103 protein-coding genes, 2 tRNA genes and 1 pseudogene (2 of these 106 only partly in view) are annotated in these 114,507 nt (G+C 60.1%); 52 read left to right on the forward strand and 54 right to left on the reverse strand.

Annotation, left to right across the window (positions count from 1 at the left end; all coding sequences use genetic code 11):
- Both GDV60_RS02230 and GDV60_RS02235 read right to left on the reverse strand, forming a co-directional pair.
- A protein-coding gene (locus GDV60_RS02230; RefSeq protein ID WP_104911371.1) for a FecR domain-containing protein crosses the window boundary here: on the reverse strand, window positions 1-622 show its 5' portion. 326 nt of this gene lie to the left of the window's left edge; only the first 622 of its 948 coding nucleotides appear in the window; its start codon is at window positions 620-622; its stop codon lies beyond the left edge, outside the window.
- Window positions 622-1,122, reverse strand: coding sequence for a sigma-70 family RNA polymerase sigma factor (locus GDV60_RS02235; RefSeq protein ID WP_029299841.1), 501 nt, complete (start codon window positions 1,120-1,122; stop codon window positions 622-624). Before GDV60_RS02235 ends, GDV60_RS02230 begins: the two co-directional genes overlap by 1 nt.
- A 178-nt stretch (window positions 1,123-1,300) precedes the next feature.
- Here GDV60_RS02235 and GDV60_RS02240 point away from each other — a divergent pair, with 178 nt between their 5' ends.
- A complete protein-coding gene (locus GDV60_RS02240) occupies window positions 1,301-2,431 on the forward strand; it encodes a cupin-like domain-containing protein (RefSeq protein WP_159906136.1) in 1,131 nt (376 codons plus the stop codon).
- On the opposite strand, the gene GDV60_RS02245 is transcribed toward GDV60_RS02240, so the two are convergent.
- On the reverse strand, window positions 2,390-3,289 hold the full coding sequence (locus tag GDV60_RS02245) for an EamA family transporter (protein ID WP_159906138.1): 900 nt from the start codon (window positions 3,287-3,289) through the stop codon (window positions 2,390-2,392). The two genes, GDV60_RS02240 and GDV60_RS02245, sit on opposite strands and share 42 nt — an antisense overlap.
- 119 nt (window positions 3,290-3,408) lie before the next feature.
- Between GDV60_RS02245 and GDV60_RS02250 the strand changes: the two genes are divergently transcribed.
- Window positions 3,409-4,206, forward strand: a complete 798-nt coding sequence (locus tag GDV60_RS02250; protein WP_154907194.1) for a helix-turn-helix domain-containing protein — start codon at window positions 3,409-3,411, stop codon at window positions 4,204-4,206.
- Here the strand turns inward: GDV60_RS02250 and GDV60_RS02255 are convergent.
- Together GDV60_RS02255 and GDV60_RS02260 are read right to left on the reverse strand one after the other, a co-directional pair.
- Window positions 4,160-4,798, reverse strand: coding sequence for a Fic family protein (locus tag GDV60_RS02255; protein ID WP_159906140.1), 639 nt, complete (start codon window positions 4,796-4,798; stop codon window positions 4,160-4,162). The two genes, GDV60_RS02250 and GDV60_RS02255, sit on opposite strands and share 47 nt — an antisense overlap.
- Window positions 4,795-4,962, reverse strand: coding sequence for a YhfG family protein (locus GDV60_RS02260; protein WP_083335435.1), 168 nt, complete (start codon window positions 4,960-4,962; stop codon window positions 4,795-4,797). The genes GDV60_RS02255 and GDV60_RS02260 overlap by 4 nt, the downstream gene beginning before the upstream one ends.
- 1,175 nt (window positions 4,963-6,137) lie before the next feature.
- Between GDV60_RS02260 and GDV60_RS02265 the strand changes: the two genes are divergently transcribed.
- Complete coding sequence (locus tag GDV60_RS02265; protein ID WP_159906142.1) at window positions 6,138-6,791, forward strand: MmcB family DNA repair protein; 654 nt, start codon at window positions 6,138-6,140, stop codon at window positions 6,789-6,791.
- A gap of 8 nt (window positions 6,792-6,799) precedes the next feature.
- On the opposite strand, the gene GDV60_RS02270 is transcribed toward GDV60_RS02265, so the two are convergent.
- The 7 genes from GDV60_RS02270 to GDV60_RS02305 form a co-directional block, all read right to left on the reverse strand.
- Complete coding sequence (locus GDV60_RS02270; protein WP_159906144.1) at window positions 6,800-7,927, reverse strand: hypothetical protein; 1,128 nt, start codon at window positions 7,925-7,927, stop codon at window positions 6,800-6,802.
- Between the two features lie 3 nt (window positions 7,928-7,930).
- The gene (locus tag GDV60_RS02275; RefSeq protein WP_237683128.1) at window positions 7,931-8,398 is read right to left on the reverse strand and encodes an ImmA/IrrE family metallo-endopeptidase; all 468 of its coding nucleotides are present in this window, start codon (window positions 8,396-8,398) and stop codon (window positions 7,931-7,933) included.
- Window positions 8,399-8,421: 23 nt separating this feature from the next.
- A complete protein-coding gene (locus GDV60_RS02280) occupies window positions 8,422-9,078 on the reverse strand; it encodes a hypothetical protein (protein ID WP_159906146.1) in 657 nt (218 codons plus the stop codon).
- Between the two features lie 950 nt (window positions 9,079-10,028).
- Window positions 10,029-10,352 carry a hypothetical protein gene (locus GDV60_RS02285; protein ID WP_159906148.1) on the reverse strand — a complete coding sequence of 108 codons (324 nt, stop codon included), beginning with the start codon at window positions 10,350-10,352 and terminating at the stop codon, window positions 10,029-10,031.
- Complete coding sequence (locus GDV60_RS02290; protein ID WP_159906150.1) at window positions 10,349-11,326, reverse strand: integrase domain-containing protein; 978 nt, start codon at window positions 11,324-11,326, stop codon at window positions 10,349-10,351. Before GDV60_RS02290 ends, GDV60_RS02285 begins: the two co-directional genes overlap by 4 nt.
- Window positions 11,327-12,237: 911 nt before the next feature.
- A complete protein-coding gene (locus GDV60_RS02300) occupies window positions 12,238-13,560 on the reverse strand; it encodes an integrase arm-type DNA-binding domain-containing protein (protein WP_159906154.1) in 1,323 nt (440 codons plus the stop codon).
- 172 nt (window positions 13,561-13,732) lie between these two features.
- A tRNA-Thr gene (locus GDV60_RS02305) sits at window positions 13,733-13,808 on the reverse strand.
- A 253-nt stretch (window positions 13,809-14,061) separates the two neighbouring features.
- On the opposite strand from GDV60_RS02305, the gene GDV60_RS02310 reads away from it, so the two are divergent.
- Window positions 14,062-14,910: an SDR family NAD(P)-dependent oxidoreductase gene (locus GDV60_RS02310; protein WP_159906156.1), complete on the forward strand. Its 849-nt coding sequence runs from the start codon at window positions 14,062-14,064 to the stop codon at window positions 14,908-14,910.
- A gap of 140 nt (window positions 14,911-15,050) precedes the next feature.
- Window positions 15,051-15,953, forward strand: a complete 903-nt coding sequence (gene bcsQ / locus GDV60_RS02315) for a cellulose biosynthesis protein BcsQ (protein ID WP_256679351.1) — start codon at window positions 15,051-15,053, stop codon at window positions 15,951-15,953.
- Window positions 15,954-16,163: 210 nt separating this feature from the next.
- Here the strand turns inward: bcsQ and GDV60_RS02320 are convergent, their stop codons facing one another.
- The 5 genes from GDV60_RS02320 to GDV60_RS02340 form a co-directional block, all read right to left on the reverse strand.
- A complete protein-coding gene (locus GDV60_RS02320; protein WP_159906158.1) occupies window positions 16,164-17,387 on the reverse strand; it encodes a methyltransferase in 1,224 nt (407 codons plus the stop codon).
- Entirely contained in the window at window positions 17,368-18,057 is a 690-nt protein-coding gene (locus GDV60_RS02325; protein ID WP_029295855.1) for an ABC transporter permease, read from the reverse strand. The genes GDV60_RS02320 and GDV60_RS02325 overlap by 20 nt, the downstream gene beginning before the upstream one ends.
- Window positions 18,058-18,095: 38 nt before the next feature.
- Window positions 18,096-18,791, reverse strand: a complete 696-nt coding sequence (locus GDV60_RS02330) for an ABC transporter permease (protein ID WP_076961640.1) — start codon at window positions 18,789-18,791, stop codon at window positions 18,096-18,098.
- 75 nt (window positions 18,792-18,866) lie between these two features.
- Window positions 18,867-19,619, reverse strand: coding sequence for an ABC transporter substrate-binding protein (locus GDV60_RS02335; RefSeq protein WP_032862321.1), 753 nt, complete (start codon window positions 19,617-19,619; stop codon window positions 18,867-18,869).
- 13 nt (window positions 19,620-19,632) lie between these two features.
- Window positions 19,633-20,406, reverse strand: coding sequence for an ABC transporter ATP-binding protein (locus tag GDV60_RS02340; RefSeq protein WP_029295861.1), 774 nt, complete (start codon window positions 20,404-20,406; stop codon window positions 19,633-19,635).
- 553 nt (window positions 20,407-20,959) lie between these two features.
- Between GDV60_RS02340 and gabP the strand changes: the two genes are divergently transcribed.
- Window positions 20,960-22,351, forward strand: a complete 1,392-nt coding sequence (gene gabP / locus GDV60_RS02345; RefSeq protein ID WP_159906160.1) for a GABA permease — start codon at window positions 20,960-20,962, stop codon at window positions 22,349-22,351.
- A 528-nt stretch (window positions 22,352-22,879) separates the two neighbouring features.
- Here the strand turns inward: gabP and GDV60_RS02350 are convergent.
- Window positions 22,880-23,293 carry a hypothetical protein gene (locus GDV60_RS02350; RefSeq protein WP_070996150.1) on the reverse strand — a complete coding sequence of 138 codons (414 nt, stop codon included), beginning with the start codon at window positions 23,291-23,293 and terminating at the stop codon, window positions 22,880-22,882.
- 70 nt (window positions 23,294-23,363) lie between these two features.
- Window positions 23,364-24,272 (reverse strand): alpha/beta fold hydrolase, encoded by a 909-nt coding sequence (locus GDV60_RS02355; RefSeq protein WP_104911385.1) that lies wholly within the window; start codon window positions 24,270-24,272, stop codon window positions 23,364-23,366.
- 217 nt (window positions 24,273-24,489) lie between these two features.
- Between GDV60_RS02355 and GDV60_RS02360 the strand changes: the two genes are divergently transcribed.
- A complete protein-coding gene (locus GDV60_RS02360) occupies window positions 24,490-26,130 on the forward strand; it encodes a glycosyltransferase family 39 protein (RefSeq protein WP_104911386.1) in 1,641 nt (546 codons plus the stop codon).
- A 13-nt stretch (window positions 26,131-26,143) separates the two neighbouring features.
- On the opposite strand, the gene GDV60_RS02365 is transcribed toward GDV60_RS02360, so the two are convergent.
- The 6 genes from GDV60_RS02365 to GDV60_RS02390 form a co-directional block, all read right to left on the reverse strand.
- A complete protein-coding gene (locus tag GDV60_RS02365; RefSeq protein ID WP_159906162.1) occupies window positions 26,144-28,219 on the reverse strand; it encodes a TonB-dependent siderophore receptor in 2,076 nt (691 codons plus the stop codon).
- 310 nt (window positions 28,220-28,529) lie between these two features.
- The gene (locus GDV60_RS02370; RefSeq protein WP_029295874.1) at window positions 28,530-29,198 is read right to left on the reverse strand and encodes a hypothetical protein; all 669 of its coding nucleotides are present in this window, start codon (window positions 29,196-29,198) and stop codon (window positions 28,530-28,532) included.
- Window positions 29,199-29,403: 205 nt separating this feature from the next.
- Window positions 29,404-29,479, reverse strand: a tRNA-Phe gene (locus GDV60_RS02375).
- Between the two features lie 103 nt (window positions 29,480-29,582).
- The gene (locus GDV60_RS02380; RefSeq protein WP_092232796.1) at window positions 29,583-29,855 is read right to left on the reverse strand and encodes an oxidative damage protection protein; all 273 of its coding nucleotides are present in this window, start codon (window positions 29,853-29,855) and stop codon (window positions 29,583-29,585) included.
- Entirely contained in the window at window positions 29,852-30,919 is a 1,068-nt protein-coding gene (mutY, locus tag GDV60_RS02385; protein WP_104911387.1) for an A/G-specific adenine glycosylase, read from the reverse strand. Before mutY ends, GDV60_RS02380 begins: the two co-directional genes overlap by 4 nt.
- The gene (locus GDV60_RS02390; protein ID WP_104911388.1) at window positions 30,916-33,135 is read right to left on the reverse strand and encodes an AsmA family protein; all 2,220 of its coding nucleotides are present in this window, start codon (window positions 33,133-33,135) and stop codon (window positions 30,916-30,918) included. The genes mutY and GDV60_RS02390 overlap by 4 nt, the downstream gene beginning before the upstream one ends.
- 296 nt (window positions 33,136-33,431) lie before the next feature.
- Here GDV60_RS02390 and GDV60_RS02395 point away from each other — a divergent pair, with 296 nt between their 5' ends.
- The 7 genes from GDV60_RS02395 to GDV60_RS02425 all read left to right on the forward strand — a co-directional run bounded on the left by GDV60_RS02395 (window position 33,432) and on the right by GDV60_RS02425 (window position 39,215).
- The gene (locus tag GDV60_RS02395; protein WP_029295882.1) at window positions 33,432-35,093 is read left to right on the forward strand and encodes an OFA family MFS transporter; all 1,662 of its coding nucleotides are present in this window, start codon (window positions 33,432-33,434) and stop codon (window positions 35,091-35,093) included.
- 254 nt (window positions 35,094-35,347) lie between these two features.
- On the forward strand, window positions 35,348-35,941 hold the full coding sequence (hisB, locus tag GDV60_RS02400) for an imidazoleglycerol-phosphate dehydratase HisB (protein ID WP_003218037.1): 594 nt from the start codon (window positions 35,348-35,350) through the stop codon (window positions 35,939-35,941).
- Window positions 35,941-36,579, forward strand: a complete 639-nt coding sequence (gene hisH / locus GDV60_RS02405) for an imidazole glycerol phosphate synthase subunit HisH (protein WP_159906164.1) — start codon at window positions 35,941-35,943, stop codon at window positions 36,577-36,579. The genes hisB and hisH overlap by 1 nt, the downstream gene beginning before the upstream one ends.
- Window positions 36,579-36,836: a DUF2164 domain-containing protein gene (locus GDV60_RS02410; RefSeq protein WP_029295898.1), complete on the forward strand. Its 258-nt coding sequence runs from the start codon at window positions 36,579-36,581 to the stop codon at window positions 36,834-36,836. The genes hisH and GDV60_RS02410 overlap by 1 nt, the downstream gene beginning before the upstream one ends.
- Window positions 36,837-36,875: 39 nt before the next feature.
- Entirely contained in the window at window positions 36,876-37,613 is a 738-nt protein-coding gene (gene hisA / locus GDV60_RS02415) for a 1-(5-phosphoribosyl)-5-[(5-phosphoribosylamino)methylideneamino]imidazole-4-carboxamide isomerase (RefSeq protein ID WP_029295899.1), read from the forward strand.
- A 9-nt stretch (window positions 37,614-37,622) separates the two neighbouring features.
- Window positions 37,623-38,393: an imidazole glycerol phosphate synthase subunit HisF gene (hisF, locus tag GDV60_RS02420; protein WP_029295900.1), complete on the forward strand. Its 771-nt coding sequence runs from the start codon at window positions 37,623-37,625 to the stop codon at window positions 38,391-38,393.
- 66 nt (window positions 38,394-38,459) lie between these two features.
- Complete coding sequence (locus tag GDV60_RS02425; protein ID WP_159906166.1) at window positions 38,460-39,215, forward strand: ABC transporter substrate-binding protein; 756 nt, start codon at window positions 38,460-38,462, stop codon at window positions 39,213-39,215.
- 288 nt (window positions 39,216-39,503) lie between these two features.
- Here the strand turns inward: GDV60_RS02425 and GDV60_RS02430 are convergent, their stop codons facing one another.
- The 4 genes from GDV60_RS02430 to gpmI form a co-directional block, all read right to left on the reverse strand.
- Window positions 39,504-40,289 (reverse strand): divergent polysaccharide deacetylase family protein, encoded by a 786-nt coding sequence (locus GDV60_RS02430; RefSeq protein WP_092232803.1) that lies wholly within the window; start codon window positions 40,287-40,289, stop codon window positions 39,504-39,506.
- A 1-nt stretch (window position 40,290) separates the two neighbouring features.
- The gene (locus GDV60_RS02435) at window positions 40,291-41,598 is read right to left on the reverse strand and encodes a S41 family peptidase (protein WP_029295904.1); all 1,308 of its coding nucleotides are present in this window, start codon (window positions 41,596-41,598) and stop codon (window positions 40,291-40,293) included.
- Window positions 41,599-41,628: 30 nt separating this feature from the next.
- Entirely contained in the window at window positions 41,629-42,915 is a 1,287-nt protein-coding gene (locus GDV60_RS02440) for a murein hydrolase activator EnvC (RefSeq protein ID WP_092232807.1), read from the reverse strand.
- A gap of 257 nt (window positions 42,916-43,172) precedes the next feature.
- A complete protein-coding gene (gene gpmI, locus GDV60_RS02445) occupies window positions 43,173-44,699 on the reverse strand; it encodes a 2,3-bisphosphoglycerate-independent phosphoglycerate mutase (protein WP_029295906.1) in 1,527 nt (508 codons plus the stop codon).
- A 151-nt stretch (window positions 44,700-44,850) separates the two neighbouring features.
- Here gpmI and GDV60_RS02450 point away from each other — a divergent pair, with 151 nt between their 5' ends.
- Genes GDV60_RS02450 through secB form a run of 3 tightly spaced genes read left to right on the forward strand, consistent with a single transcriptional unit; the run spans window position 44,851 to window position 46,050 of the window.
- Window positions 44,851-45,264 carry a rhodanese-like domain-containing protein gene (locus tag GDV60_RS02450; RefSeq protein WP_029295907.1) on the forward strand — a complete coding sequence of 138 codons (414 nt, stop codon included), beginning with the start codon at window positions 44,851-44,853 and terminating at the stop codon, window positions 45,262-45,264.
- 1 nt (window position 45,265) lies between these two features.
- Entirely contained in the window at window positions 45,266-45,520 is a 255-nt protein-coding gene (gene grxC, locus GDV60_RS02455) for a glutaredoxin 3 (RefSeq protein ID WP_092232813.1), read from the forward strand.
- 44 nt (window positions 45,521-45,564) lie between these two features.
- Window positions 45,565-46,050, forward strand: coding sequence for a protein-export chaperone SecB (gene secB, locus GDV60_RS02460; protein WP_029295909.1), 486 nt, complete (start codon window positions 45,565-45,567; stop codon window positions 46,048-46,050).
- Between the two features lie 157 nt (window positions 46,051-46,207).
- Here secB and GDV60_RS02465 read toward each other — a convergent pair whose 3' ends face one another.
- Window positions 46,208-46,663 (reverse strand): tRNA (cytidine(34)-2'-O)-methyltransferase, encoded by a 456-nt coding sequence (locus GDV60_RS02465; protein ID WP_029295910.1) that lies wholly within the window; start codon window positions 46,661-46,663, stop codon window positions 46,208-46,210.
- Here GDV60_RS02465 and GDV60_RS02470 point away from each other — a divergent pair.
- A complete protein-coding gene (locus tag GDV60_RS02470; RefSeq protein WP_159906168.1) occupies window positions 46,662-47,102 on the forward strand; it encodes a hypothetical protein in 441 nt (146 codons plus the stop codon). The genes GDV60_RS02465 and GDV60_RS02470 overlap by 2 nt on opposite strands.
- A 442-nt stretch (window positions 47,103-47,544) precedes the next feature.
- Here the strand turns inward: GDV60_RS02470 and ntrC are convergent, their stop codons facing one another.
- The 3 genes from ntrC to glnA all read right to left on the reverse strand — a co-directional run bounded on the left by ntrC (window position 47,545) and on the right by glnA (window position 51,906).
- Window positions 47,545-48,981, reverse strand: coding sequence for a nitrogen regulation protein NR(I) (gene ntrC, locus GDV60_RS02475; RefSeq protein WP_029295912.1), 1,437 nt, complete (start codon window positions 48,979-48,981; stop codon window positions 47,545-47,547).
- On the reverse strand, window positions 48,978-50,063 hold the full coding sequence (gene glnL, locus GDV60_RS02480) for a nitrogen regulation protein NR(II) (RefSeq protein WP_029295914.1): 1,086 nt from the start codon (window positions 50,061-50,063) through the stop codon (window positions 48,978-48,980). The genes ntrC and glnL overlap by 4 nt, the downstream gene beginning before the upstream one ends.
- Window positions 50,064-50,499: 436 nt before the next feature.
- Window positions 50,500-51,906 carry a glutamate--ammonia ligase gene (gene glnA, locus GDV60_RS02485; protein ID WP_029295916.1) on the reverse strand — a complete coding sequence of 469 codons (1,407 nt, stop codon included), beginning with the start codon at window positions 51,904-51,906 and terminating at the stop codon, window positions 50,500-50,502.
- Between the two features lie 333 nt (window positions 51,907-52,239).
- Here glnA and thiI point away from each other — a divergent pair, with 333 nt between their 5' ends.
- Both thiI and typA read left to right on the forward strand, forming a co-directional pair.
- Window positions 52,240-53,694: a tRNA uracil 4-sulfurtransferase ThiI gene (thiI, locus tag GDV60_RS02490; RefSeq protein ID WP_029295918.1), complete on the forward strand. Its 1,455-nt coding sequence runs from the start codon at window positions 52,240-52,242 to the stop codon at window positions 53,692-53,694.
- A 139-nt stretch (window positions 53,695-53,833) separates the two neighbouring features.
- Window positions 53,834-55,654, forward strand: coding sequence for a translational GTPase TypA (gene typA, locus GDV60_RS02495; protein ID WP_092232819.1), 1,821 nt, complete (start codon window positions 53,834-53,836; stop codon window positions 55,652-55,654).
- A 220-nt stretch (window positions 55,655-55,874) separates the two neighbouring features.
- On the opposite strand, the gene GDV60_RS02500 is transcribed toward typA, so the two are convergent.
- Window positions 55,875-56,309: a YkgJ family cysteine cluster protein gene (locus GDV60_RS02500; RefSeq protein WP_029295922.1), complete on the reverse strand. Its 435-nt coding sequence runs from the start codon at window positions 56,307-56,309 to the stop codon at window positions 55,875-55,877.
- A 240-nt stretch (window positions 56,310-56,549) separates the two neighbouring features.
- Between GDV60_RS02500 and GDV60_RS02505 the strand changes: the two genes are divergently transcribed.
- The 8 genes from GDV60_RS02505 (at window position 56,550) to GDV60_RS02540 (ending at window position 67,777) form a co-directional block, all read left to right on the forward strand.
- A complete protein-coding gene (locus GDV60_RS02505; protein WP_029295924.1) occupies window positions 56,550-59,000 on the forward strand; it encodes a glycogen/starch/alpha-glucan phosphorylase in 2,451 nt (816 codons plus the stop codon).
- Between the two features lie 200 nt (window positions 59,001-59,200).
- Complete coding sequence (locus GDV60_RS02510; protein WP_159906170.1) at window positions 59,201-62,272, forward strand: DUF2339 domain-containing protein; 3,072 nt, start codon at window positions 59,201-59,203, stop codon at window positions 62,270-62,272.
- A complete protein-coding gene (locus GDV60_RS02515) occupies window positions 62,272-63,609 on the forward strand; it encodes a DUF3999 domain-containing protein (protein ID WP_159909167.1) in 1,338 nt (445 codons plus the stop codon). Before GDV60_RS02510 ends, GDV60_RS02515 begins: the two co-directional genes overlap by 1 nt.
- Window positions 63,610-63,721: 112 nt before the next feature.
- A complete protein-coding gene (locus tag GDV60_RS02520; protein WP_029295932.1) occupies window positions 63,722-64,732 on the forward strand; it encodes a class 1 fructose-bisphosphatase in 1,011 nt (336 codons plus the stop codon).
- 246 nt (window positions 64,733-64,978) lie between these two features.
- Window positions 64,979-65,233 carry a hypothetical protein gene (locus tag GDV60_RS02525; protein ID WP_029295934.1) on the forward strand — a complete coding sequence of 85 codons (255 nt, stop codon included), beginning with the start codon at window positions 64,979-64,981 and terminating at the stop codon, window positions 65,231-65,233.
- Between the two features lie 30 nt (window positions 65,234-65,263).
- The gene (locus tag GDV60_RS02530; RefSeq protein WP_029295936.1) at window positions 65,264-65,833 is read left to right on the forward strand and encodes a lipocalin family protein; all 570 of its coding nucleotides are present in this window, start codon (window positions 65,264-65,266) and stop codon (window positions 65,831-65,833) included.
- Between the two features lie 172 nt (window positions 65,834-66,005).
- Window positions 66,006-66,854, forward strand: coding sequence for an EamA family transporter (locus tag GDV60_RS02535; protein WP_159906172.1), 849 nt, complete (start codon window positions 66,006-66,008; stop codon window positions 66,852-66,854).
- Complete coding sequence (locus GDV60_RS02540) at window positions 66,854-67,777, forward strand: LysR substrate-binding domain-containing protein (RefSeq protein WP_159906174.1); 924 nt, start codon at window positions 66,854-66,856, stop codon at window positions 67,775-67,777. The genes GDV60_RS02535 and GDV60_RS02540 overlap by 1 nt, the downstream gene beginning before the upstream one ends.
- A 50-nt stretch (window positions 67,778-67,827) precedes the next feature.
- Here GDV60_RS02540 and GDV60_RS02545 read toward each other — a convergent pair whose 3' ends face one another.
- Window positions 67,828-69,192, reverse strand: coding sequence for a formimidoylglutamate deiminase (locus GDV60_RS02545; RefSeq protein ID WP_070995912.1), 1,365 nt, complete (start codon window positions 69,190-69,192; stop codon window positions 67,828-67,830).
- Between the two features lie 78 nt (window positions 69,193-69,270).
- On the opposite strand from GDV60_RS02545, the gene hutC reads away from it, so the two are divergent.
- The 12 genes from hutC to hutG all read left to right on the forward strand — a co-directional run bounded on the left by hutC (window position 69,271) and on the right by hutG (window position 83,920).
- On the forward strand, window positions 69,271-70,050 hold the full coding sequence (gene hutC / locus GDV60_RS02550; protein WP_169851409.1) for a histidine utilization repressor: 780 nt from the start codon (window positions 69,271-69,273) through the stop codon (window positions 70,048-70,050).
- Window positions 70,047-70,607 carry a HutD family protein gene (locus GDV60_RS02555; protein WP_159906176.1) on the forward strand — a complete coding sequence of 187 codons (561 nt, stop codon included), beginning with the start codon at window positions 70,047-70,049 and terminating at the stop codon, window positions 70,605-70,607. Before hutC ends, GDV60_RS02555 begins: the two co-directional genes overlap by 4 nt.
- A gap of 412 nt (window positions 70,608-71,019) precedes the next feature.
- Entirely contained in the window at window positions 71,020-72,705 is a 1,686-nt protein-coding gene (hutU, locus tag GDV60_RS02560; protein WP_070995911.1) for a urocanate hydratase, read from the forward strand.
- A 157-nt stretch (window positions 72,706-72,862) separates the two neighbouring features.
- Window positions 72,863-74,320 carry a cytosine permease gene (locus GDV60_RS02565; RefSeq protein WP_104911396.1) on the forward strand — a complete coding sequence of 486 codons (1,458 nt, stop codon included), beginning with the start codon at window positions 72,863-72,865 and terminating at the stop codon, window positions 74,318-74,320.
- A 68-nt stretch (window positions 74,321-74,388) separates the two neighbouring features.
- On the forward strand, window positions 74,389-75,357 hold the full coding sequence (locus GDV60_RS02570; protein WP_029295953.1) for an ABC transporter substrate-binding protein: 969 nt from the start codon (window positions 74,389-74,391) through the stop codon (window positions 75,355-75,357).
- A gap of 72 nt (window positions 75,358-75,429) precedes the next feature.
- Window positions 75,430-76,281, forward strand: coding sequence for a proline/glycine betaine ABC transporter permease (locus GDV60_RS02575; protein WP_070995909.1), 852 nt, complete (start codon window positions 75,430-75,432; stop codon window positions 76,279-76,281).
- On the forward strand, window positions 76,278-77,102 hold the full coding sequence (locus tag GDV60_RS02580) for a glycine betaine/L-proline ABC transporter ATP-binding protein (protein WP_050492906.1): 825 nt from the start codon (window positions 76,278-76,280) through the stop codon (window positions 77,100-77,102). The genes GDV60_RS02575 and GDV60_RS02580 overlap by 4 nt, the downstream gene beginning before the upstream one ends.
- A 133-nt stretch (window positions 77,103-77,235) precedes the next feature.
- Window positions 77,236-78,759, forward strand: a complete 1,524-nt coding sequence (hutH, locus tag GDV60_RS02585; RefSeq protein WP_159906178.1) for a histidine ammonia-lyase — start codon at window positions 77,236-77,238, stop codon at window positions 78,757-78,759.
- Window positions 78,760-78,778: 19 nt separating this feature from the next.
- Entirely contained in the window at window positions 78,779-80,317 is a 1,539-nt protein-coding gene (gene hutH, locus GDV60_RS02590; RefSeq protein WP_133713969.1) for a histidine ammonia-lyase, read from the forward strand.
- 157 nt (window positions 80,318-80,474) lie between these two features.
- The gene (locus GDV60_RS02595) at window positions 80,475-81,884 is read left to right on the forward strand and encodes an amino acid permease (protein WP_159906180.1); all 1,410 of its coding nucleotides are present in this window, start codon (window positions 80,475-80,477) and stop codon (window positions 81,882-81,884) included.
- 15 nt (window positions 81,885-81,899) lie between these two features.
- Entirely contained in the window at window positions 81,900-83,105 is a 1,206-nt protein-coding gene (hutI, locus tag GDV60_RS02600) for an imidazolonepropionase (RefSeq protein WP_159906182.1), read from the forward strand.
- 11 nt (window positions 83,106-83,116) lie between these two features.
- Window positions 83,117-83,920, forward strand: a complete 804-nt coding sequence (gene hutG / locus GDV60_RS02605; RefSeq protein ID WP_092232849.1) for an N-formylglutamate deformylase — start codon at window positions 83,117-83,119, stop codon at window positions 83,918-83,920.
- Window positions 83,921-83,968: 48 nt separating this feature from the next.
- Here hutG and GDV60_RS02610 read toward each other — a convergent pair whose 3' ends face one another.
- The gene (locus GDV60_RS02610) at window positions 83,969-84,952 is read right to left on the reverse strand and encodes a hypothetical protein (protein ID WP_159906184.1); all 984 of its coding nucleotides are present in this window, start codon (window positions 84,950-84,952) and stop codon (window positions 83,969-83,971) included.
- A gap of 301 nt (window positions 84,953-85,253) precedes the next feature.
- On the opposite strand from GDV60_RS02610, the gene pip reads away from it, so the two are divergent.
- From pip to GDV60_RS02650, 8 genes are all read left to right on the forward strand, one after another.
- A complete protein-coding gene (gene pip / locus GDV60_RS02615; RefSeq protein ID WP_159906186.1) occupies window positions 85,254-86,225 on the forward strand; it encodes a prolyl aminopeptidase in 972 nt (323 codons plus the stop codon).
- Window positions 86,222-86,659 carry a D-aminoacyl-tRNA deacylase gene (gene dtd, locus GDV60_RS02620; protein WP_104911401.1) on the forward strand — a complete coding sequence of 146 codons (438 nt, stop codon included), beginning with the start codon at window positions 86,222-86,224 and terminating at the stop codon, window positions 86,657-86,659. Before pip ends, dtd begins: the two co-directional genes overlap by 4 nt.
- Before the next feature lie 267 nt (window positions 86,660-86,926).
- On the forward strand, window positions 86,927-88,663 hold the full coding sequence (locus tag GDV60_RS02625) for a glucan biosynthesis protein G (RefSeq protein WP_029295974.1): 1,737 nt from the start codon (window positions 86,927-86,929) through the stop codon (window positions 88,661-88,663).
- Complete coding sequence (gene mdoH / locus GDV60_RS02630; RefSeq protein ID WP_159906188.1) at window positions 88,656-91,226, forward strand: glucans biosynthesis glucosyltransferase MdoH; 2,571 nt, start codon at window positions 88,656-88,658, stop codon at window positions 91,224-91,226. Before GDV60_RS02625 ends, mdoH begins: the two co-directional genes overlap by 8 nt.
- Before the next feature lie 229 nt (window positions 91,227-91,455).
- Window positions 91,456-92,256 (forward strand): transporter substrate-binding domain-containing protein, encoded by an 801-nt coding sequence (locus GDV60_RS02635; protein ID WP_104911403.1) that lies wholly within the window; start codon window positions 91,456-91,458, stop codon window positions 92,254-92,256.
- Between the two features lie 222 nt (window positions 92,257-92,478).
- Window positions 92,479-93,276 carry a transporter substrate-binding domain-containing protein gene (locus GDV60_RS02640; RefSeq protein WP_029295979.1) on the forward strand — a complete coding sequence of 266 codons (798 nt, stop codon included), beginning with the start codon at window positions 92,479-92,481 and terminating at the stop codon, window positions 93,274-93,276.
- A gap of 176 nt (window positions 93,277-93,452) precedes the next feature.
- Window positions 93,453-94,412, forward strand: coding sequence for an amino acid ABC transporter permease (locus GDV60_RS02645; RefSeq protein ID WP_070995902.1), 960 nt, complete (start codon window positions 93,453-93,455; stop codon window positions 94,410-94,412).
- The gene (locus GDV60_RS02650; RefSeq protein WP_029295984.1) at window positions 94,405-95,139 is read left to right on the forward strand and encodes an amino acid ABC transporter ATP-binding protein; all 735 of its coding nucleotides are present in this window, start codon (window positions 94,405-94,407) and stop codon (window positions 95,137-95,139) included. The genes GDV60_RS02645 and GDV60_RS02650 overlap by 8 nt, the downstream gene beginning before the upstream one ends.
- Window positions 95,140-95,154: 15 nt before the next feature.
- On the opposite strand, the gene GDV60_RS02655 is transcribed toward GDV60_RS02650, so the two are convergent.
- The 12 genes and pseudogenes from GDV60_RS02655 to ubiE all read right to left on the reverse strand — a co-directional run bounded on the left by GDV60_RS02655 (window position 95,155) and on the right by ubiE (window position 105,361).
- A complete protein-coding gene (locus GDV60_RS02655) occupies window positions 95,155-97,062 on the reverse strand; it encodes a methyl-accepting chemotaxis protein (protein ID WP_178121266.1) in 1,908 nt (635 codons plus the stop codon).
- A gap of 187 nt (window positions 97,063-97,249) precedes the next feature.
- Complete coding sequence (locus GDV60_RS27035; RefSeq protein WP_371923394.1) at window positions 97,250-98,122, reverse strand: methyl-accepting chemotaxis protein; 873 nt, start codon at window positions 98,120-98,122, stop codon at window positions 97,250-97,252.
- Window positions 98,105-99,166 (reverse strand): annotated as a pseudogene (locus GDV60_RS27040) (methyl-accepting chemotaxis protein); the annotation flags it as partial. The gene GDV60_RS27035 and the pseudogene GDV60_RS27040, both read right to left, overlap by 18 nt.
- A gap of 192 nt (window positions 99,167-99,358) precedes the next feature.
- On the reverse strand, window positions 99,359-100,066 hold the full coding sequence (locus GDV60_RS02665; RefSeq protein WP_159906192.1) for a 16S rRNA (uracil(1498)-N(3))-methyltransferase: 708 nt from the start codon (window positions 100,064-100,066) through the stop codon (window positions 99,359-99,361).
- Window positions 100,063-100,854 (reverse strand): twin-arginine translocase subunit TatC, encoded by a 792-nt coding sequence (tatC, locus tag GDV60_RS02670; RefSeq protein WP_029295992.1) that lies wholly within the window; start codon window positions 100,852-100,854, stop codon window positions 100,063-100,065. Before tatC ends, GDV60_RS02665 begins: the two co-directional genes overlap by 4 nt.
- Complete coding sequence (gene tatB, locus GDV60_RS02675; protein WP_159906194.1) at window positions 100,851-101,258, reverse strand: Sec-independent protein translocase protein TatB; 408 nt, start codon at window positions 101,256-101,258, stop codon at window positions 100,851-100,853. Before tatB ends, tatC begins: the two co-directional genes overlap by 4 nt.
- 10 nt (window positions 101,259-101,268) lie before the next feature.
- Window positions 101,269-101,547, reverse strand: coding sequence for a twin-arginine translocase TatA/TatE family subunit (locus tag GDV60_RS02680; protein ID WP_029295996.1), 279 nt, complete (start codon window positions 101,545-101,547; stop codon window positions 101,269-101,271).
- Window positions 101,548-101,574: 27 nt separating this feature from the next.
- Window positions 101,575-101,907: a phosphoribosyl-ATP diphosphatase gene (locus GDV60_RS02685; protein WP_029295998.1), complete on the reverse strand. Its 333-nt coding sequence runs from the start codon at window positions 101,905-101,907 to the stop codon at window positions 101,575-101,577.
- Between the two features lie 2 nt (window positions 101,908-101,909).
- Window positions 101,910-102,302, reverse strand: a complete 393-nt coding sequence (gene hisI / locus GDV60_RS02690) for a phosphoribosyl-AMP cyclohydrolase (protein ID WP_029296001.1) — start codon at window positions 102,300-102,302, stop codon at window positions 101,910-101,912.
- 64 nt (window positions 102,303-102,366) lie between these two features.
- Entirely contained in the window at window positions 102,367-103,971 is a 1,605-nt protein-coding gene (gene ubiB / locus GDV60_RS02695; RefSeq protein WP_070995898.1) for a ubiquinone biosynthesis regulatory protein kinase UbiB, read from the reverse strand.
- Window positions 103,968-104,591 (reverse strand): SCP2 domain-containing protein, encoded by a 624-nt coding sequence (locus tag GDV60_RS02700; protein WP_159906196.1) that lies wholly within the window; start codon window positions 104,589-104,591, stop codon window positions 103,968-103,970. Before GDV60_RS02700 ends, ubiB begins: the two co-directional genes overlap by 4 nt.
- Window positions 104,591-105,361 (reverse strand): bifunctional demethylmenaquinone methyltransferase/2-methoxy-6-polyprenyl-1,4-benzoquinol methylase UbiE, encoded by a 771-nt coding sequence (ubiE, locus tag GDV60_RS02705; protein ID WP_003209306.1) that lies wholly within the window; start codon window positions 105,359-105,361, stop codon window positions 104,591-104,593. The genes GDV60_RS02700 and ubiE overlap by 1 nt, the downstream gene beginning before the upstream one ends.
- Before the next feature lie 157 nt (window positions 105,362-105,518).
- On the opposite strand from ubiE, the gene GDV60_RS02710 reads away from it, so the two are divergent.
- The 3 genes from GDV60_RS02710 (at window position 105,519) to GDV60_RS02720 (ending at window position 107,425) form a co-directional block, all read left to right on the forward strand.
- Complete coding sequence (locus tag GDV60_RS02710) at window positions 105,519-105,794, forward strand: polyhydroxyalkanoic acid system family protein (RefSeq protein WP_070995896.1); 276 nt, start codon at window positions 105,519-105,521, stop codon at window positions 105,792-105,794.
- Window positions 105,795-106,112: 318 nt separating this feature from the next.
- Window positions 106,113-106,535 carry a phasin family protein gene (locus GDV60_RS02715; protein WP_092232866.1) on the forward strand — a complete coding sequence of 141 codons (423 nt, stop codon included), beginning with the start codon at window positions 106,113-106,115 and terminating at the stop codon, window positions 106,533-106,535.
- An 11-nt stretch (window positions 106,536-106,546) separates the two neighbouring features.
- Window positions 106,547-107,425, forward strand: a complete 879-nt coding sequence (locus GDV60_RS02720) for a phasin family protein (protein ID WP_159906198.1) — start codon at window positions 106,547-106,549, stop codon at window positions 107,423-107,425.
- Window positions 107,426-107,518: 93 nt separating this feature from the next.
- Here GDV60_RS02720 and GDV60_RS02725 read toward each other — a convergent pair whose 3' ends face one another.
- From GDV60_RS02725 to GDV60_RS02750, 6 genes are all read right to left on the reverse strand, one after another.
- Window positions 107,519-108,046: a fimbrial protein gene (locus GDV60_RS02725; protein ID WP_159906200.1), complete on the reverse strand. Its 528-nt coding sequence runs from the start codon at window positions 108,044-108,046 to the stop codon at window positions 107,519-107,521.
- A gap of 18 nt (window positions 108,047-108,064) precedes the next feature.
- Window positions 108,065-109,009 (reverse strand): fimbrial protein, encoded by a 945-nt coding sequence (locus GDV60_RS02730; RefSeq protein ID WP_092232872.1) that lies wholly within the window; start codon window positions 109,007-109,009, stop codon window positions 108,065-108,067.
- A gap of 41 nt (window positions 109,010-109,050) precedes the next feature.
- Window positions 109,051-111,537 carry a fimbria/pilus outer membrane usher protein gene (locus GDV60_RS02735; RefSeq protein WP_159906202.1) on the reverse strand — a complete coding sequence of 829 codons (2,487 nt, stop codon included), beginning with the start codon at window positions 111,535-111,537 and terminating at the stop codon, window positions 109,051-109,053.
- A 238-nt stretch (window positions 111,538-111,775) separates the two neighbouring features.
- Window positions 111,776-112,525: a molecular chaperone gene (locus tag GDV60_RS02740; RefSeq protein WP_256679353.1), complete on the reverse strand. Its 750-nt coding sequence runs from the start codon at window positions 112,523-112,525 to the stop codon at window positions 111,776-111,778.
- Complete coding sequence (locus GDV60_RS02745) at window positions 112,522-113,310, reverse strand: molecular chaperone (RefSeq protein ID WP_092232878.1); 789 nt, start codon at window positions 113,308-113,310, stop codon at window positions 112,522-112,524. The genes GDV60_RS02740 and GDV60_RS02745 overlap by 4 nt, the downstream gene beginning before the upstream one ends.
- Before the next feature lie 79 nt (window positions 113,311-113,389).
- Complete coding sequence (locus tag GDV60_RS02750) at window positions 113,390-113,968, reverse strand: fimbrial protein (RefSeq protein ID WP_092232880.1); 579 nt, start codon at window positions 113,966-113,968, stop codon at window positions 113,390-113,392.
- Window positions 113,969-114,318: 350 nt separating this feature from the next.
- Between GDV60_RS02750 and GDV60_RS02755 the strand changes: the two genes are divergently transcribed.
- On the forward strand, window positions 114,319-114,507 hold the 5' portion of the coding sequence (locus GDV60_RS02755; protein ID WP_092237281.1) for a response regulator transcription factor. It continues 474 nt past the right edge of the window; 189 of the gene's 663 nt are visible here — the first part of the coding sequence; it begins with the start codon at window positions 114,319-114,321; its stop codon lies beyond the right edge, outside the window.

The raw sequence follows: 114,507 nt of genomic DNA on the forward strand, positions 1-114,507 counted from the left end.
CATGGTTACCTGGCGTGACCTCGACCGCGTCCTGCAGAACGCCCACCTGCGTTTGCCCTGCCAGCGGGCGAACGCTGAAGCGGGTGCCGAGGGCACGCACGCTGCCATCAGTGGTGTACACAATAAATGGGCGGTGGGCGGGATCCTTGGCGGTCTGGATAAGAATCTCGCCACGGTACAGCTCGATCCGCCGCTGCCTGGCGTCGAAGTGGATATCCAGTGCCGTGTCGGCGTTCATTTCCAATTGCGACCCATCGTCCAGGCGGACCGAGCGCCGTTCGCCCAGGCGGGTGCGTTGCTGGGCGAGCATCGAGCGATATGGCACCTGCTCCACCGCCAGCCAGCTACAGCCGCCAACGGCCACCAGCATGCCGAGTATTTTCAGCACGTCACGGCGCTGTGCCTGGGCGGCGCCAAGGCTCGACAGGGCCGCTTGTCGAGGCATCTTTGCCCATTGTTGCTGCAACATTTCGACCCGGGCCCACGCCGCCGCGTGCTGTGGATTGGCATCTACCCATGCTTGCCAGGCCTGGGTCTGCGCTTCGCTGCCGCTGCCGTCGTTGAGCTGTACATACCAGGTTGCGGCGGCTTCCAGTGTCTTGAGGTCGACTGTGGCAGGCATCAAGGTTCGACCAGCAACAGGCAGCGCGTCATGGCCCGGATCAGATGGTTTTTGACCGTCGTCACCGACACGCCGAAGCGTTCAGCAGCGGCAACGTAACTCAGGCCTTCAAGCTGCACGGCGAGGAAAATCTCCCGGGTCCGGGTACCCAGTTCATCGAGCAGGCTATCAATGGCTACCAGCATTTCGATGATGGACAAACGAATCTCCGGCGAAACATCCACCGGCTCCGGCCTCTGGGCCAGGGCGTGAAGGTAGGCCCTTTCGATGGTGCGTCGGCGCGACTTGTCGATTAGCAGCGAACGGGCAATGGCACTCAGATAACCGCGGGGCTCGCGGATGGGCGTGTCATTGCGTGCGGTCATGACCCGTAGGAACGTGTCTTGAGCCAGGTCAGAAGCATCGGCAGCATTGCCCAGGCGGACGCGCAACCAGCCCTTCAACCAACTGTTGTGTTCGCTGTACAGCTGATGAAGAGCTGAATGATCAAGCGCCGACATGAGGGTTTCACCAAACGTAAATGGTAATCTATCTCATTATTGTGAGGGTGGAGTTTTTATGCAAGCGGGTGTTGTGGCGCTGTCAGCTTTACCTATCGGGGAGCTGTGCAATATTTTGTTATAACTTTTCAAGGCCGCTATTCGTTCCCTATTCAGAAAAATACAAAGAGGGAACGCAATGGACGTGCTCAGCATTCTGTCCAGGTTGTTTGCCAATGCCGGCGCGGTTGGGTTGGAGGGCACCTTCCAGTTCCTTTTTGGCCCAGGCCAGGCATTTTGGGCGCAGGTTGAGACCCAGAGCGTGACCCAGGCCGGGGTGCATCCAGCGCCGGATGTGACCATTGAAGTGGCGCAACAAGACTTTCTCGGCATCATGGCCGGCGCCACCGACGTCGAAGAACTGTTCGCCAGTGGCCGTTTGAAAATCAGCGGCAACATGGGCCTGGCCACGCTGCTGCCACAGATCATCGACAGCGCGCGCCAGGGCGTCAGCGCCGAAAAAGTCGACATGAACAAGCGCTACCCGACGCCCCCGCGCTTCAGCGAGCGGGTTTCGGCCAGCCTGCCGACCCAGCACAGCGTCGAGCGGCGGCCGCGTGCGGGGTTGTCGGTGGACGAATTTCGCGGCGGCTACGTGCCGGAGGGCATCCCACTGGTCATCAGCGAGGCCCTGCAAGACTGGCGCTTGTTCAATATGAGCCGTGAAGAATCACTGGTGCACTTCGCCCAACTGCAAGGCATCACCCGGCATGGCGACTACGTGCAGAAAACCTTCTCTACCGAGCGCGATTTTCGCTCCACGCCCATGGCCGATTTCATCGACTCCCTCGACCGCCCTGCGGTGCGCGGCGCCAACGGCGAGCCGCCGGCCTATATGGGCAACAACATCCTGCCGGCGCAATTGCTGGAACAGATCAGCTACCCCCTCTATTTTGATCGCGCGCAATACATCGCTCCCCGCATCTGGATCGGCCCCAAAGGCACCCTGACACCGCTGCATCGCGACGACACCGATAACCTGTTTGCCCAGGTCTGGGGCGAAAAATCCTTCATCCTGGCTGCTCCCCATCATCGTCAGGCCCTGGGTACCTGGTCCACCGCCCCGAAAGGCGGCCTGGATGGCTGCGACTTCAACCCGGACGCGCCTGACTACCAACGCTTCCCCGCCGCGCGCGACGTAACCTTCCTACGCGTGGTGCTGCAAGCCGGGGATATGTTGTTCTTGCCCGAAGGCTGGTTCCACCAGGTGGAGTCACTGGCCACATCCCTATCGGTGAATTTCTGGGTCAACTCGGGGCGTGGGTGGTGAAGGGCGGCGCCATTTCACCAACCCCACCGCCAGGGCCGATAGAATCAGCGCAATCGAGATGCCCTCGCTGATATCGACCCTGTGCCCCAGCAACAGCATGGAACCGGTAACGCCAAACACCGGGATCAGCAACGACAGCGGCGCCACCTTCGAAACCGGGTACTCGCGCAGCAACAGGTTCCAGCCCCAGTAACAAAAGTGCGTGGCCGCGTACACCTGGAACAGCAGCGAGAACACCGTCGGCCATTGCATATGGGTGACCAGCGCGGTGAACGGCGCCGCCCCATGGGCCAGCCACGTCAGCAGCAGCAAGGGCAGCGGCGGGAACAGACTGGCCCACACCACAAAGGCAAACATCTCGCGCACCTTCGATTGCTTGATGATGACGTTGCCCACACTCCAGCTGAATGCACTCACCAGCAACAAGCCATAACCCAGCGTCGTCGCCTCGCCTGGACTGCTGGCGATAATGCCGATCAGTCCTACAGCCGCCAGGCCCACCCCCAGGATCTGGCCTACGCTCAGTTGCTCACGAAACAACAACACCCCCCAACCTAAGGTAAAAAACGCACTGAACTGGATCAGCAAAGCTGCAGTGCCTGGCGGTACGCCCAGTTCAATCCCCAGGTTGATCAAGGCCCACATCGCCACCCCGAAAATCAAGCCATAGGCCACCAGCCACTTCATCGCCACGGCCGGACGCCGCACAAAAAACACCCACGGCAACGCCGCCAGCGTAAAGCGCAGGGCGGTCAGCAACAGCGGATCGATCCCCATCAAACCCAGTTTGGTGATCGGAAAATTCAGCCCCCACACAGCCGTCACCAACACGGCCAGGGCCAGATGCTTGTTTTGCATGATGTTCTGATTCCACAAAGCAGCGCCGGCACCTGTGTGCGCCAGCCAGGGCGCAACTATGGGCAATAGGCGCGATGGCTCGCTTGCACTATCAGGTCATAAATCATTAAATTCGGGCCATGCGCGAAACTGACATCGACCCTTACGAAAACACCCCCCGCGACGCCGTGGTCACCGCCAACGACTACCACGATGGCCGGCACTTTGCGTTACACACCCATCAACGCGGGCAATTTGCCTACGCCGCCTGCGGCGTTATTACCGTGTTCACCCAACAGGGCAACTGGGTGGTACCGCCCCACCGCGCCATCTGGGTCCCGGCGGGCGTGCCCCACGAAATGAGCATGAGCGGCCCGGTGACCATGCTCAACACCTACATCCGCGACCGAGCCGCAACTCGCCTCAACCTGCCCGCGCAGTGCCAGGTATTCGGCGTATCCACGCTGCTGCGCGAACTGCTGATCCGCGCCATCGACGTACCGGCGCTGTACGAAAAGGAACACCTGCACGGCCGGCTGATGACCCTGCTGCTCGACGAAATAGCCGGCATGCGCCCCCTGTCACTCAACGCCCCCCTCCCCAACGACCCCCGTCTGGCCCACATCTGCCGCAAGCTGCTGGAACAGCCATCACTGGAAACCAGCATCGACGACATGACCCAACACCTCGGCATGAGCCGCCGCACCTTCACCCGGCTGTTCCGCCAGCAGACCGGAATCAGCTTCGTGGAATGGCGCCAGCAAGCCTGCCTGTTGGCGGCCGTGGTCAGGTTGGGGAATGGCGAATCGGTGACGCGGGTGGCGATTGATTTGGGGTATAGCAGCTCGAGTGCGTTTACGAGTGTGTTCAGGCGGGTGTTGGGGGAGGTGCCTAGTCGGTATTTTGCGAAGGGATCAGGTGGGCATTGTCTTCCATGATTGGCAGGCCGATGCAACGGTCAAATATCTTGATAAGCGGGTTATCGTCGCCATGGAATGACTGATGATTGGCTTCAACCCACTCTTGTTTATCGACTTCCCACCAATTGATCTCGTAACCCACGTTGACGATGATCCATTCGAATAGAATTCGCTGGGCCCGCCCATTACCTTCGCGGAAAGGGTGTGCAACGTTCAGCGTGCCGTAGGACTCAGCGACGGCTTTGACCAGCAAGTCGCGTGAATAGCCTTCAAACCAGGCATTGGCCTGGATTTTTCGGAATTCTCTGGCAGCTTCCGGTTCTATGCGGTCAGGAATGCAAAACTGATTTCTACCCTTGCTGATCTTCACCGTCCTGACCTCGCCGGCCCAACTGTAGATAGTTGAGAACAGGGTGCGATGAATGTGTTTCAGCGTGTCTAGGCTGTAGGGTGGCTCTGTAAACTCAAGCCGCTCTGCGGCGGCTTCAGTGAGGTAGCGCTCGGCCTCGTTGAGGTCGTCTTCTTCGTGCAAATCAAGCAGATTTTTGAGGGTGGCTGTTCCCGGGTAACAGTAGGGGTCCTGATCGACCCCGTATTTGTCGTTACTCAAGCTTTGATTTGCCGAACGGCCACAAGTGCAGCCTCACGAGTCGGTAGCTTGTGATCGTCATTTTTGGAGGTCGTAAACCCCTCGAGGCGCAAGCTGGCCGCGAAATTGGATCTGCGGTGTTTGGCGAAGTAGGCTTTTTTTGCTTGAAAACTCAGCTTTTCCACGTCTGCTCTCCAAGAAAGTGTGCTTGGCAGTATAGCTTATTCAACTATCTGTTTGGCCGCTGCATCAGCGGCACTCGTCGCCTTGGCGGCGTCCACTTCCAAAGCCGCGCTGGCAGCAGAAGAAAGGAGTGAAAAGGGGACGGATTTATTTTCACCAGCGCCTGCCCTGAAATTTGCTCGTGAGCTGACAGCAGCATCTCAACCGTCGAAATGAAGTGGTGGCGCGCGGCCTAGTAATTCCGGTGTGGACACTTTGTGGGCGTTTTGGAAAAGGAGACCGATTTATTCTCACCCTTAATCTGCAGGCATCCCGCACGTCAGGTGCACGACGAAGCTAAGTAATGGCGAGGAGAGGGCGGCGAAGAGGATGCCCACGGAGCGTGGAGAAGACGGGTATGCTCAAACCCCAGAAACAACAAAGCCCCTGCATTTCTGCAGGGGCTTTGTTTTGTATGGTGCGGCACCAGGAGTCGAACTATACAAAAAATGGTAATTATCTCAGTAGCTTGTGTTCGTGCTGAGCTCCTATTTACCCCTATTTCTATCCTTAAGCAGTTGGTGCTCACTGAATTGCCTTGGATTTTCTACACACCTTGCAAGCTCATTTGGACTGCTCCCCGTATCCTAGATATCTTCAACCCATGCAACCCACGATTTTACTAACTGATAAAACGGCCCATCCCATAATCGTGGCATGTCCGCGCTTTCTGATTGATCTTATTATTTGATTTTCGTTCTAATCGGATTGCGCCCGGTAATAGGGAGCACTTCGTTTGTACGGAGGTAATGCATTGTATGCTAGATAAAGGTATCAATAGGGAGTACGTGTTATTTGGAGTTGGATAGTTGTAATTTTTTGGCTTGAGTTGAATTGGATTTGTATATTGGGGATAACCTGGAAGCGCCATAAATATTATGCGTGTGAGTGAAAGAGTGGTGATGACGTCCACAGTTGCCGGCTTATCTGGAACGGTGCAGAATTCTAGCTTTATATTGATTTCAAGGCAGGTTATACTTAAGTTTCGATATTGTGGATAATTAATATTTTCCAGAACAGTCGGGGAGTGCTGAAAATGCCAAGAGTGCTGAAAATATTTTGTTTTCGTGTCTGCTGCAGATATGCTTTATTATTGGGGTGTGTGCGTTGGTTAAATGTATGAAAGCGGTGTTTAAATATGGGTGAGAAAGAGATTAAAACGACGGTTTTAGACAAGCTTTTGAAAACAGGGCAGATTGATTTTTCGTCCCTTGTTTTTAGTGAGATGAACTTGGCAAGAAAAGCTCGCAGGGTAGATCTTGGTTATATTCGGAATCAAGAGATGGTCGCAATTGAAATTAAGAGCGAAAAAGATTCGTTATTTCGATTGGAGGGACAGCTCGAAGAGTACAGAAAATACTTCGATCGCGTCATTGTTGCCGTTGCTGGGAAGTACGTTGAAGGGGTCCTCGCTATCGCTGATGATGATGTGGCGGTTTGGGAGGTAACCTCGGACGGGTTAAAGGTGATTCGCAAGGGGCGGCTGATTAAAAATATATCTAAGCAAAATTACCTTGAGCTTATGACGAAGAGAGAGGTCTCCCTTCTAGCTAGGCGGATCGGCATAATTCCTTCCGACCTTGCAATGTATGAGCTGAAAATGGAAGTCTCAAGTAGGTTGAATAAGATTTCTAAATCTGACGTGAAAGACATACTTCTAGACGGGATTTCTAAGAGATTTAGCATGCCGTCAAATAGGTTCTTGGCTAAGGTCTGTGCTTTCGGCAGCGTCAGACCATCCGATGTGATTTTGTTGAGTCCATATTTGAAACGTGTAGTCGAGGTAGCATGAGAGAGTGGTCAATCCACCCACTCTTCATCGGTGTTAATTATATCCCCAATAGCATTGTAATGAAGCTGGTTGAAAAGATGGATGTTGATGCGAACTGCGGTTGATTTTTGAGCGCTGTAAATTCCGAACTCATTATTTTCAGAGGTTATTTCAATCTGTTGGGTGCCCCAAAGGCGTAGCTCTGGAATCCAATATTCATCACTGATGATTTCCTTTGCAATGTCTATATAGGCAGTCGTGCGTTTGGCTTTGGAGTCTGGCGCGTTATCGTCAACTTCTCGCCTGACGAATTTCCAATCTTTTTTTAATGGGTAATCAATTCTAGGAGGAGGAACTCCCGAACCACCATCTTGTTTCTCTGCACGTGCACTTCCTCTGTCGGAATAAACGACAGGATTGAAGATTCCTTTTTCTGCTATTGTGTTAAACAGAATTCTCTCGTATATAGAGTTCGTTCCTCGATGTTGCCCTGCAAAACCTGAAGGGAAAGAGGACGCGCTTATTGATATCGTAACATTTGCAATCTGGCGTTTTGCTTCTATCATCAGCCTTTCTAAAAGCGGAATCCTCTCGTGGAAATTTACGTCGATCCCACCTAGATCGTAAATAATAAGAACATTTTCCGCTTTAGTAACATTGAGAGCGGTAACCAAGCGTTGATGCTTCTCAATATTTAGCTCGTTTGGACAGATCCTCAAGACTAATCCTCTGTCAAGGGATGACAGCTTGTTAATCTGGCCCTCAATATCTTGTAGGCTTTCATGTCGAAGGCAAGGGATCGCATTTTTTTGGCTTTTTATGAAACTGTACCAATTGTCATAACTGTTACTAGGGTCTAAAAGCTGCACTAATTCTTGATACACGGGTTTTTCTGGATATTTTCCTGTGAACAGGAATACTTTATTTTCGGAAAGAAATTTTTCGTCGATATCTGAGATCCAAGGACGGTTTCCTATGGACTCCTCAATTTTCTTGAGTGAGTTTTCCAGGCGGTGAGCACTAACCCATCCTCTCAGGGAAAAGAGCGGAAGTAATTCATCTTTGTCTTTGTCGGGGAGTTGTGCAATCGCCGTCATTTCAGCAAGACTTATTGCTAAGATCGGTATGTATTCCCAATTTGGAAATGTATCTTGCATAAACTATTTTTTCCCCGTCCTGATTTTTATTGCGGCGAGCGATACTTGGGCGAGCTCAGCGATTTTTTTATATCGATCATCTGGTTTTAGCGCACCATGCATAATTAGCGCTTCTTGGATAAGCGAGGCAGGCATTATAATATCTGCCGCTAATCTATTGGCTTCTCTTTCCAGATCGTCCGAGAGTCTTGAGCGATAAAGTACATCATCTGTGATGCCGCCAGCGAGACGTTCACGATGTAGCAAAAAATGCGCGATTTCATGGGCAATAGTAAATCGTTGCCTTTCTTTAACATCGTGGCGATTAACCTTGATCGTAATAACTCCCTCGGTCTCCCTTATTTCTCCTGAAATTGAACCTGGCATAGTAGATTTAAGGATGGTTAATCCGAGATCCTTGGCGATTGCTCCGACCGCCACTGGCAGATTAGTTTGATGCGAAGATATGACGGTTCTTTGATGATCGCTCAAAGAGTTCCATTCTGGCGAAGTTCTCAATTTGACCGCTCCTCATCTGCAACTTCATCCGGCATTGAAGTATCTCGATATACAATATTTTCCACAGCATTTTGAATTAATCTGTCGAATCGGTTTTCTTCGATTAGCTTAATTATATTCTCTTCTGTTGCTCTCGGAATTTCTTCTTTGGCGACTATTTTTACAGTTTCTTTGGCGGTTTTTCGAGCGTCTTTAATAGCTTCGTTCTTGATATTGCGATACCCAAGTATTGCTAGTATCGCAATAAGTACTCCAAGTACAGTGATGATTACTGACACGGCGGATAATAAAAGCGTTGCCACGTTGTTATCGTCAGGTTTTCTTAATTCTGATACTTCTTTCTCTAGATTTTTTATTTTTTCAGCTTGGAGTTTTACTTCCAGTGCGAGATCTCGTGTGCTGGAATCCGCTTTGGGACTCATCGACTGGACGATCTCCTGAATAAGAAGATAGTCTTTCAGGTTGTTGTGATTTGTCAGACTTAATTCTTCTTGACTTTGTTCTTTTGTTTCGGTGTTGGATGTTTCTGCAAGAGTCTTGATGGCATAAAGACTCATAATTAAAGCCAGAATCATTGTGGCTAACGTTGTTGTTAAGCGTATATGTCTTATATTTAGAGTCGGAGTGCTATTTTCTTGCGCTGAGTTGGGCATACTGTTGTTCATCATGTTGTCGACGCTGCAATGCGCCGGTTTGTTGTTCTCCAACCTTTAATTACTGTATAGGATGGTGATAAAAGATGGAGTATGCCAGCAGGGGGCACGAAAAAAAGACAAAGCATAGATGAAGGTATTTGTTGTATGCGCGTTAAATCGTGTCGATGTTGAGAGTGCGACGGCGTGGCTTTCTCCATACGCTTTCGTTCTCGGACATCTGATAAAGTCTCTTTCCAAGATTTTATATATTCCATCACTGCACTTTCTCCTTCTACTACCTTGAAGCTTGAAGTGAATAGCCCTACTATCTGCCTATATTTTTATGATGATTGGATGTCTAGTTTTAATATATACTTTCATCTGCTCATTAGTATCAGTGTGCCATTAGGTGGGGCCAATATTCAACCTCCGATGCTATTTAGGGGTGCTCATTCAAATTATTCAAGGGCTTGAGTCTAAACCGATTATCGACTCGGTCATTGATCCGACCACGAATGCTGTGTGTTATCAAGCCTTTAGAGCTCCCAGCGTGGATATACTGACTTGATGCTAGCCACGTCGCCCGGAAAGCTAAATCAGCCTAAAATCGGGAGACGTCGAGAATCACCTCGCGTCAGCCTGCAAATTCAAGTGAGTGTTTGCCGGGTTAAGATGCCCAACAACCGTCCTCCATCGAGACGACCAGGATCGGGATATCCCTGAACCTGTCGGAAGACCTTTCACGCTATCTCGCCGATCTGGCCAAGACGAGTGGCCAAGTGTGAGTTGCTTGGTGGTGGACGTTCTTCACGACGACATCGAGCATGAAAGGACTCAGAACGAATGGGTAGAACTGCGGTGGAGCAGACCGATTAAGGTAAATTCATCCACTGATGAACAACTAGCAGGGATGCGTGCCCCGCTTGGGATGCGGGATGCGGGATGCGGGTTGAGCGGCTGGAAAACTCTCAAGAACCTGGAAGACGAAGATAATTGTGGCGATTAGCGTCCTTCGCCTTATGGTTGAACTGCCATGGCTTTCCTAATCGCTTCGTGAGCAACCGTATCGTCAGCACAAAGTAATAGCGTGATGATTCCGCATGCCCATTCAGGTGGTGATTTAAAAGCCACACGAGGTGCTTCCGCTGCCACATCCACGGATTGTCTCGATGCCAGCGGTCTGCAATTGCATTTTGGATAGCCTTAGCCTGCCGAATATGGCGCTGGCGCGTGGAATGCGACCCGCTCAGGACGCCCGCCAGAAACAGCTCCATTTCGAATGCTTTGCTCATGCTCGGCCTCCGATGTACGCCGACACTATGTCGATACGCCCGTGACCTAGTTCATAGCTGATTTGCGCCCGAGCTTCACGATCCAAACGCTGGTCCAGTTGGTAGCAATGGCCGCCATTGATGGGCGCGGGATGCTGGGTGATCTGCTCATAGCGTTCACACGCATAGGCCGCCCGAAATTCGTGGAAGCCTTTGAGGTGATGGGTCTGCAGGATGCCCCGTGCGAGGCGGACGACTTCCCGCTGAAAGTCTCGATAGCTTTCATTAGGTGCCAGCAGGTTGCGGCTACCGGTGGGCGACACATGCTCGGCGTAGTTCAGTGCTTCGCGAATATGATCATTGGTGACTATCCAGCGAGGTGCTGACGTTCCCGAGCGACCTCCTTTGGTGCCATCCTGAATGTTGATCTTGTCGTAGTGTTCGACCTCCCGTTGAAGACGCGGTAGGTCGGCTAAGATGGCTTCGCGCAGGCGCATCCCTGTGGTGCGTGCCAACTGTGCGATGGCGGCGGCACGAGGATGCTGTTTGCGGAGCGCATCTAGGATGCGCATCACGTGTTCGCGATCCTGGCCTTGTGGAACTCTCGTGCGGATTGTGGTGCGCTGCATTTCCAGCGCCTTGCTCGGACTCGGCACTTTCACGTGCTGATCACCACGAAGCGCTGCCATGGTCCGGTTCACGCTGGATAATCGATTTTGTGCGGTGGCGATAGTGAAGTCGCCGCGCTCGACTAAGTGACGCAGATGCGCCGCGTAATCCGACAAGATCTGGCGATCTATCTGCCGTGCATCGTTGAGTCCTGGTCCATCGTCTGAGCGGCACCAGCGCACGAATGCTTGCCAACGATCACTGTGCGCTTTGACGGTCCCGTAATGCCCTCCGCCGAACATGTCTTTTAACGCCAGCGGCCCGGCATAACTCATTTGCCGACCATAGCCAAAATTGCGCCCGTCACGTTTACCTACCAGTGCCATGATCGAACTCCGCTCAAAGCCAAAACTTTTAAAACCTTCCCCACGTCATCCCGCCAAGAATGCTGAGTGTTATCAGGGATCAAGGCCCCTGCGACCTGTGAGGGTTGTCCACTAACGCGGGACTGGCGGCTCTTTACGACCGGGAGCTTGGGCACCTCATGATCTGGCCTCCTGAACACTTCCAAAGAAGTGGGCGGGTGGAGGCTGCGCCGGTTGACGAGACCGGCGCCGCGAGATCCTGAGTCAGGTGAAGGCAGTGAAGCGATGACCGGGGCATGCCTGACTGTCAGTCAGGTGCAGTCCATTCCGTGGGCTGCGGCACCATCATCTGCATCGCTGTTGCGGGTGACTTCGGTGTTTGTCACGCCGATTGTCACGAGGGGGGATGCCGCAAAGCCTTGTACGAGTTGGGCTGCAGCAGCGGTAGGAGCGCCCGTCTCTTTCCGGGAGAAAGAGACGGGCGCAGGTTGGCGCACGGGAATGGCCAAGCGGATAGGTTGCTGCAGGGCAGCTATGAAAGAGGATGAGTTGCCGCAGTGGGCACACTGGTAAAAGTAGGCATCCATCACATCGCTGTGACCGTGCGAGCCGCCGGACGCTAATCGCACTTTGGGAGAACCACCACCGTGTGGCGTAGCCTTAAAGGTTCTGGCTACCTGGGTTGCTGTCGGCGACAGCGCTTTGCCCGATCTCTTCTACGCCTGTGGATAATTCGGGTCAAGGCTCGAATTTTCGGGAGTTCTGCGGCTGTGGATGAAATTATCCACCGGTGGAAATCAGTGGTTTTCCACAGACAGTTGTGTGGGCTTTAGATTTTTTAAGTGAGGTCCATCCAAGCAGGGCGGCTTTGCAGCCCTGTTTGGATGGACCCGCGTGGACAAGCGGATCACTGAGATATAAAGACCGAGCGCTTACTCAGTTGCGCCACGTTTTGCTTTTAAGCGAGTGACGTTCGGTCCGGTCTGGTTCGCGAATTCGTGTGGAGTGACATGCTCCTGCCGGTTGGCCTCCAGGTACCGGCTCCACCAGTTCATGATCAGCCTGCGCTCCTCGATGAACTCGGCCTTGTGGATGTAAGCGGCGCGGACGTTGTTGCGCTCCTTGTGGCTCATCTGCCGTTCAATGGCTGTCTCCGACCACAATCCTGACTCGATCAGTGCGCTGCAGGCCATCGAACGAAATCCATGCCCGCAGATATCGGTTTTGGTGTCGTATCCCATCGTCCGAAGCGCGTTGTTTACGGTATTTTCGGACATGGGCTTCCAGGGTTTGGCATCCCCTGCGAAGACCAATGCGAATTTGCCTGTGAGTGCATGGATTTTTTCGAGTAGCGCCACTGCTTGCGGCGATAAGGGTACTAAATGGATATCCCCTGCCATCTTCGTACCCCTTGTGGAAAAGGGTACTCCCTCCAGCGCGGGTCGAGTGTCCGGTATCTCCCAGGTGCCGCGTTTGAGGTCGAACTCGCTCCAGCGTGCGAAACGCAGCTCACTGGATCGTACAAACACATGCAGCGACAGCATCACCGTAAGACGGGTAAGTGCCCGGCCTTTATAGGTGTCGATCCGCTCCTGCAGTTCCGGCAGTCGCGATAAGGGTAGAGCGGGGCGATGTACCACCCGCGGGGCTTTGATCGAGCCTTCGAGATCGTAAGCAGGGTTTATGGTGATAAGCCGGAGGCGCTTTGCCTCGCGCATGATGCTCTGCAGGTAGTTTTGTACCCTTAAAGCTACGTCGATCGTTCCGCGCTTCTTGATCGCTTCCAAGGGCTGCATAAGGTCATGGGTGTCGAGATCAACAATGGCGCGTGCGCCGATCAGCGGGAATACGTGGGTTTTGAGGCGGCTCATCACTGTCTTGGAATGGCCTGGTGCCCACTTGGCCGACATTTCCGTATGCCAGTCGAGCGCAACGCTTTCAAAGGTTCTGCCTTTGATTACGGCTTCCGCCTTGGCTTGGTGCTTGGTTTCTATAGGATCAAAGCCATCCGCCAGCATTCGCTTGACCTCCAAGCGCTTGCGGCGCGCATCGGCGAGGCCAATGACGGGGTAGTTGCCGAACGAGGTCAGTCCTTCCCGTCCGTCAGGTTTGACGTAACGGAGCCGCCAGCCTTTGCGGCCATTGGGCTGGACTAGGAGGTAGAGGCCATCACCGTCGAAAAGCTTGTAGGCGCGGTCTGTAGGTTTTGCCAAGCGGCAAGCTGCGTCGGAGAGCGGAGCTGTGGTGCGCGACATAAGGGTACTCCCTTTTATCGAAGTGACCTGTATCCCAAACTCTACCCTTAAAACGGTTGGAATCCACCAGTTTCTGACGGAAACCGATGGACCGCCAAAACGAAAAAACCCGCCAGAAGGCGGGTTTTTCGGGGGTTCCAGAGATTTTAAAAGCCTTCTCTGGAACCTTGTATGGTGCCGGCACCAGGAGTCGAACCCGGGACCTACTGATTACAAGTCAGTTGCTCTACCAACTGAGCTATACCGGCGTGTTAGGGCGACGATTATAGCGATTGAAAAGGTTCTGTAAACCCCTGAATTCTGACTATTTTTCAGAACCCGGTTTTTCCCCTTCTGGTCGTGCGCTCCAGCGGTTTCACGAAGGCGGATGAGGGCCTGTGCCCAGGCCCTGGGGTGGCGTGAGGCTTGATACGCAGAAGGTATCAAACTGCCCCTTGATCAGTATTAAACAACACCGTTGTTCGTTGTTAAGTTGAGGTGGCACTCAATGAGGAAAAGCCCATGAACTTTGCAGGAAAAACTGCCGTTATCACCGGTGCAGGCCGTGGCTTGGGTTTTGTCTACGCACAGGCGTTGGCCCGGCGCGGGGCTAATGTGGTGGTCAGTGATATCGGCGCCGATCACCTCGGTTCGGGGGGCGATAATGCCATCGCTCAGGATGCGGCGCGGCGTCTGCAGGCTCAGGGGTTGAGGGTGGTTGATCATCAGGGCGACTTGTCCAGCGAGCAGGGTTGCCGGCAGTTGGTCGAGGTGGCCATCGCTGCATTTGGGCAGTTGGATATCCTGATTCATAACGCCGGCTGGGTGGGGTATCAAGCCATTGAGCAGGCGGACGCGGCGTTTATCGGGCGTGCACTGGATATCAATGTCTATACGCCCATTTGGCTGTGCAAACATGCCTGGAAACACCTCAAGCAATCGGCGGCGGCGCGGGTGGTGCTGACGTCTTCTGATCGGGCGATGTACCAGCAATATGCCCAGCCCGGTCTGGTGGCCTATGCGGCCGGGAAGATGGCGCAGTTGGGCATCATGAATGCCCTGAGTATGGAAGGCGCTAAGGACGGGATTTTGGTCAATGCGGTGTCGCCGGTGGCCAAGACGCGCATGTGGGGGGTTGATGGCGAGCCGGATAATCTCAAGCCTGAGTGGGTAGCGCCCGGGGTGGTGTTCCTGGCGTCGGGGCAATGCCAGGACACCGGCTACATCTTACGGGCCAGCAACGGTCAATTTACTGCGACGCGGTTTGTCGAGAATCCGGGGGCGGAATATCCCGTGGACCTGGCGCGGGTCAGTGCGTCCAGTGCCGAGCAGGTTGCGCAGCAGTGGGAGCGGATAAAGGAGAGTCGTTAAATTGACGATTAGCCGTTCGTCGCAATTATCATGATAAAAAACACCAAAATAATGACACTCACCTAGTCCTGTCACATACTCCTTGAACAACAAATGCACCCAGGTTCTATAAGAGGTGCCGTGATAAGGGAGGAGTGGCTGTGAGCCAGGCCGACGAAGGTTTCGCAAAGAATACTGCTAGGCATGAGCTGCAGATAACGTCGACGCTGCAGTTCTTCGAAGACACCCCCCTGGACGACGTACGCCCCCCCGCTGAACAACCCCAGCCAACTGCCATGCCGACCTGCCGCGCGCGGGTCGTGGTGTTGGCGTCGGTCAATGGTGGGGTGGGGCGCAGCACACTGGCGACGTTATTGGGCAGTGGCTTGCAACGCCTGGGGCGTGCGGTGACGGTCTTGGAACTGGACCCGCAAAACGCCCTGCACCTGCATTTCGGCTTACCTCTGGACACTCCGGGACTCGGTCGCGCCAGCCTGTGCAACCGACCGTGGGATCACCTCGCCCAGCCCGGTTTTGGCAGCTGCCGCGTGGTGCTCTTTGGCCAGACCGACATGCAGCAGCAAGAAGACCTGCAGCGCTGGCTCAAGCAGGATCCAGAGTGGCTGGCGCAGCATTTATCGCACCTGGGCTTGAGTGAGCAGGACACGGTCATTATTGACACTCCCGCCGGCAATAACGTCTACCTGCACCAGGCACTGCACGTTGCCGATACCGCGGTGGTGGTGGCCCTGGCGGATGCGACATCACTGGGCGCACTGGAGCAGATGCAACGGTTGCTGGCGCCACACCTTGCGCCCCCCTCGGCACTGCGTTGCCACGTGCTCGTCAACCAACTGGACGAAGGCAACGCCTTCAGCCTGGATATGTTGGACTTATTCCAGCAGCGCCTTGGGGAAAACGGTCTGGAAGTGATTCATCGTGACCCGATGATCAGTGAGGCGCTGGCCTTTGGCGGGGACCCGCTGGACAGCGCGGCTGCGAGCATGGCCTGTGACGATATCCATGGGCTGTGCCAGCGATTGGAGGGCGTCTTATACGGTTAGGTGCAGATGCTTATGCACAATCCGTTAGTCGGACAGCTGTTGAAACAGTCATTTTGTGGAGCTGTTCTCATTACGCTGCAACTGCCTGTTTTGCGTGCGTTTTATTTTGTGAACAAAAAATGACCAGTCAGCATTTTGGCCTGTGGTGCCCGTAGATACGGGGGATTCAAAAAAATCATCAACAGAGTTATCCACAGGTCCCGCTGCCCTTTAATCGCGCTCGGCGAGCACCATCAGGTTGCGTGGTGTCAGGGAGGTTTCGCAGAAGTGGCCGACTTGAGCCTTGTAGCCGTTTTCTTGCAGAAACAGTGCCCGATCCAAAACCAGCCACACTTCCAGGGGGCGGCGAAACAGGCCACGCACCAACTCCAGGTTTCGTACCTGTGCCAGGCGTTGCCAGCCGTGCTGCTCCAGGGTTGGCCAATCCTGTTCGCCTGTGGATAAACCCTTGAGCGCCGCCAGGTGCCGGCAGTAATCAGCGAAGGGCCGATTCAGCCATTCGCTGGGCAGTGACGGCGTGGGCAGGTACTCATCACACCCGCGCAGTTGCCGCTGCAACTGGTCGAAGCCCAGGCGCCGGGCCATGGAGGTGTCGCGTTGCAGGCGCACCCGCGCGCCAGCGGTGACGGTTTCGCTCAGGGGCAGGCCAAGATCTTCGCGCGATAAACGCAGTGCCGAAGCGCGGGCCGGGGTCGACAGCGCCTGGTACTGCTCGCTGCCGATGCGGTTGTAACAGCAGGGCGCCACGGCTAGGTGCATGCAGCCGGCGGCGCTCGCCAGTTGCAGCAGGCGTACGTGCAGATCGCCGCAGGCATGCAGGGCAACCGGGGTGTGTTCGTGGGTGAGGTGTTGCGCAGCGTCCTCGGCCATCACATCTTGCTCGCGATGCAGCGCTGGCAATCGATGGTGATCACTGAGGGCTTTGCCCGCGGCAACCAGCGCGGGATCGTATTCCAGGCAGGTTAACTCTTGCCCCGGTTGCAGCAGCCGACGGCCGAGGTGGCCTTTGCCGGCGCACCAGTCGAGCCAATGGGCGGGGCGCTTAGCAAACTGCAGGGCGGCGCCAAAGGCCTCGATCTGCTGCCATTTGCGCCCAGGTACATCCACATTCAGACGAGACGGCGGCGTATGCAGTGCGCCTGACGGTAACTTATCCACAGCACTCAAGCATGCGGCGAGCTGCGCCCAGTGGGGAAACGGCGCCGGCGCCTGTAGTTCGGTGGGCAGGTTGTGGCTGCTTTCGGCTTCTGCCAGCGAGCGCTGGCGCAGCCATTGGGCCAGTTGCGGATGCTGGGTTTCCCAAGGCATGTGCAGGTGGGTAAAGGGCCGTGGTCGCCACAGCCCTTGATGCTCGGTGAGGAACGCATCCAGCGCGAGGAAGCGTTCCAGCAGGCGCTCGCCCGTCAGCCGGGTATCAGCGGCCCTGGCAGGCATCGACCCGCAACCAGCGTTCCAGCAGCTTGAAGCCGCGCACCAGGACGTAGGCCATCAGCAGGTAGAACATCCCGGCGGCAAAGAAGATCTCCACCGGCAGGTAGGTACGAGCAATGATGGTGCGGGCCATGCCAGTCAGCTCGAGCAAGGTCACGGTACTGGCCAGGGCGCTGGCCTTGAGCATCAGGATCACTTCATTGCTGTAGGCCGGCAGGCCGATGCGCGCGGCACGCGGCAGGATGATGTAGAACAGCGCCTTGGGCTTGGACATGCCCAGTGCCCGCGCCGCTTCGATCTCACCAGGCGGGATGGCCTGGATCGCGCCACGCAGGATTTCGGCAATGTAGGCGGCGGTGTGCAGGGTCATGGTGACGGTGGCGCACCAGAACGGGTCCCGCAGGTACGGCCACAGGGCGCTTTCGCGCACGGCATCGAACTGCGCCAGGCCGTAGTAGACCAAAAACAACTGCACCAGCAGCGGTGTGCCACGGAAGAAGAAAATGTAGCAGTAAGGCAGGGTGCGCACGTACCACAGGCGTGAGGAGCGGGCGATGCCCAGGGGGATCGCCAGCAGCAGGCCGGCGATCACCGCGATGGCTACCAGCTCCAGGGTCAGGGTCGCGCCCTGGGCCAGCCGTGGCAGCCACTTGATGATCACGGCCCAGTTCAGGCCCAGGTCGAAATGCGACAGCCAGCTGTAGTCGCCGTTCATTGCGTGCTCCTCGCAAAGCCGCGAGCGGCGCGTTTTTCCAGGAAGTACATACCGGCCATGGCCAGGACGGTGAGGCCCAGGTACATAAAGGCCGCGACCATGAAGAAGGTGAAAGGCTGCTTGGTGACGGTCACGCCGATTTGCGCGTGGCGCATGATTTCTTCCAGGCCGATCACCGAGACCAGCGCGGTGTCCTTCATCAAGATCATGAACAGGTTGCCCAGGCCCGGCAGGGCGATGCGCCACATCTGCGGCATGATCAGCCGGGTGAAGATGCGCAGCTTCGACAGGCCCAGGGCAATGCCCGCTTCACGGTGGCCCTTGGGGATCGCCAGGATCGCGCCACGGAACACTTCGGTGGCGTAGGCGCCAAAGCACAGGCCTAGGGCGATCACCCCGGCGGCGAAGGCGCTGAGCGACAGGTCGGGGTTACCGAAAAACTCCCCCAGGGCCCGCATCATATTGACCGTGCCGAAGTAGATCAGCAGCACCCACAGCAGTTCGGGAATGCCCCGCACAATTGTCGAGTAAGCGCCGCCAAGCCATTGCAGGAACTTGTACGGGGAGGTCTTGGCCAGGGCACCGGCCAGGCCGAGCACCAGCCCCAGGCATAACGCCGTGAGCGCCAGTTTGACGGTCATCAGCGCGCCGGCAGCGAGTGCGGGGCCGAATCCGTAGAGATCGAAATTCATGGTTTTTTCATATCGCGCAAGGCATTGCGAAAAGCCGGCGCGCTCAATTGAGCGCGCCGGTCTGGTCAATCAGGATCATTCGATGCTGAAAGGGAAGTACTTGTCGTTGATCTTCTTGTAGGTGCCGTCGGCCTTGATTTCCGCCAGGGCCTTGTTCAGGCGCTCGCGCAGTGGGTCGCCTTTACGCACGGCGATGCCGATCTTGTCGCTTTCTACAACCGGATCGCCTTTGAACTCATAGGCCGAACCGTCTTTGCTCTTGAGCCACTCGTATTGCACGTACTTGTCGGCGAGCATCCCGTCCAGGCGGCCGGAAGTCAGGTCGAGGTAGGCGTTTTCCTGGGTGTCGTAGAGCTTGGCGGTGGTGTCTGGCAGTTTGTCTTCCAGGTAGGTACCGGCCAAGGTCGCGCGCTGTGCACCGATGATCTTGCCTTTGAGGTAGCCAGCGTCGGTCTTGAAGTCCTTGATGGATTTTGCCGCGATGAATTGCAGCTTGTTGGAGTAGTACGGGTCGGTGAAGTCAACGGCTTGCTTGCGCTCGTCGGTGATCGACAGCGACGACACCAGGAAGTCGAACTTCTTGGCGTTCAGGGCCGGGATGATGCCGTCCCAATCCGAGACATACACTTCGCACTTCTCGACTTTCATCTTGGCGCACAGGGCGTCGCCGATGTCTTTGTCGAAGCCGACAACGTTGCCGCTGGCGTCTTTATTGTTGAAGGGCGGGTAGGCCGCTTCGATCCCCATTTTCAAAGTCTCGGCCATGGCCGTGGCGCTGAATGCCATGGAAACGGCGGCGGCCAGGAGGAATTTTTTATAGTTCTGCATGCATGTTGCTCCGTTAGCGGTTGCTGGACATGAATTGTTTGCAGCGCGCCGAAAGCGGGTTTTCAAACACCTGCTGTGGCGATCCTTGCTCTTCGACCAGGCCCTGGTGAAGGAACACCACTTCGCTGGACACTTGGCGGGCAAAGCCCATTTCGTGGGTGACCAGCAGCATGGTGCGGCCTTCTTCGGCCAGCGCGCGGATCACATTAAGTACTTCCTGAACCATTTCCGGGTCAAGTGCCGAAGTGGGCTCATCGAACAAAATGACTTTGGGTTGCATCGCCAGGGTGCGGGCAATCGCTGCGCGTTGCTGCTGGCCGCCGGACAATTGCGCCGGGTAGGCGTGGCGCTTGTCACCAATGCCGACCTTGGCCAGCAGCGCCTCGGCTACCTCGATGGCTTCGGCCTTGCTCTGGCCGAGCACGCGGCGTGGGGCCTCGATGATGTTGTCGAGGATGCTCATATGTGGCCAGAGGTTGAAGTTCTGGAACACAAAACCGATTTCGCTGCGCAGGCGATTGATCTGCTTGCCATCGGCCGCCATCAGCTCGCCGTTTTTCGCGGCCTTGAGCTTGAGCTCTTCGCCGGCCACCAGGATCTGGCCCTGGTGCGGGTTTTCCAGGAGGTTGATGCAGCGCAGGAACGTGGACTTGCCGGAACCGGAGGAGCCCAGGATCGAGATCACATCGCCGTCGCGAGCGGTCAGCGAGATGCCTTTTAGCACCTCCAGCTCACCATAGCGTTTATGCAAGTTGCGGATTTCAAGCGCGGGCGCGGCCAAAGCCATGAGCGGTCCTCATTGTGTTCATTGCGTTCCTGCTGTTGGGTCGCCTTCCTGGCGTGGCGCCAAGCTAGCATAGCGTTCGGATGACAGCCAACAGCGCCACGGGCGTTAAACAGGCGGTGTGTGACAGGTTGTCGCATCGGCACAGCAGCGTGTCGCGCCATCAACAACCGAACAACCGTTTTAACCGATAAACCCGTGGCAGTCGCGTAAAAAAGGGCGCGATGGTGCCAGCTTTGGCCGGGTGTTGGAAGGGTTAAACAGGTAAACGGTGCCTATCAGCCCTTTAATTGGGCGTCACTTACTTTCTGTGTGTGTTTTTGGTGCGCTCATCCGTTCTGGAAGTGAGTCGGCTGGTAACGTTGTGGCGGATTGCCAGTAATCTCAATGGCTTGCGAGTGCTGGAGGATTGTCCTACAGGCCGCGTCAACCTTGGCTTTGTAACATTTTGGCGCAAATCTTGCGTAAAAAATAAAGAACGCCCCGTTTGTTTCTTTTCACGAAGTGGCAGCAGGCCGGGTGGACCGTATTCGCAATTCCTCGCAAAGGTGTGTCAATGAGTAGTACGCAAAGCTCCAATGACCTCGAACAGGGGCTCAAACCGCGTCACGTCACCATGTTGTCGATTGCCGGTGTGATTGGCGCCGGTTTGTTTGTCGGCTCCGGCCACGCGATTGCGGCAGCCGGGCCCGCCGTGCTGCTGGCCTATGCGGCGGCCGGTACGCTGGTGGTACTGGTGATGCGCATGCTGGCCGAGATGGCCGTCGCGTCTCCCGACACCGGTTCTTTTTCCACTTACGCCGACCGGGCCATCGGCCATTGGGCCGGTTTTACCATCGGCTGGCTATACTGGTGGTTCTGGGTGCTGGTCATTCCCCTGGAAGCCAACGCCGCCGCGACCATCCTGCACGCCTGGTTCCCCGACGTGGCGATCTGGGCGTTCACCCTGGTCATTACCTTGTTGCTGACCGCTACCAACCTGTTCAGCGTGAAGAACTACGGCGAGTTCGAGTTCTGGTTTGCCCTGATCAAGGTGGTGGCGATCATCGGTTTTGTGATCCTCGGCGTGCTGGCGATCTTCGGCTTGCTGCCGGGCAGCCAGGTCAGCGGCGTGTCGCACCTGTTCGATACCCAGGGCTTTTTGCCCAACGGTATGGGCGCGGTGTTGGCGGCAATCCTGACCACCATGTTCTCGTTCATGGGTACCGAGATCGTGACCATCGCGGCCGCAGAATCGAAGAACCCTGGCCAGCAGATCACCAAGGCCACCAACTCGGTGATCTGGCGGATCGGTTTGTTCTACCTGGTATCGATCTTCATCGTCGTGGCCCTGGTGCCGTGGAACGATCCGACCCTGGCAGCCGTAGGTTCCTACCAGACCGTGCTGGAACGCATGGGCATCCCGAATGCCAAGCTGATCGTCGACCTGGTGGTATTGGTTGCCGTGACCAGTTGCCTGAACTCGGCGCTGTACACCGCGTCGCGCATGCTGTTTTCCCTGGGGCGTCGTGGCGACGCACCGGCGGTGGCCAAGCGCACCAACAAGAGCGGCACGCCTTATTGGGCGGTGATGTTGTCCACAGGCGCGGCGTTCCTCGCGGTGTTTGCCAACTACGTGGCCCCGGCGGCGGTGTTTGAATTCCTGCTGGCCAGCTCCGGCGCGATTGCGCTGCTGGTGTACCTGGTGATTGCCGTGTCGCAACTGCGCATGCGCCAGAAACGTACGGCGGCGGGCGAGAAAATTGCCTTCAAGATGTGGCTGTTTCCGGGCCTGACCTACGCAGTGATCGTGTTTATTGTCGGTGCGTTGACCATCATGCTGTTCCAGGAAGCGCACCGGGTGGAGATTATTGCGACCGGTGTGTTGAGCTTGTTGGTGGTGGCTGCGGGGTTGCTGGTGGCGAGCCGGCGCAAGGCCCGCAACCTTGGGGCTGCGGTGCTGAACTAACCAGCACCCCCGCAGGAGCCGGCGCCTGGTGCGCCGCCGCCTTGCTGCAAACGCCCCGAAACACTGTAGGAGCGAGCTTGCTCGCGAGAAACGTCAACGATAACGCGTGCTGCCTGAATAAATGCGTTGTTCTTGAGTTCTTCGCGAGCAAGCTCGCTCCTACATGGGTTTTGTATTAATCCTGCGAAGTGGTCAGTGCCTGCGAGGCCGCCACCTTGCTGCTAACGCCACAAACCACTGTAGGAGCGAGCTTGCTCGCGAAAAACGTCAACGATAACGCGTGCTGCCTGGGTCAACGCGTTGTTCTTGAGTTCTTCGCGAGCAAGCTCGCTCCTACATGGGTTTTGTATTAATCCTGCGAAGTGGCCAGGGCTTGCGACGCCGCCACGTAATCGGCCTGCTAACGCCACAAACCACTGTAGGAGCGAGCTTGCTCGCGAAAAACGTCAACGATAACGCGGGCTGCCTGAATAAATGCGTTGTTCTTGAGTTCTTCGCGAGCAAGCTCGCTCCTACATTGGGTTTGTATCAATCTTGCGAGGTTGCCAGGGCTTGCGACGCCGCTACGTAGTCGGCCTGGAACGCGGGCGATTCAATCCATGCCAGCGCCGCTGCTTCATCGTCGCTGTCCGTGGACCACTGCCGATATTCGATCAGCGCCGCCAGGATAAAGTCTGTGGCGTTTTCTTCGCCTTCCTGTTCCAGCACCAACGCCAGCAGCGGATGCGCCAGGAATGCCGCACACAGCGCCTGCTGGCTGGTCTCGCCGGCTGTGCGCATCTCCACGAACAGTTCGGTCAAGTCCACCGACTCAAGATCAATGCGGTCGTCATCGCCGGCAAATGCATCCTGCTTCGGCGCATTGGCGCGCTGGGTGCGGTTCTGCTTGGCCTTGGCTTTTGCCCGCTGGGCGCGTTTTTGCTGCTTGTCTGGCGAAGCCATGGGCTCACGTCCTTGGTTCAGGATCTGGGTGGCGTATTGAAGCGCAGGTCGGGCGAAATCCCAAGGGTTTCTACAGTCGCGCTCCCGGCGTGTCGGCCGCGAGCTGGCCGTGTTGCAGCCACGCCAGTGCAATCGGCCATAAGCGATCTTCATATTCATTACGGAAAAACGCGAAATGCCCGACGGCTTCTTCGCCAATATCCCTCGGCGCAATCCGCAAGTGCGTGCGCTCGCTGGCCTGGAAGTAATTCAGCAGACGCTCAATGGCGGGTACCGTGCCAAACGGATCGTCGCTGATGCTGATCGCCAGGATCTGTGCCTTCACCCGGGCAAAGGGCAGCTCGCCCAGGGCGCGCCCGCTAGGCCGTGTCTGGTAGGTGGGCGTGGGCGTGCTCCAGTCGCGCACCACCCCCGCAGGTGTGTCTTCCAGCCAGCCCAGGCGCTTGCCCGGGAAATACCCGCATACGGCGGTCACCAGCGGCATCACTAGATGCCACTTGGCAAACATCCGCCAGCGGCCGCTCGCTTGATAGTCACGCCAGTACGCAAACTGCGCCCCCACGGTGACCAAGCGCCTGATCGCTGCTCCCGACGCCCCGAGCCCGGCCGCACAGCCGCCAAAGCTGTGGCCGACCACATCAATGGGTTGCCCGGCAAACTCTCGCTGCGCACGCTGCAAGATGGCCTCGAAATCCAGCCGGCCCCAGTCCGACCACGAGGCCTTGAACCCACGCAATGAGCCGCTGCGCGATTCGCCAATGCCGCGATAGTCGTAGGTGATCACATCAAAACCGTTGGCAAACAGGTAGTCGGCAAAGCGCGAATAGTGCCGGCAGCGCACTGAGGTGGCGGCGTTGATGATCACCACTGGGCGTGCGATATCGGTGCGGATATGGCGCCAGGTGAAGCCGCCGATGGGGTAGCTATCGGCGGCGGGCTCGCGGAATGCCTCGGGGTGAAGGCGGGTGGGCAGGTTCATGACGGGCCTCGATCCATGCGCTTTCGATGGGGCATGGGCTGCCCGTGCGCAGTTTTTATTGGAAGTTGACGCTAACAAAATCGACGGGCAAAGGCCCGTAATCTTTAAGTGTGAATGCCGATCGGTGGTGAGGGATTGTTGCATTTGGTTCAGGCGTGATTCAGCCGTGTTGCCGGCAATATACGCCAGCATTTCCCCCGGCCTGGCAGGTTAAAGCATGGAACACCGCACGCGTTTTCGTCTGGAGGCCCTGGGTATTTTCCTGGTGGCCTTGTTGCTATTTACGCTGGGCATCTGGGACCAACAGCCTCAAGGGTTTGACGGGCGCTGGGCGGTGTTCATGCAGGAAATGTTTCGCCACGGTGCGAGCTTCTTCCCCACCACCTACGGTGAGCCGTACCCGGATTACCCAGGTACGGCGACCTATTTCAGCCTGTTCTTTGCCCGGCTGTTCGGTGCGCCCAACGACCTGGCTAACGTCTTGCCCACTGCCCTGGCATCGGCCGGGGTCATGGCGCTGATCTACCGTTTGCTGGTGCCTTCGGGTCGGGCGTGGGCGTTGCTGACGGTATTGCTCACGGCGTCGACGGCGCAATTGCTCGAGAAGTCGCGCTCGGTGTGTCTGGATCAGATGGTCTCCCTGCTGTGTCTTGGGTGCTTCTACCTGTTGCATACCGGCGAGCGTTTGGGCTCAAAGCTGCGTCAATACGCAATCTTTCCCTTGTTCGTGGCGGCGTTTGCCATTCGGGGCCCTTTGGGGCTGATCGAAGTCTGTGGGGTGGCCTGTGTGTATTGGGTGCTGGGGCCTGCTGGCTCGCGAGAAGAGAAGATTCGCTTACTGAAAAAGGTCGTTGCCCACGGGGTAATCGGCCTGGTCCTGCTTCTGGCCTGTGGGTGGGTGCTGCTGAAGCTGGCGCGGATCAGCGGTGGTGAAGGGTTTGCCGATGAGGTGCTGAAGATGCAGGTGGCCGGTCGCCTCGATGAGAGCGGCGAACCGTTCTACTTCTACCTGCAACTGAGTCTGTATCGTTATTTCCCGGTGATACCGCTGGCGCTCGCGACGTTGATTGCCCTGCGTCACACCTGGTCGACGCGCAATGACGATGCCGATGTGCAACTGATGCTGCGCCTGGCTGGTTGTGGCTTGATGATCCTGCTGGGGTTGTCGGTGCCGAACTTCAAACGCGCCTACTACATCGTGCCCATGGTCCCGATGTTTGCCGCTGTGGCGGCCTATGGGCTGCTTCAGGCCCGGGGTTGGTTGCTTGGCGTGCGTCGGGGTTATGAGTGGCTGGTGGCGATCCTGCCGCTGCTGGGGGCTGTCGTGGTAGTGGTCTGCCGGCAGCTGTGGAGCAAGCATGGTTACTGGCCGGATGTTTCGGTGCCGGGGCTGATTGCGCTGCTGATCGTCCTGCAACTGGCGGCGGTGCTTGCCTGGCGCCGTTGGCGCGGCCGTGTGGGAGCGCGATTGGTGTCGCTTAGCTTGATTGCTCTGGCCACTCAATGGCTGGTACTGGTGACGGTCGTCGAGCCGGCCAAGGATCTGCAGTTCGACACCAAAACCTTTGTGCGGGCGGTGCAGACCCTGCGGGCCGAGAACCCCGGGCCGCTGGTGTTTCTCGACCTCGGCAAGGACACCTGGGCCATTCGCTACATCATGAACCTGGACCATGACGAGCAGCCGCTGTTTGTCGGGCGTGACGACCTTGCGCAACTGAGCGCGCTGCCGCGCTCGTCCTGGGTCATCGTCGCGCGCAAGGAAACCCAACTGCTGCAGGGCACGCCGCTGGAGCACCTGGCTCCAGCATTCAATGGGCGTCTCAATGACAACCCGCTGCTGGTGTTTCGCGTACCGTGATCTTAAAGCTCGATCAAAAGTTGTAGGCCAGCGTACCGACGAGCGTACGACGGTTGCCGATGAAGCAATCGCCTCGCGCCAGGCATGTCGTGTAGTAGGTCTTGTCTTCAAGATTGGTCGCGTTGAGGGTCAGGTTCCAGTTCTGGTATCGGTACCCGAGCATCGCATCCACCAGGGTGGTAGATGGCGTTTTCAGTCGGTCGGCGCCATCCCAGCTTGTTCCTACATAGCGAACGCCTGCACCGACACTGAACCCGGATATATCGCCGATGCTGAACCGATGTTGGCTCCATACCGAGGCCATGTTCTCTGGAACACTGGCCAGGCGTTTGCCTTGTTCGGCGGGTGAGCCCTTGAGCACGGTGGTGTCGGTATAGCTGTAGGTACCAATCAGGTCCCAGTCGGGCGTGACCGTTACCAGTGCTTCGAGCTCCAGGCCACGGGCGCGGGTTTCACCACTTTGCAGGGTGTTCATCGCATCCAGGGGGTCGGGCATGCGTCGGTTCTGCTCGCGAATGTCATACACCGCAGCGGTATAGAGACTGTTGCTGCCAACGGGCTGATATTTCACACCCAACTCCCACTGTTTGCCCTTGAGCGGTACGTAGGGGTCAAGCGTTCGCTGGTTGAGGCCGATCTGGGGCTGGAATGATTCGCTGTAGCTCAAGTAGGGCGCTATGCCGTTGTCGAACAGATAGGTCAGGCCCACGCGGCCGGTCACCTTGTCATCTTTCTGCTGGGCCTTGCCTTGGGTCTGGCTGGAGGCCCAATCCTTGCGCAGGCCAAGGGTCAGTAACCACTGCTCGTATTTGATCTGGTCCTGGGCATAGAGCCCGCGCTGCATGACCCGTTGTTCCGGGTCTGCGGTGAGGCGAATGATAGAGGGATCAAAGGTGCCATACACCGGGTCGTACACGTTCAGTGGTGTTGCCGCGCCGCTGGCGCCGTCGCGGTTGGAGACAGCGTGCTGGTAGTCGCCCCCCAGCAGCAGCGTGTGTTGTAGCGGGCCGGTTTCAAATCGGGCCTCGGCGTTTTGGTCGGCGACCCAGACTTTGACCTCTGGTTTGGAAACGTAATACACGCGGTCGAGGGTCTGGTTGTCGGCGTTAAACGGTGGGTTTCTGGCGAACTTCGCATAAATCGACTGGTAGCTGACTTTGCTTTTCTGCCAGCGCAGGTTTTGTCGCAGCGTCCATGTGTCGTTCACGTGCCACGAGAATTGCGACGTCAGGGCTGTCTGGTCGCTGTCGTACTCGTCGAATCCTGGCTCGCTGGCGAACCGGTTGCTGTGGATCCGGCCATAGGGCGCATTCCAGACCGTGCCTTTGTGTGGAAAGAACTGCGTGGTGGAGCCGCTGTCATCGCGCTGGATGTTGGCCAGTATCGTCCAGTCGATATCTTCGGTGGGGCGCCAGGTCAGCGATGGCATCAGGACCTGGCGGTTGTCTTTGACGTGATCAACCTGAGTGTCGCTGTCGCGCTGAATTGCCACCAGCCGGTACAACAGCGTGCCTTGTGGGTTCAGGGAGCCCGTGGTGTCGACGGCGACCTGCTTGCGGTTGTAATTGCCATATTGCAGTTGCAGTTCGGTGTGTTGTTCGGCCTGGGGGCGTTTGCTGACCTGGTTGATCAGGCCCCCCACCGGGCTTTGCCCATAAAGCATCGACGCCGGGCCCTTGAGCACTTCGAGGCGTTCCAGGGTGAAGGGGTCGGTGCGCACGTTGGTGTAACTACCGAAGCTCTGCTGTAAGCCATCAAGGAACAGGGCAGGTGAGCTACCTCGCACTTTCGACCAGTCTCCCCGGCTATCCAGCCCGAAGGTTTCGGCGCGCACCCCGGCCACATAACGCAATGCGTCTTGCACGGTCAGCGCGCCCTGATCACGCATACGGTCGGCGCTGATGACGGAAATCGACTGGGGGATCTCAGTAATCGGAGTGTCGGTCTTGGCACCCGTTGCACTGCGCTTGGCGACATAGCCTTTGATCGGGCCGTCGGCCGTTTCTTCTGAGGCAGTGGCCGTAATACTTTGGCTGGGCAGTTCGAGCTGGCCTGTTTCCTGGGCCGCGTCTGCGACCGGGACCAGCATCGAAGCGAATCCGAAGGGGGCAAGGCCGAGCGCCTTCAACCATGAGCCTGGCTCGCGTGCAGAGGGCATTGCAGCTCCTTAATTATTTTAGTGATGCGGGGGGAGGATATTTTGCGCGCAGCTTAAATGATAATAATTGCTATTAGCAACGCTAGATGCCGGTCAATCCTGGCTTTTTGGCGGGGGCAGTCGATGGGAGGGGCGGTAGGGCGGTCTTGCGCGGGGAGGGAGTAATCAAGGTTGCGGAGTCTTTGATCCTGGGTTGGGCCCCCAGACCGCTGACTCCGAAGTGACCTTCATCATGGAGGGATTATTTGCAGCGATACCCTTCAGGCATCGTGACGCTGTAGTTGCGCTGTACGCGATCCTGGAAATTCAGGTTCTGCAGGCCCTGCTGTACCAGAAAGGCCTCGACCTTGGCAGCCTGGCAGTCCTCGTTGTAGGACGTCACTCGCAGCAGGTACACCGCGCGTTTGCTCGCTTCGTCCCGGGCCGTGGCGGTGAACGTGGTGAGGGTGGTGTAGCCGGTGCGCTCCGAGCTGCCCACCGGGCCATAGGTGGTGTTGGGTGTGCTGGTGCAGATCATCTGGTCGCTTTTTTTCTTGCTGTTCTTGCACACAGTGGAGGTGCTGGTTGGCACCTGGCCATAGTCGGTGGCGGTATAGCGATAAGTCACCTGGTGGCTGTCGACGTCCAGGGTGATCGTGATTTTCGGTGCCAGGTTCTTGGGCAGGGTCATGTCGGTATAGACCTGGCGAAAGCCCTGGTCCTTCATGGCGCTGACCATATCGCGCAGATAGTAGCGGGCGTTGAGCGCGTTCTCGTTATTGCCGCCCACCGACGTCACCAGCACTGGCGCCTGTCGGTCAAAGTGATAGTCCGGGTCTGGGGTTGCGTTGATCGCGACGTCCATCGTCGTGGCGCATCCGCTGAGCAGCGCTGTCAGCATTAACAGCGTGCAGAACAAGTACCGGGTCATGAAGTAACTACCTTGCTGAAGATTGGATTAAGGCTAGACGGTTGAGCAGCGCGATAAATAACACATCGGGTGCCAACGAGGCTTGGCGTTAACCTGAATGTAACCAGGGCGGTGTGGCGTACTAAATCGCAGGCAACAAAAAACCCGCACTAGGCGGGTTTCTTGTGTGTTTCAGATGACGTTTGCACCACCTGAAACTAATTAGTGGTGCCCAGAGACGGAATCGAACCGCCGACACGGGGATTTTCAATCCCCTGCTCTACCGACTGAGCTATCTGGGCAACGGGGCGCATTAAACGGGTTTTTCAGGGGGTCGTCAAGCAAGTTTTCAAAAAATATTTAATTATTACCGTCGCTTACGTGCCAACCCCGGTTTTTGCTCAATTATTGAGCAGGCGGCACGTAGCCGTCAGCCTTGGCGTAATCCTCGCCGGAAAAGTACTTGTCCATTTCGCCCTGCAGATATTTGCGGTCTTCGGCGTTCATCATGTTCAGGCGTTTTTCGTTGATCAGCAGGGTCTGGTGCTTCTGCCAGTCGGCCCAGGCCTGGGCGGAAACGTAATCGAAAATGTCTTGGCCCTTGGGCCCCGGAAATGGGGCGCGCTCCAGGGCGGGCAGTTCTTTGTGGTATTTGCGGCACATGATGGTGCGGGTCATGACGAAACTCCTGCGTTCAATACGTCGGCCGCGCGCTTCAGCAGTTTTTTCACCGGGGCGGCAAGGCCCAGGCGCGGCGGGGTGGCGAGGTTATACCAGAGCCAGTCGGCCTCGGCCACGTGATGGGCCGATTCCTCGACTTGCACCAGCCAGGGTTCGATAGCCAGTTGGAAGTGGCTGAAAGTGTGGACCAGCCCCGGCAGCTCCTGCTGCTTGCCCAGCGCCAGCGAGTGCTGGTTGGCCAGGTGTTCCAGATCGTTCAGGTCGTCCAGTTCCGGCAAGCTCCACAGCCCGCCCCACAGGCCCGTAGACGGGCGACGGTAAAGCAGGATCGCGCCCTCATGGTTGGCCAGCAAGGGCATCAGCGTGCGTTTTTGCGGGATGGTCTTGCGGGGCTTGGGGATCGGGTAGCGGGTTTCCAGGCCCAGCATGTGCGCTTCGCAGCCCTTTTCCAGGGGGCACAGCAGGCAACTGGGCTTGCTGCGGGTGCAGAGGGTGGCGCCCATGTCCATCATCGCCTGGGTGTAGGCGTTGACGCGAGCGTGCGGGGTAAAGCGCTCTGCGGTGGCCCACAGCTGCTTGGCCACCTTGGGTTCGCCCGGATAGCCTTCCTGGGCGGTAAAGCGCGCCAGCACGCGTTTGACGTTGCCGTCGAGGATCGGTGCGCGCAGGCCCATGCTCAGGCTGGCGATGGCGCCGGCGGTGGACAGGCCGATGCCTGGCAGTTCGGTAAGCTTCTCTACATCGCGAGGAAACTCGCCGCCGTATTCGGCGACGACGATCTTCGCGGTCTTTTGCAGGTTGCGCGCCCGGGTGTAGTAGCCCAGCCCGGTCCACAGGTGCAGCACTTCATCTTCTGGCGCGGCGGCCAGGGCTTCGACCGTTGGCAGCGAGGCCATGAAACGGTCGAAGTAGTTGAGCACGGTGCTGACCTGGGTCTGTTGCAGCATGATTTCCGAGACCCACACCCGGTAAGGGGTGATGCCCTGTTGCCAAGGCAGGTCATGGCGACCGTGGCGGTCGTACCAGTCGAGCACGGCCGCAGAAAATTGCTCGTTTCTCATCGGTTGAACAGGCCTTTGAGGGCGTCTTTCAACTTGGGATTGACCTTGTCGAGCTTCTCTTCAAGTTTCTCGCTGATTTTATTGCCGGCCATTTTCGCGGCGACCTGGCCCAGGCCGTCCTTGTCCAGGCGGCAGGCCTTGGCTCCCAGCTCCAGCGGCCCACGGCAGCGCAGCGGGACTTCGATGCCACGGAAGTTCGAGCCGACCTGGCAGGCCGGGTCCGGCATGTCGCGCTTGTCACCCTCGACAATGATGCCCACACGGTAGTCCATGCCCAGCACGCGCAGGTCAATGTCGCCATTGCCGTTGACGGTCAGGCCGGGGATCCGCACTTTCAGGTCCGGGTTGCTGGCCACGCCGTTACGCAAGGTCAGGTTGCCCTTGAGCTCCTGGAACGGTGTGTCCTTGCCACGCGGTTCGCTGGCCAGGGTCTTGCGATTGAGCAGGGCGATGCCGGTGCACAGCTGTTGCTCAATGTTGGCGTTGAGCAGTACGCCATTGTTGATCACAAAGCTGGCGGTGCCGTTGAGGCTGTCGATCAGCGCCTTCTGGCTGTTGCCGCGCCCCGTCAGGTTGCTGTCGAGGGTGATCTGGCCTTTGACCGGCGGGGTTTTGCCCTGGGCCTGCAGGATGCGTTCGACCGGCACTTGCTTGATTTTGGTCTGCAGTGCCAACACCGGCACATCTTCGCGGGCGTCGAGGTTGCCGTTGGCCTGGAAGGTGCCGTTGTAGAGGCCGCCGCTCAAGGTGTCGAGCTTGAGCTGACCACCCTGGCCAGAGGCTTTGAGGGTGGCGTTCTCGATGGGCAACTGGCCGAGGGTCAGTTGGCCGAAGGACAGGTCGGCAATCACATCCAGGGTGCGCAGGCGTGCCAGCGGCAGCAGCTTGTCGGTGCTCCAGGCGCCTTTGGTCGGCGCATCCGGCAGCGGAGTGGTGCCGCCGGCGGCCATGGCCCCGGCTTCGCTGCTTTGCACTTCGGCCTGGCGCGCGACGGCGGCACTGTTGGCTGCTTCGGATTTGGCGGGCAGGTAGTGGTCGGCGTTGAACGTGTCGGCCTTCAACTGCACGCGCAGGGATTGCTTGGCAAAGTCTTCAACCGCCAGGCGCCCGGTGAAGGTGCTGCCATCGACTTTCAGGTTGAGGTCTTCCAGCGCCATGCTCGACGGCGTGCCTTGCAGGCGGCTGACCAGCTCGACCTTGCTCAGGCTCTCTGGGGCCATGGCTGGCAGCGGTTGGCCGACGCTGTCGAGGAACTTGGCCAGGTCAAACTGGGCAATCGACAGGGCGCCGCTGATCTGTGGGGTTTTATCCAGGTCGTGGGCCTTCAGTTCGCCCAGTGCCCGCAGTTGGTTGAGCGAGAGCTTGAGGCCGGTCCACTCGGCAATGTTTGCCGACAGGTCCACCAGTAACTGGCCCTGGGTGGCAAACGTGACGGTCTTGCCTTGCAGAGGCTCGCCCGTGGCTTCGCCGGCGACTTTCATGTCTTCGAACTGATAGCGCTTGAGGGCGCGATCAAAACGCAGCTCGCCATTGAGCTCGCTCTTGACCCGCATGACCGGCTGGTTGCTGCCGAAGAACGCAGTGAGCTTGACCGGAATGCTCGCGCCTTCATGCACGGCACCGGTGCTCAGTTGGATGCTTTCGGCGCTGAATTGCTTGCCGGTCTGCTCGTCGTTGTACTCGATACGGGCGTTGTTGACCGTGAGGCTGTCGATGTCCAGGCGGATCGGCTGGGCCGGTTTCTCCGGCGCGGGCGTCGTGGCCGGCGCAGTCGTGGCGGGCGCTTCGGCGCTGGTGGTAGCCGCAACGGGCGCAGCCTTGCCGATATCTTCCCAGTTGCCATGGCCTTGCTTGTCGCGGGTCAGGCGCAGGTTCAGGCCTTCGACGCGTACATCGCTCATTTGCACTTCGCGGCGCAGCAGCGGCAGCACGCGTACCGACAGGCCGAGCATCTGCAGGTCGGCAAATGGTTGGGCAGGGTTGTTCAGGGTGGCCACGCTGGCCTCATGCAGCTCCAGGCCCAGCCAGGGGAACAGGCTCCAGCCGATATCGCCATTGAGCGTCAGCTCGATGTGGGCCTTGTCGCGGGCAATCTGGCGAATCTCGTCTTTGTAGTCGTTGGGATCGAAGAGGTGAGTCAGGGCAAAGCCCAGAGCCACAATGATCAGCAACAGCCCGAGAAGTACCAGACCCAGGATTTTGCCGAACGCTTTCATGGGCGAGTCCTTGTATGTCGATTTTAAAATTTAGCCGCAGAGTATAACGCCGGGAGGTCCGTGGCTGTTTACGCATCGTTACATAGTGTCAAACAAAACAGATGGACTGAAAAAGGTAGTGTCAGTTTGGTTTCTCTCGCTGCGCCAGATGCTAATCTTTGCCCGTTCGCCCGCCTTCTGCGACGAAACGTCGCGCTTACAGGGAGCTTCACTCGACAAAACGGCCACGCATTGCGTGCAAAGGCCGAGGAGGAGAGCGCCTGGCGAACACAGACCAACAACTGGGGGAAACACCAATGAACACTAGCACTGCGGCCGGCAATTCTGCTGCGCAGCCTGCGTTCCTGTCCAAGGAACGCATCATAGCCAAGCCCGGTTTCAACCGCTGGCTGGTTCCGCCGGCCGCCCTGGCCATCCACTTGTGCATCGGCATGGCCTACGGCTTCTCGGTGTTCTGGCTGCCATTGTCCAAGGCGCTGGGCGTGACCGCACCGGTGGCCTGTGCACCGGACATGAGCTTTATCGCGCAGATCTTCTCGTCGTCCTGCGACTGGCCGATCTCCATGCTGGGCTGGATCTACACACTGTTCTTCATCTTCCTGGGCTGCTCGGCAGCGATCTGGGGCGGCTGGCTGGAACACGCCGGGCCGCGCAAGGCCGGTGTGGTCTCGGCACTGTGCTGGTGCGGTGGCCTGCTGATCTCGGCGCTGGGGATTTATACCCACCAGATCTGGCTGATGTGGCTCGGTTCGGGGGTGATTGGTGGTATTGGCCTGGGCCTGGGCTATATCTCGCCGGTGTCGACCCTGATCAAGTGGTTCCCGGACAAGCGCGGCATGGCGACCGGCATGGCGATCATGGGCTTTGGCGGTGGTGCGATGGTCGGTGCGCCCCTGGCTGCAGCGTTGATGGGCCACTTTGCGTCGCCGACCGGCGTGGGCGTGTGGCAGAGCTTTTTGGTCATGGCCGCGATCTACTTCGTGTTCATGATCGGCGGCGCCTTGTCCTACCGTGTCCCGCCGACCGGCTGGAAGCCTGAGGGCTGGACCGCGCCGGCGAAAAAAGCCAGTAATGCGATGATCACCCACCGTCACGTCCACGTGAACGTGGCGTGGAAAACCCCGCAATTCCGCCTGGTCTGGCTGGTGCTGTGCCTGAACGTATCGGCCGGTATCGGCATCCTGGGCATGGCGTCGCCGCTGTTGCAGGAAGTGTTCGGCGGCAAGTTGCTGGGCGTGGATGTGCCGTTTGGCCAACTGGATGCGGGTCAACTGGCCTCCATCGCCGCCATTGCGGCGGGGTTCACCGGGTTGTTGAGCCTGTTCAACATTGGTGGGCGGTTCTTCTGGGCGTCGTTCTCCGACTACCTGGGCCGCAAGAACACCTACTTCGTGTTCTTCGCCCTGGGCTTTGCCCTGTACGCGCTGATCCCGAACCTCGGCCACCTGGGCAACGTCTCGCTGTTCGTGGCGGCGTTCTGCATCATCCTGTCGATGTACGGCGGCGGCTTCGCGACCGTACCGGCCTACCTGGCGGACCTGTTCGGTACGCAAATGGTCGGTGCAATCCATGGTCGCCTGCTCACCGCCTGGGCGGCGGCCGGCGTGCTGGGCCCGGTGTTGGTGAACTACCTGCGTGAATATCAATTGAGCATCGGCGTCGAGCGCGCTGCGGCCTATGACATCACCTTGTACATCCTCGCCGGCCTGCTGGTACTGGGCTTTATCTGCAACCTGTTGGTACGCCCGGTGGCCGACAAGTACTTCATGACCGACGCCGAACTGGCTGCCGAACAGGCGCTGGGCCATGACAAGGGCGCCGATGCGACCACGTCCCTGGAATGGAAAGCCGCTTCCGGCACCGTGCCATTGGCCATTGCGGCCTGGCTGGTGGTAGGTATTCCGCTGGCGTGGGGCGTGTGGGTGACGTTGCAGAAGACTGCAGTGCTGTTCCACTAACACCGCATAACCCGTGTGGGCCCGGTTCCTGTGGGAGCCGGGCTTGCCCGCGATAGAACCCGCTCGGTGTATCTGTAGTACTCAGGCGCCTGCATCGCAGGCAAGCCCGCTGCCACACAAGCACGCTCCCGCACTTGTACTGACATGTCTATGCCCGACAGGCCGTCAGTCTTATCCCCTCCGATGTTTCTGTTTAGCGCCCACACCCCCTATAATGGCCACCTTTTTCGCCCAATGATTTTGCGGAGCTGGTGATGGCCGAACGTAAGGCGTCCGTCGAGCGCGACACTCTGGAAACCCAGATCAAAGCCTCGATCAACCTGGATGGCACCGGAAAGGCCCGATTTGATATCGGTGTCCCTTTTCTTGAGCACATGCTGGATCAAATCGCCCGTCATGGGCTGATCGACCTGGATATCGTCAGCAAGGGCGACCTGCATATCGACGACCACCACACCGTGGAGGATGTCGGTATCACCCTCGGCCAGGCGTTTGCCAAGGCCATCGGCGACAAAAAAGGCATCCGTCGTTACGGCCACGCCTATGTCCCGCTGGACGAGGCACTGTCGCGTGTGGTCATCGACTTCTCCGGCCGCCCAGGCCTGCAGATGCACGTGCCGTATACCCGCGCCACCGTAGGCGGCTTTGACGTGGACCTGTTCCAGGAGTTCTTCCAGGGCTTCGTCAACCATGCCCTGGTGAGCCTGCACATCGACAACCTGCGTGGCACCAACACCCACCACCAGATCGAAACCGTGTTCAAGGCTTTCGGCCGCGCCCTGCGCATGGCCGTGGAGCTCGATGACCGCATGGCCGGGCAAATGCCTTCGACCAAGGGCGTTCTGTAATGCAGACGGTCGCGGTTATCGACTACGGCATGGGTAACCTGCATTCGGTGGCCAAGGCCCTCGAACACGTAGGCGCCGGCAAGGTGCTGATTACCAGCGATGCCAAGGTGATCCGCGAAGCCGACCGGGTGGTGTTTCCCGGTGTAGGTGCGATTCGCGATTGCATGGCTGAAATCCGTCGCCTGGGCTTTGACAGCCTGGTGCGCGAAGTCAGCCAGGACCGGCCGTTCCTCGGGATCTGCGTGGGCATGCAAGCCTTGCTCGAGCGCAGTGAAGAAAACGGCGGCGTCGACTGCATCGGCTTGTTCCCGGGGGATGTGAAGTTCTTCGGCAAGGACCTGCATGAAGACGGCGAACACCTGAAAGTCCCGCACATGGGCTGGAACGAAGTGCGCCGCACCGTCGACCACCCGCTGTGGCATGACATCCCGGACATGGCGCGTTTCTACTTCGTGCACAGCTACTACATCGCCGCCGGTAATCCGCGCCAGGTGGTGGGTGGCGGGCACTATGGCGTCGATTTCGCCGCTGCGCTGGCCGAAGGCTCGCGCTTCGCCGTGCAGTTCCACCCGGAGAAGAGCCATACCCATGGCCTGCAGTTGCTGCAGAACTTCGCCGCCTGGGACGGGCGTTGGTAATGGCCAAGAAGATCAAGCCGCCGATCCTCAATCTCACTCCCCAGCAGGAGAGTGAGGCGACCGACAAGATCAAGCGTTTCATGGAAGACCGCTTCGAGCTCAGGCTCGGGTCGTTCGAGGTGGCTGAGATCCTCGAACTGTTCACCACTGAAATTGCTCCGCACTATTACAACAGGGCGATTTTCGATGTGCAGACGCACCTTAAAGAAAGGTTCGAAAGCATCGAAAGCGACTTGTGGGCGCTCGAAAAACCCTGATTCTTCGAGCAATGCTGAATATCGAATAAGGTTTGCCAGATGCTGATTATCCCCGCTATCGATCTCAAGGACGGCGCTTGCGTACGTCTGCGCCAGGGCCGCATGGAAGATTCCACGGTGTTTTCCGATGACCCGGTCAGCATGGCTGCCAAGTGGGTGGAGGGTGGCTGCCGCCGTCTGCATCTGGTGGACTTGAACGGCGCCTTCGAAGGCCAGCCGGTCAATGGCGAAGTGGTTACTGCCATCGCCAAGCGCTACCCGAACCTGCCGATCCAGATCGGTGGCGGTATCCGCTCCCTGGAAACCATCGAGCACTACGTCAAGGCGGGCGTGAGCTACGTGATCATCGGCACCAAGGCCGTGAAAGACCCGGCCTTCGTCGCCGAGGCCTGCCGTGCATTCCCGGGCAAGGTCATCGTGGGCCTGGACGCCAAGGATGGCTTCGTCGCCACCGACGGCTGGGCCGAGATCAGCACCATTCAGGTGATCGACCTGGCCAAGCAGTTCGAGGCAGACGGCGTGTCCGCCATCGTTTACACCGACATTGCCAAAGACGGCATGATGCAGGGCTGCAACGTACCGTTCACCGCTGCGCTGGCGGCCGCCACCAAGATCCCGGTAATCGCCTCCGGTGGTATCCACAACCTGGGCGACATCAAGTCGCTGCTGGACGCCAAGGCTCCTGGGATCATCGGCGCGATCACCGGCCGTGCGATCTATGAAGGCACCCTGGACGTCGCCGAGGCCCAGGCCTACTGCGATGCCTACAACGGCTGAGGACTGACCATGGCGCTGGCCAAACGCATCATCCCTTGCCTGGACGTCGACAACGGTCGGGTGGTCAAGGGCGTCAAGTTCGAGAACATCCGTGACGCCGGCGACCCGGTGGAAATTGCCCGTCGCTACGATGAGCAGGGTGCCGACGAAATTACCTTTCTCGACATCACCGCCAGCGTCGATGGCCGCGATACCACGCTGCATACCGTCGAGCGCATGGCCAGCCAGGTGTTTATCCCGCTGACCGTGGGCGGTGGCGTACGCACCGTGCAAGACATCCGCAACCTGCTCAACGCCGGTGCGGACAAGGTCTCGATCAACACTGCCGCGGTGTTCAATCCGGAATTTGTCGGCGAAGCCGCGCAGCATTTCGGTTCGCAATGCATCGTGGTCGCCATCGACGCCAAGAAAGTCTCCGGGCCGGGTGAACCTCCGCGCTGGGAGATCTTCACCCATGGCGGGCGCAAGCCTACCGGCCTGGATGCGGTGCAGTGGGCAATGAAGATGGAAGGCCTGGGCGCCGGTGAAATCCTGCTGACCAGCATGGACCAGGACGGCATGAAAAACGGCTTCGACCTGGGCGTGACCCGCGCCATCAGTGATGCGCTGGGCATCCCGGTGATTGCTTCCGGTGGTGTGGGCAACCTGCAACACCTGGCCGACGGCGTCATCGAAGGCCACGCCAGTGCGGTGCTGGCGGCGAGTATTTTCCACTTTGGCGAATACACCGTGCCCGAGGCCAAGGCCTACATGGCGGCGCGCGGCATCGTCGTACGCTAAACGCCACTGGACACCATGACAGGCTCGCGGCACTCTGGGGCCTGCCATGGATTCCGGTAATTCTACATGCTCAAAGACCTGCTTCTTGCCCTCGCCAGCTCTTCCATTCTTTTGGCAGGCTCGGCCAATGCTGCCGAGCCCTCTGCTGATTCTCTGGTGCTGCTGACGGAGAACTTTCCGCCCTACAACATGGCGAAAAACGGCAAGAACTTCGCCAAGGACGAGAACATCGAAGGCATCGCCGTGGACATCGTGCGCGAAACCTTCAAGCGCGCTGGCGTTTCCTACAGCCTTACGCTGCGTTTCCCCTGGGAGCGGATCTATAAACTCGCCCTGGAGCAACCTGGCTACGGGGTATTCGTCATGGCGCGCCTGCCGGACCGCGAAGCCCTGTTCAAGTGGGTCGGCCCCATCGGCCCGGACGATTGGGTGCTGCTGGCCAACGCCGACAGCAACATCCAGTTGACCGACCTTGAGCAGGCCCGGCGCTACAAGGTGGGTGCCTACAAAGGTGACGCGATTGCCCTGAGCCTGGAAAAACAAGGCCTCACACCGCAGGTCGTGCTCCGCGACCAGGACAATGCGCAAAAACTGCTGGATGGCCAGATCGACCTCTGGGCCACCGGCGATCCCGCCGGCCGCTACCTGGCGCGGCAAGTCGGGATAACCGGGCTCAAGACCGTGCTGCGGTTCAACAGTGCCCAGTTGTACCTGGCCCTGAACAAAAACGTTTCGGACGAAACCGTCGCCAAACTGCAAGCCGCGCTGGATCAGCTGCGTGAAGAGGGCGTGGTGAGCGAGATCATGGGGCGGTATCTCTAGTGGGGGGAGCCGGCGGGCAGGACATTTCTGGCTCTGTCTGGGGGTACTCACTCCAGTGCACTTTGTCGCCGTTGATGAACGTGATGTCGGTTGTAGATTGCTGGGCAGCACAGGCGACGACGGGGTAAGCGCCTTTTCCTCAAAAGGAATTTTTACCCGCAATGAATAGACTTTGGTCTGTTCTGAGGGCTTATCAAGGCTGGCATGGCTGATAAAGGTTCCAGGCGCAAAGTAGGCTTCGCCCGTGACTGCCGCTGGCGGCAGGACTGAGCATACTTAAAGTGATAGTTATCTAGACGCAGGAAGGTAGGTGCCATTTTTGCCATGTCCGGCCATGGCCTGGTTGCTGCGCACGCTGATCATCAACTTGATATCAATCCACTCGATGCCCTGGGCCTTGAGCTTGGGCAACTCGCGCTCCAGTACCGCCAGGGTCTGTGGATAAGGATGGCCGATCATCACGGCCGAGCCCTGTTTGTGGGCCAGCTTGATAGCGGTCTGCAACTGCGTGGTGATAGCGGCTTCGGTGCGTTCGTCATCAAGGAAAACATCCCGCGAGACATGAGCCAGGCCGATTTTTTGTGCCTCGGCGGCGGCCACGGTCTGCGCGCTGGTGCGGCTGTCGACGAAAAACTTGTGGCGACGTTGCAATTCACCCATCAGCCAGGTCATGGCCGCAGGCTGCGCGGTCATGCGGCTGCCCATATGGTTGTTGAGGCCGGCGGTGTAGGGCACGGCGTTGAACGCCGCATCCAAACGCTTGCCCAGTTCTTCGACAGGCAACTCGGGGTGCCAGGCGAACGGGCCGGTGGCCGGGTCCATGGGCATATGCAGGATCACGATCTTGCCGGCGCGATGGGCCTCGCGCGCGAATTCGGCGGCGTGGGGGGTGTCGGGCATGATCGCCGCCGTCACCGGGCCGGGCAGGGCCAGCACGCGACGATCCCGGGGCAGGTTCTGCCCAAGGTCGTCGATGATCAGGGTCAGGTAGGCTTTGTGGGGCTTCTGGGCAGGGGCCGCATGGGCGACTCCTGCCAGGCTGCAGAGCAGGGCGATGATCAGGGCAACACGCATATCAACGGCTGCGCGTAATGCTCAGGCCCTTGAGTAGGCTCAACGCCTGGGCCAGTTGGTAATCATCGTCCTGTGGCATCGGCTTGGCTTTCGTGCCGCTGCCGGTTGGCTGGTCGGCACCGCCATTGCCATTGCCCAGGTGACCTTGCAGGTCAGCTTCCTTGAAGTACTCGTTTTCGCTCTCGTTGGTGATCTTGGCCCGGCGAACCTCGATATCCGGCACGATGCCCTGGGCCTGGATCGAGCGACCATTAGGCGTGTAGTACAACGCCGTGGTGATCTTCAGCGCACGCTCGTTGTTCAGCGGCAGCACGGTTTGCACCGAACCCTTGCCAAAGCTGGTGGTGCCCATCAGCACCCCGCGTTTCTGGTCTTGCAGGGCGCCGGCGACGATTTCCGAGGCCGAGGCGCTGCCGCCGTTGATCAGCACCGCCAGCGGGACGTTTTCGCTGAGGTCCTTGCCGGTGGCCGAGAAGCGCAGTTCGGAGTTGGCGATGCGGCCCTTGGTGTAGACGATCAGGCCCTTGGTGATGAAATGGTCGACCACTTCCACCGCCGATTGCAGCACGCCGCCGGGGTTGTTGCGCAGGTCGAGGACGATGCCGTTGAGCTTCTTGCCGTTGTCTTTGCGCAGCTTGGCCAGGGCCTTGGCCACTTCGTCGCCGGTCTTGACCTGGAATTGGGTGATGCGGATGTAGCCGTAGCCCGACTCCAGCAACTGGCTCTTCACGCTCTTGACCACGATGGTGGCGCGGGTCAGGGTCACGTCAAACGGGTTGCCACCGTCGCGCACCAGGGTCAGGGTGATTTTCTGACCGACCTTGCCGCGCATCTTGTCGACGGCTTCGGTCATGGTCTGGCCGCGGGTCGGCTGGCCGTTGATCTTGACGATCAGGTCGCCAGCCTGGATGCCGGCCTTGGACGCCGGGGTATCGTCGATGGGCGACACCACCTTGATGATGCCGTCTTCGGCGCCCACTTCTATGCCGAGGCCGCCGAATTCGCCGCTGGTGCTTTCCTGCAGCTCGGCGAAATCTTCCGGGCCCAGGTAGGCAGAGTGCGGGTCGAGGTTGCTGAGCATGCCTTTGATGGCGTTTTCCAGCAGGGTCTTGTCGTCCACGGGTTCGACATAGGCTGCCTTGATCCGGTCCATGACCTCGGCAAAGGTGCGCAATTCGTCCAGCGGCAGCGGCGCCTTGGTGGTCGCGGCCGTGGCTGACGGGGCGGTCTGGTCGGCGAATGCCATAGGCGCGCCGATCACCAGGGCGATCGTCAGGGCCAGCGAAGTGAGGCGGGACAAATGCAGCATGTCGAACGAACTCCTAATGTAGATGCGGCCCTATCCTTGGGCGCGACACCATTGTGCAGGGTCGCTTGGGCGGCCCTGCTGACGAATAGCGAAGTACAGCGCCGGGGTGTCCTGGCCGCCACTGTTACCGACAGTGGAGATGGATTCACCGGCTTTTACAACATCACCTGCGGCCTTGAGCAACGTTTGATTGTGGCCATATAAGCTCAAATAGCCATTGCCGTGGTCAAGAATCACCAGCAAACCAGCGCCGCGCAGCCAATCGGCGAACACCACGCGCCCACCGTGGACGGCGTGTACCTGGCTGCCCGCAGAGGCGCTGATCATCACGCCGTCCCACTTGGTGCGGGTGTCATCGCCACGGGTTTCACCAAAGCGTGCCAGTAGTCGACCATCAACTGGCCATGGAAGTTTGCCTCGGGCAGTAGCAAAAGGCCCGCCAAACGATTCGCCGGCGCTGGAAACCAGTGGGCCAGGCGCTGCACGCGCCGGTTTGCGCGGGGCGTCGGTGGCGAGCGCCGCGGCGTCACGCTGGCGCTTTTTTTCTGCTTCCTGCTGGGCGATCAGCGCTTTTTGTCGCGCTTCTTCGGCCTCGCGGGCCTGGCGAGCCAGGGTTTCCTCGATGGTTTTCAGTACTTTGGCCAGGTCGGCCTGGTCTTGCTGACGCGCCTGCAGCTTGGCATCCCGGGCTTTTACGTCGCTGTTGAGCTTGGCGAGGGCCTGCTGGCGTTCTTTGCGCACCTTGTCCAGCTCGTCGCGCTGGCTGTCGAGGCTGCTTTTCTGGGCCAGAAGTTGGCTTTGTTGGTCGGCGATTTCCTGCTCGACATTGGCCAATTGGCGCAGGGTCTCGTTGAAGCTCTTGAGTTGCTCCAGGCGCGCGGTGCTCAGGTAGTCGTAGTAGGTGAGGGTGCGGGCGAATTTTTCCGGGTTCTGCTGGTTGAGCAGCAGCTTGAGGTATTCCTGGCGGCCGTTCTGGTAGGCGGCACGGGCCTGGATTGCGATCAGGCGTTGCTGTTCAACGCGCGCGCTCTGGAGTTTTTTTTTCTCACCGTCGAGCCGCTCCAGTTCCGACTCGCTCTTCTTTAGTTCTTTTTGCAGCTCCTGGACCTGCTTCTCCAGCTTGCCCATTTCGGTTTCCGTGCCGCGCAGGTCTTTCTGCACCCCGGATTTTTCTTCCTGGAGCTTGCCGAGCAGTTTCTTCAGCTCGGTAATGTCCTGACGCGTAGCGTCCAACTGTTGTTGGGTTTGCGCACGCTCGTCGGCCATAGCCGGTTGGAGCACGCAGACAAGAGCGAGGGTAATCAAGGCGCGAAGCATAGAGGCGGGCGACACCAGGGAAAGGGACGGCCTAGTATGCCCGGCCCACGCGGCAAAAAAAACGTCCAATTCGGGCTGGCGGGCAAGTTAGGCGCCCAGTGGCGCGGTGTGGCTAAAAGCCATCTTCAAAAACGCCACCTATCCATGTGGGAGCGGGCTTGCCCGCGATTGCGTTGTGTCAGCCATGGAAATGTCGACTGATCCGCCGCTATCGCGGGCAAGCCCGCTCCCACATTGTTTGGTGGTGGGTTTGAAAATTAGACCAGGATCGAGGTGCCGGTCATTTCGACAGGCTTCTCGAGCCCCATCAGCATGAGCATGGTCGGCGCCACGTCTGCCAGCACGCCGCCTTCGCGCACCTTGAAGTCGCGCTTGCCGACATAAATGAACGGCACCGGCTCGGTGGTGTGGGCGGTATGGGCCTGGCCGGTGGATTCGTCGGACATCTGCTCGCAGTTGCCATGGTCGGCGGTGATCAGCGCTTCGCCTCCGACCTTCTCCAGAGCGTCGACGATACGGCCCACGCATAAGTCCAGGCATTCCACGGCCTTGACCGCCGCTTGCAGGTTGCCGCTGTGGCCGACCATGTCGCCGTTGGCGTAGTTGACCACGATCACGTCATAGCGCTGGTGTTCGATGGCGTCGACGATCTTGTCGGTGACTTCCGGCGCGCTCATCTCGGGCTGCAGGTCGTAGGTGGCGACTTTGGGCGACGGGATCAGGATGCGCTCTTCGCCGGGGAAAGGTTCTTCGCGACCGCCGGAGAAGAAGAAGGTGACGTGAGCGTATTTCTCGGTTTCGGCAATGCGCAGTTGGGTCTTGCCGTTTTTGGCGAGGTAATCACCCAGCACGTTTTCCAGGCTGCCCGGCGCGAAAGCTGACGGGGCCGGGATGTTGGCGGCGTATTGGGTCAGCATCACGAACTCGACTTTCGGCTGGCGCGCCCGCTCGAAGTCTTTGAAACCGTCATCGACGAACACATGGCTCAGTTCGCGGGCACGGTCGGCGCGGAAGTTCATGAACACCACGGCGTCGCCATCTTCGACCTTCACAGGCTCGCCAATGGTGGTGGCCTTGACGAACTCATCGCTCTCGCCGCGAGCGTAGGCCGCTTCCAGGCCTTGCTGGGCGGTAGCCGCGTTGAATTGGGCGTTGCCGTCGACGATCAGGTTGTAGGCCTGGGACACGCGATCCCAGCGGTTGTCGCGGTCCATGGCGAAATAGCGGCCGACCAGGCTGGCGATGCGGCCCTTGCCGAGGGCGGCGAAGGCGGCGTCCAGCAGCTCGATGGACGATTGCGCGCTTTTGGGCGGGGTGTCGCGGCCATCGAGGAAGGCGTGCAGGTAGATCTTCTCGGCGCCACGCTTGTAGGCCAGTTCGGCCATGGCCACCAGGTGGTCCTGGTGGCTGTGCACGCCACCGTCAGACAGCAGGCCCATGAAATGCACGGCTTTGCCGGCGGCGACGGCTTTATCCACTGCGGCGCAGATGGTCGGGTTCTCGAAGAACTCGCCATCGCGGATGGCTTTGGTCACGCGAGTGAAGTCCTGATATACCACTCGTCCGGCGCCAAGATTCATATGGCCGACTTCAGAGTTGCCCATCTGGCCGTCCGGCAGGCCGACGTCCATGCCCGATCCGGAGATCAGGCCATTGGGTACGCTGGCGCAGAGGCGGTCCAGCACGGGCTTGTTCGCCGCGAATACGGCGTTGTCGTGGTGGTTTTCACTGTGACCGAAGCCATCGAGAATCATCAGGACCAAAGGTTTAGGCGTGGTAGTCATAGATCCTCTCGCGGCGGTATTAAAGGAAGGCGATTGAAAAGGGAGTGGCAGTTTAAAGCGAAGTTCCGATGCCGTCACCGCTTTACGGGGGTTGGCCCCCCATGGCGGCTGTGTATACTTACCGCCATTTTAACGCCCTGGAACCTCCTTGATGGTTGATCACCTGATTGCATTTGCTACCTCTCACTATCTGCTGGTCGGTGCCTTCGTCGTACTGCTGGCGCTGCTGATTGCTCATGAAGTGAGCCGTGGCGGCCGTAGCCTCAGCACCGCCGAGCTGACCGCGCTGGTCAACAAGGACCAGGCCGTTGTCGTCGACATCCGTCCGGCCAAGGACTTTGCCGCCGGCCATATCGTTGGCGCGCTGAATATTCCCCAGGACAAGCTGATCGCCCGCATCGCCGAACTGGAAAAGCACAAGGCCAAGACCATTATCCTGGTCGACGCCCAGGGCCAGCACTCCGGTGGCCATGCCCGCGAAATGATGAAGAGCGGTTTCACCGCCGCCAAGCTGTCGGGTGGTATCTCCAGCTGGCGCGCCGATAACCTGCCGTTGGTGAAGTGATATGAGCCAGGTTGTCGTTTATTCCAGCGATTATTGCCCCTATTGCACGCGAGCCAAGCATTTGCTCCAGAGCAAAAAGGTTGCCTTCGACGAGATCAAGGTCGATGGCAAGCCCCAGGTACGTGCCGAGATGGCCCAGAAGGCGGGGCGCAACTCTGTGCCGCAAATCTGGATCGGTACCCAGCATATCGGTGGATGCGACGACCTGTTCGCCCTGGAGCGCGCCGGTAAACTGGATGCGCTGCTTCACGTCTGACTCCAAAACCCTAAAAGACCCCAAGATCAAGAAGGATCTGCGAGATGACTGACCAACCGAACACCGAAGCGGCAGCAGAAGAGGCTCAAGGCCCACAGTTTTCCCTGCAGCGCATCTACGTGCGTGACTTGTCGTTCGAGGCCCCTAAAAGCCCGGCGATCTTCCGCCAGGAGTGGACTCCAAGCGTCGGCCTGGACCTGAACACCCGTCAAAAGCAACTGGAAGGCGACTTCCACGAAGTCGTGCTGACCCTGTCGGTCACCGTGAAGAACGGTGAAGAAGTGGCCTTCATCGCTGAAGTGCAACAGGCCGGTATCTTCCTGATCCAGGGCCTGGACGATGCGTCCATGAGCCACACCCTGGGTGCGTTCTGCCCGAACATCCTGTTCCCGTATGCCCGCGAGACCCTGGACAGCCTGGTCACCCGTGGCTCGTTCCCGGCGCTGATGCTGGCCCCGGTGAACTTCGATGCCCTGTATGCGCAAGAGCTGCAGCGCATGCAACAGGAAGGCGCGCCGACGGTTCAGTAAGCTGAACCCGACGCCGCTCTAAATGTGGGAGCGGGCGTGTGTGGGAGCTGGCTTGCCAGCGATAGCATCACCTCTGTGTCACTGACACACCGAGGTGCCTGCATCGGGGGCAAGCCCGGCTCCCACACACGCCCGCTCCCACATTTGGTTTTGGGGGCTATTTGAAACCGAGCTGGCGCCAGCCTTCGTAGACGGCGACGGCCACGGTGTTGGACAGGTTCAGGCTGCGGCAGCCTTCACGCATCGGCAAACGCAAGCGCTGGCCATCGGGCAGGGCGTCGAGTACGTCTGCCGGCAGGCCACGGCTTTCCGGGCCGAACAGGAAGGCATCACCCTCGGCAAAGCTGGCATCATGAAACGGCCGCGAACCTTTGGTGGTGAACGCAAACAGCCGTGGATGGCCCAGGCTTTCCAGGCAACTGGCGAGGTCGGCGTGACGCTGCAGGGTGGCGTATTCGTGATAGTCCAGGCCGGCGCGACGCAGGCGCTTGTCGTCCATCTCGAAGCCCAGCGGCTCGATCAAATGCAGGTGGCAGCCACTGTTGGCGCACAGCCTGATAACGTTGCCGGTGTTCGGCGGAATTTCTGGTTGAAAAAGGATGACGTGAAACATGCACGGCTCCGAAGATAAAGATGCAGCGCATTCTACCCCTGAAGACGACCCCAGGCCGCAGCTATTGCCCAGAGTCCTGGGTTCGCTGGCGATTGTCGGTCTGATGGTGGGCTTGATGATCGGTCGCCTGACCACCCCGGACCCGACGGCCTTGCTGCAGGTCGAGCCCGCCACCGATGGGCTGGTGGTGTGGTTCAACCACGAACCGAAGTTGCACGGCGAGCATATCGACGGCACCGTGGCGCTGCTGTTCGACGCCCATGGCCATGCGCAGGCGGGGCAATTGAAGGTCAATGACAAGGATGTGAACTGGCGGGTGCGCAAGACCGATGGCGGCTTGCTGTTGAACCTGGTGGCGGCACGGCCGCTGCGCGGGGAATGGTCGGGCAAGGCGGTCGATGACCGCTGGCGATTGGAGATCCATCTCCTGGAGCAATAAAAGAGGGAGTTCCCGGCCTGCCTGTACCAGGGCTCCCAAAACGGTTTGAAGCTCGAATTAAAGAGGGGATTCTCGGCCTGCCTGTACCAAGGTCCCCGAAACTGGGTAGTACCAGAGGTATTGCAGGGGGCGTGCCAGAATGGTGAATTTGTCTAGGAAAATTCTTTTATAAAGCGCAAAGCCCCGGATTACGGGGCTTTGGCGTTTTCAGGGTTCAGAGTTTTTTGAAAGCGGCCTGGAGTTCGTGCGCGATAGCGGTTCATGGTGCGTTGAAGCGGTGCACACCAAACAAATGTGGGAGCTGGCTTGCCTGCGATGCGGGCACCTCGGTCTTTCAGAGATACCGAGGTGATGCAATCGCAGGCAAGCCAGCTCCCACACAAGCCAGCTCCCACACAAGCCCTCATCCACATTAGGTCATCCGTGTGCTGGAGGGCTGTGTTCAGCCCTCTTCACCCTCATCATCATCCCCGCCATCCACCTTCATCCCCAATTCCTTGATCTTGCGGGTCAAGGTGTTACGACCCCAGCCCAGCAGCACGGCGGCGTCACGCCGGCGGCCAGCGGTGTGCTTGAGGGCCGTCTCGATCATGATCCGCTCAAAGGTCGGCACGGCGCTGTCCAGCAGGCTCGACTGGCCGCGAGCCAAGGCCTGGTCGGCCCATTGGCGCAGGGCTTGTTCCCAGTTGGTTACGGGCGCTGAATCCTGCGGCAGGCTCAACAGCTCCGGCGGCAGGTCGCTGATATGCACTTCGCGCCCGGACGCCATCACCGTGATCCAGCGGCAGGTATTCTCCAGCTGGCGCACGTTGCCCGGCCACGGCAGGTTTTTCAGGTATTCCTCGGTTTCCGTCTTCAGCAGCTTGGGCTCTACCGCCAGTTCCTGGGCGGCGCGGCTGAGGAAGTGGCGGGCCAGGGTCGGGATGTCTTCGCGGCGGTCCGACATCCGCGGGATGTGGATGCGGATCACGTTGAGGCGGTGGAACAAGTCCTCGCGGAACTTGCCGGCGTGCACCAGGGTTTCCAGGTTCTGGTGGGTCGCGGCGATGATCCGCACATCGACCTTGACCGGCGTATGGCCGCCGACACGATAGAACTCACCGTCGGCCAGCACCCGCAACAGTCGGGTCTGGGTGTCGGCCGGCATATCGCCGATTTCATCGAGAAACAGGGTGCCGCCGTCGGCCTGTTCAAACCGGCCGCGACGCAGGTTGGCGGCGCCGGTAAACGCGCCTTTCTCATGGCCGAACAGCTCCGATTCCATCAAGTCCTTGGGGATCGCCGCCATGTTCAGCGCGATGAACGGCGAGGCGGCCCGTGGGCTGTGGCGGTGCAGGGCATGGGCGACCAGCTCTTTACCGGTGCCGGACTCACCGTTGATCAGCACGGTGATGTTGGAATGGCTCAAGCGCCCGATGGCGCGAAACACTTCCTGCATCGCCGGCGCTTCACCGATGATTTCCGGGGTGCGCGTCAGGGTCGGTTCCACGGCCTGGCCTTGCTGCTCCTGGGCGTGCTGGTTGGCGCGCTTGACCAGCGCCACCGCCTCATCGACGTCGAACGGCTTGGGCAGGTACTCGAAGGCGCCGCCTTGATAGGACGCGACAGCGCTGTCCAGGTCCGAGTGCGCGGTCATGATGATCACCGGCAAGCGCGGGTGCTGCTCGCGGATCCGCGCCAGCAAGTCCAGGCCGCTGGCGCCGGGCATGCGGATGTCGGAGATGATCACATCGGGCTGCTGGCGCGCCAGGCGGCTCATCACCCCGTCGGCGCTGTCGAAGCTCTGGGTGGTCATGCCTTCCTGTTGCAAGGCTTTCTCCAGGACCCAGCGGATGGAACGGTCGTCATCGACGATCCAGACAGTTTCACTACGGCTCATGTCGATGGGGCTCCTTGTTCCAGTGGCAGAAAGATCGAAAAGGTCGTGTGGCCGGGATGGCTTTCACATTCGATCAGGCCCTGGTGCTGGCTGATGATGTTCTGGGTAATGGCCAGGCCCAGCCCGGTACCGTCCGGGCGGCCGCTGACCATCGGGAAGAAAATGGTTTCTTGCAGTTCGGCCGGGATACCCGGGCCGTTGTCGATGATCTCGACCTTGGTCACCAGGCGATGGCGTACGTGGCCAATGGTGAACTGGCGCAAGGCGCGGGTGCGCAGGCTGATACGGCCCAGGCGCAGCTCGTTCTGGCTGCTGATGGCCTGCATGGCGTTGCGCACGATATTGAGCACCGCCTGGATCATCTGCTCGCGGTCGATCAATACGTCGGGGATGCTCGGGTCATAGTCGCGCACCAGGGTGATGCAGCCCTGGCTTTCGGCCTCCACCAACTGGCAGACGCGCTCCAGCACCTCATGCACGTTGGTCATCGCCAGCGACGGCAGTTTGTTGGAACCCAGCATGCGGTCCACCAGGTTGCGCAGGCGGTCGGCTTCCTCGATGATGACGTTGGTGTAGTCCTTGAGGTGCTCATCCGGCAGCTCGCGGGCCAACAACTGTGCGGCGCCGCGAATCCCGCCCAGGGGGTTCTTGATCTCATGGGCCAGGCCGCGTACCAGCATCTTGCTGGTTTCCTGCTTGGACAACTGCGCCTCTTCCTTGGTGATGCGCAGCAGGCGATCGCGGGGATGCACCTCCAGCAGCAGCAAGGTGGCGCCGTGGCTCAGGATCGGTGTTACCGCGTAGTCGACGGTCAGGGTCTGGCCGGTGAGGGCCGTGAGCATCGCTTCGCGCTTGGTGAACGGGTGGGCCTGCTCCACGGCCTGGCGCAAGGAACTCAAGGCCTCGGCGGACTCGGTGAACAGCTCGCTGATAAATTGCCCATGGCTGCGCTGGCCGCTGATGGCCAGGAGCATCTCCGCCGCGGGGTTCATGTACTCAAGGCGCAGTTCGGCATTGAGCAGGATGGTCGCGGTGGTCAGGTTGTCGAGTAGCAAGCGGTGCAGTGCGTCGCTGATGGTCATTAGGACCTCTTTTGGAGCAAGGCGTGGGCTTGAGGCTCACGCTGATACCAGGAAAATGCAAAAACCAAACCAAGGCTCCGAAAAGAAGCGTAAAAGCCCTGAAATAGGGGCTTTAGGCGCGAAACTATGGCGCTCTGCCAGCTTGCTCGGGAGATATCGACCCAAAATGGGCTGGCCGGCGGGCATGGGTGCAACCTATCGCACCAATATAGTGCGAATCCCGGCATTCTGTTCAGCGATCAACTATTTCCTGGACGCACCAATCAAACTGTAGGAGCTGGCTTGCCTGCGATATCGGTGTATCTGTCACATCACGACTGACTGAACCACCGCTATCGCAGGCAAGCCAGCTCCCACAGTTTTGATGGTTTCAGGCAAAAAAAAGACCTCCCGAAGGAGGCCTTTTTGTCACGCCGCGTTGAGCAGCGCTACCGGATCAGCAGCTGTAGTACAGCTCGTATTCCAGTGGGTGTACGAAGGTGCGGACCTTGATTTCTTCTTCGCTTTTCAGGGCGATGTAGGCATCGATGAAGTCGTCGCTGAACACGCCGCCTTTGGTCAGGAACGCACGGCCCTTGTCCAGCTCTTCCAGGGCTTCTTTCAGGCTGCCGCACACTTGTGGGATTTCCTTGGCCTCTTCAGGCGGCAGGTCGTACAAGTTTTTGTCGGCGGCGTCGCCTGGGTGGATCTTGTTCTGGATGCCGTCCAGGCCAGCCATCAGCAGTGCAGCAAAACCCAGGTACGGGTTGGCTGCTGGATCCGGGAAGCGTGCTTCGATACGGCGAGCGCGAGGGCTGGACACGTAAGGAATACGGATCGAAGCGGAACGGTTGCGAGCCGAGTAGGCCAGCATCACTGGTGCTTCAAAACCTGGGACCAGACGCTTGTAGGAGTTGGTCGACGGGTTGGTGAAGCCGTTCAGGGCCTTACCGTGCTTGATGATGCCGCCGATGAAGTACAGGGCGGTGTCGGACAGGCCGGCATAACCTTCGCCAGCGAAGGTGTTCTTGCCATCTTTGGCGATGGACAGGTGAACGTGCATGCCCGAACCGTTATCGCCGTACAGTGGTTTAGGCATGAAGGTAGCGGTACGGCCGTAGGCCACTGCCACGTTGTGTACGCAGTACTTGAGGGTCTGTACTTCGTCAGCCTTGGCAACCAGGGTGTTGAACTTCACACCGATTTCGTTCTGGCCGGCAGTCGCCACTTCGTGGTGGTGAACTTCGATGACCAGGCCCATGTCTTCCATGGCGTTGCACATGGAGGTACGGATTTCGTGGTCGTGGTCGAACGGTGGTACTGGGAAGTAGCCGCCTTTGACGCCTGGACGGTGGCCATGGTTGCCGCCTTCCACGTCCTGGTCGGACATCCACGAACCCTGGTCGGAGAAGATCTTGAACATGGAGCCGGAGATGTCGGACTTGAACTTCACCTGGTCAAAGATGAAGAACTCAGGCTCAGGGCCCACGAATACGGTGTCACCGATACCGGTGGACTTCAGGTATTCCTCGGCACGCTTGGCGATCGCACGTGGGTCGCGGTCGTAGCCCTGCATGGTCGAAGGCTCGATCACGTCGCAGACGATGATCAGGGTTGGCTCTTCGGTGAACGGGTCGAGTACGGCGGTGGAGTCGTCCGGCATCAGGATCATGTCGGAGGCTTCGATGCCTTTCCAGCCAGCGATGGAGGAGCCGTCGAACATTTTGCCTTCTTCGAAGAAGGCGTCATCCAGCGCGTCGCGAGCCGGCATGGTCACGTGGTGCTGAGTGCCTTTGGTGTCCGTGAAGCGCAGATCAATCCATTTAACGTCATGATCTTTGATGAGTTGAACCGACTTCGACATAGTGTCCTCCGGGTGGCTTCGGGCTGGGGTAGTGGAGTAGCCCTTAGAATGTGGGTGATGCCGGCGCGGATAGTCCGCCATGGCAACCTGCCTCACAAGAGAGCAAATTGCATGCCAGTGCCCCGACATGGGTTTTTTGCCTCAAAATGGCCCCTATAAAGGTGCAAATCGTCGAAATGGCAAAAATCGCGCACTGCAATGTAGCGTAACTGCCTGTAAATGCACCTCTTTGGTGCGTCGCGTGCCGTTTGTATATTAACTGGTCAAACCTTGAGCGATTTCCGCTATAATCCGCGCCCCCCTTTTTCGGCTGGCCCTGCGCGCGCTGTTTCCATGAAATTAATCGTTAAAGTCTTCCCCGAGATCACCATCAAGAGCCGACCGGTACGGATGCGTTTCATCCGTCAATTGGCCAAGAATATCCGCGCCGTGCTCCGTGACCTGGACCCGGCCGTGGTGGTGAACGGTGTGTGGGACAACCTCGAGCTGGAAACCCGCGTCAGCGACCCTAAAGCCTTGAAAGATATGACCGAGCGCCTGAGCTGCATGCCGGGCATCGCGCATTTCCTGCAGGTCGACGAGTACCCGCTGGGCGACTTCGACGACATCACGCAAAAATGCAAACTGCACTTTGGCACCAGCCTTGAAGGCAAGATTTTTTCGGTGCGCTGCAAGCGTGCGGGCAAGCACCCGTTCAGCTCCATGGATGTCGAGAAATACGTCGGCAGCAAGCTGCGTCGCGAGTGTGGGGCCGCAGGAATCTCGCTGAAAGAGCCGCAAATCGAAGTACGTATCGAAATTCGCGACCAACGGTTGTTTGTGATCCACAGCCAGCACAACAGCATCGGTGGCTACCCGCTGGGTGCGCTGGAACAGACCCTGGTGCTGATGTCCGGCGGTTTCGACTCTACCGTGGCGGCCTACCAGATCATGCGCCGGGGCCTGATGAGCCACTTCTGCTTCTTTAACCTGGGCGGGCGTGCACACGAATTGGGCGTGATGGAAGTTGCGCACTATATCTGGAAGAAGTACGGCAGCTCCCAGCGCGTGCTGTTTGTCAGCGTACCGTTCGAGGAAGTCCTGGGAGAAATTCTCGGAAAAGTCGATAACGGTCATATGGGCGTCGTATTGAAGCGTATGATGTTGCGCGCAGCGTCGAAAATCGCCGACCGCCTGCAAATCGAAGCGCTGGTGACCGGCGAGGCGATTTCCCAGGTCTCCAGCCAGACGTTGCCGAACCTGTCCGTGATCGACTGCGTGACCGACAAGCTGGTATTGCGCCCGCTGATCGCCAGCCACAAGCAGGACATCATCGACCTGGCCAACGAAATCGGCACCGCTGATTTCGCCAAGCACATGCCAGAGTACTGCGGGGTCATCTCGGTGAACCCCAAGACCCATGCCAAGCGCTATCGCGTGGAGCATGAAGAGAAAGAATTCGACATGGCGATTCTGGAGCGAGCGCTCGAGAACGCCAAACTGGTGCCGATCGATCGAGTCATCGACGAATTGGGCCAGGACGTACAGATCGAAGAAGTCAGCGAAGCCCTGGCCGGTCAGATTGTCATCGACATCCGTCACCCGGATGCCGCTGAAGACGAGCCGCTGGAAATCGCTGGCATCGACGTGCAAACGCTGCCGTTCTATGCACTGAACGCGCGTTTCAAGGAACTGGATAACAGCCGTCAGTACCTGCTGTATTGCGACAAAGGCGTGATGAGTCGCCTGCATGCCCACCATTTGCTCAGTGAGGGATATGCCAATGTGCGCGTTTATCGACCGAGCTAAGAGCCCGGGGCTGTTTGCCTGTGGCCTGCGTCACCGGCCCCCCGACTCTGCCGTCAAGCTGTAACGGCAAGGCCTGACTCTACTGTTAATCGCTGCCACGACCTGTCAGCACACCGAATCCTCTGATCGAGATACACAAGTGATCGAAAATCTACGTAACATCGCCATCATTGCCCACGTTGACCATGGTAAAACCACCCTGGTAGACAAACTCCTGCGTCAATCCGGCACCCTGGAGCGCAACGAGCTCAACGACGAGCGCGTGATGGACTCCAACGACCAGGAAAAAGAGCGCGGTATTACCATCCTGGCAAAAAACACTGCCATCAACTGGAACGGCTACCACATCAACATCGTGGATACCCCGGGCCACGCCGACTTCGGCGGCGAAGTTGAACGTGTAATGTCGATGGTTGACTCCGTTCTGCTGCTGGTTGATGCCCAAGACGGCCCTATGCCGCAAACCCGTTTCGTGACCAAGAAGGCTTTCGAAGCCGGCCTGCGTCCAATCGTGGTGATCAACAAGGTTGACCGTCCAGGCGCGCGTCCGGACTGGGTTCTGGACCAGATCTTCGACCTGTTCGACAACCTCGGTGCCACCGAAGAACAGCTGGACTTCAAAGTCGTCTACGCCTCGGCCCTGAACGGCATTGCCGGTCTGGAACACACCGACATGGCTGAAGACATGACCCCGCTGTACCAGTCGATCGTCGACAACGTACCAGCGCCGAAAGTCGACCGTGACGGTCCGTTCCAGATGCAAATCTCCGCACTGGACTACAACAGCTTCCTGGGTGTTATCGGCGTTGGCCGTATCGCTCGTGGTCGCGTCAAGCCGAACACTCCGGTCGTGGCTATCGACGCCACCGGCAAGAAGCGTAACGGTCGTATCCTGAAGCTGATGGGTCACCACGGTCTGCACCGTATTGACGTTGAAGAAGCTGCTGCAGGCGACATCGTGTGCATCAGCGGTATGGACTCGCTGTTCATCTCCGACACCCTGTGCCACCCGGACATGGTTGAAGCAATGGTGCCGTTGACCGTTGACGAGCCAACCGTTTCCATGACCTTCCAGGTAAACGACTCGCCATTCTGCGGTAAAGAAGGCAAGTTCGTGACTTCCCGTAACATCAAGGAACGTCTGGACAAAGAGCTGCTGTACAACGTTGCACTGCGCGTTGAAGAAGGCGACTCGGCTGACAAGTTCAAGGTTTCCGGCCGTGGTGAGCTGCACCTCTCGGTACTGATCGAAACCATGCGTCGCGAAGGCTTCGAAATGGGCGTTGGTCGTCCGGAAGTGATCATCCGTACCGTTGACGGCGTGAAGCAGGAACCGTTCGAAAACGTCACCATCGACACCCCTGAAGAATCCCAGGGCAAGGTCATGGAAGAGATGGGCCTGCGTAAGGGCGACCTGACCAACATGGTGCCGGATGGCAAAGGCCGTGTGCGTCTGGAATACAACATCCCTGCTCGTGGTCTGATCGGTTTCCGTAACCAGTTCCTGACCCTGACCAACGGTGCTGGCATCCTGACCTCGATCTTCGATCGCTACGACACCATGAAGTCCGGCGACATGTCCGGCCGTCAGAACGGTGTTCTGGTATCGGTAGAAACCGGCAAGGCACTGACCTACTCCCTGGAAACCCTCCAGGCGCGTGGCAAGCTGTTCGTTGAACACGGTCAAGAGATCTACAACGGCCAGATCGTTGGTCTGAACAGCCGTGACAACGACATGGGCGTCAACCCAACCAAAGGCAAGAAGCTCGACAACATGCGTGCTTCGGGTAAAGACGAAACCATCGCCCTGGTTCCACCTGTTCGCTTCACCCTGGAACAGGCTCTGGAATTCATCCAGGACGACGAGCTGTGCGAAGTGACGCCGAAGTCCATCCGTCTTCGTAAGAAGATTCTGGACGAAGGCGAGCGTACCCGCGCTGCCAAAAAGGCCAAGAACTGATACTTAGTTCTGGCTGAATAAAAACGCCCCCGGTCGAAAGGCCGGGGGCGTTTTTTTATGCCCGCAATATTTGCAGTGGCTGTACCGGCCCCTTCGCGAGCAAGCCCGCTCCCACGCTTGACCTCATTCATCCTGAAAAAACGCGGTCGAATGTGGGAGCGGCGGTGCGACGATTCGACTTGCTCGCGAAAGCGCTAGTTCAAGCAATAAAGAACTTGGATCAGAACTTGTCGAGGGTCTTGAACTTGGTCTCGCGCACCACTTCCTTGGGCTTGTACGCGCAATACCCCGGGCGAGGCCCGATCTTCGGGTGATTGCGGCAGGTATCCGGGCGCTTGTCATAAATAGTGCAGAAGCGCGTCTTACGATCCAGGTACAGGCAATCGTTGTTGCTCATGCGCTGCAGGGTAAAGATCTCGGACTTGGAGTTGAAACGCTCGACGATGCCTTCCTTCTGCAAGCGCTTGGCGATGTTCTTCGGCGGGTCGCCACGCTCGAATTCGTCGACGATGCCAATGCGGATCAAATCCTTGATCTTCACCTCAACCGGCAGGGTGCAGCAGTTGGACGTGCAGCCGCCGCACATGTGGCTGGAGTATTTCTGCCACGTTTCGAGACGGTCGAGTTCCGCGGCGGCGATCAGTTGAGGCTTCATCAGGTTTCCAAGAGGGGCTTTGTCCGGGCGCGCGATCATACCGGGATTGGTGATTTTTTGAACAATATTTTGCGGATTTCGGCTCAAAGGCTCCCGCCCGTCTCAAACGGGCACGGCCCCTGCATCTAAAACCTGCATGCGTGAATGAGTGAAAAAACTGCCGAACCGTCAGCCATGCCATGGGTCAGACCGTCTAGGCTCTAGGATTTCCCTTCTTCTATCTCGCCCGAGGTCGCACCGATGTCTCAGGAACCGCTTGTACGAGAAGCAGAGGTAGCCGCGTTTCGCGATGCTGTCTTGACCAAACTCACTTATGCGGTGGGCAAGGATCCCGATCACGCCTTTGACCACGACTGGTTCGAAGCCATTGCCCTGGCGGCGCGCGACCATATGGTCGACCACTGGATGGACCACACCCGGCGTATCTACCGGCGTGGGCAGAAGCGGGTGTATTACCTGTCCCTGGAATTCTTGATCGGTCGTTTGCTGTTTGACAGCCTGAGCAACCTCGGCCTGCTGGAGGTGGCGCGCGAAGCCCTTGGCGAGTTGGGTGTGGACCTGGAGCGCATTCGCCTGCTGGAGCCCGATGCGGCCCTGGGCAACGGGGGCCTGGGGCGTCTGGCCGCGTGCTTTATGGAAAGCATGTCGACCCTGGGCATTGCCGGTCATGGCTATGGCATTCGTTACGAACACGGGCTGTTTCGCCAGGCGATTGTCGATGGCTGGCAGCAGGAGCAGACCGAACGCTGGCTGGATTTCGGCAACCCCTGGGAGTTCGAGCGCGCCGAGGTGATCTACCCGATCGGCTTTGGCGGCAGCGTCGAGACTGTGCTGGATGCGTCCGGCAAGTCGATCCAGGTCTGGTCGCCCAATGAAACCGTGCGCGCCGTAGCCTACGACACCCCGGTGGTCGGCTGGCGTGGCGCCAGTGTGAACACCTTGCGCCTGTGGCGTGCGCGGGCCGTCGAAGACCTGCACTTGGAGCGCTTCAACGCCGGTGACCATTTGGGCGCCGTTGCCGAAGTGGCCCGTGCCGAAAGCATCTCAAGGGTGCTTTACCCGGCCGACAGCACCGAAGCAGGGCAGGAATTGCGCCTGCGCCAGGAATATTTCTTCGTCTCGGCCTCCTTGCAAGACCTGCTGCGTCGCCACAAAAACATGCACGGCTCGGTCCTGAGTCTGGGCGAGCACGCGGCCATCCAGCTCAATGACACGCACCCGTCCATCGCCGTGGCCGAGTTGATGCGCCAATTGGTCGACCTGCACGATATTGCCTGGGATGCGGCCTGGCAGGTCACCGTCGAAACGCTGTCCTACACCAACCACACCCTGCTCCCCGAAGCCCTGGAAACCTGGCCGGTGGGCCTGATGGAACGCATGCTGCCCCGGCACATGCAGATCATTTACCTGATCAACGCCCAGCACATTGATTCGCTGCGGGCCAAGGGCATTCACGACTTCGACGTCCTGCGCGCTGTCTCGCTGATCGAAGAAGACAACGGGCGCCGCGTGCGCATGGGCAACCTGGCGTTCCTGGGTTCCCACAGCGTCAACGGCGTCTCGGGATTGCATACGCAGCTGATGCGCAGCACGGTGTTTTCCGAACTGCACAAGCTCTACCCCGAGCGTATCAACAACAAGACCAACGGCATTACCTTCCGCCGCTGGCTGTTCCAGGCCAACCCCAAGCTCACCGCGATGCTGGTGGAGGCCCTGGGGCCGGACATTCTCGACAACATGGAACAGCGCCTGGTGGAGCTGGAAACCTTCGCCGAGAAAGACGCCTTTCGCAAAGCCTTCGCTGAGCAGCGCCTGCACAGCAAGCGGGTGCTGGCCGATATCATCCACGAGCGCCTGGGGATTTCGGTCAACCCGGCGGCGATGTTCGATGTGCAGGTCAAGCGTATCCACGAGTACAAGCGCCAATTGCTGAACCTGCTGCACACGGTCGCCCTGTACCAGGCGATTCGCGCCGAGCCCGAAGTGGATTGGGTGCCGCGGGTGAAGATCTTCGCCGGCAAGGCGGCGGCCAGTTATCACCAGGCCAAGCTGATCATCAAGCTGACCAACGACATCGCCCGTACGGTGAACAACGACCCCACAGTGCGTGGCTTGCTCAAGGTCGTGTTCCTGCCCAACTACAACGTCAGCCTCGCCGAAAACATCATCCCGGCGGCGGACCTGTCGGAGCAGATTTCCACCGCCGGGTTTGAGGCCTCGGGCACCAGCAACATGAAGTTCGGCCTCAATGGCGCGCTGACCATCGGCACTATGGATGGCGCCAATGTGGAGATGCATGAGCGTATCGGCGGCGAGCACATGTTTATTTTCGGCCTCAGCGCCGAGCAGGTGGAAGCGCGTAAACAGGCCGGTGAGTTCAATGCCGGCCCTGATATCGCCGCATCCCACCGCTTGAACGACGTGCTGCAGGCGATTCGTGGCGGGGTGTTCTCGCCGGACGATCCGGGGCGCTATGTGGGGTTGATCGACTCGTTGATCGCCTATGACCGGTTCCTGGTGTGCGCCGATTTTGACGCCTACTGGGACGCCCAGGCGCGGGTCGAAGCCCATTGGCACGACACCAGGGAGTGGTGGCGTTCGGCGGTGCTCAATACTGCGCGCACGGGTTGGTTCTCGTCAGACCGAACCATCCGGGAATACGCCACCGAGATCTGGAAAGCCTTGGACTAGAACCCGCAGAACCCCGTGTGGGAGCTGGCTTGCCTGCGATAGCATCCCCTCGGTGTCACTGATACACCGAGGCGCCTGTATCGCAGGCAAGCCAGCTCCCACACAAGCCAGGTCCTACACAAGCTGGCTCCTACATTGGAATTGTGTCGATATACTGAGCGTCGGTTACGCCCGCTTCGGGCTGCTTAGGGATCTCGACCATGCAATGGATGTTCATGCTCATTGGCCTGGTGCTCGGCTGGGCGCTGGATGAGTCGTTCAGTGACGCAGCTTTCGGCGCGCTCCTGGGTTTGGGGATTGGCCAAGCCATTCGTCTGTCGAACCTTGGCAGCGCCTTGAAGGCTCTGGAGCAACGCCTGGCGATGCTGGAAAAGCCGCCGCAGGTCGAGCCGCCCATGGTCGAACCCGCGCCCGCCCCAGAACTGGTCTGGGAACTGCCCGCCGAACTGCAACCCACCTCTGCTGCCGAACCCAGCCCGCCGCTGCCGGACGACCTGTGGAAACCGGCCGCTGCTGCACGCGAAGCTGAACCCCAGCCCCCCCGTAGCCCCAACCTGATCGAGCGGGCCATCCAGGGTGCGCGCAACTGGCTGCTGGGTGGCAACACCGTGCTGCGGGTTGGCGTGGTGCTGCTGTTCCTTGGCCTGGCATTTTTGCTGCGCTATGCCACCGAAGGCATGGTGGTGCCCATCGAGTTGCGCTACGCCGGTGTCGCCGCCTGCGCCCTGGGTTTACTGGGCCTGGGCTGGTGGCTGCGCGCGCGCAACGGCAATTACGCGCTGATCCTGCAAGGCACCGGCATCGCCGTGTTGTACCTGACGGTATTCGCCGCCATGCGTCTGCACCCGTTGCTCGACCCCGGCGCGGCACTCGGCCTGCTGGTGGCTGTGACGCTGTTTTCGGCGATCCTCGCCATTACCCAGGACGCCATCGGCCTGGCCTGCGCCGCCGCCCTGGGAGGTTTCGCCGCGCCGATCCTGGCGTCCACCGGCGAGGGCAGCCATGTGGCGCTGTTCAGCTACTTCACCTTGCTCAACGTCGGCATCCTCGCCATTGCCTGGTTCAAGGCCTGGCGCTTGCTCAATGTGATTGGTTTTGCCGGCACCTTCGGTATCGGCTTCGCTTGGGGGATCCGCTCCTACACGCCGGAGTTGCTGTGGAGTACCGAGCCGTTCCTGATTGTGTTTTTCCTGATGTACCTGGCCATCGGCCTGTTGTTTGCGCGGCGCAAACTCCTGGAAATGCCCGACGCCCCGGCCGATGACAGCCGTGGTGCACTGCTGCGCTGGTCGGCGGCCAAGGGGGATTATGTGGATGGCGGCCTGCTGTTCGGGCCACCGCTTGTGGCGTTTGGCTTGCAGTTCACCCTGGTGCAGCACCTGGCATTTGCTCCGGCATTCAGCGCGTTGGCGTTGGGGATCATTTATATGGCGCTGGCGCGTGTGCTCAGTGGCGGGCGCACCGTATTGCTGGGCGAAACCTGCCTGGCTCTGGGCGTGATCTTCGCCAGCCTGGCGATCCCCCTGGGCCTGGATGCGCGCTGGACCGCCGCAGCTTGGGCGGTGGAAGGCGCGGGGATTCTCTGGCTCGGCCTGCGCCAGCAGCGGTTGTTGGCGCGCGCATTTGGCCTGTTGTTGCAACTGGGCTCGGCGCTGGCCTTTCTCAGTGAGTTGGACGTGGGCCAGCACACGCTGCTGGAAGGGGCGGCGCTGGGCGCGTTGCTGCTTGGCGTGGCGTTGCTGTTCAGCTTCCACCAACTGCGCAAGGCTGCGCATGGGCAGATCAGCCAGTGGGAGCGCAAGGGCTTGCCGGTCCTGGCCGGCCTAGGCCTGGGGTTTGTGTATCTGCTGGCACCGTTACTGTTGGCCGAGCAGGGCACCGCGATCAGCTGGGCGCTGGCGGGGCTGGTCACTGTGTTTGTCGGCCTGCATATCGCTTCGCGCACGGTCCTGTTCTGCGCGCTCGGCGTGCAAGTGCTGGCGGGGGCATTGCTCACGTTGACGTCCTGGGGTGCCGAGGAACTGCCGGCGTTGCGTCATATCGGTTTCTGGGCGCCGATGCTGGTCGGGTTAGCCGCGTTTGTCGGTGCCTGGCGTTTGCAGGGCAGTGGCCAACGGCTCAAATTGCCCCACCTATCCCACGGCCTGCTGGCGTGGGGCGCCGCCTGGTGGGTGCTGGCGCTCAACCACGAATTGCTGCGCTTTACCCCGCCGGAGCTGCAAGCCACCTTTCTGTTGGCGGCGGCAGCGGCCAGCGCGGCGCTGTGGATGTTGCTGGCGTTGCGTCTGCGTTGGGCTGCGCTCGGGACCCTCTGCCTGTTGTTGATGCCAGCGGCGGCGCTGGTGCTGTTGGTGTCGTTGCATCGCTATTACCACCCGGCGGCCGAACTGGGCTGGCTGGCCTGGATTGCGGTGTTCGCCGTGCATTTTATCGCGCTGCGTTACTTGGCCGACTTGGCGGCGGCCAAGGCCCTGCGTGTCGCCCACGTGCTGGGCTGCTGGATGCTGATCGGCATGCTGGCCCTGGAGTTGCGCTACGGCCTGCTGGTGCTCTCGGTGCAATACAACGCCTGGCGCTGGCTCGGCTGGGCGATTTTCCCCAGCCTGTACCTGATAGCCGTTGCGGCACCGCGCCAATGGCCGTGGCCGGTATCTGCTTATCCGCGCGAATACCGCCTGCTGGCCGCGCTGCCGTTGGCCGTGCTGATGCTGGTGTGGTTCTGGCTGGCCAATATTTACAGCGACGGTACCGCCAAGCCGTTGCCCTACATGCCATTGCTCAACCCCTTGGACCTTGGCCTGCTGTTTGCGCTGCTGGGTGTGTACCTGTGGGCGCGCAGCGCGGCGCCGCAACTGGGCGGCCGCACTCCCTGGATTGCCCAGGGGGTTGCCGGGGTTTCGCTGTTCGCCTTTTTCACCGCACTGGTGATGCGTACGGCGCACCATTGGGGCGGCGTGCCGTTTCATCTGGATGCGTTGCTCGACTCCATGCTGGTGCAGGCCGGATTGTCGATTGTCTGGACCCTGATTGCCCTGGGCCTGATGATCGGTGGTCATCTGCGCAATCGCCGGGAGGTGTGGCTGGTCGGCGCGGTGCTGATTGGCGTGGTGGTCGCCAAGTTGTTCCTCGTCGAGCTGAGCAACCGTGGCGGGCTGGAGCGGATTGTGTCGTTTATCGGCGTGGGCGGGCTGTTGCTGGTGGTGGGTTATTTTGCCCCGCTGCCGCCCAAACGCGTTGAGCCCGAGGTTCAAACCCAAGGAGCTTCCTCTTGATCGGCAAACTGAGTATTGCCCTGGTGGGCCTGTGCACCGCGCTATCGGCGTGGGCCGCAGAAGCCCCCGCCGACTTCACCGCCCAAGTGCCGCTGGCTATCAGCGGCGAAGGACCCTGGTATCGCCTGGAGTTGCCGCTGGCGGTGCAACTGAGCGCCCGCCAGGCCGATCTCAGTGACCTGCGGGTGTTCAACGCCGCCGGCGAGCCGCAGGCGTATGCATTGGTGCGTCAGTCGGCCGCCAGCGCGAAAAACCTGGCGAGGCTGAAGGGCTTCCCGCTGTACGCCGCCGACAACACCAGTGACAGCGCGCCCAGCGTGCGCGTGCAAGCGAGTGCCACGGGCACCCTGGTGCAGGTGCAGCCGTCCAGCGAAGTGCCGGCCGGCGCGCAGGTGCGACGCGGCTGGTTGCTCGATGCCAGTGCCATCAAGGCGCCGTTGCAAAAGCTGATCCTCGACTGGTCCGCCGAGCACGACGGTTTCCAGCGTTTCAGCATCGAAGCCAGTGACGATTTGCAGCACTGGCGCTCCTGGGGCGAAGGGCAGTTGGCGCGCCTGGCGTTTGCCGATGATCGGGTTGAACTGCGTGAAGTGGCCTTGCCGGGGCAACCGGCGCGTTACCTGCGCCTGTTATGGCAAGGCCAGGCCGCGCCCGAGTTGACCTCCATTGAAGTGCAGAGCACCAGCAGCCTGCCGTTGCCGCTGGTGTGGTCCGAGCCATTGGCCGGCAGCTCCCTTGAAGCGGGGCAATACAGCTGGCAGCTGCCCGGGGCGTTGAATATCGAGCGGGTGCGCATCGAGTTACGCCAGCCCAACAGCCTGGCCCCGGTGGGTCTTGCCGGGCGCCAGGACAGCAAGCAGGCATGGCAGCCGTTAAGCCGCGGTTTGCTCTACCGGTTGCCGCAGAACGGGCAAGAAATCACCCAGGATCAATTGCAGTTGCCGGGTTACCCGGTCCGCCAACTCAAGCTGGACGTAGACGAGCGGGGCGGTGGCCTGGGGCCGCAGGCGCCGGGGTTGAGTTTCGCCGTGCGGGCCACGCAGGTGGTGTTCCTGGCGCGGGGCGAACCGCCGTTTACCCTGGCGCTGGGCAACCCGTCGGCCAAGGCGGCGAACCTGCCGTTGACCACCCTGATTCCCGATTATCAGCCGCAGCGCCTCGCGGCGTTGGGCCAGGCCAGGGTCGATGGCGAGTGGCGCGCCAACCCACCGGCCGCACCAAATGTCGCAGGTATGCCTTGGCAGACAATCGGCCTGTGGGCCGTATTGCTGCTGGGCGTAGCGGCACTCGGGGGCATGGCCTACAGTCTGTTGCGCAAGCCGCCGGCCAGGCCCTAAGCCGGGGCCTGCATGAACTCTGTCAGGGTTATCTCGTCTGATAGGAGGAAATGCGCCCCGACTCGCGCTAAACTGCGCGGGTTTTTAGCCCCCCCATTCTCCGGAGCCGTCCATGTCCCGCGTTACCCTGAGTCGCTATTTGATTGAGCAGACCCGCAGCAACAACACCCCTGCCGATCTGCGCTTCCTGATCGAAGTGGTGGCGCGTGCTTGCAAGGAAATCAGCCACGCCGTGTCCAAGGGCGCGCTGGGCGGCGTCCTGGGCAGCATGGGCACTGAAAACGTGCAAGGCGAAGTGCAGAAGAAGCTCGACGTGATTTCCAACGAAATCCTGCTCGAAGCCAACGAATGGGGCGGTCACCTGGCCGGCATGGCGTCCGAAGAAATGGACAACGCCTACCAGATCCCGGGCAAATACCCTAAAGGCGCGTACCTGCTGGTATTCGACCCGCTGGACGGCTCGTCGAACATCGACATCAACGCGCCAGTCGGCACCATCTTCTCCGTACTGCGTTGCCCGAACGAATACCTGAGCCAGAACGAAGCCCTGAACGAAAAGGCCTTCCTGCAGCCAGGCACCGAGCAGGTCGCCGCCGGTTATGCGATCTACGGCCCGCAGACCATGCTGGTGCTGACCCTGGGCGATGGCGTCAAGGGCTTTACCCTGGACCGTGAAATGGGCAGCTTCGTGCTGACCCACGAAGACATCTCCATTCCTGCCTCGACCCAGGAATTTGCGATCAACATGTCCAACCAGCGCCACTGGGAAGAACCGGTCAAGCGCTACGTCAACGAGTTGATGGAAGGCGAAGAAGGTCCGTTGAAGAAAAACTTCAACATGCGTTGGGTCGCCGCGATGGTTGCCGACGTACACCGCATCCTGACCCGTGGTGGCCTGTTCATGTACCCACGCGACAGCCGCGAGCCGTCCAAGCCGGGCAAACTGCGCCTGATGTACGAAGCCAACCCGATGTCGTTCCTGGTCGAACAAGCTGGCGGTGCTTCCACCGACGGTCACCAGCGCATCCTCGACATCCAGCCTGAAGGCCTGCACCAGCGTGTGGCGGTGTTTCTGGGCTCCAAGGAAGAAGTGGCGCGCGTGACCGGTTACCACAAAGGTTAATGCTACCCCCTGTGGCGAGGGGGCTTGTCCCCCGCTGGGCTGCGAAGCAGCCCCCAAACCCACCCACTCGTTTTACCTGAAAGTACTCAGTGGCTTTATTGGGGCTGCTTCGCACCCCAGCGGGGGACAAGCCCCCTAGCCACAGGGGGCTTTTTTTGTTTTTGCCTTCCGGGAACCAGACCCCCCTTTTCCCTTCTAAGCTTCTGGCAGACCCCCACTGCTGCGTGTCCCTCCAGGAGCTCTACCATGTCGTTACGCCGTCTCGCACTCTTGTGCTTTTGCGTCCTATTGGCCGCTTGCAGCAAGGTCACCCAGGAAAACTACCAAAAGCTATCGGCTGGCATGGCCAAGGCTGAAGTGGAGTCGTTGCTGGGTAAGCCCACCGATTGTTCCGGCGCGCTGGGCATGTCCAGTTGCACCTGGGGCGATAAAACCAGCTTTATCAGCGTGCAGTACGCCGGTGACAAAGTTCTGATGTTTTCCGGGCAAGGCCTGAAGTAGACCGGGGCGCAAGCCTGCGGGAGAAGAAGAATGATGCGTTTCGTTTTATACCTTTGCGCCAGCCTGTTTTTGGCAGGCTGCGCCAGCCATTCTGGCGATGATCTGCAACCCAAGACCGTCGGCAGCGTCAACCTCAAGCGTTACCAGGGCACCTGGTACGAGTTGGCCCGCCTGCCCATGTACTTCCAGCGTAACTGCGCGCAGTCCGAGGCCCGTTACTCCCTGCTGCCCGATGGCGACATGTCAGTGTTCAACCGCTGCCTGACCACCGAGTGGAAGTGGGAAGAAGCCAAGGGTACGGCCACGCCGCAAGTACCGGGCAAGACCGACAAGTTGTGGGTCGAATTCAATAACTGGTTCACCGCGCTGTTGCCGGGCGTGGCCAAGGGCGATTACTGGGTGTTGTACGTCAGCGACGACTACAAGACCGCCATCGTCGGCAGCCCGAGCCGGCGCTACATGTGGCTGCTGTCGCGCACGCCGACCGTCAGCGCCGACACCCGCGAAGACCTGCTCAGCAGGGCACGCCAGCAGGGTTACGACACCACGCGTTTGATCTGGCGTACGTCGGATAAGCAGATGAGCAAGACGTCGCAGTAATGCGAAATAGAAAGGGCGGGTTTTTTAATAAACCCGCCCTTTTTTTGCCCGCAGGGTTTGACCACGTCGGGAACCATGATGGATTTTGATGGCTGTGCTGATGAGGATTCGCTTCTGGCCAATGCGCGAGGCTGAGTTAAATACCCGCCTTTTCCTCTGAACAGCCGACTCCATGGACAACTCCGATATTGCGATCACCCTGGTCCTGATCTCCGCCTTTATGCACGCCACCTGGAACGCCGTTGTCCGGGCCGGCAGCAGCCGCTTCATGACCCTGGCTCTGGTCGATGGCACGGCTTTGTTGATCTGCCTTGCGGCGCTGCCGTTGGTCGATGTGCCGAGCCTGCAGGTGTGGGGCTATGTACTGCTCTCGGTGGTGCTAAATACGGTCTATCGCCTGTTTTTGATCAAGGCCTATGAAACGGGCGACTTTGGCCAGGTCTATCCGGTAATGCGCGGCGTACCGCCGGTACTGGTCGCGCTGTTTTCCTACTTTCTGCTGCACGAACACCTGTCTTTCCAGGCGCTGGCAGGGGTGTTGTTGATTTGCCTGGGGATCATCAGCCTGACGTTTGTGCGCAAGATGACGGCGCTCATGCTCCGGCCGATCCTGATGGCGGTGGGCGCCGGGGTGTTTATTGCCTCCTACACGGTGGTGGACGCCAAGGGTGTAAGAGCCAGTGAGACGGTGCTGCAATACATCATTTACCTGACGGTGTTCCAGAGTATTCCAATCCCGTTGCTGGCGTTTCTCAAGGCGCGTACGCAGTTTGTCCAGGCGATTGCCCGGCAGTGGCGGGTGGGCATGTTGGGCGGGGTTTTTTACCTGGTGTCCTACGGCCTGGTGTTGTTCGCGCTGTCCTTGGACGCGGTGGCCAAGGTCTCAGCACTGCGGGAAACCAGTGTTATCATCGGCGCCATTATTGCTGCACTGTTCTTTCGTGAGCGGTTCGGCTGGCGGCGGACGCTTTCGGCGCTGGTGATTGTTTGCGGGATCATCCTGATCAAAGTGAGCACCTGATGGCCCAGCGCCCGCCACCGACTCCTATGCTTCAAGCCTTTGTCAGCGCTGCGCAATGTGGCAGCTTTGCGCGTGCGGCGTCGGAACTCAACCTCACAGCCAGTGCCATCAGCCATCAGATTGCGGGCCTGGAAGCGTGGTGGGACGTGCAGTTGTTCGAGCGCCACTCGCGGGGCGTCAAGTTGACTGAAGCGGGGCAGGCCTTGCTGCCGGTGGCCGCTGGATTTTTCCGCGAACTTGATGAGGTGCTGCATTCCCTGCGCCCGGACACACCTCAACCGCTCTACCTTTCGTGTACCTCGTCCCTCTGCTCGACATGGCTGATCCCCAGGCTGCACGGCTCGCATACCGAGGCTTCGTTCAACCTGGACCTGGTGTTGACCAGTACGGATAACCTGGGCGCCCATCAATACGACGTAGCCGTGGTGATGGGGTACGGCGACTATCCGGAGCATCATGTTGAACTGCTGATGCGTGATGCCGTGTTCCCCGTCTGTTCGCCGGCGTTTGTGCGGGGCAATGGCGATATTGCGCTGGCGGATATCGCCCGGCACCCGCTGATCCACCGGGTCGACGATCAAGTGTGCCCGGGCTGGGAAAGCTGGTTTGCGTTCCAGACACTGGCGGCTCCACCGTATCACCGTGGCCCGCGATTTCCGGACTCCAGCCAGGCCATCAGCCTGGCGGCAAAAGGCAGTGGGATTGCCCTGGGCAGGACGGCGCTGGTGTATGACGCGCTGAAAGAGGGGAGCCTGCTGGCTTTGAACGGTCCGGTGATGATGTCACCGGCGGCGTACTACATCATTTGTCGAAACGGGCGACAGTCTGAGCCGGATATCGCCCGGCTATTTGCTTGGCTCAAGGCGACTGCCGATGAGTTTGTGGGAGAAGTCCGCGAGCAGTGTCCGCAAATCTGTAGCTGAAGCGGTCCATGTAGGAGCTGGCAAACCAGCTCCTTCAGTGGGATGTACTGTTAGGACAGTAGGTCTCTAAGAACCTGAGTGAAGGCCCGGCTGCTTTCTTCCTCGCCAGCATGCCGCCCATCGCGCACCACCCACTGGCCATTGACCAGCACATCACGCACTTGCCGATCACCCCCGGCGAACAGCCAGCGGTTGAGAATCCCGTCTTCACTGGCCGTCGCCAGGTACGGATCGTTGCCGTCCAGCACCAGCCAGTCGGCGCGCTTGCCCACTTCCAGGCGGCCAATCGGCTGGCCCAGGGCCTGGGCGCCGCCGTCGAGGGCGGCGTCGAACAACGTACGCCCGACCATCGGTTGATCGCTGCGATACAGCCGGTTACGCCGCTGGTCGCGCAGGCGCTGGCCGTATTCCAGCCAGCGTAGTTCCTCGACCACGCTCAATGACACATGACTGTCTGAGCCAATCCCCATGCGCCCGCCCTGGGCCAGGAAGTCCACCGCCGGGAAAATCCCGTCGCCCAGGTTGGCTTCAGTGGTCAGGCACAACCCGGCAATCGCTCGGCTCTGGGCCATCAGCGTCACTTCTTCAGGGTTGGCGTGGGTGGCATGTACCAGGCACCAACGCTGGTCGACTTCGACATTGTCATACAGCCATTGCAGCGGGCGCTTGCCGCTCCAGGCCAGGCAGTCATCGACTTCCTTTTGCTGTTCGGCGATGTGGATATGCACCGGGCAGGCCTGGTCGCTGGCAGCCAGGACTGCGCTGATCTGTTGTGGCGTTACCGCGCGCAATGAGTGGAAACACAGGCCCAGTTGCTGCGCCGGTTGCGCGGCCACTATCGGTTGCAAACGCGCTTGCAGGTCCAGGTAGTTTTCGGTGCTGTTGATAAACCGCCGCTGGCCTTCGTTCGGCGCCTGGCCGCCAAAGCCCGAGTGGCTGTACAGCACCGGCAGCAACGTCAGGCCGATCCCGCTGCTGGCCGCCGCCAGGCTGATCTGGCGTGACAGTTCGGTGGGGTCGGCGTACGGCTGGCCGCTGACATCGTGGTGTACATAGTGGAACTCGGCGACCGAGGTGTAGCCGGCCTTGAGCATTTCGATATACAGCTGGCGGGCGATGATTTGCAGTTGCTCGGGGCTGATCTGGCCGACCATGCGGTACATCAGGTCGCGCCAGGTCCAGAAGCTGTCATTGGGGTTGCCGGCGACTTCCGCCAGCCCTGCCATGGCCCGCTGGAATGCATGGGAATGGAGGTTCGGCATGCCTGGCAACAACGGGCCTCTGAGCCGTTCGGCGCCGTCTGCGCTGGCATTGGCCGTTACGTTGGTCAGCAGGCCGTCGGCGCTGACTTCAAGACGTACATCAGTGGCCCATCCATTAGGCAGCAGCGCGCGTTCGGCAAAGAAAGCGGACATGATCAAGGCACCCCGGTCGTGTGTTTATTTGTATATACATATACAGACGTTTGCCTGCTCGGTAAACTCCGGCAATCTATGCATCTTTTCCCCCTGCAAGGATTCCCCGTGCCGACTCCGCCCGCCAAGTCCCCGCTGGCTGCCCACATGGACGAAAGTCCGGCGCCCTTGTATGCCCGCGTCAAGCAGATGATCAGCCAGCAGATTCTCAACGGCAACTGGCCGCCGCACTATCGCGTGCCGTCGGAAAGCGAGTTGGTCAACCAACTGGGCTTCAGCCGTATGACCATCAACCGGGCGCTGCGGGAGCTGACCGCCGAAGGTCTGCTGGTGCGCATGCAAGGCGTCGGCACCTTCGTCGCCGAGCCCAAGAGCCAGTCGGCGCTGTTCGAGGTGCATAACATCGCCGATGAGATCGCCTCCCGCGGCCACCGCCACACTTGCAAAGTCATTACCCTGGGCGAAGAGGCCGCTGGCTCCGAACGTGCCGTGGCCCTGGAGATGCGTGAAGGCGGGCGGGTGTTCCACTCGTTGATCGTGCACTACGAAAACGATATCCCGGTGCAAATCGAAGACCGCTTCGTCAACGCCCTGGTCGCCCCCGAATACCTGCAACAGGATTTCACCCAGCAAACCCCCTATGCCTATCTCAACCAGGTGGCACCGCTGACCGAGGGTGAGCATGTGGTGGAAGCGATCCTGGCCGACGCACAGGAGTGCAAACTGCTGCAGATCGAGGCCGGCGAGCCATGCCTGTTGATTCGTCGGCGCACTTGGTCCGGCCGCCAGCCGGTGACCGCTGCGCGTCTGATCCACCCCGGCTCCCGTCATAGCCTCGAAGGACGTTTCAGCAAATGAATGCAGTAAAGGTCTGGCGTGCTGCCGATTACGTGCGTATGCCGTGGAAGAACGGTGGCGGTAGCACCGAAGAAATCACCCGTGACGCCGGCCATGGCCTCGACGGCTTTGGCTGGCGCCTGTCGATTGCCGATATCGGCGAATCAGGCGGCTTTTCCACGTTTGCCGGGTATCAGCGGGTCATCACCGTGATCCAGGGCGCGGGCATGGTGTTGACGGTGGACGGTGAAGAGCAGCGCGGGTTGTTACCGCTGCAACCGTTTGCCTTCAGCGGTGAAAGCCAGGTGGCGTGCCGCCTGATCACCGGGCCGATCCGCGATTTCAACCTGATCTATTCGCCCCAGCGTTACCACGCGCGTTTGCAGTGGGTGGATGGTGTGCAGCAGTTTTTCAGCACCGCGCACACCGTGCTGGTGTTCAGTGTGGCGGATGAGGTGAAGGTGCTGGGCGAAGTGCTGGGGCATCATGATTGTTTGCAGGTGGACGGTAACACTGGGCTGCTGGATATCAGCGTGACAGGCCGCTGCTGCCTTATCGAACTGACTGCACGCAATTAAAAATGTGGGAGCGGGCTTGCTCGCGAATGCGGTGTGTCAGCTAACGCTTGCGGCGGCTGATACACCGCATTCGCGAGCAAGCCCGCTCCCACATTTGGATCTTCATAGGCTACAAAATCTGTTTCCAGTCCCGCACCAAGTTGTTACCGAATGCCCCAGCATGGCGCAATACCCTGCTTCAGTAGCAATCCCCCGGCACTTCAAAACCCCTCTGTAAGAAATTTCATCAAGCCCGGAAGCCTTGTTTTCCGAGGCTTACACGCACCCTACAAGAAAATCTTAGGCACATGGCGCAGAAGTTGGCCGCTTGATTGCATATGCTTGTATGTACAAGTAAAGGTGTGTGCATAAGAGTCGCTGGACATCCTCTTCGCACCATCGTGTTCGCGCATCGATTGCTGAGGATTTTTTTGTGACTGACTTTTCCCAGAACAAGCCTACCAAGTACCGCGACGTTGAAATCCGCGCCGCCCGTGGCAACACGCTTACCGCCAAAAGCTGGCTGACTGAAGCACCGCTGCGCATGCTGATGAACAACCTCGACCCGCAAGTGGCCGAGAACCCCAAAGAGCTGGTGGTATACGGCGGCATCGGCCGCGCGGCGCGTAACTGGGAGTGCTACGACCAGATCGTCGAAAGCCTCACCCACCTGAACGACGACGAAACCCTGCTGGTGCAATCCGGCAAGCCGGTGGGCGTGTTCAAGACCCACAGCAACGCGCCCCGCGTACTGATCGCCAACTCCAACCTGGTGCCGCACTGGGCCAGTTGGGAGCACTTCAACGAACTGGATGCCAAGGGCCTGGCCATGTACGGCCAGATGACCGCCGGCAGCTGGATCTACATCGGCAGCCAGGGCATCGTCCAGGGCACCTACGAAACCTTCGTTGAGGCTGGTCGCCAGCATTACGACAGCAACCTCAAAGGCCGTTGGGTGCTCACCGCCGGCCTCGGCGGCATGGGCGGTGCCCAGCCTCTGGCCGCGACTCTGGCCGGCGCGTGCTCGCTGAACATTGAATGCCAGCAGGTCAGCATCGACTTCCGCTTGAACAGCCGCTATGTCGACGAACAAGCCACCGACCTCGACGACGCCCTGGCGCGCATCGCCAAGTACACCAAGGAAGGCAAGGCCATCTCCATCGCCCTGCTGGGCAACGCTGCCGAAATTCTCCCGGAACTGGTCAAGCGCGGCGTGCGCCCGGACATGGTCACCGACCAGACCAGCGCCCACGACCCGCTCAATGGCTACCTGCCAGCCGGCTGGACCTGGGACGAGTACCGCGCCCGCGCCAAGACCGAGCCCGCCGCCGTGATCAAGGCGGCCAAGCAGTCGATGGCCGTGCACGTCAAAGCGATGCTCGAGTTCCAGAAACAAGGCATTCCGACCTTCGACTACGGCAACAACATCCGTCAGATGGCACAAGAAGAAGGCGTAGAAAATGCCTTCGACTTCCCGGGTTTTGTGCCGGCCTATATTCGCCCGTTGTTCTGCCGTGGCATCGGTCCGTTCCGTTGGGCGGCACTGTCGGGCGACCCGCAAGATATCTACAAGACCGACGCCAAGGTCAAAGAGCTGATCCCCGACGACGCCCACCTGCACAACTGGCTGGACATGGCCCGCGAGCGCATCAGCTTCCAGGGCCTGCCGGCGCGCATCTGCTGGGTCGGCCTGGGCCAACGCGCCAAGCTTGGCCTGGCATTCAACGAGATGGTGCGCAGCGGCGAGCTGTCGGCGCCGGTGGTGATCGGCCGTGACCACCTGGACTCCGGTTCGGTGGCCAGCCCCAACCGCGAAACCGAATCCATGCAGGACGGTTCCGATGCCGTGTCCGACTGGCCTCTGCTCAATGCCCTGCTCAATACCGCCAGCGGTGCGACCTGGGTTTCGCTGCACCACGGTGGCGGCGTAGGCATGGGCTTCTCCCAGCATTCGGGGATGGTGATTGTCTGCGACGGTACCGACGAAGCCGCCGAGCGGATTGCCCGCGTGCTGCACAACGACCCGGCCACTGGGGTAATGCGCCACGCCGATGCGGGCTATCAGATCGCTATCGACTGCGCCAAGGAGCAGGGCCTCAACCTCCCGATGATCAAGTAACTAATGTGGGAGCGGGCTTGCTCGCGAATGCGGTGTATCAGTCACCGCAAGCGTTAGCTGACCCCCTGCTTTCGCGAGCAAGTCGAACCGTCGCACCGCCGCTCCCACATTTGATCTGCAGTGAACCAGAAAACAATCCATTAGAGGTTGAACCCCCATGGCTGCAAAAGACGCACGTGCAAGCTCCACCCCGTTGATCGAAAGGCGTTCGATCGACTACATCCCGGAAGCGGAAAGACACGGTCGTCTATTTAGCCAGTTCACCCTCTGGATGGGGGCCAACCTGCAGATCACCGCGATTGTCACCGGGGCCCTGGCGGTGGTGTTGGGCGGTGATGTGTTCTGGTCGTTGATCGGTCTGTTGATCGGCCAATTGCTGGGCGGCGCGGTGATGGCATTGCATGCGGCGCAGGGACCACGGCTTGGCCTGCCGCAGATGATCTCCAGCCGGGTGCAGTTCGGGGTATATGGCGCGGCGATTCCGATGGTGCTGGTGTGCTTGATGTACCTGGGGTTCACCGCCACCGGCACCGTGCTTTCCGGCCAGGCACTGGGCCAGTTGTTCGGGGTCAGTGACAGCCTCGGCATCCTTATCTTTGCCAGTGTCATCGTGCTGGTCACGGTGCTCGGTTATCGGGTGATCCATTTCATCGGCCGTGTCGCCAGCGTCATTGGCGTGATTGCCTTTGTCTACCTGTTCAGCCGCCTGATGAGCCAGACCGATGTTGGCGCACTCCTGCAAATCCGCCACTTCAGTTGGTCCAGCTTCCTGCTCGCGGTGTCGCTTGCGGCCTCCTGGCAGATCGCCTTTGGGCCCTATGTGGCTGACTACTCACGCTACCTGCCGAGCAACACGTCTTCGGTGAAAACCTTTCTGGCCGCAGGCGCAGGCTCGGTCATTGGTGCGCAGGTGGCGATGATCCTCGGCGTGTTTGCCGCCGCCATGTCCAACGGGCAATTTGCCGGTAACGAAGTGGCCTACATCGTGGGCCTGGGCGGCACCGGTGCTACGGCGGCGCTGCTGTACTTCAGCATCGCGTTCGGCAAGGTCACCATCTCCACGCTCAATTCCTACGGCAGCTTCATGTGTATTGCGACCATCGTCAGCGGTTTTCGTGGGCGTATGGAGGTGACGCGTGTGCAGCGCCTGGTTTTCGTGCTGTTGATCGTCGGCGCGGCGACCCTGATCGCGTTGCTCGGCCAGCATTCGTTCCTCAGTGCGTTCAAGTCCTTCATCCTGTTTTTGCTGGCGTTTTTTACGCCCTGGAGCGCGATCAACCTGGTGGACTACTACTGCATCACCCGCGATCGCTATGACGTGCCGGCGCTGGCCGATCCGAACGGTCGCTATGGCCGCTGGAACCCGCTGGGTATCAGCGTGTATGTGTTCGGTGTGCTGGTGCAGTTGCCGTTCATCGCCACCAAGTTCTACACCGGTCCCCTGGTGGCCAGCCTGGGGGGTGTGGATATTTCCTGGATCATCGGCCTGGTACTGCCTGCCGCCCTGTATTACGTGTGTGCAAAAAAATGGCACGGCGAGATTCCGCAGCGACTGATCCTGCCGGTAGAGCAGGGCGCTACACCAACAACAACCGGGCAGCTTGCACAAGCCTGATGGGACGTGGACGAGGCAGGATGCCTTTTGACTGCCGTAATCCATTTCATGATTGGGAGCGTCACACAATGAAAATGCATAAGACCCTGCTGACCCCATTGCTCGCCGCAGGCTTGCTGGCCAGCGCTGGTGCCACCCAGGCGGCCGGCTGGTGCGAGTCAGGCAAACCGGTGAAGTTCGCCGGCCTGAATTGGGAAAGCGGCATGCTGCTGACCGACGTCCTGCAAGTGGTCCTGGAAAAAGGCTACGACTGCAAAACCGATAGCCTGCCGGGCAATTCCATCACCATGGAAAACGCCCTGGGCAGCAACGATATTCAGATCTTCGCCGAGGAGTGGGTCGGCCGCAGCGAAGTGTGGAAGAAAGCCGAGAAGGCCGGCAAAGTCGTCGGCGTCGGCGCCCCCGTGGTCGGCGCGGTTGAAGGTTGGTACGTGCCGCGTTATGTGATCGAAGGCGACGCCAAGCGCAAGCTTGAGGCCAAGGCGCCGGACCTGAAAAACATTGCCGACCTGGCCAAGTACTCTGCGGTATTCAAGGACCAGGAAGAACCTGCCAAAGGCCGCTTCTACAACTGCCCGGCCGGCTGGACCTGCGAGCTGGACAACAGCGAAATGCTCAAGAGCTATGGCCTGGAAAGTTCCTACACCAACTTCCGCCCAGGCACCGGCCCGGCGCTGGATGCGGCAGTGCTGTCGAGCTACAAGCGTGGCGAGCCGATCCTGTTCTACTACTGGTCGCCAACGCCGCTGATGGGCCAGGTGGACCTGGTCAAACTCGACGAAAAACCCGGCGTGGACAAAAGCGTGACCATCAAGGTCGGCCTGTCCAAGACCTTCCACGAGCAGGCCCCGGAACTGGTGGCGGTGCTGGAAAAGGTCAACCTGCCGATCGACCTGCTCAACCAGAACCTGGCGCGCATGAGCAAAGAGCGCATTGACTCAGCGAAGCTGGCGAAGATTTTCCTCAAGGAACACCCGGAAGTCTGGCACGCCTGGGTCAGTGAAGACGCAGCCAAGAAAATCGACGCGGCCTTGTAGGCACAGTGCTCCCGGCTACCCTGAAAAGGCAGCCGGACACCCGGCCACACTCCACTGGATCGAGAGCACGCTATGTTTCCTGAGAGTTTTACGTTTTCCATCGCCGACTGGGTCAACGGTTGGGTCGATGGGTTGGTGACCAACTACGGTGATGTGTTCCGGCAGATCTCCGACACCTTGCTGTGGGCCATCGTCAACCTGGAAGGCCTGCTGCGCATGGCGCCCTGGTGGCTGATGCTGGCGATTGTCGGCGGCGTTGCCTGGCACGCTACCCGCAAGGTAGTGACCACGGCGGTGATCGTCGGCCTGCTGTTCCTGGTCGGCGCGGTCGGCCTGTGGGACAAACTGATGCAGACCCTGGCCCTGATGATGGTAGCCACGGTGATTTCGGTGCTGATCGGCATTCCCCTGGGCATTCTTTCGGCGCGCAGCAATCGCCTGCGCTCGGTGCTGATGCCGCTGCTGGACATCATGCAAACCATGCCCAGCTTCGTGTACCTGATCCCGGTATTGATGCTGTTTGGCCTGGGCAAGGTGCCGGCGATTTTTGCCACGGTGATCTACGCCGCGCCACCGTTGATACGCCTGACCGACCTGGGCATTCGCCAGGTGGACCGTGAAGTGATGGAAGCCATCAATGCCTTCGGCGCCAACCGCTGGCAGCAGCTGTTCGGCGTGCAACTGCCGCTGGCCCTGCCGAGCATCATGGCCGGGATCAACCAGACCACCATGATGGCCCTGTCGATGGTGGTGATCGCCTCGATGATCGGCGCCCGTGGCCTGGGGGAAGATGTACTGGTCGGCATCCAGACCCTCAACGTCGGGCGTGGCCTGGAGGCCGGCCTGGCGATTGTGATTCTCGCAGTGGTCATCGACCGCATTACCCAGGCCTATGGTCGTCCACGGCATGAGGCGAGCAAATGACTACTGTCAGCAAGATCGAAGTTAAAAACGTCTTCAAGATTTTCGGCGCGCGGGAAAAAGAAGCCCTGGCACTTATTGGCCAAGGCCAGACCAAGGACCAGGTGCTGGCGCAGACCGGTTGCGTGGTGGGCGTCAATGACCTGTCCCTGAGCATCGGCACCGGCGAGATCTTTGTGATCATGGGCCTGTCGGGTTCTGGCAAGTCCACCCTGGTGCGCCACTTCAACCGCCTGATCGACCCCACCAGCGGCGCGATCCTGGTGGACGGTGAAGACATTCTGCAACTGGATATGGACGCCTTGCGCCAGTTCCGCCGGCACAAGATCAGCATGGTGTTCCAGAGCTTCGGCCTGTTGCCCCACAAGAGCGTGCTGGACAACGTGGCCTACGGCCTGAAAGTGCGCGGCGAAAGCAAGCCAGTGTGCACCGAGCGCGCGTTGCACTGGATCCAGACCGTGGGCTTGAAGGGCTACGAAAACAAATACCCGCACCAACTGTCGGGCGGCATGCGCCAACGGGTGGGCCTGGCCCGTGCGTTGGCGGCGGACACCGACATCATCCTGATGGACGAGGCGTTCAGCGCCCTCGACCCGCTGATCCGTGCCGAGATGCAGGACCAGTTGCTGGAGCTGCAAAAGACCCTGCACAAGACCATCGTGTTTATCACCCACGACCTGGACGAGGCCGTGCGTATCGGCAACCGCATTGCGATCCTCAAGGACGGCAAGCTGATCCAGGTCGGTACGCCGCGGGAGATTTTGCATTCGCCGGCGGATGAGTATGTGGACCGGTTTGTTCAGCGGCGGGCGGCGGTGGTCTGAGCCAGCAGGTGCAGTGAGGCTGCTGGCCCCATCGCAGGCAAGCCAGCTCCCACAGGGGAGCGCATTCCAAATGTGGGAGCGGGCTTGCCCGCGATGAGGCCGGCAAGGCTGTAAAAAAAAAGAAGGTATGAAGATGTCCCAGGCTAAAAAAATCATCATCGCCGACACCCCCCTGCACTGGCAGGACGTAGTCGCCGTCGCTCGTTTCGGCGCCGAACTGCAGCTGTCGGGCCAGGCCTGGGCGCGCATCGATAATGCCCAGGCCATCGTGCAACGCATCGTCACCAGCGGCGAGCGCGCCTATGGCGTCAACACCGGCCTGGGCGCCCTGTGCAATGTGTCGCTCAAGGGCGAGCAACTGAGCCAGTTGTCGCGCAACACCTTGCTTAGCCACGCCTGCGGTGTCGGTGCGCCGCTGAGCAATGAACAGACCCGCGCCATCATCTGCGCCGCCGTCATCAACTACAGCCAGGGCAAGTCCGGCCTGCATCCGCAGGTGGTGCATTCGCTGCTGGCGCTGCTCAACCATGGCATCACCCCGCAAGTACCGTCCCAGGGCTCGGTGGGCTACCTGACCCATATGGCCCATATCGGCATTGCCTTGCTGGGCGTAGGAAATGTTAGTTATCGCGGGCAGATCGTTACCGCCCAGGCCGCCTTGGCCGCCGAAGGCCTGCAGCCCGTGGTGCTTGGCGCCAAGGACGGCCTGAGCCTGGTCAACGGTACGCCGTGCATGAGCGGCCTGAGCTGCCTGGCCCTGGCCGATGCCCACCATTTGCTGCAATGGGCCGATGTGATCGGTGCCATGAGCTTTGAAGCACAGCGCGGGCAGATCGACGCATTCGACGAGCAGGTCATCGCCCTCAAACCGCATCCGGGCATGCAGCAGGTCGCCAGCAACCTGCGGGCCTTGCTCGATGGCAGTGAGGTGATTGCCACGAGCAAGGGCATTCGCACCCAGGACGCGCTCAGCATCCGTTCGATCCCCCAGGTCCACGGCGCTGCCCGCGATCAACTGGAGCACGCCACCCGGCAGATCGAGACCGAACTCAACGGCGCCACCGACAACCCGTTGCTGTTGGGCACGCCGGACAACTACCGGGTAGTGTCCCAAGCCAACCCCCATGGCCAGTCCGTGGCATTGGCGGCGGATATGCTGGCCATCGCCATGGCGGAAATCGGCGCCATCGCCGAGCGCCGCCTGGACCGCCTGATCAACCCCCACGTCAGCGGCCTGCCGGCATTCCTGGTGAGCAACCCCGGGGTTAACTCGGGGATGATGATCGTGCAGTACGTCGCCGCTTCCCTCTGTGGGCAGAATCGCCAACTGGCGCAGCCGGCGGTGCTCGACAATTTCGTCACCTCGGGCCTGCAGGAAGACCACCTGAGCATGGGCACCAATGCCGCGCTCAAACTGCACGCGGTGCTGGACAACGTCACCCAGATCCTCGCCATCGAATACCTGCTGGCGGCCCAGGCCTTTGAGTTCCTCAAGGAGCAACGCTTCGGCGCCGGCACCCACACCGCCTGGCGCCTGCTGCGCGAGCAGGTCCCGGCCTATGAACAGGACCGCTGGCTGGCGCCGGATATCGCGACCGTCGCCACGCTGCTCAAGAACACCGATTTGCTGAACCACGCTTTACCGAATGTGCACTGAACCCTATTTCAAAAGGAGCATGAATGTGACCGCGCTAAATCTGATTCCAGGCCAACTGAGCCTTGCCCAACTGCGTGCCATCTACCAGCAGCCGGTAACCCTCAGCCTGGATGACAGCGCCACGGCGCAGATCGAAGCCAGTGTTGCCTGTGTCGAGCAGATCCTTGCCGAGAACCGCACCGCCTATGGCATCAACACCGGTTTTGGCTTGCTGGCCTCGACCCGTATCGCCAGCGAAGACCTGGAAAACCTCCAGCGTTCCCTGGTGTTGTCCCACGCTGCCGGCGTGGGTGAACCGATCAGCGATGCGCTGGTGCGGTTGGTGATGGTGCTCAAGGTCAACAGCCTGAGCCGGGGTTTCTCCGGGATTCGCCGCAAGGTGATCGACGCGCTTATCGCCCTGATCAACGCCGAGGTCTATCCGCATATCCCGCTCAAGGGCTCGGTGGGGGCTTCCGGTGACCTGGCGCCGCTGGCCCATATGTCCCTGGTGCTGCTGGGCGAAGGCAAGGCCCGTTACAAAGGGCAATGGCTGGAGGCCACCGAGGCGCTGAAAATCGCCGGCCTCACGCCTCTGACCCTGGCGGCCAAGGAAGGCCTGGCGCTGCTCAACGGCACCCAGGTTTCCACCGCCTACGCCCTGCGCGGTCTGTTTGAAGGCGAAGACCTGTTTGCCGCCGCCATCGCCTGCGGTGGCCTGACCGTCGAAGCCGTGCTGGGCTCGCGCTCGCCGTTCGACGCGCGCATTCATGCGGCCCGTGGCCAGCGTGGGCAGATTGACTCGGCGGCCGCGTATCGCGACCTGCTCGGCGACAGCAGCCAGGTGTCCCAGTCCCACCAGAACTGCGACAAGGTGCAAGACCCGTACTCCCTGCGCTGCCAGCCGCAAGTCATGGGCGCCTGCCTGACCCAGTTCCGCCAGGCGGCCGAGGTGTTGGTGGTCGAAGCCAACGCAGTGTCGGATAACCCGCTGGTATTTGCCGCCGAGGGTGATGTGATCTCCGGCGGTAACTTCCACGCCGAACCGGTGGCGATGGCTGCCGACAACATGGCCCTGGCCATCGCTGAAATCGGCTCCCTCAGCGAGCGCCGTATTTCGTTGATGATGGATAAGCACATGTCGCAACTGCCGCCATTTTTGGTGGGCAACGGCGGGGTGAACTCCGGGTTCATGATCGCCCAGGTGACTGCTGCGGCCTTGGCCAGTGAGAACAAGGCGCTGTCCCATCCCCATAGCGTCGACAGCCTGCCGACGTCGGCCAACCAGGAAGACCACGTCTCCATGGCCCCGGCTGCTGGCAAGCGCCTGTGGGAAATGGCTGAAAACACCCGTGGCATTCTCGCGGTGGAATGGCTGGCCGCGTGTCAGGGCCTGGACCTGCGCGATGGCCTGAAAACCTCGCCGAAGCTGGAACAGGCCCGCGGGATCCTGCGCGCCAAAGTAGGGTTCTATGACAAGGACCGCTTCTTCGCCCCGGACATCAATGCCGCCAGTGAGCTGTTGGCCAGCCGCTGCCTGAATGAGCTGGTACCCGCCAAGTTGCTGCCAAGCCTCTAAACACAAGGCCCCCTGTAGGAGCGAGCTTGCTCGCGAAACTCGTTAACGATGACGCGGGAAACCTGACGCCCCATGGCGTTCTCAGGTTTTTCGCGAGCAAGCTCGCTCCTACATAGGGGAGCGTTTTTCCCTGCATAACAATAATTAGGGACGAGAAATGCACCAGCAAGCACAAGGTCTCAAACGCGGACTGACCGCCCGCCATATTCGCTTCATGGCACTGGGGTCGGCGATCGGCACCGGGCTGTTCTACGGCTCCGCCTCGGCCATCCAGATGGCCGGCCCGGCGGTGTTGCTGGCCTACCTGATCGGTGGCGCTGCGGTGTTCATGGTGATGCGCGCCCTCGGTGAAATGGCCGTGCACAACCCGGTGTCCGGCTCCTTCGGCCAGTACGCCAGCACCTACCTGGGCCCGATGGCCGGCTTTATCCTCGGCTGGACCTACGCCTTCGAGATGATCATCGTCTGCCTGGCGGACGTCACGGCCTTCGGCATCTACATGGGCTTCTGGTTTCCCGAAGTCGCACGCTGGGTCTGGGTGCTCGGCATTGTCCTGCTGATCGGCGGGCTGAACCTGTGCAACGTCAAGGTGTTTGGCGAGATGGAATTCTGGCTGTCGCTGCTCAAGGTCGGCGCGATTGTCGCGATGATCCTCGGTGGCTTCGGCATCATGCTGTTCGGCGTGCATTCGGCCGGTGATGCGCCAGCCAGTGGCTTGAGCAGCCTGTGGGCCCATGGCGGCTTCATGCCCAATGGCGTGGGCGGCCTGATCGCTTCGTTTGCGGTGGTGATGTTTGCCTTTGGCGGCATCGAAATCATTGGTATCACTGCGGGTGAAGCCAAGGACCCGCAACGGGTAATCCCCAAGGCGATCAACGCGGTGCCGCTGCGCATCCTGCTGTTCTATGTGCTGACCCTGTTTGTGCTGATGGCCATCTACCCATGGCCGCAGATCGGCAGCCAGGGCAGCCCGTTCGTGCAGATCTTCAGCAACCTGGGGATTGGCTCGGCGGCGACCATTCTCAATATCGTGGTGATCTCGGCGGCGGTCTCGGCCATCAACAGTGACATCTTCGGCGCAGGCCGCATGATGTACGGCCTGGCCCAGCAAGGGCAGGCGCCCAAGGGCTTTGCGCAACTGTCGCGCCACGGTGTGCCGTGGATGACCGTGGTGGTGATGGGCGCTGCGCTGTTGGGCGGCGTGGTATTGAACTACCTGATCCCGGAAAACGTGTTCCTGGTGATTGCCTCGATTGCCACCTTCGCCACCGTCTGGGTATGGCTGATGATCCTGGTCACGCAGGTGGCAATGCGCCGCTCGATGAGCAAGGAACAGATCGCCGAACTGAAATTCCCGGTACCGTTCTGGCCCTATGCGCCGGCGGCGGCCATTGTCTTCATGCTGTTTATTTTTGGCGTACTGGGCTACTTCCCGGACACCCAGGCCGCGCTGCTGGTGGGTGCCGCATGGATTGTGCTGCTGGTCGTCGCCTACCTGCTGTGGGTCAAGCCTGCAGCCGGGCAAGCGGCCAAGGTCCATTACGACCCGGCTTTGTCTCATCGATAACTTAGGGAGGCGTTGATGAAAACGCTTTGGCAACACTGCCACATTGCAACCATGGCCCAGGGCGAGTACTCGATCATCGAGGATGGCGCCATGGTCACGGCCGGCACGCTGATTGAGTGGATCGGCCCACGGGCCGAGCTGCCCAGTGGCGACTACGGGCAGACCCATGACCTGCAGGGGGCGTGGGTCACGCCGGGGCTGATCGACTGCCATACCCACACGGTATTTGGCGGCAACCGCAGCGGTGAATTCGAGCAGCGCTTGCAGGGCGTGAGCTACGCCGAGATCGCCGCAGCCGGTGGTGGCATTGCCAGCACCGTGCGCGCCACCCGTGCAGCGACCGAAGACGAGCTGTTCGACAGCAGCCGCAAGCGCCTGCGCAGTTTGCTGCGCGATGGCGTGACCACCGTGGAGATCAAGTCCGGCTACGGCCTGGACCTGGCCAACGAGCGCAAGATGCTGCGGGTGGCCCGGCGCCTGGGCCAGGAGCTGCCGGTCAGCGTGCGTGCCACGTGCCTGGCGGCCCATGCGTTGCCGCCGGAGTACAAGGACCGTGCCGACGACTACATCGAGCATATCTGCAACGAGATGCTGCCAGCCCTGGCCGCTGAAGGGTTGGTGGATGCCGTGGATGCGTTTTGCGAATACCTGGCGTTTTCCACCGAGCAGGTCGAGCGTGTGTTCAAGGTTGCCCAGCGTTTGGGCTTGCCGGTAAAGCTGCACGCCGAGCAATTGTCGTCCCTGCACGGCTCCAGCCTGGCGGCGCGGTATCAGGCGCTGTCGGCCGACCACCTGGAATTCATGACCGAAGAAGATGCCATCGCCATGGCCGCCTCCGGCACTGTCGCCGTGCTATTGCCGGGGGCGTTCTATTTCCTGCGTGAAACCCAGTTGCCTCCGATGGATGCCTTGCGCAAGCACGGGGTGAAGATCGCGATTGCCAGCGACCTCAACCCCGGCACTTCACCGGCCTTGTCGCTGCGCCTGATGTTGAACATGGCCTGCACCTTGTTCCGCATGACCCCGGAAGAAGCCCTGGCCGGCGCCACCCGGCATGCCGCCACGGCGCTGGGCATGGGTGACACCCACGGCTCGCTGGAAGTGGGCAAGGTGGCGGACTTTGTCGCCTGGCAGATCGATCGCCCCGCCGACCTGGCCTACTGGCTGGGCGGCGAGCTGGATAAACGCGTTGTGCGCCATGGCGTCGACGTCACTGTGTAAGGAGTAGCGTTGTGGACAAGGTTCTGAACTTCAAACAAGGCAGCACCCCGCTGCTGATCAGCATGCCCCATGCCGGCCTGCGCCTGACGCCTGCGGTGGCGGCGGGCTTGATCCCCGAGGCACAAAGCCTGCCGGATACCGACTGGCATATCCCCACGCTGTACGATTTTGCGGCAGAGCTGGGGGCCAGCACCCTGGCGGCCGAGTATTCGCGGTTTGTGATCGACCTTAACCGGCCATCTGACGACAAGCCGCTGTATGCCGGCGCGACCACAGGCCTGTTTCCAGCGACGTTGTTTGATGGCGTGCCGTTGTTCAGCGAAGGCAAGGAGCCGTCGAAAGAGGAACGGGCGACCTACCTGGAGCAGATCTGGACGCCCTATCACCAGACCCTGCAGCGCGAACTGGCGCGGCTCAAGGCCGAATTCGGCTACGCATTGCTGTTCGATGCGCATTCTATCCGCTCAGTCATCCCGCACCTGTTCGACGGCAAGTTGCCGGACTTCAACCTCGGCACGTTCAATGGCGCCGCCTGCGATCCCGGGTTGGCCAGCCAGTTGGAAGCGATCTGCGCGGCGCACCCGCAATACAGCCATGTGCTGAACGGGCGTTTCAAGGGCGGGCACATCACCCGGCACTACGGCAACCCGGCGCAGGCTATCCATGCGGTGCAACTGGAGCTGGGGCAGTGCACGTATATGGAGGAGTTTGAGCCGTTTCGTTATCGGGCGGATTTGGCCGAACCGACACGTCGAGTGCTTATGGAGTTATTGAAGAGCATGCTGGGTTGGGGATGCCGGCAGTATGCCAAATAAAGGCGGATGCGATCTTTGAAAAAAGATCGCATCTTTAATCTCCGAGCCTCAATAAATAAGACGTGGGGGGCCGGTTAATACGTTGAAGTGGCCGCGTATTTGAATGTTTGTTTTATCGGGCGCGACAACCAGGACGCTGAACTCGCCCAGGACTCTTTTCCTGCCACTCTCCCAGCGATAGCTGATGTGTCCCGAAATACCGAGGTAGTCAACAGTGGTATCGATCTTGTTTTGAGCGTCGGGAATGTGGTCAATAATTCTAAAAAAGCTGGCGCTGTTTTTTTGAGTTGCGGGGAGGCTTTTGGCAGGTGCCATCGGCTGATTGTCTTCCAGAGGGGTTCGCGCAATATATAAATGGATCCCCTGTACTTCCTTGATCGCCCCGCCTTCTACGATTTCCTGAAAGGCCTCGATTTTCCAGCAGGCGTCTTCTGAGGTGCCTTCGGGGGGCTCAACCCTGACTTTAACGGCTTTGAATTCTAAATTGCTGGTCGGATACTGCACGCTAGCCACAAACTCCTCGTTTGTCTTGATACGGTGCACGCCACCCTTCTTCAGGTTAAAACCGCCCATTATTCTAAAGCTAGAGGCGCCCGGGTTTTCGACGGTCAGGTCAAATGTTCCGCGCAAGTAGGTTTTGTCCGTGTTCCATTGATACGTTATCCAACCGTTGCGCAGAGGAAAGTTATTGGCTGTATCAACTTCTTTATCTATATCGTCAGGGCTGTCTGTGTATTTATAAAAGTAGCCGCTGTTTTTCGTCATGACGGGATACGGTTCGGGCGTGGCAAGTGCATGATCGAAGCTGGTTGAGTTCTTATCAAGAAAGAACTGGAATAAATTGACTTCGTCGCTGTAGGTTGTTTCGTTTATGGTGTTTTCGGCGGCGGTTATTTTCCAGCAGTCGGTGCCGGAAATATCATAGCTGTCAATACTTGCTTTATCGGCGGTGATTTTTTCCGTATGGCTGGAAAAAATCAGATCGGCCGTAAAGTATTCTATGAACTCATCCTGGATTATTTGAGTGGACATGGCGCAACTCTCCTGTGGCCGTGAAATTCCGCAAGGCGGTTGTCATGATTTAAATGCCGTTATAAGGAGGTGTCGACTGTCATAGTTGACAGTTTTTTATAATATTTGGATATAGCGCCAAGAGGGATTATGGAGGGTATCTGTGTCTGCGTAAAAGAAGCAGCGCCTTGGCAGGCAGATCTGCTGACACAGATCCAAGCCCTCAAGAACATGCTCATTGCACAATTCGGGTTTATGATGCCAGACGGCAAAATAATAGACGTCCCCCCAGGGATGGAACCGACCCCTTACGGAGCGCGCAATGCAGACTTTGTACCCGCAGATCAAACCCTACGCCCGGCACGATCTGGCCGTCGATGAAACCCACACGCTGTATGTCGACGAAAGTGGTTCCCCGCAAGGTTTGCCCGTAGTTTTCATCCACGGCGGCCCCGGCGCCGGCTGCGATGCCAACAGCCGCTGCTATTTCGATCCCAACCTGTACCGTATCGTCACCTTTGACCAGCGCGGTTGCGGGCGCTCCACGCCACGGGCCAACCTGGAAAACAACACCACGTGGGATCTGGTCGCTGACCTTGAGCGCATTCGCGAGCACCTGGGCATTGAAAAGTGGGTGCTGTTCGGCGGCTCCTGGGGCTCGACCCTGGCCCTGGCCTATGCGCAAACCCACCCCGAGCGCGTGCTTGGCCTGATCGTGCGAGGCATCTTCCTGGCCCGCCCCCAGGATATCCAGTGGTTCTACCAGGCCGGCGCGAGCCGTCTGTTCCCCGATTACTGGCAGGACTACATCGCGCCAATCCCTGTGGAAGAACGCCACGACATGATCAGCGCCTACCACAAGCGCCTGACCGGCAACGACCAGATCGCCCAGATGCATGCCGCCAAGGCCTGGTCCACCTGGGAAGGCCGCATGTTGGGCCTGTGCCCCAACCCGCAGTTGATCGAGCGTTTTTCCGAGCCCCAGCGCGCCTTGTCGATTGCGCGTATCGAGTGCCACTACTTCACCCATAACTCCTTCCTGGAGCCCGACCAGCTGATTCGCGACATGCACAAGATCGCTCACCTGCCGGGCGTCATCGTGCATGGCCGCTACGATATGATCTGCCCGCTGGACAATGCCTGGGAATTGCATCAAGCCTGGCCGAACAGCGAATTGCAGGTGATCCGCGAGGCGGGTCATTCTGCCGCCGAGCCTGGAATCACCGATGCGCTGGTGCGAGCCACGAACGAGATGGCACGGCGCCTGCTTGATCTGCCGCCAGAAGAAGCATGAAGGGGCTTTTACAACGGGTGCGCGGCGCCCGGGTCGAAGTGGCAGGCGAAGTGGTGGGGGCGATAGACCAGGGTTTGCTGGTGCTGGTGGCCGTCGAACCTTCAGATACAGCGGCCAGTGCCGACAAGCTGTTGCATAAGCTGCTTAACTATCGGGTGTTCAGTGACGACGAGGGCAAGATGAACCTGTCGTTGAAGGATATTGGCGGTGGTTTGCTGCTGGTGTCCCAGTTCACCCTGGCGGCCGATACCAAGAGTGGCCTGCGTCCCAGCTTCTCCACGGCGGCGCCTCCGGCGTTGGGCGAGGCGCTTTTTGGGCACTTGCTGCTACAAGCGCAACAATTGCATGGCACGGTGGCATCGGGGCGTTTTGGCGCGGATATGCAGGTGCATCTGGTCAATGACGGGCCGGTCACCTTCCTTTTGCAGACCTGATTGTATGAAAAACGACTTTTAATGCGCAAAAACCCAAGTTTTCGCTACAAATACTTCGCTGCCCCTGCTGCGTTATCTCACGGGCTACTAGATAATCGCGCGCTACGGGGATCAGCGTAAATTGGTCCAATTTTGATTTAGGTAGAGACTTGTCCGCTCGCCCTTGGGGAATCATTTAGCCCCATCGGAGTCGGAACAATGCTCGCCAACCTGGCATATAGATAGCTGGCCGTTGGTTTTTTGATCTGTTTTCGGCGAGGGTTGCTCGTGATTGTTAGTCCCTGTAATGCACCAAAATTGTCTGCCAAACGGTTACGAAACGCACTGGTGACGGGCTCCGCCCTGTTTTGCCTGTTCGGCGCGGGTCAACTGTGGGCATTCAGTCTGGACGATGTGTCGGCCAAGGCAAAAGAGCTGGCCGGGCAGAAGTACGAAGCCCCGCGCAGCAATCTGCCGAACGAATTCCGCGAAATGAAATTCGCTGACTACCAGAAAATTCGTTTCCGCAATGAAAAAGCCGAGTGGGCCGATCAGAAAACCCCGTTCAAGCTGTCGTTCTATCACCAGGGCATGCACTTCGACACGCCGGTGAAGATCAACGAAATCACCGCGACCGACGTCCAGGAAATCAAGTACGACCCGACTCGTTTCGATTTCGGCGACGTCACGTTTGATCCCAAAGCCACCGATCAGCTGGGTTATGCCGGCTTTCGCGTGCTGTACCCGATCAACAAGGACGACAAGCAAGACGAAATCATGACCATGCTCGGCGCCAGCTACTTCCGCGTCGTGGGCAAGGACCAGGTCTATGGCCTGTCCGCCCGTGGCATGGCGATCGATACCGCGCTGCCGTCCGGCGAAGAGTTCCCGCGTTTCACCGAGTTCTGGATTGAGCGTCCAAAACCGGGTGACAAGCACCTGGTGATCTTTGCCTTGCTGGATTCGCCACGGGCCACTGGCGCCTATCGCCTGATCCTGCGCCCGGGTACCGACACCATTGTTGACGTCAAGTCGCAGATGTTCCTGCGTGACAAGGTCAGCAAACTGGGGGTTGCCCCGTTGACCAGCATGTTCCTGTTCGGCGCGAACCAGCCGTCCAAAGTGCTCAACTACCGTCGTGAACTGCACGATTCCAGCGGTCTGTCGATCCATGCCGGCAACGGCGAGTGGATCTGGCGCCCGCTGAACAACCCAAAACACCTGTCGGTCAGCAACTTCTCGGTAGAAAACCCGCGTGGTTTCGGCCTGTTGCAGCGCGGTCGCAACTTCAGCCAGTACGAAGACCTCGACGACAACTACGACAAGCGCCCAAGCGCCTGGATCGAGCCTGAAGGCGACTGGGGCAAGGGTTCCGTCGACCTGGTAGAGATTCCCACAGCCGACGAAACCAACGACAACATCGTTGCGTTCTGGAGCCCGGCCGAGCTGCCCAAGCCCGGTGAGCCGCTGGATATCGCCTACCGCCTGCACTGGACGCTCAACGACGCACCGTTCCACTCGCCAGACAGCGCCTGGGTCAAGCAGACCCTACGTTCGACCGGTGACGTGAAACAATCCAACCTGATCCGCCAGCCAGACGGCAGCGTGGCCTATCTGGTGGACTTCGAGGGCCCGTCCCTCAAGGCCCTGAAGCCCGATGCGGCAGTGCGCAGCCAGGTCAGTGTCGGCGAAAACGGCGAAGTCGTGGAAAACAGCGTGCGCTACAACCCGCACACCAAAGGCTGGCGCCTGACCCTGCGCTTGAAGATCAAGGACGCAGGCAAACCGACCGAAATGCGTGCGGCCCTGGTCCAGGACATCGTCAAGCCTGAGCCAGAGCAGGCTTCCACCCAAGTCCTGAAGGCTGACAAAGTCCTGGCCAAGCAACACGAGAAACAGGCCAAGAAAGATGCCAAGGACAAGCAAGACAAGCAGCCAGAAGCTGCCCCAGCCACCCCGGAACCGGTCAAGACAGAACAAGTCCTGACTGAAACCTGGAGCAATCAGTTGCCTGCCGATGAGTAACTCCCAAGTCCAGCCAGAGACTCTTGCCGAGTATCTGGCGCATCTTCCGATGACCGACGAGCAGCGCGCCGAACTGGCGGGCTGCAAGTCCTTCTCCGAACTGCACGAGCGCCTGTCGTCGTCGACCTTTGACGCACCGGTGGACGCCGCGCAGGCGTCGGTTGGCCGCCGCTTGACCCTCAACACGGCCGAAGAGCTCGAAGACGCCGAAATGCTGGTGCTCGACGCCGCAGGTCGGGTTTGCCTCAAGGCTACGCCGCCGATCCGCCGCACCAGGGTGGTGCCCGAGCCTTGGCGCACCAATATCCTGGTGCGCGGCTGGCGCCGGCTGACCGGCCGCAGCAACCCGCCTGCGCCGCCCAAAGACGAACGCGTGCTGCCGGCTGCGCGCTGGCGCACGGTCGGTTCGATCCGCCGCTATATCCTGCTGGTGCTGATGCTCGGCCAGACGATTGTGGCCGGCTGGTACATGAAAGGCATCATGCCTTACCAGGGCTGGTCCTTCGTCGACTTTGACGAGGTACGCAACCAGACCCTGCTGCAAACGGCCACCCAGGTACTGCCATACGCGCTGCAAACCAGCATCCTGATTATGTTCGGGATCTTGTTCTGCTGGGTTTCGGCAGGTTTCTGGACCGCGCTGATGGGCTTCCTCGAGCTGCTCACCGGTCACGACAAGTACCGCATCTCCGGCAAAAGCGCCGGCGACGAGCCGATCCCGAAAGACGCCCGTACCGCGCTGGTCATGCCGATCTGCAACGAAGACGTGCCGCGGGTTTTTGCCGGCCTGCGCGCGACCTTCGAGTCGGTGGCCGCTACCGGTGACCTCGATCGTTTCGACTTCTTCGTGCTCAGCGACAGTAACGACGCCGATATCTGCATCGCCGAGCAGCAAGCCTGGCTCGACGTCTGCCGCGAAGCCGGTGGCTTTGGCAAGATCTTCTATCGCCGCCGTCGCCGTCGCGTCAAACGCAAGAGCGGTAACCTCGACGACTTCTGCCGTCGCTGGGGCGGTGACTACAAGTACATGGTGGTCCTCGACGCCGACAGCGTGATGAGCGGCGAATGCCTGACCAGCCTGGTGCGCCTGATGGAAGCCACGCCGGACGCCGGGATCATCCAGACCGCGCCACGGGCTTCGGGCATGGACACCCTGTATGCGCGCATGCAGCAGTTCGCCACCCGCGTCTATGGCCCGCTGTTCACCGCCGGCCTGCACTTCTGGCAGTTGGGTGAATCCCACTACTGGGGCCACAACGCTATTATCCGCATGAAGCCGTTTATCGAGCATTGCGCCCTGGCGCCATTGCCAGGTAAAGGTGCGTTCGCTGGCTCCATCCTGTCCCACGACTTTGTTGAAGCGGCGCTGATGCGCCGTGCCGGCTGGGGCGTGTGGATTGCCTATGACCTGCCCGGCAGCTACGAAGAATTGCCGCCCAACCTGCTGGACGAACTCAAGCGTGACCGTCGCTGGTGCCACGGTAACCTGATGAACTTCCGCCTGTTCCTGGTCAAGGGCATGCACCCGGTACACCGCGCGGTGTTCCTCACCGGCGTGATGTCCTACCTGTCGGCGCCGTTGTGGTTCCTGTTCCTGGTGCTGTCCACGGCCCTGCTGGCGGTCAACACCCTGATGGAGCCGCAGTACTTCATGGCGCCACGCCAGTTGTACCCGCTGTGGCCGCAATGGCACCCGGACAAGGCGGTGGCACTGTTCTCCACCACCATCGTGCTGCTGTTCCTGCCCAAGTTGCTGAGCATCATCCTGATCTGGGCCAAGGGCGCGAAAGAGTTCGGTGGCAAGTTCAAGGTGACCTTGTCGATGCTGCTGGAGATGTTGTTCTCCATGCTGCTGGCGCCGGTGCGAATGATCTTCCACACCCGCTTTGTACTCGCCGCGTTCCTCGGCTGGGCTGCGACCTGGAATTCGCCGCAACGTGACGACGACTCCACGCCATGGAGCGAGGCGGTCAAGCGCCACGGCCCGCAGACTTTGCTGGGCTTCTTCTGGGCACTGCTGGTGGTGTGGTTGAACCCTAGCTTCCTGTGGTGGTTGGTGCCGATTGTCGGTTCGTTGATGCTGTCGATCCCGGTCTCGGTGATCTCCAGCCGGGTCAAGCTGGGCCTCAAGTCTCGCGACGAAAGCCTGTTCCTGATCCCCGAGGAATACAATCCGCCGCAGGCGCTGCTGTCGACCGACCTCTACACCCACGAAAACCGTTGGCATGCACTCAACGACGGTTTTGTACGGGCAGTGGTCGATCCGCAACAGAACGCCTTGGCCTGCGCCCTGGCAACCTCGCGCCATGGTCAGGCGGAGCCGATTGAGTGGCTGCGTACCGATCGCGTGCGCCATGCGTTGAAAGTCGGCCCGGCTGGGCTGACCAACAACGAGCGCGTAGCCTTGCTCAGCGACCCGGTGGCCCTGGCTCGCTTGCATGAGCAGGTCTGGAGCGAAGGGCACGCCGAATGGCTTGGCGCTTGGCGCGAGTCGGTCAAGGCCGATCCCCATGCGCCGTTGCTGCCGCTCAAACCGCTGTCCTCCCAGGTGCAACCTGCCTGATTCAGACGCCCCCGAGACCTGTCTCGGGGGCGCTTGATACGCCCGTCCTACAGCGCTTGTCGCTCGCGTCTCAACCTTCTAACTTCGATACAAAAGACCCTGGCTCAAGGCGTATTGCCGTGCCTGCCAGTGGGTTAGGATCGCCCCCCAAATCTGAATAGACCGCCTCTGGTTTGCGCTGAATCCGCAACGCCCGGTGCGCGGCTGCTTAATGAAAAAGGGGCTTTTCATGGTCAAGGGTTACTGGTCGATACTGCTGCTGGGCTTTATCGCGTTTCTGCAGGTGCAGGTGGCACAGGCAGGCGCCATCGATGAGGCCGTGCGGCGCGGGGTACTGAAAGTGGGGACCGACCCCAACTACGTGCCCTTTGAAATGACCGACAAGCACGGGCGTGTGATTGGCTTTGAAGCCGACCTGCTCGAAGAGATGAGCAATGCCCTGGGGGTGACGCTGGAATGGGTCCCGGTGGCCTACACCGAACTGATCCCGGGCCTGCTGGCCGGCCGCTTCGACCTGATCGGCAGCGGCATGACCGTGACCCAGGAGCGCAACCTGCAACTCAACTTCAGTGATTCGTTCATCATTGTCGGCCAGACTGTCCTGCTCCACCCGCGCCTGGCCGGCAAGGTCGGCAGCATTGAAGACTTGAACGAAGCCGGCTATCGCATTGCTGCCGCAGACGGCACCACGGGCGAAGCCGCGGCGCGTCGCTTCCTGGGGGCTGCACAGCTGCGCAGCTTTGCCACGGCGGAGGAAGGCGTACGTCAGGTGGTCAGCGGCGAGGTGGATGCGTTTATCCACGATGCGCCCTATAACCTGATTGCCCTGGCCAAGCCGCAAAACCACGGGCTGCTGGCCCTGGAACAGCCTTTTACCTATGAACCCCTGGCGTTTGGGGTGAAGAAGGGCGATTACGACAGCCTGAACTGGATCAATCACTTCCTGAATCAGATTGCCCAGGACGGCACCTACGATCGGCTGCATGACAAGTGGTTCCGGGACACGGACTGGTTGTCGGAGATCGAATGATGGTCACACCTGCTTACATAAGTTCTAGAGCCTGGCCCCCTGTGGTAAACCGTCTAACTGCGCTTTTCTCCGGGGTTTTGTAGGGTTTTTCTGTCATATCCGCCAACAAATCCCGGCTAGACCTTTGTGCCGGTGGGCGAGTGGGTTAGCATCGCTCCCCGAAGAAATAGTGCGGCCGTGCTAAGGCCTGCATCAAAATAAAATGAGTCAGGGGACTTGGTGATGAAAAAGTATCTTTCGATGCTCATGCTCGGTGTTACAGCCTTGCTGGCAGTCAATACGGCCCAGGCCGGTGCGATTGACGACGCGGTCAAGCGCGGCACCTTGAAAGTCGGTATGGATCCGACCTACATGCCGTTCGAGATGACCAACAAACGCGGCGAAATCATTGGTTTCGAAGTCGACCTGCTCAAGGCGATGGCCAAGTCCATGGGGGTCAAGCTGGAACTGGTCTCCACTGGTTACGACGGCATCATCCCGGCCTTCCTGACCGGCAAGTTCGACATGATCGGCAGCGGCATGACCCTGACCCAGGAGCGTAACCTGCGCCTGAACTTCAGCGAACCGTTCATCGTGGTGGGCCAGACCCTGCTGATCCGCAAGGACCTGGAAGGCACCATCAAGTCCTATAAAGACCTGAATGACGAGAAATACCGCCTGACCTCCAAGCTCGGTACCACCGGCGAGATGGTGGCCAAGAAGCTGATCTCCAAGGCCAAGTACCACGGCTACGACAACGAGCAGGAAGGTGTGCTTGATGTGGTCAACGGCAAGGCCGACGCCTTTGTCTACGACGCGCCGTACAACGTGGTTGCCGAGAAAAAAGTCGGCAATGGCAAGCTGGTGTACCTCGAAGAACCGTTCACCTACGAGCCTCTGGCATTTGGCCTGAAGAAGGGCGACTACGACAGCATCAACTTCATCAACAACTTCCTGCACCAGATCAAGCACGACGGCACCTACGATCGCATCCATGACAAGTGGTTCAAGAGCTCCGAGTGGCTCAAGGACATGGAATAAGAGCGCTGTGGCGAGGGGGCTTGTCCCCCGCTGGGTGGCGAAGCCGCCCCAAAACCAAACCCTGCGGTCTATCTGACACAGCTGGGTAAGTCTTGCAGGGGCGGCTTCGCCACCCAGCGGGGGACAAGCCCCCTCGCCACAGAGGGGCTTGCCCCGACCTTGATGGATGTTGAGCAATGAAACAGAAAAAAGCCCAATGGCCCTGGCACCTGCTGACCGTGCTGGTGCTGGTCGGCCTGGCCGGCGCGTTGTACTACGCCACCTCGCTGATGTCCTACGAATGGCGCTGGAACCGCGTGCCGCAATACTTTGCCTACCAGGCTGAAGAGTCCAAGCGGGCGGCGGATATTTCCACCGTGGTCGAGTTGGTACGCAAGGGCGACGTTGCTGAAGTTACCTTGCGCAACGACGCCGGCGCCGAGCAGCACCTGACGGTGGCCGAAAACAGCCTGCAAGTGGCCCGTGGCGACGATGTGGCCGAAGGCGATGTGATCGGTGTGACCCGACATTGGGCGCTGGGCCCGTTGATGTGGGGCTTGTGGACCACCCTGTGGCTGTCGCTGGTCTCGGGGGTATTGGGCTTGTTGATTGGCCTGGCGACGGGCCTGTGTCGGTTGTCGAATAACCCGACCCTACGCGATCTGTCGACGATCTACGTCGAACTGGTACGCGGCACGCCGCTATTGGTGCAGATCTTCATTTTCTACTTCTTCATCGGCACGGTATTGAACCTGTCCCGTGAGTTCGCCGGTATTGCTGCGCTGTCGCTGTTTACCGGCGCCTACGTGGCGGAAATCGTGCGTGCCGGTGTGCAGTCGATTGCCCGTGGCCAAGGCGAAGCGGCCCGGTCCCTGGGCTTGAGCGCCAGCCAGTCGATGCGCCACGTGGTGTTGCCGCAGGCCTTCAAACGCGTGCTGCCGCCGTTGGCCGGGCAGTTTATCAGCCTGGTCAAGGACACCTCGCTGGTCTCGGTGATCGCCATTACCGAGCTGCTCAAGAGCGGTCGCGAGGTCATCACCACCTCGTTCTCGCCGTTTGAAATCCTGTTCTGTGTCGCAGGCCTGTACCTGCTGATCAACCTGCCGCTGTCGAAAATGGCCAGCCGGCTTGAGCGGAGGCTCGCCCAAAGTGATTGAAGTCCGCGATCTGGTAAAAGTCTTCGACACCCGTGGGCATGTGGTCCGCGCGGTGGATCACGTCACCACCCAGGTGGCCAAGGGCGAAGTGCTGGTAGTAATCGGCCCATCTGGCTCTGGTAAGTCGACGTTCCTGCGCTGCCTCAATGGCCTGGAGGAGTTCGACTCAGGCTCGGTGAGCATCGACGGCTTGCAACTGGCCGACCCCAAGACCGATGTGAACGCCTATCGTCGCGAAGTCGGCATGGTGTTCCAGCACTTCAACCTGTTCCCGCACATGACCGTCCTGGAGAACCTGTGCCTGGCGCAGAAAGTCGTGCGCAAGCGTGGCAAGAAAGAGCGTGAGGCCAAGGCCCTGGCGTTGCTGGAAAAGGTCGGCATTGCACAGAAAGCCAACGAGTTCCCCTCGCGGCTTTCCGGTGGCCAGCAACAGCGTGTGGCGATTGCCCGGGCGTTGGCCATGGAACCCAAGGTCATGTTGTTTGACGAGCCGACTTCGGCGCTGGACCCGGAAATGGTCGGCGAAGTGCTGGATGTCATGAAAACCCTGGCCCTGGAAGGTATGACCATGGTCTGCGTCACCCACGAAATGGGCTTTGCCCGGGAAGTGGCGGATCGGGTGTTGTTTTTCGATCACGGCAAACTGCTGGAAGATGCTGCGCCCGCGCAGTTCTTCGATTCGCCGAAGGATCCACGGGCACAGGCGTTCTTGCGTCAGGTCCTGTAAGTCGCGGGGGCAGGTTCAAACCTTGAACTTGCCCACGCACTTCTGAAGATTGCTGCCCAATCGGGCCAGTTCAATACTTGCCGCCGCTGTCTGTTCGCTGGCCGCGGCGGTTTGTTCCGACACATCCCGCACTTTCAACACGCTGCGATTGATCTCTTCGGCCACCGCACTTTGCTGCTCGGCGGCGGCGGCGATCTGTGGGTTCATTTCCTGGATGAGCAGCACAGTGCGCGCGATTTCCGTCAGGGCATCCCCGGCGTTGCGGGTCAGGCCGACACTGCGATCGGTCAGGGTGCGGCTGTTGTCCATGATATCGGCAACCTGTTGCGTGCCACTGTGCAGCCCGCCAATCAGTTCTTCGATTTCCTCGGCAGATTGCTGGGTGCGCTGGGCAAGGCTGCGCACTTCGTCAGCGACCACGGCAAAGCCTTGGCCGGCTTCCCCGGCGCGGGCGGCTTCGATCGCCGCATTGAGCGCCAGCAGGTTGGTCTGCTGGGACACCGACTTGATCACCTCCAGCACACTGCCGATCTTCTGGCTTTCCCGTTGCAGGCCCAGCATCGCCTGGCTTGAGCGCGCCATCTCGTGGGCGAGATGTTCAATGTGCGCCACTGCATCTGTCACCACCTGGTCCCCCAGTTCGGTCTGCTGATTGGCCTGGCTGGCGGCAATCGACGCCTGTTCGGCATGCCGGGCCACTTCCTGGGCAGTAGCGAGCATCTGGTTCATGGCGGTCGCTACCTGCTCGGTTTCGTCGCGCTGATTGCTGACGCCCGCGCGGGTTTGTTCGGTGACGGCCGAAAGCTCTTCGGCGGCGCTGGCGATCTGCCGGGCATTGTCGCTGATGCTGCCGATCAGGCTCCGCAGGTTGAGGGTCATTTGCGCCATGCTGCATTGCAACTGACCCAGTTCATCCCGGCGCCGGGTTTGCACATCGTGGCTCAGGTCTCCATCGGCGATGCGGTTGGCCACGGCCAGCGCCCGGCGTAGCGGTTTTACGATCTGCCCGGCAATCACCCAGGCCGCCAGGGCGCCGAACAGCAAGGCTGCAGCAGTGATGGCAATGGTTTGGGTGCGGGCATTTTCCGCCTCTTGGTTGCGACGCTCGGTCTGGTCCTGACTGAGCAGGTCACTTTGTGCCAACAGTTGGTCCAGTTGCTGCTCCAGCAGGTTCTGCGCCTTTTCGGTGTTGAGCTGGGTATCGCGCAGGCGTGTCAGATGGGTGCGGATGCTGAGTACGACATTTTTCAATGCGCCGCTGTTCACCGGTAACTTCTCTACGGCGGCCTGGGCCAGTTCGAGGCTGCGTTGCGCGTCGCTGACGGCCTGGGCATAGGCATCCAGGGAACTGGCGGCCCAGGCCGGGCTTGTGGCGCGGTCTTCGGCCTGTTCGATGGCCAGGCGCAAATCCTCGACGGTATCGAGGGCCTTCTGGTCTTCTTGATCGGGTAGGTCGCTGGCCAATTGGGACAGGGCGTCACCGCTGTCGATCGTGCTTTGCTTCAATTGTTCACGGGCGGTTTCCCGCTGCTTGACCAGTGCCGGTACATCCTTGAGCGTGGTTTTGAACTGGCCGGAAATACTGACCATGCTTTGCAGGTATTGGAGCGGCTTGGCTACCGTGACGCGTGTTGTAACCTCGGCCAGATACCCGTCGACCCGCTCTATGGAAAGGCTGAGTTTTTTCAGGCTGGCCTCATCGTCAAGGGTGCGGTAGACGATGCGGTCGGCCCGCAGCTCTTCGCCGGTCACCGCCAGTTGCGCCAGTACGCTCAGGGTCTGCGAACGATAGAGCGAAGCGGCCAGGGCCTGCCAGCCGGTGAGGGCAATCACCAGGCTCAGGGCCAAGACCAAGGCAAAACCCAGAACCAGTTTGAGGGTGACGCTGGCGTCACCCAGCAGTTGAGTCATTCGACGAAGCATGGTCAACCTCCGGCAAGTGAACAAAGGCGTTCGCTGTACCGGGGCGCCGAAGGGCGTGGACACAGTGAACCCATTTGAACGCTAGTTCCGTTGGGCGCCGGGCGTATGGATCACGGTCTGAAAAGAATGTAGGAAACTTCACAAGCTTTAAGCGGCGACCCGGACGGATCGCCGCGAAGGGCAGGTATCAAACCCGGAAGCGGCCGACCAATGCCTGCAGATGAGTGCCCAGGCGCGCCAGTTCGGTACTGGAGGCGGCGGTCTCTTCACTGGCCGCTGCGGTCTGCTCCGACACATCACGCACATTCAGCACGCTGCGGTTGATCTCTTCGGCCACCGCGCTCTGTTGCTCGGCGGCGGTGGCGATCTGCTGGTTCATGGCCTGGATCGCCGAAACCGTGCGAGTGATGTTTTCCAGGGCATTGCCGGCCCGGCGGGTCAGCTCGACGCTGCTGTCGGTGAGGCTGCGGCTGTTGTCCATGATGGTCGCCACTTGTTGGGTGCCACTTTGCAGGCCGACGATCAGTTCTTCGATTTCCTCGGTGGATTTCTGCGTGCGTTGCGCCAGGCTGCGCACCTCATCGGCCACCACCGCGAAGCCACGACCGGCTTCCCCGGCGCGTGCGGCTTCAATAGCGGCGTTGAGTGCCAGCAGGTTGGTTTGTTGGGCCACGGACTTGATCACGTCCAGGACGCTGCCGATCTTGTCGCTTTCGCGCTTGAGATGGCCCATGGCCTCGGTGGAGTTGCCGACTTCGCCGGCCAGGCGCTCGATCTGGGCGATGGCCTCGCCGACCACTCTGTCACCTTCGCGGGCCTGTTGGTCGGCGGCGACGGCGGCTTCGGAAGCCTCTTCGGCATTGCGCGCCACTTCCTGCACGGTGGCGGCCATTTCGTTCATGGCGGTGGCGACCTGGTCAGTCTCGACCTTCTGGCTGTTGACCCCGGCGCTGGTCTGCTCGGTAACGGCCGACAACTCTTCGGCAGCGCTGGCGATCTGCGTCACGCCGTCGCTGATCCCGCCGATCAAGTCGCGCAGGCCCATGGTCATGCTTTGCATGGCACGTTGCAGTTGGCCCAGTTCGTCCTGGCGTTGCGAGACCAGGTCGTGGGTCAGGTCACCGGCAGCGACCCGCTCGGCGACCTTGAGGGTCTGGCTCAGTGGAATCACGATCTGGCGAGTGATCGCCCAGGCCGCCACGATGCCGAAGACCAGCGCCAGGGCGGTGGCGAGCATCAACAGGAACTTGGCCTGTGCAGCGTCGGCGTCGCGGATGATGGTTTGTGAGGTTGTGAGTTTTTTGCTGCGGTCGAACAGCAGGTCGCCTTGTTCAGCCATGGCCTTGAGGGCTGCGGCGCTGGCCACCTGGGAATCACGGAACTGGCTGACTGCCGCGAGGTAGGCCTTGAGGGAGTCGCTGGCCTCTTGCAGGTTGGCGCTGTATTGCTCCGGCAATTGACTGCGCAGGCTGTCGGCGTTTTTCAGGGCGTTGGCAATGGCGTCCAGGGCCGGCTGCTCGGCCTCGACCTTGGCGCTATAGGTGTAGCCACGTACCTGGAAGCGCGCCTGTTGGATCAACTTGCTCAAGTCGATCACGCTGTTGAATTGGCTGACGCTGTCACCTTGCAGCAGGCTCTTTTCGATCTCCGCAACTCGGGCGACGGCGTTGTCAGCGGTGGCGCCGAGTTTGCTGCGGGCGTCTTCGCGATGGGCGCCAGCCTGGACCATGGCAGCGAAGGCCTGTCGATACTTGGCGACGGCCGCCAGTTGCTCATCGATGACGGCAATATCGGCCGGCTGCTCGATCTGGCTACGCGCGGTCTTGAGGCCGCTGTCGAGTTTTTCCATCAGCTCGTTGACCAGCCCGGGACCCTGTTCGCCACGGCGCATTTCATAGTCCAGGCGGGCCTGGCGCAGGTCTTTGGTCAGTTCATTGAGGCTGGAAATAAAGCCCAGTTTATCGCCCCGGCTGATCACGCCGCTAAGGCCCGTCCAGCCAGTGAAGGTGATCAGAAGCGTGAGGAGCAACACCAGGCCAAAGCCCACGCTCAACTTGCGATTGACGCTCACATTTCCCAGTTTTTCAGCTAGCCAACGGTGCATGCGGTGAACTCCCCTGAACAAGGCTTGGACTTATCCTGAGGGTATCGGCATGCACGCGCGATTCTGTAGGAGCGAGCTTGCTCGCGAAAATCGTCAACGATAACGGGTACTTGCTAAATGAACGCGCGGCTCTCAAGTTTTTCGCGAGCAAGCTCGCTCCTACAGGAGATTTCAGTGGTCTATCAGGGCGGGTTAGAAGAGGCGGGCCAGCAGCGCGGTGACGGCGGTTTCTACCCGCAGGATCCGCGCACCCAGCTGCACCGGCTGCAACCCGGCCTTGGCCAGCAAATCCACCTCATAGGGGATCCAGCCACCTTCGGGACCGATGGCCAGGGTCACCGGCTCATCCACATGGCGAGGGCAGGGCGGGTAAGTGCCGGGGTGCCCGACCAGGCCAAGGGTGCCCTGGGCCAGGGCCGGCAGGCGGTCTTCGACGAAGGGCTTGAAGCGCTTTTCGATGATGATCTCGGGCAACACGGTATCCCGGGCCTGTTCCAGTCCAAGGATCAGTTGTTCGCGAACCGCTTCGGGCTCCAGGAAGGGCGTCTGCCAGAAGCTCTTCTCGACCCGATAGCTGTTGACCAGCACCACCCGTGGCACGCCCATGGACGCCACCGTCTGCAACACCCGACGGAGCATTTTCGGGCGCGGCAGGGCCAGCAGTAACGTCAGTGGCAGTTTGGCCGGTGGCGGCTGGTCGAGGGTGATTTGCAGCTCGGCTTCGTCCGCTTCCAGGCGCAGCAGCTGGGCATTGCCCATCAGAGCGCCAATGCGCCCCACGCGCAGGCTGTCGCCGACCGCCGCGCGATGCACTTGCTGCATGTGCACCAGGCGTCGGTCACGCAGCACCACCCGGTCGGCCGCGATAAAGTCGGCGTCTTCAAGCAGCAGCAGGTTCACGGTTGTGTCGCTGGCGGCTGGTCGTCATCGGCGGGTTGGTCATCCGGGTGTTCGCCACGCTTGCTCACCAGGCTGCCAAACAGGATGCCTACTTCAAACAGCATCCACATCGGCACGGCCAGCAAGGTTTGCGAGAAGATATCCGGCGGGGTCAGGATCATGCCGACCACGAAGCAGCCGATGATCACGTAAGGGCGGATCTTGCGCAGGTACTGCACGTCGACCACGCCGATCCACACCAGCAATACCACCGCCACCGGGATCTCGAAGGCCACGCCAAAGGCGAAGAACAGCGTCATCACGAAGTCGAGGTAGCTGGTGATATCGGTCATCATTTCCACGCCGGCCGGGGTGGCGGCGGCGAAGAACTTGAAGATCAGCGGGAACACCAGGAAGTACGCAAACGCCATGCCGGTGTAGAACAGCATGATGCTCGACACCAGCAGCGGCACCGCGATGCGCTTTTCATGCTTGTACAGGCCCGGGGCGATAAAGCCCCAGATCTGGTGCAGGATCACCGGGATCGCCAAAAACAGCGAAACCATCATCGTCAGCTTGAGCGGCGTCAGGAACGGCGAGGACACGTCGGTGGCGATCATCGTCGCGCCCACCGGCAGGTACTCGCGCAGTGGCGTGGAGACAAAGGTGTAGATCTGCTGGGTAAAGGCAAACAGCCCGGCAAAAATCACGAAGATCGCCGCGACACACCGCAGCAAGCGGGTGCGCAACTCGGTGAGGTGCGAGACCAGCGGCATGTGCTGGTCGTTTTCCGGTTTATCAGCGCTCATGGGGCTCGCGGCGGCAATGTAGGGTCGTGGGGAGCGGGCGACGCGGCGGGCGTCGGCGCTGGCTCTGCTGGGGGCACGGGCGTTGCGGCCGGGGTGGTTGGGGCCACTGGCGCAATGCTCTGCTCGGCCACCGGCTCAACCGGTGTCGGCGCCTGTTGCTGGGGCGCGAGAATTTTCCGCGCTTCCTGCTCCAGGGACAGAATGTGTTCGTTGTGCAGTTGCCGACGGATTTCGTCGGCGCCGATTTCCCGTTCAACTTCCTGTTTGATGGCGTTGAAACTGCGTTTCAGGCGCCCGACCCACAGGCCGGCCGTGCGTGCGGCGCCGGGCAGGCGTTCAGGCCCCAGCACCAACAGGGCAACAAGGCCGACGAGCAGCAGTTCAGAGAAGCTGATACCAAACATTAGTCAGTGCTCACGAGTCTTTGCGGGACGGCTCTTCGACTTTCTCGGCCTGTACGTCGAAGGTGCGACGCTCAGTGATCGGCTGCGCGGCCTGAGGGTGTACAGGTTGCGCCGGTGGGACCGGATTTGCGCCGGCATCGGCCGGTTTTTCGTCGTCGTTCATGGCCTTGCGAAAGCCCTTGATGGATTCGCCGACATCGGTGCCCAGGTTCTTCAGTTTCTTGGTACCGAACACCAGGACGACTACCACGAGAATGACGATCCAGTGTTTCCAGTCAAAAATGCCCATGCTGCAATTCCTCAGTCAGAAAGTTATTCAGGCGGACGGGCGCGAGGCCTTTTCGGCGTGCCCGGACAAGCCGAAGCGACGGTCCAGTTCATCCAGCACGGCCTGTGGGTGCTGCCCCAGTTGGGCGAGCATCACCAGGCTATGGAACCACAAGTCGGCGGTCTCATAGATTACATCGCTGTAGTCGCCGCTGATTTCGGCATCCTTGGCGGCGATGATGGTCTCGACGGATTCTTCGCCGAGTTTTTCCAGAATCTTGTTCAGGCCCTTGTGGTACAGGCTGGCGACATAGGAGCTGTCGGCGTCCGCACCTTTGCGGTCTTCCAGCACCTGGGCCACACGGTTCAGGGTATCGCTCATGTTCAATGTCCTGCCGAGTAAATGGCGTGCGGGTCTTTGAGCACCGGCTCGACGGTTTTCCACGCGCCGTTCTCGAACACCCGGTAGAAGCAGCTGTGGCGGCCGGTATGACAGGCGATGTCGCCGATCTGCTCGACCATCAGCACGATCACATCGGCGTCGCAATCCAGGCGCATCTCGTGCAGTTTTTGCACATGCCCGGACTCTTCGCCCTTGCGCCACAGTTTGCCACGGGAACGTGACCAGTAGATGGCACGCTGCTCGGCGGCAGTCAGGCTCAGGGCCTCGCGGTTCATCCAGGCCATCATCAGGATGCGCCCGGTCTTGTGGTCCTGGGCAATGGCTGGCACCAGGCCGTCACTGTCCCACTTGATCTCGTCCAGCCAGTCTTTCATCTTCGACTCCGACAGCCGTGCGTGGCCCGCCCCGGCATTGTGCAACAGTGTATAACCGGTCGGCCTATCGACGCACGACCAGATAAAGGCCCACGGCGACCATGATTGCGGCCGGCCAGTGACCCAGTTCGTGCAACGGCCCGCCGACGGCAAGCACCGCGCCAGCGCCCAGGTGCGCCGCGCCCAGCAGGCGCAGGAACCAGTCGTCCTTGCGCTGGTGCCACGGCGGCGCCGGGTCCTTGGCGTGGGGCTGGGACATGCGCTCGAGCAGGTCGCGGGTCATGTTGGCCAGGTGCGGCAATTGCTCGACCTGGCTTTGCAGGTTGCCCAGCAGGGTTTTCGGGCTGACGCGCTCGCGCATCCAGCGCTCAAGGAACGGTTGTGCGGTGTTCCACAGGTCCAGGTCCGGGTACAGCTGGCGGCCCAGGCCTTCGATATTGAGCAGGGTCTTTTGCAGCAGTACCAGTTGCGGCTGCACTTCCATATTGAAGCGCCGCGCCGTCTGGAACAGGCGCATCAGTACCTGGCCGAAGGAAATATCTTTTAACGGTTTTTCGAAGATCGGCTCGCACACGGTGCGGATCGCCGCTTCGAACTCATTGAGCTTGGTTTCGGCCGGCACCCAGCCCGAATCGATGTGCAATTGCGCCACGCGGCGGTAGTCACGCTTGAAGAAGGCAAACAGGTTGCGCGCCAGGTAGTCCTGGTCCTCGGGGGTGAGGCTGCCGACGATGCCACAGTCGATGGCGATGTACTGCGGGCTCCACGGGTTCACCGTACTGACGAAGATATTGCCGGGGTGCATGTCGGCGTGGAAGAAACTGTCGCGAAACACCTGGGTAAAGAAAATCTCCACACCGCGTTCGGCGAGCATCTTCATATCGGTGCGCTGGTCGGCCAGGGTCGCCAGGTCGGTGACCTGCACCCCGTAGATACGCTCCATCACCAGCACTTTCGGCCGGCACCAGTCCCAATACACCTGCGGCACATACAGCAGCGGCGAGCCCTCGAAGTTACGCTTGAGCTGGCTGGCGTTGGCCGCCTCGCGCAGCAGGTCGAGTTCGTCGTAGATGGTTTTTTCGTAGTCGGCGACCACGTCCACCGGGTGCAGCAGGCGCGCATCGGCAGAGAACCGCTCGGCGGCGCGGGCAAGGATGAACAGCCACGCCAGGTCCTGGCCGATGATCGGCTTGAGGCCAGGGCGGATCACCTTGACCACGACTTCTTCGCCGGTTTTCAGCTGCGCGGCATGCACCTGGGCGACCGAAGCCGAGGCCAGGGGCTCGACGTCGAACCGGCTGAACACTTCGCTGATTTTCTTGCCCAGCTGTTCTTCGATCAGCTTCATCGATTGCTGTGAGTCGAACGGCGGCACGCGGTCTTGCAGCAGCATCAGCTCGTCGGCGATATCTTCGGGCAGCAGGTCACGGCGGGTGGACAGGATCTGCCCGAACTTGATGAAGATCGGCCCCAGGTCCTGCAAGGCCAGGCGCAGGCGCGCACCACGGCTCAGGTCCAGGGTCTTGCGCGGGAACCAGCGCCACGGCAGCACATAGCGCACCGCCAGCAGAAACCACGGCAGCGGCAGGGCGAACAGCAGGTCATCGAGGCGGTAGCGAATGACGACGCGTTGGATTCGGAACAGACGGCGGACGGCGAGCAGCTTCATGCGTTATCGCTTGGATCAAGGGAGCGGCTCAGGCGCTCGAAGCGCGCCTCAAGCCGTTCCAGGTCGAGTTTGGCCTGGTCGAGTTCACGAAAGCGCGCTTCGGCTTCCCGTTGTCCGACGAGGGTGCGCGATTCTTCGCTCAGGTATTCGGCGAGGTTTTGATTGAGGCTGGCGAAACCCTGTTGGTACCAGCGCGAGCGGCTGCGCAGGTGCCCGCTGATCAGTTGGGTGGCCACGGGGCCGAGCCAGCGGGACAGCTCGTATTCCCAGTCCAGCTCCAGGTCTTGCAGCACGGCGGCCAGGTCCATCAGCACCGCGCTATCGCCTTCAAGCTCCACGTCCGGGCCGTGCAGGATCGCGGTCTTGTCCCGGCTCATGGCCAGGCGCAGCAGGCTTGAGCCGGAGGCACGCAGGGTGCAGTCGGCATCGGCGGCCCAGTGTGCCGCCAGCAACAGGCCTTCATCGCTGGGCAGGATGAACAGTTGCAAGGCGGGGCTGGTGCAATCGACGGCAATGATCTTGCCATTGAGGTGCGCCAGCCGCGCCAGAGCGGTGCTGTCCAGGCGCAGGACACGGTTGAGGCCGTGTTCGGCGCTGGCGAGAAGGCCCGTGAACAACATCAGGGTTTGATGCCGCGGTGCAGGGCAACGATGCCGGAGGTCATGTTGTGGTAGGTCACGCGGTCGAAACCGGCCTCGACCATCATCGACTTCAGGGTTTCCTGGTTCGGGTGCATGCGGATCGATTCGGCCAGGTAGCGATAGCTTTCGGCGTCATTGGTGATCAGCTTGCCCATCAACGGCATGAAGGCGAACGAGTAGGTGTCGTAGACCTTGGACATCAGCGCGTTGGTCGGCTTGGAGAACTCCAGCACCAGCAGGCGGCCGCCCGGCTTGAGCACCCGCAGCATCGAGCGCAGGGCGTCTTCTTTATGGGTCACGTTGCGCAGGCCGAAGGCGATGGTCACGCAGTCGAAATGGTTGTCGGGGAACGGCAGCTTTTCAGCGTCGGCCTGGACGAATTCGATATTGCCCGCCACGCCCTTGTCCAGCAGGCGATCGCGGCCCACCTTGAGCATCGAGCCATTGATGTCGGCCAATACCACCTGGCCGGTAGGGCCAACGAGCTTGGAGAACTTGGCTGCCAGGTCGCCTGTGCCGCCGGCGATGTCCAGCACCCGGTTGCCGGTGCGCACGCCCGACAACTCGATAGTGAACCGTTTCCACAGGCGGTGCATGCCGCCCGACAGTACGTCGTTCATCAGGTCGTACTTGGCGGCCACGGAGTGGAACACTTCAGCGACTTTTTCCGCTTTCTGGCTTTCCGGGACGTTCTTGAAGCCGAAGTGAGTGGTGGGTTCGGCATCGCTGCCTTTGCGCTGATCAGTCATATCGCTGTCACCAAAAGAGAATGCGGGACATGATAATCCCCAGGGCCTGCTTTGTCTTGGCAAGGCTGAAGGTAAGATAGATCGCCACCGAGACCTTTTGCCGCATGGCCGGGTAAACAAGGGGCTCAATAAGTCTTTGCAGCGAGGAGTCATTCACATGGCCCGGATACAGGTTGAACGTGCCCATACACTTGGCAAAGAAGTCGCCAGGGCGAAGGCCGACAAGTTGGCGCACAAACTCAAGGAACAATACGGCCTTGAGCCGTCGTGGTCCGGCGATACGCTGAACCTCAAGCGCTCCGGGGTCAAAGGCACGGTGAAAGTAGCCGAGGATTCTTTAAGGATCGAGGTGGAGCTGGGTCTATTGATGTCGGCCATGAGTGGCACCATCAAGTCGGAAATCGAAAAGGCCCTGGATAAGGCACTGGCCTGACCTGTACTTGCAGCGCAAACACTCAACTGTGGCAAGTAGGCTGTTGTGGCGAGGGGGCTCGTCCCCCGTTGGGCTGCGCAGCAGCCCCAATAAGGCACACCTCATTTTTATCAGATACACCGAGGTGCCAGGCTTTGGGGCTGCTGCGCAGCCCAGCGGGGGACAAGCTCCCTCGCCACGACTGGGCACGAAGTGGTACTTGAGCGCCTTTGAAAGGGCTGCTTGTTAGGGTGCCGATTCTAATTTTTCTCCCTACTTTGTAGTCAGCCCTCAACTCCTGTGGGCAGTTCCTCCACCCTTTTATGCGTGAGGTGCACCATGGCCAAAGTTATTTTGAAGAAAAAAATCGACACCCAAAACAACGCTCTGAGTGAGGTTAAAACCTATGCTCGCAAGATCTGGTTGGCGGGTTTGGGGGCTTACGCGAAGGTCGGCAGCGAAGGCAGCGAGTACTTCAAGGAACTCGTTAAGTCCGGTCAACATGTTGAAAGCAAAGGCAAAAAAGTTGTGAATGAACAACTTGATGCAGCCAACAGTCAGATTGATTACGTCAAGAGCAATGTCTGCGACGTCAAAGGTCGTGTGGAAGTGCAACTGGATAAAGTCGAGAAGGCTTTTGATGCGCGTGTCGCAAGTGCCTTGAATCGTATCGGCATTGCGTCTAAACATGACGTGGAGACACTCTCTGCTAAGCTCGATGAGCTAACGGCATTGCTCGAACGTGTCGCGCGTAAACACTAAGGAGACATCGGATGGCTGTTAAAAAGACTACTCAGAAAGAAGGCAGCTCTTGGGTCGGGAAAGTTGAAGAATACTCCCGCAAGATCTGGCTGGCTGGTTTAGGCGTGTACTCGAAGATCGACAGTGACGGCAGCAAACTCTTCGAGACTTTGGTTAAAGACGGCGAGAAGGCCGAGAAGTTGACCAAGAGCACCGTCGGTAAACAAGTCGATGCGGCCAAGGCGAGCGCCAGCTCTGCCAAGTCCCGTATCAGTGATGCCAAAAAACAGGTCCTGGGTACCTGGGGCGAACTGGAAGGTGCACTCGACAAGCGTCTTAACAGTGCCATTTCGCGCCTGGGCGTGCCTAGCCGCAATGAAGTGAAGGCACTGCACAGCAAGGTCGATACCCTGACCAAGCAGATCGAGAAACTGACCGGCGCCAAAGTGGCTCCCGCCAAAGCGGCGGCAAAACCTGCTGCCAAGCCGGTTGCGAAAACCGCGGCAGCCAAGCCTGCAGCGAAAACCGCAGCCAAACCGTTGGTCAAGGCCGCCGCCAAACCTGCGGCCAAGAAACCCGTGGCTGCCAAAGCTGCTGCAAAACCTGTGGCCAAGCCAGCCGCGAAACCGGCCGCCAAGCCAGCAGCCAAGCCAGCGGCAAAAACCGCTGCGGCGAAACCTGCGGCCAAGCCCGTTGCAGCCAAACCGGCCGCCAAGCCTGCAGCGGCCAAACCTGCTGCAAAGCCTGCGGCGAAAAAGCCGGCTGTAGCCAAGAAGCCAGCAGCACCAAAGCCAGCCGTTGCGGCCAAACCCGCAACGACGGCATCCGCGACCAACTCGGCCACTGCGCCGACGCCCGCTGCGGCTACCCCGACTGTCACGCCGGTAACCCCGCCTACCAGTCAGTCCTGATCGTTACGGGACACCTGAAAACGCCCGGCCTGCAAAGGTTGGGCGTTTTTTATTGTGCGCAACGAGCTATTTCGCCAGCGCCATCCAAACCCATCAGTTGTAGGTGATTGAAACGGTCACCGCGCTCACCAGCGTGCCTTGGCTGATCGCTGCGCCGGTTTTATGGTACGCCGCCGTGAGCGGGATCACCGCCTTGTGGCTGTTCGTTGCAATCTTGCGGCTGCGTTTGGCCACGTTGCCATTGGCAGCAATCGCAAAAACCGGGGACGCGCGGTGTGCCAACCACAAGGCCGTGCCTTTCGATGTCCCCGTATTGGAAAACAATGCCGGATTGCCGGTCGACGGCGTGCCGGCGAACAGGAACGTCACGTGGCGGATGTCCGATTCGCAATCGGCCGAAATCTCGAAATCAAACGCGCCCGCACTCGGCGCGGCATCGAAGTCGGAGATCTTGATGGCCGGCAGCGTAAAGGTGTGGTTTTCGTCGCCGGCGGCCAGGTTGCACGTGCCGGCCTCGACCTGGCCGTTGAAGTGCAGGGTGCCCGTGGCATTTGCGTGCGCCGTATTGGCCGCGAGGCCAGCCGTCACGGCCAGCAGTAGCGAGAGTCTGCGGGTGCTCATTAGATAGTTCTCCGGGATTCAGTTGTAGGTGATGTTGACGGTAGCGGTGCTGAGGAGGGTGCCTTGGCTGACCGTGCCGTTTGTGTGGTAAGCCGCGCCCAGCGGCAGGACTGCGCGATCGCCGGAAACCACCACCGTGCGTGTGTCGCTGGTGCCGTCGGCGTTGATGTTCTGGACTGCGCCATTGATCCGCGAATACAGCCACAGTGCGACGCCGCCGGCAGTGCCGGTATTGGCGAAGAGGGCGTTGTTGCCCCCGGCGGGGGTGCCGGAAAAACGGAAAGTGACCTGGGAGGCATCCTGGCAGATCGCAGTGAGCTCGAAGTCGCGGGCGCCGGTGAAGGTGGCGTTTTGCAAAGTACTGACCTTGACCGGATCGAGTGCAATGGTGCGGTTGACGTCCCCGGTTGCCAGGTCGCAGGTGGCAGCAGGGCTGACAAACCGCACGGCGTTGCCGAGCAGCAGGGTGAAACTCTCCGGGGTGTTGTCCATCCGGTTCACCCGGATAGCCCCGGCCGGGAGGGTGCCGTCGGTGACCGGCCCGGTTTTATAGAACTTCAGCGTCGCGCCGGTGAAGCTGTGGACTTGTCCTGAGAATCTGCTCTGCTGGTTATGCAATGCGAACGGATAATCGATGCCTGCGGCATTCGTGAGTCTCAGGCGAACGCCCACACCTGGCGCTTCGGTGCGATAGGCGGCTGGGTAGCCGGGGTCTTTGGTCTGGTAGCGCCCGGTGATCGTCAACAGTGTCCAGGTGGGGCAGTTCGTGGTGAAGGCCTGCGCTGTGCCGCTGAAGGTACCACTGAAAATTTCGGCACCCACCGGGAGACTGGCCGGTACGGTGACAGTGGCGGGCATGTTGAGGGTCAGTGTGTCGTTCTGATACCGGTCGCACGCGGCGTGTGCGGCACTCGAGAGGCCGGACATCAGCAGTGTTGCAATGAGTTTGATGGGGTGTTTCATCGTCAGTCCTGCGCTGGGAAATAGGGCGTGTGCGTGGCTGTCTACAACGCGGCGTTGGCTGCATCGCCCCGGCAGGTGCCTGCGTGCAGATGACGCAGCCGCTGGGTGCCAGCCGCCTGCGCCTGGGCGTTCACGTCGTAGTGCAACTGGCACGCGGTGCTGGCGTCGGCGCCCCACCTGACGGTCAATTGACCCAACGGGCGGGCCACGCGGACAAACGCTTTGCCGCCCTGGCCGACAACCCCGACGCTGGCACCGTCCTCGTCGAACACATCGGCACCGAACGGCAGCGGGCTGCGGTCCTGGCGCGGTGCCGTGATCAATAAGGCCTGACCGCTGATCGTGCCGAATTGCAGCTTGACCACCGAACCGGCGCGGGGCGCCACATTCTGCGAGGCCGTCTTGAGCTCGACATCGACGGGCAGGTCCTTGGGGTCCAGTTCGACGATGTTCTGGCGGTAGGGCGTCAGGTGGGGCACCACGGCAAAGCCGCTGTCGGTGACTTGCGAACGGTGGTGACCATTGATTTGCGCGCCCTGGGCGTCGGGGGCTTGGACGATGCCCAGGGTATCGCCCAGTTCGGGGGCAAAAATCACCCCGCCCGAGTGGGCGACAATGCCCCCGGTCATGCCCAGGGAGGTCGAACGGTAGGCGTCGCTCTGGCCATAACCGGCAGACAGCACGCCATGGTTTGTCTGGTATTTCGCGTCGGCGCTGGTGGTGCTGCCGCTGCCTTGGGCCCGGCTGCGGCTGACGCTGTAGCTCAGTTGACTGTGTTCGCCCAGGCTGCCGCCCAGGCTGATCCGCTCACCGCTGCCTTGGTCGCCGCGGTAGGCCGTGGTAGTCAAGGTTGGCGAGCGGGCGCCGCTGCCCAGTGGCAGGCTCAAGGTGACGTCTACTTGCTGAGTGACCCTTTCACTGAGCACGTCACGGCTGCGTTGGGCGCTGACGGTGTAGTGAAGGCCTTTCCAGGTGCTGCTGTACCCCGCCGTGAACGTCAGGTTGCCCTGCGCGCGGTTCCAGTAGTTTTGTGCAGAACCTGTCAGGTACACCGAACCGCTGCCCACGCCCTGGCTCAGGCTCAGGTCCGTGCGGGCGCGCAGGCGGGTCACGTCGTCCAGGTTCAGCCCGTCGATGGCGAGGTCGCGAATGCGCGCAGCGTCGCCCAGGCTCAGGAAACCGGTGGTGGAGTAACGGTAAGCGCCAAGGGCAAAGTGGGTGCCGGTGTCTGCGAAGTTCTTGCTGTAGCGCAGTTGTACGCTCTGCCCGTCACGGGAGCCGTGACCCGGCAGATGGGCATTTGAATGGGTCAGGTCGACAGACAGCGCACCCCATGGCGTATTGAATGCCGTGCCCAGCAACTGCGATTGGTAGTCGTCACCCATCATGGCGCCGGTGTAGCCGGTCAGCAGATTGTTCAGGCCATGCTGATAAGTGGCCTGCACCAGGCTGGGCGGATGCCGCAGGCCGATTTCATCAAGTTGACCGACACTCAACGAGTGGCGGTGATAGCCGGGACGCAGCAGGTTGGCATTGGCGGCGAACGGCACGATGAACGCGCGCTGGCGCCCATCGGCTTCGGTGATCGTCACGCTCAGGTCGCCGCCATAACCGGTCGGGGAAAAGTCCTTGAGCACAAAGGGGCCGGGCGCGACGGAGACTTCGTCCAACAACACGCCGCGCTGGCGCACGCTGACGCGGGCGTTGGTCTCGGCGACGCCGCGCACCACGGGCGCAAAACCGGTCAGGGAGTCCGGCAGCATGCGGTCATCACTCGACACACTGGCACCGCGCAGGCGCACGCTGTCGAACAGCTCCCCCGGTGTGTAGATTTCGCCCACCATCAACTGTGATTGCCACGCGCTCAGCTCGCGCTGCACATAGGTGGCGTTGCTTTGATAGCCGCTGGCATTGTTGGAGTGGCTGTAACTGGCGTCGTGACGCCAGTGCCAATCACCCAGATTGAGCCCGGTGTTGAGGCCCAGGTACATCGAGCCCTGTGAGCGCCCGCCGGCCTGGGTGCTGAAGGTATTGGCGTTGTAGCGCACAAAGGCGGCATCGATGCCGCTGTCCCAGTGCCGTGGGTCGATGTAGCCCCGCGCCTGGCGAGCCAGGTAAACCTGTGGCACCTGCAGGTCCAGGCGGTTTTCGCCTGGGTCAAATTGGCCGCTGGCGCCAGGCAGATAAGTGGCGATATCGGCGCAGGGGGCAAATGCGGCGCTGCCCAGGTCGATGCCAAACCGCTGCAGCGCATCACGCTCCAGGCACACCTGGGCGCTACGCTGGCCGTCGAGTGCGACGAAGGTCAAGGTTTCGCGTCCGACCCACTGCCCGTTGAGGTGTACCTCGGTGCGGTAACTGCCGGGCAGCACCACGTTACCCTGGTTGAACTTGGCAATATCGACCTGCAAACCCGCTGCTGCACCGGCGAAGAAGGCCGGGTTGAACTCGACGTGTTCGGCACTGTGGGCGCCCATGGCATAGGCGCCGCTCAGCAGCAGGCTAGGCACCAGGGTGTTGAAACTCATATCTACGATTCTCAAAGGCAAGTGCTGTCCAAATCCCGGCATAGGGCGTCCCTACCCCGGGCAATGGGCATTCAGCGAAGGCATGTATCGAAGGGTTAATCCGCGCCGCCCCATATCGCGCGGCGCTTGCTGTGGCCAGCGGGCTTACTGTGGCGAGCGGGCTCGCCCCGCGCTGGGCTGCGAAGCAGCCCCAACAAAGCCCGCCACAGCTCCCAATACCGATGCCGTCATGGGCCCATCATGGGCAAACCTCGGTGGTGTGCCGCACCTTTGCCCCGAAGTCGTCGAGCGTCTCGAACACCAGGCTTGCACAGCGGTTCAACGGCGCGGTGAGGCGCGGTAAGGCGAAGCGCTGACGACCACCGGGTATCACCATGTTTTCAGCACCCGAGGCCGCGGGTTCGCGCACGTGCTGCTGCTCTGCCACCTGCACGCGGATCTGTTCGAAGGTCACGTGGTAAGGGCTTGGATTGAACACGTCCAGAGCCTGGCCCTGCTCGGTGGCCACGCGCTGCCACTGCAGCTTGCCGGGCGCGGCCTCGACTCCGTAGGGCAGGTGGGCCGGGCGCAGGAACAGCTTGATGCGCGAGCGGAAAGCCAGCTGAAACTGATTGCTCTGTGCAGCGCCCTGGCGCTCTGAGGGCACCTCCAGCAGGTTGAACCAGAACAGGCCTTCCTGGGCCGAGGGCAGGTTCTGGCCGGTATAAGCCAGGCGCACAACCTGTTGCTTGCCCGGCTCCATGCGAAAGATCGGCGGGATGACCACAAAAGGTGCGGTGGCCACGTCCGGGGTGGATTGTTCATCGCCGCTGTCCAGCCACGCCTGGACCAGCACCGGGGCCTGGTTCTTGCTCTCCAGCCGGACGGTCACTTCGTTGTCGTTCTGTGGATAGACAATGCGGGTGCTGTTGACGATAACGCTCGCTTGCACGGCGGCGCTGCTCAACAGCGCAACGGTTAACGTCATGAAGCGGTTGGTCGCACTCATGGCGTGACTCGCTTGGCGGGCGTAGGGCCAAGGTCAACGGAATGGCGTACGCGGGCGCCAAAATCGCTGACCGTGGTGAACTCCACTTTGGCCTCGCCGTGGGGGCGCTGGCGTAGCAGGGGGAGTGCAAACACCTTCACGCCTCCACCCGGTAGCAGCAGGCTGTCATCGGCGGCTTTGTTCGGCGCTTTACTGAAGCGTTGGCCATCGCTCAACAACTCGATCGAGGCAAGCGAAATATGGTACGGCGTCGGGTTGCTGGCTTGCAGGGCCAGGCCTTGTTCGTGGGCCAGCAGTTGCCATTGCAGTTTTGCCGGCGCGCTGTCGACCGGGTAAGGCAGGGCTTGTGGGCGCAGAAAGACGCGCAAGCGGGTGCGGAATGACAATTCAATCTGGTTCTTTTGCATCGCGTCGGTGGCAAGCGGCGGCACTTCCAGCACGTTGAGCCAGAACAGGCTTTCGCGGTCCTCGGCTATCGGCTCGCCGGTGTACCGCAGGCGTATCGCCTGTTGCTGGTGGGGCTCGATGCGCAAGATCGGTGGCGACAGGGTGAACGGGGTTTTCGCCGCCGCGGGGGGCGAATGCCGATCACCGGCGTCCAGCCAGGCTTGCACCAGCGCGGGACGTGTCCCTTTGTTCTCCAGGCGCACCACCACCTCCTGCTGTTGCGCGGGGTAGATCACCCGTGTGCCGTGAACAATCACCCCGGCATGGGATGGCGGGGGCAGCAGCAGTAACAAGCAGCAGGCACAGGCGAGCAGCACCCGGCAGTTTGTTGTTTTCATTGTCTGAAATCTCTTCGCATCAGGCAGTACCGACCTGCGCGATTCACGCAGGTCGACACTGGCAAGGCTGGTTGCGCCCTTACTCGGCGTACTCGATCAAAAAGCCGACACGGGTCTTGACCTTGCCTTCGGTGGCAGGCGCGCTGGCGTACATTTGCGCAGCCAGGGGGATCAGTGCCTGGTTGTCGGCGATCACCACACCGGTGGATTTCTCGCTGTAAAGATTGATCGGCGTGCCATCGCGGTTGGTGACTTCGATCTGTACGTTCTTGGCGTTGCTGCTGTCGGACGGATTATCGTAACCGTCGATGTTCAAGCGCCCGGTTGCCACATCAATGGCCGGGCTGGTCGGGTCAAAGGCCACCATGGCGGTGCGCCCGTTGGTGCAACTGCCTTCGCCGGGGGCGCCAATACGGATGGTGAAGCCCGTGAGGTTGGCGCGATTGCCTGCGACGGCCAGGCGCGCAGCCGACACGCCCCCCAGGTTGATGTCCTTGACCACTGCCCCAGAGCCCGGTGCTGCGCCCTCGATCGTGCAGGTGACATCGGTCACCAGACCGCTGAAGTTGATAACGCCATCTGCTGCGTGGGCGGCTTGTGAAACTGCGGCGGCCAAGGCCAGCGCGGCTGTAAGCGTGGATACAGTGTTGCCTTTCATCGTGTTTCCAGTCGTGAGTCATCGGGGTGGCCCGCCAGTGTTTCAAACGCTGGGTGCTTAAATGGCGGGGAGCCCTAATTTGTCTGTTTGCGCGCGTTGCATCTATAGAGAAGTAGCGAGTTTTGTCTCGTAATTGTTCGAAAACAAAATTAATAAATTTCAGAATTTTCTGTAGTACTAAGAATGGTCTGTAGGTAATTGCTGTAGGCATCTAACTTATTGCTGTGTTGTATTGATCCTAGTGTGTGGCCGGGTATACCGTGCTTGCAGTAACAGATCAGGTATGTGCTGCTGCATTCATTTAAGCGAGGCTATTTATGCCTACTTCAATTGCCACCCCTTATACCGTCATGCTGCTGGACGACCACGCAATGGTCCGCCAGGGCATCGAGCTGGGCTTGCGCAAAGAGACCGATCTGGACGTGGTCGGATCATTCGGAACGGGGCGGGAGTTGTTGGAAGCGCTGGCCCGGCGCCCGGTGGATGTGGTGGTCATGGACTTTATCCTGGCCCCCTCGGACAGCGATGGCATCAGCCTG

Source organism: Pseudomonas sp. DTU12.1 (assembly GCF_009873475.1).
Classification (GTDB): domain Bacteria; phylum Pseudomonadota; class Gammaproteobacteria; order Pseudomonadales; family Pseudomonadaceae; genus Aquipseudomonas; species Aquipseudomonas proteolytica.

Bases quoted from the DNA above. Each gene is read 5' to 3' on its own strand.
- GDV60_RS02360 (WP_104911386.1), top strand. From the start codon at position 24,490: ATGGAACACCGCACGCGTTTTCGTCTGGAGGCCCTGGGTATTTTCCTG.
- hisF (WP_029295900.1), top strand. From the start codon at position 37,623: ATGGCGCTGGCCAAACGCATCATCCCTTGCCTGGACGTCGACAACGGT.
- GDV60_RS02245 (WP_159906138.1), bottom strand. From the start codon at position 3,289: ATGCAAAACAAGCATCTGGCCCTGGCCGTGTTGGTGACGGCTGTGTGG.
- GDV60_RS02310 (WP_159906156.1), top strand. From the start codon at position 14,062: ATGAACTTTGCAGGAAAAACTGCCGTTATCACCGGTGCAGGCCGTGGC.
- hutI (WP_159906182.1), top strand. From the start codon at position 81,900: ATGAAAACGCTTTGGCAACACTGCCACATTGCAACCATGGCCCAGGGC.
- GDV60_RS02525 (WP_029295934.1), top strand. From the start codon at position 64,979: ATGTCGTTACGCCGTCTCGCACTCTTGTGCTTTTGCGTCCTATTGGCC.
- GDV60_RS02715 (WP_092232866.1), top strand. From the start codon at position 106,113: ATGGCCAAAGTTATTTTGAAGAAAAAAATCGACACCCAAAACAACGCT.
- GDV60_RS02730 (WP_092232872.1), bottom strand. From the start codon at position 109,009: ATGAAACACCCCATCAAACTCATTGCAACACTGCTGATGTCCGGCCTC.
- GDV60_RS02750 (WP_092232880.1), bottom strand. From the start codon at position 113,968: ATGAAAGGCAACACTGTATCCACGCTTACAGCCGCGCTGGCCTTGGCC.
- GDV60_RS02505 (WP_029295924.1), top strand. From the start codon at position 56,550: ATGTCTCAGGAACCGCTTGTACGAGAAGCAGAGGTAGCCGCGTTTCGC.
- GDV60_RS02395 (WP_029295882.1), top strand. From the start codon at position 33,432: ATGAACACTAGCACTGCGGCCGGCAATTCTGCTGCGCAGCCTGCGTTC.
- GDV60_RS02685 (WP_029295998.1), bottom strand. From the start codon at position 101,907: ATGAGCGATACCCTGAACCGTGTGGCCCAGGTGCTGGAAGACCGCAAA.
- GDV60_RS02535 (WP_159906172.1), top strand. From the start codon at position 66,006: ATGGACAACTCCGATATTGCGATCACCCTGGTCCTGATCTCCGCCTTT.
- GDV60_RS02610 (WP_159906184.1), bottom strand. From the start codon at position 84,952: ATGTCCACTCAAATAATCCAGGATGAGTTCATAGAATACTTTACGGCC.
- GDV60_RS02700 (WP_159906196.1), bottom strand. From the start codon at position 104,591: ATGTTGTTCACGGGCCTTCTCGCCAGCGCCGAACACGGCCTCAACCGT.
- hisB (WP_003218037.1), top strand. From the start codon at position 35,348: ATGGCCGAACGTAAGGCGTCCGTCGAGCGCGACACTCTGGAAACCCAG.
- GDV60_RS02545 (WP_070995912.1), bottom strand. From the start codon at position 69,192: ATGTCCGCTTTCTTTGCCGAACGCGCGCTGCTGCCTAATGGATGGGCC.
- GDV60_RS02240 (WP_159906136.1), top strand. From the start codon at position 1,301: ATGGACGTGCTCAGCATTCTGTCCAGGTTGTTTGCCAATGCCGGCGCG.
- hutH (WP_159906178.1), top strand. From the start codon at position 77,236: ATGTCCCAGGCTAAAAAAATCATCATCGCCGACACCCCCCTGCACTGG.
- hisI (WP_029296001.1), bottom strand. From the start codon at position 102,302: ATGAAAGACTGGCTGGACGAGATCAAGTGGGACAGTGACGGCCTGGTG.
- GDV60_RS02335 (WP_032862321.1), bottom strand. From the start codon at position 19,619: ATGCAGAACTATAAAAAATTCCTCCTGGCCGCCGCCGTTTCCATGGCA.
- GDV60_RS02265 (WP_159906142.1), top strand. From the start codon at position 6,138: ATGGGTGAGAAAGAGATTAAAACGACGGTTTTAGACAAGCTTTTGAAA.
- GDV60_RS02720 (WP_159906198.1), top strand. From the start codon at position 106,547: ATGGCTGTTAAAAAGACTACTCAGAAAGAAGGCAGCTCTTGGGTCGGG.
- hisH (WP_159906164.1), top strand. From the start codon at position 35,941: ATGCAGACGGTCGCGGTTATCGACTACGGCATGGGTAACCTGCATTCG.
- GDV60_RS02435 (WP_029295904.1), bottom strand. From the start codon at position 41,598: ATGCTGCATTTGTCCCGCCTCACTTCGCTGGCCCTGACGATCGCCCTG.
- GDV60_RS02680 (WP_029295996.1), bottom strand. From the start codon at position 101,547: ATGGGCATTTTTGACTGGAAACACTGGATCGTCATTCTCGTGGTAGTC.
- GDV60_RS02595 (WP_159906180.1), top strand. From the start codon at position 80,475: ATGCACCAGCAAGCACAAGGTCTCAAACGCGGACTGACCGCCCGCCAT.
- thiI (WP_029295918.1), top strand. From the start codon at position 52,240: ATGAAATTAATCGTTAAAGTCTTCCCCGAGATCACCATCAAGAGCCGA.
- GDV60_RS02735 (WP_159906202.1), bottom strand. From the start codon at position 111,537: ATGAGTTTCAACACCCTGGTGCCTAGCCTGCTGCTGAGCGGCGCCTAT.
- GDV60_RS02380 (WP_092232796.1), bottom strand. From the start codon at position 29,855: ATGACCCGCACCATCATGTGCCGCAAATACCACAAAGAACTGCCCGCC.
- gpmI (WP_029295906.1), bottom strand. From the start codon at position 44,699: ATGACTACCACGCCTAAACCTTTGGTCCTGATGATTCTCGATGGCTTC.
- ntrC (WP_029295912.1), bottom strand. From the start codon at position 48,981: ATGAGCCGTAGTGAAACTGTCTGGATCGTCGATGACGACCGTTCCATC.
- GDV60_RS02470 (WP_159906168.1), top strand. From the start codon at position 46,662: ATGCACGGCTCCGAAGATAAAGATGCAGCGCATTCTACCCCTGAAGAC.
- GDV60_RS02740 (WP_256679353.1), bottom strand. From the start codon at position 112,525: ATGAGTGCGACCAACCGCTTCATGACGTTAACCGTTGCGCTGTTGAGC.
- GDV60_RS02570 (WP_029295953.1), top strand. From the start codon at position 74,389: ATGAAAATGCATAAGACCCTGCTGACCCCATTGCTCGCCGCAGGCTTG.
- GDV60_RS02640 (WP_029295979.1), top strand. From the start codon at position 92,479: ATGAAAAAGTATCTTTCGATGCTCATGCTCGGTGTTACAGCCTTGCTG.
- GDV60_RS02355 (WP_104911385.1), bottom strand. From the start codon at position 24,272: ATGAACCTGCCCACCCGCCTTCACCCCGAGGCATTCCGCGAGCCCGCC.
- GDV60_RS02655 (WP_178121266.1), bottom strand. From the start codon at position 97,062: ATGCTTCGTCGAATGACTCAACTGCTGGGTGACGCCAGCGTCACCCTC.
- GDV60_RS02440 (WP_092232807.1), bottom strand. From the start codon at position 42,915: ATGCTTCGCGCCTTGATTACCCTCGCTCTTGTCTGCGTGCTCCAACCG.
- GDV60_RS02555 (WP_159906176.1), top strand. From the start codon at position 70,047: ATGAATGCAGTAAAGGTCTGGCGTGCTGCCGATTACGTGCGTATGCCG.
- GDV60_RS02390 (WP_104911388.1), bottom strand. From the start codon at position 33,135: ATGAAAGCGTTCGGCAAAATCCTGGGTCTGGTACTTCTCGGGCTGTTG.
- glnA (WP_029295916.1), bottom strand. From the start codon at position 51,906: ATGTCGAAGTCGGTTCAACTCATCAAAGATCATGACGTTAAATGGATT.
- GDV60_RS02425 (WP_159906166.1), top strand. From the start codon at position 38,460: ATGCTCAAAGACCTGCTTCTTGCCCTCGCCAGCTCTTCCATTCTTTTG.
- GDV60_RS27035 (WP_371923394.1), bottom strand. From the start codon at position 98,122: ATGCAAAGCATGACCATGGGCCTGCGCGACTTGATCGGCGGGATCAGC.
- hutH (WP_133713969.1), top strand. From the start codon at position 78,779: ATGAATGTGACCGCGCTAAATCTGATTCCAGGCCAACTGAGCCTTGCC.
- GDV60_RS02725 (WP_159906200.1), bottom strand. From the start codon at position 108,046: ATGAGCACCCGCAGACTCTCGCTACTGCTGGCCGTGACGGCTGGCCTC.
- GDV60_RS02465 (WP_029295910.1), bottom strand. From the start codon at position 46,663: ATGTTTCACGTCATCCTTTTTCAACCAGAAATTCCGCCGAACACCGGC.
- GDV60_RS02350 (WP_070996150.1), bottom strand. From the start codon at position 23,293: ATGGCTTCGCCAGACAAGCAGCAAAAACGCGCCCAGCGGGCAAAAGCC.
- dtd (WP_104911401.1), top strand. From the start codon at position 86,222: ATGAAGGGGCTTTTACAACGGGTGCGCGGCGCCCGGGTCGAAGTGGCA.
- tatC (WP_029295992.1), bottom strand. From the start codon at position 100,854: ATGAGCGCTGATAAACCGGAAAACGACCAGCACATGCCGCTGGTCTCG.
- GDV60_RS02430 (WP_092232803.1), bottom strand. From the start codon at position 40,289: ATGCGTGTTGCCCTGATCATCGCCCTGCTCTGCAGCCTGGCAGGAGTC.
- secB (WP_029295909.1), top strand. From the start codon at position 45,565: ATGACTGACCAACCGAACACCGAAGCGGCAGCAGAAGAGGCTCAAGGC.
- GDV60_RS02250 (WP_154907194.1), top strand. From the start codon at position 3,409: ATGCGCGAAACTGACATCGACCCTTACGAAAACACCCCCCGCGACGCC.
- GDV60_RS02280 (WP_159906146.1), bottom strand. From the start codon at position 9,078: ATGCCCAACTCAGCGCAAGAAAATAGCACTCCGACTCTAAATATAAGA.
- ubiE (WP_003209306.1), bottom strand. From the start codon at position 105,361: ATGACTGATCAGCGCAAAGGCAGCGATGCCGAACCCACCACTCACTTC.
- GDV60_RS02500 (WP_029295922.1), bottom strand. From the start codon at position 56,309: ATGAAGCCTCAACTGATCGCCGCCGCGGAACTCGACCGTCTCGAAACG.
- GDV60_RS02320 (WP_159906158.1), bottom strand. From the start codon at position 17,387: ATGCCTGCCAGGGCCGCTGATACCCGGCTGACGGGCGAGCGCCTGCTG.
- GDV60_RS02575 (WP_070995909.1), top strand. From the start codon at position 75,430: ATGTTTCCTGAGAGTTTTACGTTTTCCATCGCCGACTGGGTCAACGGT.
- GDV60_RS02290 (WP_159906150.1), bottom strand. From the start codon at position 11,326: ATGGCACTGGTAGGTAAACGTGACGGGCGCAATTTTGGCTATGGTCGG.
- GDV60_RS02300 (WP_159906154.1), bottom strand. From the start codon at position 13,560: ATGTCGCGCACCACAGCTCCGCTCTCCGACGCAGCTTGCCGCTTGGCA.
- hutC (WP_169851409.1), top strand. From the start codon at position 69,271: ATGCATCTTTTCCCCCTGCAAGGATTCCCCGTGCCGACTCCGCCCGCC.
- GDV60_RS02540 (WP_159906174.1), top strand. From the start codon at position 66,854: ATGGCCCAGCGCCCGCCACCGACTCCTATGCTTCAAGCCTTTGTCAGC.
- GDV60_RS02410 (WP_029295898.1), top strand. From the start codon at position 36,579: ATGGCCAAGAAGATCAAGCCGCCGATCCTCAATCTCACTCCCCAGCAG.
- GDV60_RS02330 (WP_076961640.1), bottom strand. From the start codon at position 18,791: ATGAATTTCGATCTCTACGGATTCGGCCCCGCACTCGCTGCCGGCGCG.
- GDV60_RS02645 (WP_070995902.1), top strand. From the start codon at position 93,453: ATGAAACAGAAAAAAGCCCAATGGCCCTGGCACCTGCTGACCGTGCTG.
- GDV60_RS02285 (WP_159906148.1), bottom strand. From the start codon at position 10,352: ATGAGCAAAGCATTCGAAATGGAGCTGTTTCTGGCGGGCGTCCTGAGC.
- GDV60_RS02235 (WP_029299841.1), bottom strand. From the start codon at position 1,122: ATGTCGGCGCTTGATCATTCAGCTCTTCATCAGCTGTACAGCGAACAC.
- glnL (WP_029295914.1), bottom strand. From the start codon at position 50,063: ATGACCATCAGCGACGCACTGCACCGCTTGCTACTCGACAACCTGACC.
- GDV60_RS02270 (WP_159906144.1), bottom strand. From the start codon at position 7,927: ATGCAAGATACATTTCCAAATTGGGAATACATACCGATCTTAGCAATA.
- GDV60_RS02365 (WP_159906162.1), bottom strand. From the start codon at position 28,219: ATGCTGGTCCCGGTCGCAGACGCGGCCCAGGAAACAGGCCAGCTCGAA.
- grxC (WP_092232813.1), top strand. From the start codon at position 45,266: ATGAGCCAGGTTGTCGTTTATTCCAGCGATTATTGCCCCTATTGCACG.
- GDV60_RS02635 (WP_104911403.1), top strand. From the start codon at position 91,456: ATGGTCAAGGGTTACTGGTCGATACTGCTGCTGGGCTTTATCGCGTTT.
- GDV60_RS02450 (WP_029295907.1), top strand. From the start codon at position 44,851: ATGGTTGATCACCTGATTGCATTTGCTACCTCTCACTATCTGCTGGTC.
- tatB (WP_159906194.1), bottom strand. From the start codon at position 101,258: ATGTTTGGTATCAGCTTCTCTGAACTGCTGCTCGTCGGCCTTGTTGCC.
- mutY (WP_104911387.1), bottom strand. From the start codon at position 30,919: ATGAGAAACGAGCAATTTTCTGCGGCCGTGCTCGACTGGTACGACCGC.
- GDV60_RS02565 (WP_104911396.1), top strand. From the start codon at position 72,863: ATGGCTGCAAAAGACGCACGTGCAAGCTCCACCCCGTTGATCGAAAGG.
- pip (WP_159906186.1), top strand. From the start codon at position 85,254: ATGCAGACTTTGTACCCGCAGATCAAACCCTACGCCCGGCACGATCTG.
- GDV60_RS02370 (WP_029295874.1), bottom strand. From the start codon at position 29,198: ATGACCCGGTACTTGTTCTGCACGCTGTTAATGCTGACAGCGCTGCTC.
- gabP (WP_159906160.1), top strand. From the start codon at position 20,960: ATGAGTAGTACGCAAAGCTCCAATGACCTCGAACAGGGGCTCAAACCG.
- ubiB (WP_070995898.1), bottom strand. From the start codon at position 103,971: ATGAAGCTGCTCGCCGTCCGCCGTCTGTTCCGAATCCAACGCGTCGTC.
- GDV60_RS02340 (WP_029295861.1), bottom strand. From the start codon at position 20,406: ATGGCTTTGGCCGCGCCCGCGCTTGAAATCCGCAACTTGCATAAACGC.
- GDV60_RS02710 (WP_070995896.1), top strand. From the start codon at position 105,519: ATGGCCCGGATACAGGTTGAACGTGCCCATACACTTGGCAAAGAAGTC.
- mdoH (WP_159906188.1), top strand. From the start codon at position 88,656: ATGAGTAACTCCCAAGTCCAGCCAGAGACTCTTGCCGAGTATCTGGCG.
- GDV60_RS02510 (WP_159906170.1), top strand. From the start codon at position 59,201: ATGCAATGGATGTTCATGCTCATTGGCCTGGTGCTCGGCTGGGCGCTG.
- GDV60_RS02745 (WP_092232878.1), bottom strand. From the start codon at position 113,310: ATGAAAACAACAAACTGCCGGGTGCTGCTCGCCTGTGCCTGCTGCTTG.
- GDV60_RS02580 (WP_050492906.1), top strand. From the start codon at position 76,278: ATGACTACTGTCAGCAAGATCGAAGTTAAAAACGTCTTCAAGATTTTC.
- GDV60_RS02530 (WP_029295936.1), top strand. From the start codon at position 65,264: ATGATGCGTTTCGTTTTATACCTTTGCGCCAGCCTGTTTTTGGCAGGC.
- hisA (WP_029295899.1), top strand. From the start codon at position 36,876: ATGCTGATTATCCCCGCTATCGATCTCAAGGACGGCGCTTGCGTACGT.
- GDV60_RS02520 (WP_029295932.1), top strand. From the start codon at position 63,722: ATGTCCCGCGTTACCCTGAGTCGCTATTTGATTGAGCAGACCCGCAGC.